The sequence below is a fragment of the Psychrilyobacter piezotolerans genome (assembly GCF_003391055.1).
Lineage (GTDB): Bacteria > Fusobacteriota > Fusobacteriia > Fusobacteriales > Fusobacteriaceae > Psychrilyobacter > Psychrilyobacter piezotolerans.
Genome location: NZ_QUAJ01000004.1, coordinates 1 through 115,343, shown reverse-complemented (window position 1 = coordinate 115,343; position 115,343 = coordinate 1). Strand labels below are relative to the sequence as shown.

At 32.5% G+C, this 115,343-nt stretch carries 121 protein-coding genes, 2 tRNA genes, 1 pseudogene and 1 riboswitch; of the genes and pseudogenes, 53 read left to right on the top strand and 71 right to left on the bottom strand.

The features are described 5' to 3' along the window. The first annotated feature begins 316 nt into the window (after positions 1–316). Both DYH56_RS03730 and DYH56_RS03725 read left to right on the top strand, forming a co-directional pair. The gene (locus DYH56_RS03730; protein WP_114641518.1) at positions 317–1,807 is read left to right on the top strand and encodes a phytoene desaturase family protein; all 1,491 of its coding nucleotides are present in this window, start codon (positions 317–319) and stop codon (positions 1,805–1,807) included. Further along, on the top strand, positions 1,804–3,009 hold the full coding sequence (locus DYH56_RS03725) for an AarF/ABC1/UbiB kinase family protein (protein ID WP_114641517.1): 1,206 nt from the start codon (positions 1,804–1,806) through the stop codon (positions 3,007–3,009). The genes DYH56_RS03730 and DYH56_RS03725 overlap by 4 nt, the downstream gene beginning before the upstream one ends. A 159-nt stretch (positions 3,010–3,168) precedes the next feature. Here the strand turns inward: DYH56_RS03725 and DYH56_RS03720 are convergent, their stop codons facing one another. Together DYH56_RS03720 and DYH56_RS03715 are read right to left on the bottom strand one after the other, a co-directional pair. Further along, on the bottom strand, positions 3,169–4,089 hold the full coding sequence (locus DYH56_RS03720) for a 2-thiouracil desulfurase family protein (protein WP_114641516.1): 921 nt from the start codon (positions 4,087–4,089) through the stop codon (positions 3,169–3,171). A 493-nt stretch (positions 4,090–4,582) separates the two neighbouring features. Then, positions 4,583–5,479, bottom strand: coding sequence for an omptin family outer membrane protease (locus DYH56_RS03715; protein WP_158539042.1), 897 nt, complete (start codon positions 5,477–5,479; stop codon positions 4,583–4,585). A 345-nt stretch (positions 5,480–5,824) separates the two neighbouring features. On the opposite strand from DYH56_RS03715, the gene DYH56_RS03710 reads away from it, so the two are divergent. The 11 genes from DYH56_RS03710 to DYH56_RS03660 all read left to right on the top strand — a co-directional run bounded on the left by DYH56_RS03710 (position 5,825) and on the right by DYH56_RS03660 (position 17,050). Then, on the top strand, positions 5,825–6,691 hold the full coding sequence (locus DYH56_RS03710) for a DMT family transporter (RefSeq protein ID WP_114641514.1): 867 nt from the start codon (positions 5,825–5,827) through the stop codon (positions 6,689–6,691). A 92-nt stretch (positions 6,692–6,783) separates the two neighbouring features. Then, positions 6,784–8,007: an adenosylmethionine--8-amino-7-oxononanoate transaminase gene (gene bioA / locus DYH56_RS03705; RefSeq protein WP_233499993.1), complete on the top strand. Its 1,224-nt coding sequence runs from the start codon at positions 6,784–6,786 to the stop codon at positions 8,005–8,007. Continuing rightward, a complete protein-coding gene (locus DYH56_RS03700) occupies positions 7,997–9,169 on the top strand; it encodes an aminotransferase class I/II-fold pyridoxal phosphate-dependent enzyme (protein ID WP_158539041.1) in 1,173 nt (390 codons plus the stop codon). Before bioA ends, DYH56_RS03700 begins: the two co-directional genes overlap by 11 nt. Positions 9,170–9,242: 73 nt before the next feature. Further along, the gene (locus DYH56_RS03695) at positions 9,243–9,836 is read left to right on the top strand and encodes a pimeloyl-ACP methyl esterase BioG family protein (protein WP_114641511.1); all 594 of its coding nucleotides are present in this window, start codon (positions 9,243–9,245) and stop codon (positions 9,834–9,836) included. Continuing rightward, positions 9,826–10,482, top strand: a complete 657-nt coding sequence (locus DYH56_RS03690; protein ID WP_114641510.1) for a methyltransferase domain-containing protein — start codon at positions 9,826–9,828, stop codon at positions 10,480–10,482. Before DYH56_RS03695 ends, DYH56_RS03690 begins: the two co-directional genes overlap by 11 nt. Positions 10,483–10,884: 402 nt before the next feature. After that, the gene (gene thyA, locus DYH56_RS03685) at positions 10,885–11,739 is read left to right on the top strand and encodes a thymidylate synthase (protein WP_114641509.1); all 855 of its coding nucleotides are present in this window, start codon (positions 10,885–10,887) and stop codon (positions 11,737–11,739) included. Between the two features lie 11 nt (positions 11,740–11,750). Beyond that, entirely contained in the window at positions 11,751–12,332 is a 582-nt protein-coding gene (locus DYH56_RS03680) for a dihydrofolate reductase (protein ID WP_114641508.1), read from the top strand. A gap of 295 nt (positions 12,333–12,627) precedes the next feature. After that, positions 12,628–13,794, top strand: coding sequence for an NAD(P)/FAD-dependent oxidoreductase (locus tag DYH56_RS03675; protein WP_233499992.1), 1,167 nt, complete (start codon positions 12,628–12,630; stop codon positions 13,792–13,794). A 147-nt stretch (positions 13,795–13,941) separates the two neighbouring features. Continuing rightward, positions 13,942–14,469, top strand: coding sequence for a cob(I)yrinic acid a,c-diamide adenosyltransferase (locus DYH56_RS03670; protein ID WP_114641506.1), 528 nt, complete (start codon positions 13,942–13,944; stop codon positions 14,467–14,469). Positions 14,470–14,613: 144 nt separating this feature from the next. Then, on the top strand, positions 14,614–15,567 hold the full coding sequence (locus DYH56_RS03665) for a YegS/Rv2252/BmrU family lipid kinase (protein ID WP_114641505.1): 954 nt from the start codon (positions 14,614–14,616) through the stop codon (positions 15,565–15,567). A gap of 22 nt (positions 15,568–15,589) precedes the next feature. After that, on the top strand, positions 15,590–17,050 hold the full coding sequence (locus tag DYH56_RS03660; protein ID WP_114641504.1) for a uridine kinase family protein: 1,461 nt from the start codon (positions 15,590–15,592) through the stop codon (positions 17,048–17,050). A 76-nt stretch (positions 17,051–17,126) separates the two neighbouring features. Here the strand turns inward: DYH56_RS03660 and DYH56_RS03655 are convergent, their stop codons facing one another. Further along, positions 17,127–19,112: an SIR2 family protein gene (locus tag DYH56_RS03655; protein ID WP_114641503.1), complete on the bottom strand. Its 1,986-nt coding sequence runs from the start codon at positions 19,110–19,112 to the stop codon at positions 17,127–17,129. A 243-nt stretch (positions 19,113–19,355) separates the two neighbouring features. Here DYH56_RS03655 and DYH56_RS03650 point away from each other — a divergent pair, with 243 nt between their 5' ends. Both DYH56_RS03650 and DYH56_RS03645 read left to right on the top strand, forming a co-directional pair. Beyond that, a complete protein-coding gene (locus tag DYH56_RS03650) occupies positions 19,356–20,198 on the top strand; it encodes a fumarate hydratase (RefSeq protein ID WP_114641502.1) in 843 nt (280 codons plus the stop codon). Positions 20,199–20,569: 371 nt separating this feature from the next. Beyond that, a complete protein-coding gene (locus tag DYH56_RS03645; RefSeq protein ID WP_114641501.1) occupies positions 20,570–21,118 on the top strand; it encodes a Fe-S-containing hydro-lyase in 549 nt (182 codons plus the stop codon). A gap of 77 nt (positions 21,119–21,195) precedes the next feature. On the opposite strand, the gene DYH56_RS03640 is transcribed toward DYH56_RS03645, so the two are convergent. After that, positions 21,196–23,199: a cache domain-containing protein gene (locus tag DYH56_RS03640; RefSeq protein WP_158539040.1), complete on the bottom strand. Its 2,004-nt coding sequence runs from the start codon at positions 23,197–23,199 to the stop codon at positions 21,196–21,198. 475 nt (positions 23,200–23,674) lie between these two features. Here DYH56_RS03640 and DYH56_RS03635 point away from each other — a divergent pair, with 475 nt between their 5' ends. After that, positions 23,675–25,228, top strand: coding sequence for a mechanosensitive ion channel family protein (locus DYH56_RS03635; protein WP_233499991.1), 1,554 nt, complete (start codon positions 23,675–23,677; stop codon positions 25,226–25,228). Between the two features lie 95 nt (positions 25,229–25,323). On the opposite strand, the gene DYH56_RS03630 is transcribed toward DYH56_RS03635, so the two are convergent. Then, complete coding sequence (locus DYH56_RS03630) at positions 25,324–28,296, bottom strand: EAL domain-containing protein (RefSeq protein WP_114641498.1); 2,973 nt, start codon at positions 28,294–28,296, stop codon at positions 25,324–25,326. Between the two features lie 436 nt (positions 28,297–28,732). Between DYH56_RS03630 and DYH56_RS03625 the strand changes: the two genes are divergently transcribed. Further along, positions 28,733–29,065, top strand: a complete 333-nt coding sequence (locus DYH56_RS03625) for a hypothetical protein (RefSeq protein ID WP_114641497.1) — start codon at positions 28,733–28,735, stop codon at positions 29,063–29,065. Positions 29,066–29,259: 194 nt separating this feature from the next. On the opposite strand, the gene DYH56_RS03620 is transcribed toward DYH56_RS03625, so the two are convergent. Both DYH56_RS03620 and DYH56_RS03615 read right to left on the bottom strand, forming a co-directional pair. Continuing rightward, positions 29,260–30,900, bottom strand: a complete 1,641-nt coding sequence (locus DYH56_RS03620; RefSeq protein ID WP_114641496.1) for a bifunctional diguanylate cyclase/phosphodiesterase — start codon at positions 30,898–30,900, stop codon at positions 29,260–29,262. Positions 30,901–31,360: 460 nt separating this feature from the next. After that, complete coding sequence (locus DYH56_RS03615; protein ID WP_114641495.1) at positions 31,361–32,224, bottom strand: MurR/RpiR family transcriptional regulator; 864 nt, start codon at positions 32,222–32,224, stop codon at positions 31,361–31,363. 438 nt (positions 32,225–32,662) lie between these two features. Here DYH56_RS03615 and DYH56_RS03610 point away from each other — a divergent pair, with 438 nt between their 5' ends. The 6 genes from DYH56_RS03610 (at position 32,663) to DYH56_RS03585 (ending at position 40,070) form a co-directional block, all read left to right on the top strand. After that, positions 32,663–33,853 (top strand): NAD(P)-dependent malic enzyme, encoded by a 1,191-nt coding sequence (locus DYH56_RS03610; protein WP_114641494.1) that lies wholly within the window; start codon positions 32,663–32,665, stop codon positions 33,851–33,853. 36 nt (positions 33,854–33,889) lie between these two features. Beyond that, on the top strand, positions 33,890–35,320 hold the full coding sequence (locus tag DYH56_RS03605) for an aspartate ammonia-lyase (RefSeq protein WP_114641493.1): 1,431 nt from the start codon (positions 33,890–33,892) through the stop codon (positions 35,318–35,320). Positions 35,321–35,475: 155 nt separating this feature from the next. Beyond that, positions 35,476–35,910: a DUF1499 domain-containing protein gene (locus DYH56_RS03600; RefSeq protein WP_114641492.1), complete on the top strand. Its 435-nt coding sequence runs from the start codon at positions 35,476–35,478 to the stop codon at positions 35,908–35,910. Then, positions 35,903–37,342 carry a cardiolipin synthase gene (cls, locus tag DYH56_RS03595; RefSeq protein WP_114641491.1) on the top strand — a complete coding sequence of 480 codons (1,440 nt, stop codon included), beginning with the start codon at positions 35,903–35,905 and terminating at the stop codon, positions 37,340–37,342. Before DYH56_RS03600 ends, cls begins: the two co-directional genes overlap by 8 nt. A gap of 78 nt (positions 37,343–37,420) precedes the next feature. Further along, positions 37,421–38,149, top strand: coding sequence for a lysophospholipid acyltransferase family protein (locus DYH56_RS03590; RefSeq protein WP_114641490.1), 729 nt, complete (start codon positions 37,421–37,423; stop codon positions 38,147–38,149). A gap of 397 nt (positions 38,150–38,546) precedes the next feature. After that, the gene (locus tag DYH56_RS03585) at positions 38,547–40,070 is read left to right on the top strand and encodes a SulP family inorganic anion transporter (RefSeq protein ID WP_114641489.1); all 1,524 of its coding nucleotides are present in this window, start codon (positions 38,547–38,549) and stop codon (positions 40,068–40,070) included. Between the two features lie 95 nt (positions 40,071–40,165). On the opposite strand, the gene DYH56_RS03580 is transcribed toward DYH56_RS03585, so the two are convergent. Together DYH56_RS03580 and DYH56_RS03575 are read right to left on the bottom strand one after the other, a co-directional pair. Beyond that, on the bottom strand, positions 40,166–41,197 hold the full coding sequence (locus DYH56_RS03580; protein WP_114641488.1) for a threonine aldolase family protein: 1,032 nt from the start codon (positions 41,195–41,197) through the stop codon (positions 40,166–40,168). A gap of 18 nt (positions 41,198–41,215) precedes the next feature. Then, the gene (locus tag DYH56_RS03575) at positions 41,216–42,019 is read right to left on the bottom strand and encodes a hypothetical protein (protein ID WP_114641487.1); all 804 of its coding nucleotides are present in this window, start codon (positions 42,017–42,019) and stop codon (positions 41,216–41,218) included. A gap of 118 nt (positions 42,020–42,137) precedes the next feature. On the opposite strand from DYH56_RS03575, the gene DYH56_RS03570 reads away from it, so the two are divergent. Beyond that, positions 42,138–42,641 (top strand): toxin-antitoxin system YwqK family antitoxin, encoded by a 504-nt coding sequence (locus tag DYH56_RS03570; protein ID WP_114641486.1) that lies wholly within the window; start codon positions 42,138–42,140, stop codon positions 42,639–42,641. Positions 42,642–42,694: 53 nt separating this feature from the next. Here the strand turns inward: DYH56_RS03570 and DYH56_RS03565 are convergent, their stop codons facing one another. From DYH56_RS03565 to DYH56_RS03540, 6 genes are all read right to left on the bottom strand, one after another. Next, a complete protein-coding gene (locus DYH56_RS03565) occupies positions 42,695–44,080 on the bottom strand; it encodes an asparaginase (RefSeq protein ID WP_114641485.1) in 1,386 nt (461 codons plus the stop codon). Between the two features lie 543 nt (positions 44,081–44,623). Beyond that, complete coding sequence (locus DYH56_RS03560) at positions 44,624–45,112, bottom strand: nucleotidyltransferase family protein (protein WP_114641484.1); 489 nt, start codon at positions 45,110–45,112, stop codon at positions 44,624–44,626. Between the two features lie 998 nt (positions 45,113–46,110). Next, a complete protein-coding gene (locus tag DYH56_RS15860; protein WP_158539039.1) occupies positions 46,111–46,281 on the bottom strand; it encodes a hypothetical protein in 171 nt (56 codons plus the stop codon). A gap of 16 nt (positions 46,282–46,297) precedes the next feature. Next, positions 46,298–46,501: a hypothetical protein gene (locus tag DYH56_RS03550; protein WP_114641482.1), complete on the bottom strand. Its 204-nt coding sequence runs from the start codon at positions 46,499–46,501 to the stop codon at positions 46,298–46,300. A gap of 44 nt (positions 46,502–46,545) precedes the next feature. Next, positions 46,546–47,487, bottom strand: a complete 942-nt coding sequence (locus DYH56_RS03545) for a glycerol-3-phosphate dehydrogenase/oxidase (protein ID WP_114641481.1) — start codon at positions 47,485–47,487, stop codon at positions 46,546–46,548. Between the two features lie 58 nt (positions 47,488–47,545). Then, the gene (locus DYH56_RS03540) at positions 47,546–48,511 is read right to left on the bottom strand and encodes a hypothetical protein (protein ID WP_114641480.1); all 966 of its coding nucleotides are present in this window, start codon (positions 48,509–48,511) and stop codon (positions 47,546–47,548) included. Positions 48,512–48,693: 182 nt separating this feature from the next. On the opposite strand from DYH56_RS03540, the gene DYH56_RS03535 reads away from it, so the two are divergent. Continuing rightward, positions 48,694–49,011 carry a hypothetical protein gene (locus DYH56_RS03535; protein WP_114641479.1) on the top strand — a complete coding sequence of 106 codons (318 nt, stop codon included), beginning with the start codon at positions 48,694–48,696 and terminating at the stop codon, positions 49,009–49,011. 182 nt (positions 49,012–49,193) lie between these two features. Here the strand turns inward: DYH56_RS03535 and DYH56_RS03530 are convergent, their stop codons facing one another. From DYH56_RS03530 to DYH56_RS03325, 42 genes are all read right to left on the bottom strand, one after another. Beyond that, positions 49,194–49,496, bottom strand: coding sequence for a hypothetical protein (locus DYH56_RS03530; protein ID WP_114641478.1), 303 nt, complete (start codon positions 49,494–49,496; stop codon positions 49,194–49,196). Between the two features lie 12 nt (positions 49,497–49,508). Continuing rightward, a complete protein-coding gene (locus DYH56_RS03525) occupies positions 49,509–50,009 on the bottom strand; it encodes a lysozyme (protein ID WP_114641477.1) in 501 nt (166 codons plus the stop codon). Beyond that, positions 50,006–50,305, bottom strand: a complete 300-nt coding sequence (locus DYH56_RS03520; RefSeq protein WP_114641476.1) for a hypothetical protein — start codon at positions 50,303–50,305, stop codon at positions 50,006–50,008. Before DYH56_RS03520 ends, DYH56_RS03525 begins: the two co-directional genes overlap by 4 nt. Before the next feature lie 10 nt (positions 50,306–50,315). Further along, positions 50,316–51,065: a hypothetical protein gene (locus tag DYH56_RS03515; RefSeq protein ID WP_114641475.1), complete on the bottom strand. Its 750-nt coding sequence runs from the start codon at positions 51,063–51,065 to the stop codon at positions 50,316–50,318. 36 nt (positions 51,066–51,101) lie between these two features. Then, positions 51,102–52,055: a hypothetical protein gene (locus DYH56_RS03510; RefSeq protein WP_114641474.1), complete on the bottom strand. Its 954-nt coding sequence runs from the start codon at positions 52,053–52,055 to the stop codon at positions 51,102–51,104. After that, entirely contained in the window at positions 52,048–52,653 is a 606-nt protein-coding gene (locus DYH56_RS03505) for a phage tail protein I (RefSeq protein ID WP_158539038.1), read from the bottom strand. Before DYH56_RS03505 ends, DYH56_RS03510 begins: the two co-directional genes overlap by 8 nt. Beyond that, on the bottom strand, positions 52,646–53,743 hold the full coding sequence (locus tag DYH56_RS03500) for a baseplate assembly protein (RefSeq protein WP_114641472.1): 1,098 nt from the start codon (positions 53,741–53,743) through the stop codon (positions 52,646–52,648). Before DYH56_RS03500 ends, DYH56_RS03505 begins: the two co-directional genes overlap by 8 nt. Beyond that, on the bottom strand, positions 53,736–54,035 hold the full coding sequence (locus DYH56_RS03495) for a hypothetical protein (protein WP_114641471.1): 300 nt from the start codon (positions 54,033–54,035) through the stop codon (positions 53,736–53,738). The genes DYH56_RS03500 and DYH56_RS03495 overlap by 8 nt, the downstream gene beginning before the upstream one ends. A gap of 14 nt (positions 54,036–54,049) precedes the next feature. Then, entirely contained in the window at positions 54,050–54,550 is a 501-nt protein-coding gene (locus tag DYH56_RS03490) for a phage tail protein (protein WP_114641470.1), read from the bottom strand. A gap of 170 nt (positions 54,551–54,720) precedes the next feature. Continuing rightward, the gene (locus DYH56_RS03485) at positions 54,721–55,317 is read right to left on the bottom strand and encodes a phage baseplate assembly protein V (protein WP_114641469.1); all 597 of its coding nucleotides are present in this window, start codon (positions 55,315–55,317) and stop codon (positions 54,721–54,723) included. Beyond that, positions 55,317–56,351 carry a phage late control D family protein gene (locus DYH56_RS03480; protein WP_114641468.1) on the bottom strand — a complete coding sequence of 345 codons (1,035 nt, stop codon included), beginning with the start codon at positions 56,349–56,351 and terminating at the stop codon, positions 55,317–55,319. Before DYH56_RS03480 ends, DYH56_RS03485 begins: the two co-directional genes overlap by 1 nt. Position 56,352: 1 nt before the next feature. Then, positions 56,353–56,562, bottom strand: coding sequence for a tail protein X (locus tag DYH56_RS03475; protein ID WP_114641467.1), 210 nt, complete (start codon positions 56,560–56,562; stop codon positions 56,353–56,355). Then, entirely contained in the window at positions 56,555–59,185 is a 2,631-nt protein-coding gene (locus tag DYH56_RS03470) for a phage tail tape measure protein (RefSeq protein WP_114641466.1), read from the bottom strand. Before DYH56_RS03470 ends, DYH56_RS03475 begins: the two co-directional genes overlap by 8 nt. 135 nt (positions 59,186–59,320) lie before the next feature. After that, entirely contained in the window at positions 59,321–59,698 is a 378-nt protein-coding gene (locus tag DYH56_RS03465; RefSeq protein ID WP_114641465.1) for a hypothetical protein, read from the bottom strand. A 9-nt stretch (positions 59,699–59,707) separates the two neighbouring features. After that, positions 59,708–60,223, bottom strand: coding sequence for a phage major tail tube protein (locus DYH56_RS03460; RefSeq protein WP_114641464.1), 516 nt, complete (start codon positions 60,221–60,223; stop codon positions 59,708–59,710). Then, positions 60,223–61,659, bottom strand: a complete 1,437-nt coding sequence (locus tag DYH56_RS03455) for a phage tail sheath family protein (protein ID WP_114641463.1) — start codon at positions 61,657–61,659, stop codon at positions 60,223–60,225. The genes DYH56_RS03460 and DYH56_RS03455 overlap by 1 nt, the downstream gene beginning before the upstream one ends. After that, positions 61,656–62,000 (bottom strand): hypothetical protein, encoded by a 345-nt coding sequence (locus tag DYH56_RS03450; protein WP_114641462.1) that lies wholly within the window; start codon positions 61,998–62,000, stop codon positions 61,656–61,658. The genes DYH56_RS03455 and DYH56_RS03450 overlap by 4 nt, the downstream gene beginning before the upstream one ends. A 9-nt stretch (positions 62,001–62,009) precedes the next feature. Next, the gene (locus tag DYH56_RS03445) at positions 62,010–62,489 is read right to left on the bottom strand and encodes a hypothetical protein (protein ID WP_114641461.1); all 480 of its coding nucleotides are present in this window, start codon (positions 62,487–62,489) and stop codon (positions 62,010–62,012) included. Positions 62,490–62,602: 113 nt separating this feature from the next. Next, the gene (locus DYH56_RS03440; protein WP_114641460.1) at positions 62,603–63,496 is read right to left on the bottom strand and encodes a prohibitin family protein; all 894 of its coding nucleotides are present in this window, start codon (positions 63,494–63,496) and stop codon (positions 62,603–62,605) included. A gap of 17 nt (positions 63,497–63,513) precedes the next feature. Further along, on the bottom strand, positions 63,514–64,068 hold the full coding sequence (locus DYH56_RS03435) for a hypothetical protein (RefSeq protein ID WP_114641459.1): 555 nt from the start codon (positions 64,066–64,068) through the stop codon (positions 63,514–63,516). Between the two features lie 59 nt (positions 64,069–64,127). Beyond that, positions 64,128–64,445 (bottom strand): head-tail joining protein, encoded by a 318-nt coding sequence (locus DYH56_RS03430; RefSeq protein WP_114641458.1) that lies wholly within the window; start codon positions 64,443–64,445, stop codon positions 64,128–64,130. Further along, positions 64,435–64,746: a hypothetical protein gene (locus DYH56_RS03425; protein ID WP_114641457.1), complete on the bottom strand. Its 312-nt coding sequence runs from the start codon at positions 64,744–64,746 to the stop codon at positions 64,435–64,437. Before DYH56_RS03425 ends, DYH56_RS03430 begins: the two co-directional genes overlap by 11 nt. Before the next feature lie 9 nt (positions 64,747–64,755). Then, the gene (locus DYH56_RS03420; protein ID WP_114641456.1) at positions 64,756–65,784 is read right to left on the bottom strand and encodes a major capsid protein; all 1,029 of its coding nucleotides are present in this window, start codon (positions 65,782–65,784) and stop codon (positions 64,756–64,758) included. Between the two features lie 29 nt (positions 65,785–65,813). Further along, positions 65,814–66,137 carry a hypothetical protein gene (locus DYH56_RS03415; RefSeq protein ID WP_114641455.1) on the bottom strand — a complete coding sequence of 108 codons (324 nt, stop codon included), beginning with the start codon at positions 66,135–66,137 and terminating at the stop codon, positions 65,814–65,816. A gap of 15 nt (positions 66,138–66,152) precedes the next feature. Continuing rightward, a complete protein-coding gene (locus tag DYH56_RS03410) occupies positions 66,153–67,277 on the bottom strand; it encodes a head maturation protease, ClpP-related (RefSeq protein WP_114641454.1) in 1,125 nt (374 codons plus the stop codon). Beyond that, positions 67,274–68,758, bottom strand: coding sequence for a phage portal protein (locus DYH56_RS03405; RefSeq protein ID WP_114641453.1), 1,485 nt, complete (start codon positions 68,756–68,758; stop codon positions 67,274–67,276). The genes DYH56_RS03410 and DYH56_RS03405 overlap by 4 nt, the downstream gene beginning before the upstream one ends. 9 nt (positions 68,759–68,767) lie before the next feature. Beyond that, on the bottom strand, positions 68,768–69,004 hold the full coding sequence (locus tag DYH56_RS03400) for a DUF6148 family protein (protein WP_114641452.1): 237 nt from the start codon (positions 69,002–69,004) through the stop codon (positions 68,768–68,770). Beyond that, a complete protein-coding gene (locus DYH56_RS03395) occupies positions 69,004–70,788 on the bottom strand; it encodes a phage terminase large subunit family protein (RefSeq protein WP_114641451.1) in 1,785 nt (594 codons plus the stop codon). The genes DYH56_RS03400 and DYH56_RS03395 overlap by 1 nt, the downstream gene beginning before the upstream one ends. Then, positions 70,788–71,240, bottom strand: coding sequence for a hypothetical protein (locus tag DYH56_RS03390; protein WP_114641450.1), 453 nt, complete (start codon positions 71,238–71,240; stop codon positions 70,788–70,790). Before DYH56_RS03390 ends, DYH56_RS03395 begins: the two co-directional genes overlap by 1 nt. 391 nt (positions 71,241–71,631) lie before the next feature. Continuing rightward, a complete protein-coding gene (locus DYH56_RS03380; RefSeq protein ID WP_114641448.1) occupies positions 71,632–72,138 on the bottom strand; it encodes a hypothetical protein in 507 nt (168 codons plus the stop codon). Beyond that, positions 72,138–72,422, bottom strand: coding sequence for a hypothetical protein (locus DYH56_RS03375; protein ID WP_114641447.1), 285 nt, complete (start codon positions 72,420–72,422; stop codon positions 72,138–72,140). Before DYH56_RS03375 ends, DYH56_RS03380 begins: the two co-directional genes overlap by 1 nt. Before the next feature lie 191 nt (positions 72,423–72,613). Beyond that, the gene (locus DYH56_RS03370) at positions 72,614–73,642 is read right to left on the bottom strand and encodes a hypothetical protein (RefSeq protein ID WP_114641446.1); all 1,029 of its coding nucleotides are present in this window, start codon (positions 73,640–73,642) and stop codon (positions 72,614–72,616) included. A gap of 336 nt (positions 73,643–73,978) precedes the next feature. Then, complete coding sequence (locus DYH56_RS03365) at positions 73,979–74,227, bottom strand: hypothetical protein (RefSeq protein ID WP_114641445.1); 249 nt, start codon at positions 74,225–74,227, stop codon at positions 73,979–73,981. Between the two features lie 290 nt (positions 74,228–74,517). Continuing rightward, positions 74,518–74,664, bottom strand: a complete 147-nt coding sequence (locus tag DYH56_RS15855; protein ID WP_158539037.1) for a hypothetical protein — start codon at positions 74,662–74,664, stop codon at positions 74,518–74,520. Positions 74,665–74,759: 95 nt separating this feature from the next. Beyond that, entirely contained in the window at positions 74,760–75,608 is an 849-nt protein-coding gene (locus DYH56_RS03360) for a DNA adenine methylase (protein WP_114641444.1), read from the bottom strand. A gap of 13 nt (positions 75,609–75,621) precedes the next feature. Next, positions 75,622–77,238 (bottom strand): AAA family ATPase, encoded by a 1,617-nt coding sequence (locus DYH56_RS03355; protein ID WP_114641443.1) that lies wholly within the window; start codon positions 77,236–77,238, stop codon positions 75,622–75,624. Continuing rightward, positions 77,235–78,665 carry a hypothetical protein gene (locus DYH56_RS03350; RefSeq protein ID WP_114641442.1) on the bottom strand — a complete coding sequence of 477 codons (1,431 nt, stop codon included), beginning with the start codon at positions 78,663–78,665 and terminating at the stop codon, positions 77,235–77,237. Before DYH56_RS03350 ends, DYH56_RS03355 begins: the two co-directional genes overlap by 4 nt. Positions 78,666–78,777: 112 nt before the next feature. Then, the gene (locus DYH56_RS03345) at positions 78,778–79,566 is read right to left on the bottom strand and encodes a hypothetical protein (RefSeq protein ID WP_114641441.1); all 789 of its coding nucleotides are present in this window, start codon (positions 79,564–79,566) and stop codon (positions 78,778–78,780) included. Between the two features lie 13 nt (positions 79,567–79,579). After that, positions 79,580–79,918 (bottom strand): hypothetical protein, encoded by a 339-nt coding sequence (locus DYH56_RS16105; RefSeq protein WP_199532964.1) that lies wholly within the window; start codon positions 79,916–79,918, stop codon positions 79,580–79,582. A gap of 24 nt (positions 79,919–79,942) precedes the next feature. After that, on the bottom strand, positions 79,943–81,193 hold the full coding sequence (locus DYH56_RS03335; RefSeq protein ID WP_147269586.1) for a GTP pyrophosphokinase: 1,251 nt from the start codon (positions 81,191–81,193) through the stop codon (positions 79,943–79,945). Between the two features lie 77 nt (positions 81,194–81,270). After that, entirely contained in the window at positions 81,271–81,972 is a 702-nt protein-coding gene (locus tag DYH56_RS03330; protein ID WP_114641439.1) for a hypothetical protein, read from the bottom strand. A 52-nt stretch (positions 81,973–82,024) separates the two neighbouring features. Further along, entirely contained in the window at positions 82,025–82,696 is a 672-nt protein-coding gene (locus DYH56_RS03325) for a helix-turn-helix domain-containing protein (RefSeq protein ID WP_114641438.1), read from the bottom strand. A gap of 139 nt (positions 82,697–82,835) precedes the next feature. Here DYH56_RS03325 and DYH56_RS15850 point away from each other — a divergent pair, with 139 nt between their 5' ends. Both DYH56_RS15850 and DYH56_RS15845 read left to right on the top strand, forming a co-directional pair. After that, positions 82,836–82,991 carry a hypothetical protein gene (locus DYH56_RS15850; protein WP_158539036.1) on the top strand — a complete coding sequence of 52 codons (156 nt, stop codon included), beginning with the start codon at positions 82,836–82,838 and terminating at the stop codon, positions 82,989–82,991. 71 nt (positions 82,992–83,062) lie between these two features. After that, on the top strand, positions 83,063–83,203 hold the full coding sequence (locus DYH56_RS15845) for a hypothetical protein (protein ID WP_158539035.1): 141 nt from the start codon (positions 83,063–83,065) through the stop codon (positions 83,201–83,203). Between the two features lie 177 nt (positions 83,204–83,380). Here the strand turns inward: DYH56_RS15845 and DYH56_RS03320 are convergent, their stop codons facing one another. After that, on the bottom strand, positions 83,381–83,710 hold the full coding sequence (locus DYH56_RS03320) for a hypothetical protein (protein WP_114641437.1): 330 nt from the start codon (positions 83,708–83,710) through the stop codon (positions 83,381–83,383). Positions 83,711–83,801: 91 nt separating this feature from the next. On the opposite strand from DYH56_RS03320, the gene DYH56_RS03315 reads away from it, so the two are divergent. Then, entirely contained in the window at positions 83,802–84,275 is a 474-nt protein-coding gene (locus DYH56_RS03315) for a hypothetical protein (protein WP_114641436.1), read from the top strand. Here DYH56_RS03315 and DYH56_RS03310 read toward each other — a convergent pair. Beyond that, complete coding sequence (locus DYH56_RS03310; RefSeq protein ID WP_114641435.1) at positions 84,272–84,412, bottom strand: zinc ribbon-containing protein; 141 nt, start codon at positions 84,410–84,412, stop codon at positions 84,272–84,274. The two genes, DYH56_RS03315 and DYH56_RS03310, sit on opposite strands and share 4 nt — an antisense overlap. A 119-nt stretch (positions 84,413–84,531) precedes the next feature. On the opposite strand from DYH56_RS03310, the gene DYH56_RS03305 reads away from it, so the two are divergent. The 12 genes from DYH56_RS03305 (at position 84,532) to DYH56_RS03265 (ending at position 92,651) form a co-directional block, all read left to right on the top strand. Beyond that, entirely contained in the window at positions 84,532–85,626 is a 1,095-nt protein-coding gene (locus DYH56_RS03305) for a hypothetical protein (RefSeq protein ID WP_114641434.1), read from the top strand. Beyond that, positions 85,626–85,871 (top strand): hypothetical protein, encoded by a 246-nt coding sequence (locus DYH56_RS03300; protein WP_114641433.1) that lies wholly within the window; start codon positions 85,626–85,628, stop codon positions 85,869–85,871. The genes DYH56_RS03305 and DYH56_RS03300 overlap by 1 nt, the downstream gene beginning before the upstream one ends. A gap of 131 nt (positions 85,872–86,002) precedes the next feature. Then, entirely contained in the window at positions 86,003–86,170 is a 168-nt protein-coding gene (locus DYH56_RS15840) for a hypothetical protein (protein WP_158539034.1), read from the top strand. Between the two features lie 350 nt (positions 86,171–86,520). Continuing rightward, on the top strand, positions 86,521–86,703 hold the full coding sequence (locus DYH56_RS03295; RefSeq protein ID WP_114641432.1) for a hypothetical protein: 183 nt from the start codon (positions 86,521–86,523) through the stop codon (positions 86,701–86,703). A gap of 2 nt (positions 86,704–86,705) precedes the next feature. Next, positions 86,706–86,864, top strand: coding sequence for a hypothetical protein (locus DYH56_RS15835; protein WP_158539033.1), 159 nt, complete (start codon positions 86,706–86,708; stop codon positions 86,862–86,864). After that, positions 86,864–87,577, top strand: coding sequence for a ParA family protein (locus tag DYH56_RS03290; protein WP_114641431.1), 714 nt, complete (start codon positions 86,864–86,866; stop codon positions 87,575–87,577). Before DYH56_RS15835 ends, DYH56_RS03290 begins: the two co-directional genes overlap by 1 nt. After that, positions 87,578–88,447, top strand: coding sequence for a hypothetical protein (locus DYH56_RS03285; RefSeq protein WP_114641430.1), 870 nt, complete (start codon positions 87,578–87,580; stop codon positions 88,445–88,447). Positions 88,448–88,497: 50 nt separating this feature from the next. Then, positions 88,498–88,680, top strand: coding sequence for a transcriptional regulator (locus tag DYH56_RS03280; protein ID WP_114641429.1), 183 nt, complete (start codon positions 88,498–88,500; stop codon positions 88,678–88,680). Beyond that, positions 88,673–89,740 (top strand): site-specific integrase, encoded by a 1,068-nt coding sequence (locus DYH56_RS03275; RefSeq protein WP_114641428.1) that lies wholly within the window; start codon positions 88,673–88,675, stop codon positions 89,738–89,740. The genes DYH56_RS03280 and DYH56_RS03275 overlap by 8 nt, the downstream gene beginning before the upstream one ends. Positions 89,741–89,910: 170 nt before the next feature. Beyond that, entirely contained in the window at positions 89,911–91,002 is a 1,092-nt protein-coding gene (gene dnaN, locus DYH56_RS03270) for a DNA polymerase III subunit beta (RefSeq protein ID WP_114641427.1), read from the top strand. Positions 91,003–91,010: 8 nt separating this feature from the next. Next, complete coding sequence (locus DYH56_RS16100) at positions 91,011–91,157, top strand: hypothetical protein (RefSeq protein ID WP_199532963.1); 147 nt, start codon at positions 91,011–91,013, stop codon at positions 91,155–91,157. Between the two features lie 36 nt (positions 91,158–91,193). Beyond that, complete coding sequence (locus DYH56_RS03265) at positions 91,194–92,651, top strand: aminoacyl-histidine dipeptidase (RefSeq protein ID WP_114641426.1); 1,458 nt, start codon at positions 91,194–91,196, stop codon at positions 92,649–92,651. A 57-nt stretch (positions 92,652–92,708) separates the two neighbouring features. Here DYH56_RS03265 and DYH56_RS03260 read toward each other — a convergent pair whose 3' ends face one another. Next, the gene (locus DYH56_RS03260; protein ID WP_114641425.1) at positions 92,709–93,332 is read right to left on the bottom strand and encodes a carbonic anhydrase; all 624 of its coding nucleotides are present in this window, start codon (positions 93,330–93,332) and stop codon (positions 92,709–92,711) included. Between the two features lie 127 nt (positions 93,333–93,459). Beyond that, positions 93,460–94,020 carry an acetate uptake transporter gene (locus tag DYH56_RS03255; protein ID WP_199532962.1) on the bottom strand — a complete coding sequence of 187 codons (561 nt, stop codon included), beginning with the start codon at positions 94,018–94,020 and terminating at the stop codon, positions 93,460–93,462. 211 nt (positions 94,021–94,231) lie between these two features. On the opposite strand from DYH56_RS03255, the gene DYH56_RS03250 reads away from it, so the two are divergent. Together DYH56_RS03250 and DYH56_RS03245 are read left to right on the top strand one after the other, a co-directional pair. Then, entirely contained in the window at positions 94,232–95,218 is a 987-nt protein-coding gene (locus tag DYH56_RS03250; RefSeq protein WP_114641424.1) for a LacI family DNA-binding transcriptional regulator, read from the top strand. A 30-nt stretch (positions 95,219–95,248) separates the two neighbouring features. Beyond that, positions 95,249–96,373, top strand: coding sequence for an ABC transporter ATP-binding protein (locus DYH56_RS03245; RefSeq protein WP_114641423.1), 1,125 nt, complete (start codon positions 95,249–95,251; stop codon positions 96,371–96,373). A gap of 49 nt (positions 96,374–96,422) precedes the next feature. Here DYH56_RS03245 and DYH56_RS03240 read toward each other — a convergent pair whose 3' ends face one another. Both DYH56_RS03240 and DYH56_RS03235 read right to left on the bottom strand, forming a co-directional pair. Then, positions 96,423–96,914 (bottom strand): methylated-DNA--[protein]-cysteine S-methyltransferase, encoded by a 492-nt coding sequence (locus DYH56_RS03240; RefSeq protein WP_199532961.1) that lies wholly within the window; start codon positions 96,912–96,914, stop codon positions 96,423–96,425. A gap of 69 nt (positions 96,915–96,983) precedes the next feature. After that, on the bottom strand, positions 96,984–97,124 hold the full coding sequence (locus tag DYH56_RS03235; protein ID WP_114641421.1) for a zinc ribbon-containing protein: 141 nt from the start codon (positions 97,122–97,124) through the stop codon (positions 96,984–96,986). 608 nt (positions 97,125–97,732) lie between these two features. Next, a riboswitch (cyclic di-GMP riboswitch) is annotated at positions 97,733–97,815 on the bottom strand. Between the two features lie 253 nt (positions 97,816–98,068). Here DYH56_RS03235 and DYH56_RS03230 point away from each other — a divergent pair. Continuing rightward, positions 98,069–99,049 (top strand): zinc transporter ZntB, encoded by a 981-nt coding sequence (locus DYH56_RS03230; RefSeq protein ID WP_114641420.1) that lies wholly within the window; start codon positions 98,069–98,071, stop codon positions 99,047–99,049. Between the two features lie 18 nt (positions 99,050–99,067). Here DYH56_RS03230 and DYH56_RS03225 read toward each other — a convergent pair whose 3' ends face one another. Together DYH56_RS03225 and DYH56_RS03220 are read right to left on the bottom strand one after the other, a co-directional pair. Then, a complete protein-coding gene (locus tag DYH56_RS03225; RefSeq protein ID WP_114641419.1) occupies positions 99,068–99,898 on the bottom strand; it encodes a mechanosensitive ion channel family protein in 831 nt (276 codons plus the stop codon). Between the two features lies 1 nt (position 99,899). Next, positions 99,900–100,424: a GrpB family protein gene (locus tag DYH56_RS03220; RefSeq protein WP_114641418.1), complete on the bottom strand. Its 525-nt coding sequence runs from the start codon at positions 100,422–100,424 to the stop codon at positions 99,900–99,902. A 277-nt stretch (positions 100,425–100,701) separates the two neighbouring features. Here DYH56_RS03220 and DYH56_RS03215 point away from each other — a divergent pair, with 277 nt between their 5' ends. Beyond that, positions 100,702–100,953 (top strand): hypothetical protein, encoded by a 252-nt coding sequence (locus DYH56_RS03215; RefSeq protein ID WP_114641417.1) that lies wholly within the window; start codon positions 100,702–100,704, stop codon positions 100,951–100,953. 117 nt (positions 100,954–101,070) lie between these two features. Beyond that, positions 101,071–101,268 carry a hypothetical protein gene (locus DYH56_RS03210; protein WP_114641416.1) on the top strand — a complete coding sequence of 66 codons (198 nt, stop codon included), beginning with the start codon at positions 101,071–101,073 and terminating at the stop codon, positions 101,266–101,268. A 1,336-nt stretch (positions 101,269–102,604) separates the two neighbouring features. Here DYH56_RS03210 and DYH56_RS15830 read toward each other — a convergent pair. The 4 genes from DYH56_RS15830 to DYH56_RS03195 all read right to left on the bottom strand — a co-directional run bounded on the left by DYH56_RS15830 (position 102,605) and on the right by DYH56_RS03195 (position 104,850). Further along, the gene (locus DYH56_RS15830) at positions 102,605–102,754 is read right to left on the bottom strand and encodes a hypothetical protein (RefSeq protein WP_158539032.1); all 150 of its coding nucleotides are present in this window, start codon (positions 102,752–102,754) and stop codon (positions 102,605–102,607) included. A 26-nt stretch (positions 102,755–102,780) separates the two neighbouring features. After that, entirely contained in the window at positions 102,781–103,074 is a 294-nt protein-coding gene (locus DYH56_RS03205; protein ID WP_114641415.1) for a hypothetical protein, read from the bottom strand. A gap of 239 nt (positions 103,075–103,313) precedes the next feature. Continuing rightward, complete coding sequence (locus tag DYH56_RS03200) at positions 103,314–104,330, bottom strand: lysozyme inhibitor LprI family protein (protein WP_114641414.1); 1,017 nt, start codon at positions 104,328–104,330, stop codon at positions 103,314–103,316. 331 nt (positions 104,331–104,661) lie between these two features. After that, positions 104,662–104,850, bottom strand: coding sequence for a hypothetical protein (locus tag DYH56_RS03195; RefSeq protein ID WP_114641413.1), 189 nt, complete (start codon positions 104,848–104,850; stop codon positions 104,662–104,664). Positions 104,851–105,037: 187 nt separating this feature from the next. Between DYH56_RS03195 and DYH56_RS03190 the strand changes: the two are divergent. Next, a pseudogene (locus DYH56_RS03190) lies at positions 105,038–105,340 on the top strand (MarR family winged helix-turn-helix transcriptional regulator); the annotation flags it as partial. 47 nt (positions 105,341–105,387) lie between these two features. Here the strand turns inward: DYH56_RS03190 and DYH56_RS03185 are convergent. Both DYH56_RS03185 and DYH56_RS03180 read right to left on the bottom strand, forming a co-directional pair. Beyond that, a complete protein-coding gene (locus DYH56_RS03185) occupies positions 105,388–106,650 on the bottom strand; it encodes a dicarboxylate/amino acid:cation symporter (RefSeq protein ID WP_114641411.1) in 1,263 nt (420 codons plus the stop codon). 137 nt (positions 106,651–106,787) lie between these two features. After that, complete coding sequence (locus DYH56_RS03180; protein WP_114641410.1) at positions 106,788–108,155, bottom strand: dihydrolipoyl dehydrogenase family protein; 1,368 nt, start codon at positions 108,153–108,155, stop codon at positions 106,788–106,790. Positions 108,156–108,455: 300 nt separating this feature from the next. Here DYH56_RS03180 and DYH56_RS03175 point away from each other — a divergent pair, with 300 nt between their 5' ends. The 7 genes from DYH56_RS03175 to DYH56_RS03145 all read left to right on the top strand — a co-directional run bounded on the left by DYH56_RS03175 (position 108,456) and on the right by DYH56_RS03145 (position 114,996). Next, positions 108,456–109,466, top strand: a complete 1,011-nt coding sequence (locus tag DYH56_RS03175; protein ID WP_114641409.1) for a potassium channel family protein — start codon at positions 108,456–108,458, stop codon at positions 109,464–109,466. A gap of 17 nt (positions 109,467–109,483) precedes the next feature. Beyond that, positions 109,484–110,509, top strand: a complete 1,026-nt coding sequence (locus DYH56_RS03170) for an alpha/beta hydrolase (RefSeq protein ID WP_114641408.1) — start codon at positions 109,484–109,486, stop codon at positions 110,507–110,509. A gap of 140 nt (positions 110,510–110,649) precedes the next feature. Continuing rightward, positions 110,650–111,681, top strand: a complete 1,032-nt coding sequence (locus DYH56_RS03165) for an ABC transporter substrate-binding protein (RefSeq protein WP_114641407.1) — start codon at positions 110,650–110,652, stop codon at positions 111,679–111,681. Positions 111,682–111,746: 65 nt separating this feature from the next. Next, entirely contained in the window at positions 111,747–113,450 is a 1,704-nt protein-coding gene (locus DYH56_RS03160) for an ABC transporter permease (protein WP_114641406.1), read from the top strand. 22 nt (positions 113,451–113,472) lie between these two features. Beyond that, positions 113,473–114,537: an ABC transporter ATP-binding protein gene (locus DYH56_RS03155; RefSeq protein WP_114641405.1), complete on the top strand. Its 1,065-nt coding sequence runs from the start codon at positions 113,473–113,475 to the stop codon at positions 114,535–114,537. A gap of 276 nt (positions 114,538–114,813) precedes the next feature. Beyond that, a tRNA-Gly gene (locus DYH56_RS03150) sits at positions 114,814–114,889 on the top strand. Positions 114,890–114,919: 30 nt separating this feature from the next. Continuing rightward, a tRNA-Met gene (locus DYH56_RS03145) sits at positions 114,920–114,996 on the top strand. Positions 114,997–115,343: the final 347 nt, after the last annotated feature.

Genomic DNA, 115,343 nt, shown 5'->3' with positions numbered 1-115,343 from the left:
GAGCTATACAGGTACTATAACAGAAAGGTTTACCTGCAAAGAGATATATGTCTTTGTGGTTTTTATCTCTTATCCTTTCTCATAAGACCTTTCCATAAAACCAATCTATATTGATATTATATATATATATATATATATATATATATATATTTAGATTTTCCTCTAAAAAATTTATGAATATCACTTACCTCTATTCCATTGTTTTAATATAAACGTATATAATCGTATAAATCTTTTTATTCCAGGAAGTTTCGAAAGGAATTTTCAGCTTTTTATCTAATAAAATATTACTGAAATATTCATAGGGAGGTAAAAGATGAAAGATGTGTTGATAATTGGTGCTGGCCCCGGTGGCCTTTCTGCAGGTATGTTACTGGCATCCATGGGATATAAAGTAAATATATTTGAAAAACAACCTTACCTTGGTGGAAGAAACTCACCAATAAATCTGGAAGACTATTCCTTCGATCTGGGCCCTACCTTTTTTATTATGAAAAGTGTACTGGAAGAGATATTTGAGAAGACGGGTCGAAAGCTGGAAGACTATGTAAAACTCATAGAAGTAAATCCTATGTATCGCCTCAAATTTGGCAATGGAAAATCCTTCTATCCCTGGTCTTCCAGGCACAGAGAAAAGATGATAACAGAGATTGAAAAAAACTTTCCGGGAGAATCTTCAGGCTACCTCTCCTACCTTAAAAGGGAGGAAATTAAGTGTAAGAGGCTCATTCCCTGCCTACAGGTTCCCTATAGTTCCTGGAAGGATTTTCTAAAACTCAGATTTTTAAAGGCTCTTCCATATTTAGATGCCCATATGTCCCTCTACACTACCCTGGAAAAGTACTTTAAGCATGACCTGCTGAAGCTTGCTTTTACTTTTCAAGCTAAATATATAGGTATGTCCCCCTGGGAGGCTCCAGGAACATTCAGTATAATTCCATATCTAGAACACAGCGACGGGATATACCATGTAGAGGGAGGGCTCAATAGGCTTTCCCAAGTAATGGCAGAGGTTATTAAAGAAGAAGGAGGGAGGATAGAACTTTCTTCTCCTGTAGAGGAGATAATTTTTGAGGGAAAAAAAGCTGTAGGAATAAAGTTGTCCGATGGCCGCATTGTGGAAGGAGAGCATATAATAATGAATACCGATTTTGCCAATGGGATGTCTAAACTCGTTCCTGAGAACCTAAGGAAGAAGTATTCCGATTCCAATCTGTATAAAAAAAAATATTCATGTTCTACCTTTATGCTCTATCTGGGAATAGACAAGATATACAGCGATATCCCTCACCACAATATTATCTTTGCCGAAGATTATAGGTCAAATATAGATGATATAACCAAAAGGAAGATTCTGTCTGAAGATTTTTCATTCTATGTTCAAAATGCCTCTGTATCAGATTCCACCTTGGCTCCAAAAGAAAAATCAACTCTCTATGTTCTCGTTCCTGTGCCCAATAATAAATCTGGGATAGACTGGGAAGAAGAAAAGATGAAATTCAGAGACAAGATCATTCAAGCCTTGGAAACAAAGGGAGAATTTAAAGAAGTCTCACGTCATATAGAAGTAGAAAAAATAATAACTCCAAAAGAATGGGAGAAGGAAAAAGATGTGTTTCTAGGAGCTACCTTCAACCTGGGACACCAGGTATCACAGATGCTCATATTTAGGCCTCACAATAAACTTGAAGGTTATAAAAATCTTTATTTAGTAGGAGGAGGAACCCATCCTGGAAGCGGCCTTCCTACTATTTACGAATCTGGTAGGATAACTGCTGATTTAATAAATCAGGAGGAACGACTATGAATAGTCTTGGATTTGGAAAACTTATTTTTTCCTTTTACGGAAAAAAACTGCCCAGCCTTTATAAAATTCAAAAAAAGGGTCTTCTGGCTGTAAAAGTAGCCCAACACTATGCTCTCAGAATTGATTTTTTAGAAGAAGAAATGTGTTCCCACCTCTCACAGCTCTACGCCCACAGTTTTTCTGCTGAGGAGAGGACTTTATCAGAACTCTTGGAAGGAAACACTGCCGTGCTGGAAAATTTAGCTTCTTGGGATGAAAAACCTTTTTCCTCGGCTTCTGTTGGACAGGTTCACAGGGGGACTTTAAAAAGTGGAGAAAAAGTGGCCATAAAAGTTATAAGAAGTAATTTTAAAGAGTCCTTCTTCAGGGATATTTCAAGGATAGAAAGATCAGTTTCCATGATAGGCAGGATATGGCCAAAATTTAATAAGATCTTTGATCCAGGTGGGATTCTTGAAAATATAAAAGGTTATACCAGCAGGGAACTAGACCTCGTCAATGAATATATGGATATGGAAAAATTGAGGAGTATAAGAGATGGTAATCTGAAATATTTCGATCTGAAATCCCTGGATTTTCCCCGGGTATACAAGGAGTTATCCTCTGAAAGAATCCTTGTATCAGACTATATTGAGGGGGATACCTTCGATCATCTTTTAGCAGAAGGACGTCTTACCTATGAAAATCTCTTGGAGCTTTTCAGAGTTCACAGTTTCTATATATTTAATGTGGGAATCTTTCACGGGGACATTCATCCTGGAAATATTATTTTAGGCAATGATGGAAAACTATATTTTCTAGACTGTGCAGGGTTATCCACTATCTCCCCAAGGCTCAGAAAGGGGCTCTTTTGGTTCTTTTACTACCTTAGCCGTTATGATTATCCAAAGGCAGCTGAAAATTTAAATAAGATGTCTGAAAAACCCCTTGATTCCAGCAGTTATAGAATTTTCTTGGAGAAGTTTATGGATCTTTACAGTGATTTTACCCATGCCACGGTTTCTCAGGTTAGTCTTACCAGGAGGATGATGGAAACTATAAAGCTTGGAATAAACTCTGGGATGGATTTCGGAAGCGGGATGTTCCCTGTAATAAAAAGCCTCATGTATTTGGATGGAATGGTCATGAGGTGCAACCCTCAGGCTGTTTTAATGGAAGATGTGAGGGGATTTACCGATATACTTCTGGAGCAGTTTCATTAAAATATGAAGGGTTAAAAAATGCAGAGAAATAAGTGAAATCCACCTCAGGATTTAAAACTTCAATTCTGCCAAGCGTATTATATCTGGAATATATTAAGAAAACAGCAAGTCGGTGGATTAACCCGACTTGCTGTTTTTGAATGTAGATTTATAAATAACTTATCTTCCAGGTGCATAATCAATAGGAGAACTTCTAAAACACTTTTTTATTTTTCTTGCTTCTAATTCTACTCGGAGTATTTCCTCAGCTACATGGGTTACTCCCCTTAAATATTCGGGGTGGCGTATTCGACTTACTTCTATACCATGCACTTTTTTTAGGTGATTATAATTTTTCCATAACCATTTTTTAATTTTTTTAGGATCTGAAGGTTTTCTTAAAATATTTAAAATCTCTATTTGAATCTCTTTAAACTTTTTTGGATCGGTTTTATTAGAGAAATTTTTAAGGCTATTATTTACATTTTCAGCACTTTCTTCATCAATTTCTTGGCAGAGGATTTTTAGAATATCCCAACATTCAAAAAATTCACAAAGGGTATTGAGATCTTTTTTTTTAAACCAAGTGAAAGCTACCAGTCTTCTCTTCCAATCCCACCATTTTAAAGGACTTTGTAAATCTAAAGCCGGAATTAAAAACATTTGTTCCTTTAGAAGTAAAGCTCCTAAAATACCAGGCGGTTTTCCGAATCTTTCATTTTTTAAAGTAGTTCGATAAATACCACAAGTAGGACTTCCTTCCATAAATATGTATGCATCAACATCTACTCTTTTTAGTGTTTCAAAGCATGATAAAGTTCCTGCTTTTAACATGCCGCTGACATTTTTTCCCAATCTATTTTTAACCTGTGCCCCACCCTCCCAAAAATCAAATCCATTTCCTCCTATTAATCTAATAGTAGATCTAGGAACACTTAAACCTGACATAACTTCCGGACAAATTGGTGTCCAAAGAAAATCATTCTTTTCTCTTTTTAGATAACCTAAAATATTAAATCCTTTTGAATTATACCGGACTTTCGCTCCGTACATACAGGCAGAAATTCCAATTTTTATTTTTTCATTTAAAGTATTTTCCATAAGCTCTCACCCCGCTATTTACTTTTAACTAATTTTATATACACTTAAAAATTAATTTTCCTTTATGCTTAATCACACATCCTGAAGGAATAAACTTTTGTGTTTGTATTAAACAAGTCCCGTGGCAATTTTTCATAAAATATAACTGTTAACTCTCTTTTCATAGATCCTCCAGAAGATGTTTTTCTAGAATCAATTAAACCCAGTTCACCATTATCTTTAAAAGCTTTCCTATTCTGCACTCATCAATAAATTACTTTTTAAATTCAAAAGTATATGTAATAGCTTTATTTGAAACTTTAGAAATATTTTTATTTTTAGATAATTTAGTCACTTCTATATCTGAAAATCTTTTTTTAGACATTTAATCCACCCCTTTAAACTCTTATTAAAAAATTGTATCAAAAAAACCATGAAACTAAGACTCTTTTTCAAGTGTCCAGTTTCATGGTTACAGTTTATTTTATAGTTGGTCTTTTTCAATAAAAGATAATTAAAATCTATACTTTGTGCCCAAGGAAACCATATAAGATTCATGGGATATTCCTGCGATATCAGAAAATTCAAAAGTCTCTCCTGTGGATAAGTTGGTTATTTTTTCATCACCTTTTGTAGAATCATACGTCTGATAATCAATAGAAACGCTTACAGAAAAAGAATCTGTAAAGAGGTATGCATAAGAAGCTCCTGCTGAAATATACAAAACGTCTTTAAAAGTATCTTCGTACATATAATTTCTCAAAACATGTTTATCTATACTTTCAGCTCTTGCAAATGGTGTAGCTATAATCCTAGAGTTAAATAACCATTTAGATGAATTTGAATTAAATCCAAATCCTAAATAGGGAGCGTAAAACTTTTGTTCGTAGATACTAGAACTATCGTTGGAACCCATACCAGGAATGACATCTGATAACCTACCACTACCATTAGGATAGCTAAAGACTCCATCCATAGAGTTCCATTTCCAGTTATCATAGTGAAAACCAGCTATTGCAGAAACTGAACACATATCTGAAGTGAGGACTACTCCGTTGATATTAATATCTGCCATAATGCCTTTTTCTAGCTCTGTTTCAGTTTCTGACCAATGAGTTCGTTGATCGAGATCGTTAATGTCCGTCCAGTCATAATCACTCATGGTTGTTGAAGGAGCAGTGGCTTTAACCCATGTTCCAGCATTTAAATTTATACGTTTTGTGATATCTGCTGATATCTGACCTCCTACCATAATAACATTATCTAAATTCCAAGTGAGTTCACTCAGTTTTTCACCAGTTTGATAATATGCATATTCGTGGGACTCTCCGTTTAAAACACCTGTACTTAAGGTAAAAGAAATAGGTACTTTTGTTTTTTCTGTTTCAACGGACACTAAAGTACTAGACATATCCAAAGCACTCATGGAATAACTAAAACAACTATAACTTAAAAAAAATGCTGAAGTAGCTAAGAGAAAGCTTAGTTTTGAAACAAATTTTTTCGAAAAAATTTGCTCATAAGAATTAAAATGTGTTTTTGAAATAAATTTCATAAAATAATGCTCCTTTTTATTTTATTAATATCATAAAAACTTCAATCGAGGAATAACGACATTTACTAATTTTACACTAAAAACTAATTAAAAGTCAATTAAGTTTTATATTTTTAAATTGACTTTAAACTCATACAAAGAATATAATTTGATGGATAATATGTTATAGGGGGGATTAGAATTAAATATTTAGGGGAAATAATGGCATTAGTAGCAGCATTGGGCATGGCAGGAGCATCGATCTCCTTTGAGATTGCCGGTAAAAAAGTAGGTTCCCTTACGGTGAATATCGTGAGGCTCGTACAGGGAATGATTTTTTTGAGTATTACCTCTTTTTATGTTAGGGGGCTGCCTCTTCCGACAGACGCCAGTTTAAAAGAATATACGTTTTTAGGAATATCTGGCTTCATAGGGATGTTCTTAGGTGATCTGTTCATGTTTGAATCCTTCGTTCTGTTAGGAGCTCGTATAACTACCCTAATAATGACCACAGTACCTGTGGTGACTGCTCTTTCAGCATGGATTCTGCTGGGGGAAACCCTGAGTTTTCAAGAGGGGACAGCTGTTTTCCTTACTATAGGCGGGATATTCCTGGTGATGTTTAATGGTAACGGAAAGGGAGAGAAAAAAGAAAAATTCCCAATAAAAGGTATGTTCTGTGCCATAGGTGGAGTTTTGGGACAGTCTTTAGGGATGGTTTTCAGTAAAATAGGACTGGAATCCTATGATCCCATTGCTGCTACCCAGATTAGAATAATTGTAGCAACAATAGCCTTTATAATCCTCATATCCGTCAGGGGAAAATGGGGAGAAATAAAAAACGGGATAAAAAATAAAAAAGCTTTTAGGTGGTTGGTGGTAGGATCGTTTTTTGGTCCCTTTGTAGGAGTCACAGCAATGCTCATAGCTTTAAAAAATGCAAGTGCAGGGATAGTATCCACCCTTTCATCCACAAGTCCCATCCTGGTGATACCCTTTTGTATCCTGATATTCAAGGAAAGAGTGAGACCTATAGAAATTTTAGGGGCTGTTATATCTGTAGGAGGAGCGTCGCTTTTCTTTATTTAATTTACTTATGAGCAACGTCACGTTGCTTTTTTTATTTAGTTATACATGATATAATTAGTGGAATAAAATTAAATTAAATGGAGGTAAGCAAATTGGAAAATATTTGGTTCCCATATACACAGATGAAGACTATGACTACACCTATCCAAATAGAAAAGGGAGAAGGTGTATATTTATATACCAATGATGGTGATAAATTAATAGATACCGTTTCTTCTTGGTGGTGTGCAATTCATGGATATAATAATATAGAGATAAATAATGCCATAAAAGATCAAATAGATAAGATGTCCCACATCATGCTAGGGGGGCTTGTCCATCAGCCTGTTATGGAACTCAGTAAAAAGCTTTCAGCTATTTTACCCGGCGATTTAAATCATTGCTTTTTTTCCGACAGCGGGTCTGTAGGAGTGGAAGTAGCTCTAAAGATGGCAGTTCAATATTTTAATAATAGTGGAGAAAAGAGGACAAAGTTTATATCTTTTATAGATTCATACCATGGAGACACATGGAAAGCTATGGAGGTAGGAGATGACCCAGATTATCATAAAGCCTTCAAGGGGGATGATATCCCTGCAAATTTTTATGTGGAACCAGATAATATAGATGAATTAGAAGATATATTGAAAAAACATTCTGCAGAGATAGCAGGATTTATAGTGGAACCTATCTTACAGGGTGCAGGTGGATTTAAGATCCATTCCAGGGAGTATCTGAAAAATGCCCGTAAACTTTGTGATAGATATGGTGTACTCTTTATCTTTGATGAGGTAGCCACAGGATTTGGACGGACAGGAGATCTATTTGTTGCTTCAGAAGATTTGATTCCGGACATTATAGTCCTGGGAAAGGCTTTGACCGGGGGATACTTAGGTCATGCTGTGACAGTGGCTACAGATGAGATATATGATAAATTTTATTCCGATTCTCCAGAAGATGCTTTTATGCATGGACCTACATTTATGGGGAATCCTCTTGCCTGTGCAGCAGGGTTAAAATCAATTGAAATTTTCCAGAGGGAGGATTATCTGTCTAAGATAAAAAAGATAGAGTCGACTCTTATGAAATTAAAGGAAATAGATCATCCTCTTATAAAGGAAGTCAGAGTAATAGGCGGATGCGGATGTATAGAGGTAACCGATAACAAAATTTTAAAGGGATTTAAGGAATATTGTTTTTCAAAAGGAATATGGAATAGAACATTTTTAAATTTTGCATATATCATGCCCCCCTATATAATCTCTTCCGACGAGTTAAATTATGTTGTTGAAACCTTCAAAACCTGGTTTGAGCAGGAGCAGAAAGATGTTTTATAGGGAACTTCTAGAGGAGTTAGAGGATCTGAAAAGACAGTCTAATTACAGGGAATTGAAAGTTGTTGAGGACAGCTATATTTTGGACTTCTCCTCCAATGATTATCTGGATTTAAATTCAGATAAAAATTTCAAGAAAAAATTTATAGATAATTTAGATTTCAATAAGATGCCCTTTGGAAGCTGCGGTTCCAGACTTTTAGGAGGGAATCATAGGGAAATCAGGTGTTTTGAAGATGAGATCGATGAAGTTTTTAAAAAAAAATCTTTAGTTTTTGGCAGCGGGTATGATGCCAATGCCACAGTCATAGAAACTTTTTATTCCAAGGGAGATATAATCTTTACCGATAGGTATAATCATGCCAGTATCTATGACGGTCTTATAAATTCCGGGGTTAAGATAGTGAGGTATAAACACTTGGATTATCTGGACCTGGAGAAAAAATTAAAAAAATATAGAAACACCTGGAAGAGGTCTCTGATTATTACAGAGAGTATCTACAGCATGGATGGAGATATTGTTGATTTAGACAGGATGGTTTCATTAAAAAATAAATATGATTCCCAGCTCTATCTGGATGAAGCACATTCATATGGTGTTTTGGGCTACGGACTAGCTCATACAAAATCTTTAACAGAAGAGGTAGATTTTATCATGCTGGGATTGGGAAAGGGCGGCTCCAGTAACGGAGGGATACTGATATTAGATAACATCGCAAGATCATATATCATAAACAGGGGAAGGAAATTTATCTATACTACAGCTCCATCTCCTATCCAGACCAGCTGGAACAGGTATGTATTTAAAAACATGCCGTCTTTAGACCATAAAAGAAAAAAATTAAATTTATTGAAAAAATTATGTTATAAAAAATTAAAGGAAAAAAATATAGAAACTGTAAGTACAGAGCAGATCATAAGCATCATCATTGGAGATAATAAAAGATGTATAGAGCTGTCTGAAATCTTAAGGAAAAAAGGGTATCTTGTCTATCCAATTAAGGAACCTACAGTTCCAAAGGGAACAGCCAGGATAAGACTCACCCTGACAGCAGATATGGATATGGAAAAATTAATGATGTTTATAGAAAGGTTAGAAAAAATCTTAATCCGAATAACGCAGGTAAACACAAATAAAGTTAATTTAGAGTTATGTGAAAAATAAAAAGATTTTATTTTTGTAATTCGTGGTAAAGAAAAGGTTTTGAATTCGACCAGAGGTCGTTAGGAGGTCATAGGTGAAATTAATATTATTTTTTAATGGGTGGGGAGTCCCCAAGGAGACCTTTAAATTTTTAGATTGGGATGATTTTGAAGTCAAAATTATAGATCTGGATGAAAAAATAGATTTAGAGGACTTGGAGAAATATGAGGAGATAGATGTTATTGCCTGGTCCTTTGGGGTTTATAATGCTTCCAAACAACTGGGAAATTTAAAAAAAATATCTTTAAATAAAGTAATTGCAATAAACGGGGGTACAAGAGCCATTCATAGAAGGGATGGAATATCTCCTATGATATTTAACCGGACTCTGGAAAATTTAGATATAAATAGATATTTGGAGTTTATGAAAAATACAGGGCTGGATATCCTGGAGATTAAAGATGATGAAGTTATAAAAAAATACAGGGAGATCTTAGCTGAATTCGGTGAAAATTATTGTGAGATACCGTCGATATTTAAATATTCATTGATCTCTACCAAGGACAGAATTTTCACCTCCAGGAGTTTGGTGAATTATTACAAAGATACGGAATATAAACTTATAGAAGAGGAACATTACCCTTTCGACAGGTGGAATAGCTGGGGAGAGATATTGGATGAATTTTGATAAAAAATTTGATAGATATGAGGAAAATGCTCATATTCAAAAAATTGTAGCGAAAAAATTAATAAATCTGGTTCCTAAAAAAAAATACAGGACTATTTTTGAGATTGGTGCCGGGACAGGTGTTCTGACCAAAAATATAATAAAAAATATAGAGTATAAGGATTTAATAGTCAATGATAAATATTTTGAGAGTAAGGAATATATAAAAGATCTGCCTTCTGTGGAGTTTATAGGAGGAGATATTGAAAAGTTAGAAATAGGAAAAGCTGATTTAATTATATCCAGCTCGGTATTCCAGTGGATAGAAGATAAAGATAAATTATTTGAAAAAATATCCAACGCTTCAGATACTTTGGTATTTTCCATCTATATAAAGGGGAATTTGATGGAAATTTCAGATCATTTCGGGATCTCCTTGGAATATCTGGATATGAAAGAGTTGAAAATCCTCCTAAGTCCTTATTTTAAAAATATCAGCGGATATGAGGAGGAGTTTAAGCTAGCCTTTGATACTCCCATGGAGGGATTGAAACACCTTAAGAATACAGGGGTAACAGGAATAGGACAGACAAATATGGAGAAGATAAGGAATTATTCAGCCAGGGAATTAACCTATAAGGTCGGGTATTTTATCTGTGAAAAGTAAAAACCTGTAGACTGAACACGAGATAGCAAAAAAAATTGAACAGAAAAAATAAATCTTTTGGAACACAGAGATCCACTGAGGGATTATACGAAGAATATACGAGTATTAATTTTGTTCATACTTAATAAAGAAAATTAAATATATAAATTCCTTATAACTAGAAGAAATTTTGAATGTTTAATTAGAGTTTCACAGAGAAAAGAGAGGTCTCTGTGTATCTTTTTTCATCCTCCGTGCAGCTCTGTGACCACTGTGTCTCTGCGTTGTATATCTTTAGTGTAGATTAGTGGCAAAAAGGTTAGAGGAGTGGCATAAATTTATAAAAATGGTATTAGAAAGTAAGTTTCTTTTACTTGTGTTAAATTTATGATAGAATATATGTTGAAATTTTAGGAGGTTAGGATGAATTATTCAGATAAATTATTTATACAGGAAGCAAAGGATATATTAGCAGGAGCTACAAATGACGGATTAGACGGAGTAAGACCTGTATGGGCAGACGGGACTACTGCAAATACAGTGGCAAAATTTGCATCAATAACAAGGTACGATCTGTCTAAGGGGCTGCCGATAACTACCTTAAGACGTCAATATTGGAAGGGTGCTATCCAGGAATTGATATGGATATGGGTGAAAAATTCCAATAACATCAAGGATCTGCCATTAAAGATATGGGATTCTTGGGCTGACGAAAACGGAAGTATCGGGAAAGCCTATGGATATCAGCTGGGAAAAAAGATAGATTTTCCTGAAGGAAATATGACCCAGGTAGAGAGAGTCATCTATCTATTGAAGAATAAACCTGGTGACAGAAGGATGGTAGTAACTATCTGGAACAATGAAGATATGAAAGATATGGGACTGGTTCCCTGTGCTCATACCATTACTTTTTCTGTGATAGGGGGGAAACTTAATGCAGTCCTGGATCAGCGTTCAGGAGACTTCTTAGCGGCTTCGGGGCCTGGTGGATACAATGAGATCCAGTATGCTACTCTGGTATATATGATGGCTCATATTGCAGGGTTAGAAGCAGGGGAGTTTGTTCATCTCACTGTAAATCATCATATCTATGACAGACATATAGATTATGTAAAGGAAATGATTGCCATTGGAGAAGAATTTGATACAGAATCAGAATTACCAAAATTAATCATTAAAAATAAGGTAGAGAACTTCTTTGATTTTACCATCGATGATTTTGAATTAGCAGGATATGAACCTAAGTCCAAGTCAAATAAGATTGAGATAGCTATATAGGAGGAAAATTTATGGTTAATATGATATATTCTATCTCCTACAGGGAGAACATAGTGGGAAATAGAGACACAAATGATCTGGTATTTAATATAAGGGAGGATCTTCAATTTTTTAAGGAGATGACCATTGGAACTACTATGATAATGGGAAGAAAAACTTTTGAATCTTTACCTACTGGGGGACTGCCTAAAAGGAAACATGTGATAGTTTCAAATAAGATAAAAACAATTGAAGATGCCAAAGAAATTTTAGGGGAAAAATATATTGAAAATTTAACATTTATAAATTTAGAAAACTTAGAGGGGTATATTAAAGAAGAAAGCAAGGTCAATGATATCTCGGTGATTGGAGGAGCTATGCTTTATTCCTACTTTTTAGAGGATAAGAACCTGTTTGACCTGGTTTCTAACATCTATGCTACCGAAGTGGAAAGAATTCCGGATATTAAAAACCCTGTAAAGTTGATGGGTCACGGTAGTCTAAAAGAAAAGTGCAGTTTTGAAGTTGTTAAAATCGGTCAGGGAAAGGACAGATTGGACAACAATAATTTGGTAAACTATAAAGTAGTCAGATATTTCAAAGGAAATATCTAGAAACTTGATTTGTACAAAATATATTTTTAACTAGAGAGTCCAAAAGACTCTCTTTTTTGTACAGACTAAAATCTAGCTTTTTTTACCACCAATCGAAACTAGGATATACGAGTATTAAATTCTTACTGTAATTACACAGATGTGAAAACAAAAATCCGCGTTCTATTTCCATATGCTAATTTGGCTAATCTACAGGAATATTGAGATTTATATTTCAAACTAAAAAAAAAGTTATAAAAGGAAATTTTTCATAAAACTTGTATTTTATAATTAAATGAAATTTAAGGGGGCATTTATGAAATATCTTATATTAGGAAATGGAATTGCAGGGATTTCTGCTGCAATTTCTGCCAGAGAACATGATGAAACAGGGGAAATCTCCGTTGTGACTAAGTCACCTATGCCATTTTATTACAGGATAAGGCTTATTGAGTATCTTGCAAAAAAAACTCCTATAGAAAAATTGATAGCCTATGGAGATGCATATTATGATGACAAAAAAATAAAGGTGACTTTAAATAAGGAGGCTGTCAGGATAGATAGTAAAAATAAAAAAGTAGAATTTTCTGATGGGAGTATGATGAGCTATGACAGACTCCTCTTAGCTACAGGTGCCAGACCTCGTTATCCGGATATAGAGGGGATGGATAAGGAAGGGATCCTCAAATTTCGTGGAGCCAGTGATTCGGATGAGATAATACATCATATAGAGATATGTGATCGTGTTGTAGTATTAGGAGGGGGGGTCTTAGGGCTGGAAGCTGCCAACTCTCTGGTACAGCTGGGAAAGGATGTAACCGTAGTGGAATCTGCAGATAGGCTGCTCCATAGACAATTGGGCAGGGAAGGAGCTGAGATATTACAGAGGACCTTGGAGGAGAAGGGGATAAAATTCATATTGGGGAAAACCATTAAAAGAATTGTAGGTAGTAAGAGGGTAGAGGGAGTAGAGTTTGAGGATGGAACTATTTTTGATACAGGATGTATAGTTCTTTCAGCAGGGATTATTCCAAGACTGGAGTTGTGTGAAAGTGCCGGTATTGCCTTTAATAGAGGGATTATCGTAGACGAGCATATGGAAACTAATATAAAGGGAATCTTTGCTGCTGGAGATGCAGCAGAATTTAAAGGAACCCTTTATGGACTCTGGGCACCTTCTAAGGAACAGGGAGAAGTGGCTGGGGGGAATATGACCGGTATTAAGATTCGAAACTATAACCCTACTGTGCCTGAGTTACGTCTTAAAATTACAGGTATATCTCTATTCTCAGGAGGTAATATAGATGAGGATGGAGCAGTTCTTTACAAGTATAATAAAGATGGTATATTTAGAAAATTTTTTGTAAGGGACAATAAGATAGTAGGAGCTATTCTTATTGGCGATATGAAAACTTCCATGATGGCCGGCCATTTTATAAGATCAAAGGAGGGGCCTGAAGTTCTTTATGGATTATATGAATAACTATCTTTTAAGCTGCCTATAAAGCAGCTTTTTTGTTTTAAAATCCTATTTCAGTTTATAGTAAGAAATTAACTGAACAGGATTTTTATCTAGGTGTGGTATAAAGTTATTGAGATGAAAAAATAATCTAAAGGAGGAGTGAATCCTATGTCTATAAGTACTAAGGGTGGAGATAAAGGGAAAACATCTCTCTGGAGCGGAGAGAGAATAGCTAAGAACAATTCCAGGGTGGAGGCCTATGGAACAATAGATGAACTGAATTCACATCTTGGAGAAACAAAGCATTATGTGAAAGTACAGAAAGTAAAAGAGATAATAGAAGGTATACAGCATGATTTATTCAGGGTGGGAGGAAGTCTGGCTACTGTAGGTGAGTTTAGTAAACCAATTGAAAAATATCATGTGGATCATATAACAAACATGGTCTATGAACTGGAAAGGGGACTTGAGTTTAAAGGTTTTGTAGTGCCGGGAATGACGATACAGTCTGCTAAACTGGATATAGCAAGAGCTGTAGCCAGGAGAGCAGAAAGAAGAGTCCTCTCCCTGGCAGATGAAGCAGAAATAAGTGAGGAAGTAAAAAAATATGTAAACAGACTTTCCGATCTTATATATCTTCTGGCAAGAATAGAAGAAAAAGCAGAGGGGAAGCTGAAGTTAGAGGAATGGAAATAGCAGTTAAAAAGTTATATCACCATCCACTCTTTCATGGGAGTTTTCTGAATAAGAGTTGAGCTATTATTATTTTTTTTCATATTTTGTAGTATAATAGAATTACAGAAAAGAAAACTTGTAAACATTAATGGTAGAGGTGATAAGGTGAAAAAAGTAAAGTTAATCTATAACCCCTTTTCGGGGAATAATAAAATAATAAATCAGATAGATACAATAATAGAGGTATACCAAAAACATGGTTATCAATTGATACCATTTAGAATCTCCTATGAAGCGACCTTAGAAGATGCTTTCACAGATTTGAATGATGAGGGGTGGGACCACCTCCTCCTGGCTGGTGGAGATGGATCTGTCAGTGACAGTATAAATATGATGAAAAAAATGAAAATAGACCTGCCAGTTGGTATCTTACCAACCGGGACAGCCAATGATTTTGCTAAATGTATAGGTATACCCAGTACCATAAGGGAAGCGTGTGAACAGATAATAACCTCTGAATCAAAAAAAATTGATCTGGGATATGTCAATGGAAAATTTTTTATAAATGTATTAAGTTTTGGATTGTTTACAGAAGTATCTCAAAATACTCCTACAAATCTTAAAAATACCATGGGAAAACTGGCTTACTATATCAATGGAATCAAGGAACTTCCAAAATTTAAAAAATTAAAGATCTTTGTAGAGGGGAATGAATATTTCTATGTGGGAGATGCTTTTTTAGTATTTATTTTCAACGGGAAAACAGCCGGGAATATTAACATTGCATATAAAGCAGAATTAGACGACGGGATGCTGGATGTAATAATAATAAAAGCGGACCTGGTGCATACAGCTAAATCATTTTTTAATTTTTTAATTAGAAATCATCTAGAAGACAGTGATAACGGAATATCTTACTTTAGAACGAACAGTGTCAGGATAGATTGTGCTGAAGAACTCCGTACCGATATAGATGGGGAAAAAGGACCAGAGTTCCCGCTGCATATAACCTGCAAAGAGCATAGTTTGAATATCCTGGGATATAGGAAGGTCGAACCTAAGCAGATAGATAAATTTTTAGAAAACTTAAGATCGAGCTTACCTAAAAAAACAAAGTAATTTATACTAGAGGGGGGGAACTATGAACATAAAATATTTTTCAACATTAAAATTTATATTTATTAAAGCTGTAAATGATCTGTTTCCAAATTCAAAAGTGAAGATACTTTTTTCACTAAATAATGGCGTTTTAGCAGAAATCATAGGAGAAAGAAGTGTTACAGAAGAGGATGTCCAGTTGATCAAAGAAATGATGAGTAAAATAATTCATTCGGATATTACCATAAAGAGACAGGATATGAAGAGTTGTAAATTTACTAAAAAGTCATGTTTTGACCACAGGGAAGATATAGCCAGGTTGGTGGAGTACTCCCCTGATCACGATATTAGTTTATATGAGATGGATGGATTTTATGATTTTTTTCACAATGGATTATTTTCCAGCACTGGTTATATAAACTTATTTGATGTTCTTAAATATGGGGATGATAATGGAATAATTTTAAAAGCTCCTCTGAGAGAGGGGGAATATACCCTTCCTAAAACTGTAGATCACCCTAAATTAGCAAAGATATTTTGTGAGAGTGAGAGATGGGGGGAAATATTAGATATTCCAGATGTAGGAGCATTAAATAAAATCAGCCTGGAGGGTGATATCGGGGAATTAATCAGAGTCAACGAGGCATTACATGAAAAAAAATTAGCTTATATAGCAGATGAGATAACTAGCTGCAAGGATATTAAATTAGTTACGGTAGCCGGACCTTCCTCATCAGGAAAAACTACATTTACCAAAAGGCTGGCCATCCAGTTAAAGGCAAATGGAGTAAAACCAGTGGTAGTATCTTTGGATAATTATTATAGAGGTAGAAAATATATCCCCTTAGACGAAAGCGGGGAAAAAGATTTTGAGTCTATAGATGGTTTGGATTTAAATTTATTAAATGAACACCTGGTTAAATTAACAGCAGGGGAGGAAGTGGAAATTCCCATATATAATTTCCATACCGGACAAAGGGAGAACAAGGGAGTCCGAACTAAACTTTCTGAAAACGGACTTCTCCTAATTGAGGGCATTCACGGCTTAAATGAGAAATTGACCAGTCATATTGAGAAAAAACATAAATTTAAGATCTATATCAGTTGTTTGACGGCATTAAATATCGATGATCATAACCGGATCCCAACCAGTGAAGTCAGGAAATTAAGGAGAATTGTGAGAGATTCTCTATCCCGTGGAACTTCTGCTCATGGAACTTTGGATATGTGGGATTCCATACGAAAAGGGGAGGGGAAAAACATTTTCCCATACCAAGAGGAAGCCGATGCCATATTTAACTCCAACTTAATATATGAATTAGGTGTATTGAAAAGATATGCAACCAAGGAGTTGAAGAAGATCGATTCATCCAGTAAGCACTACGGGGAAGCCATAAGACTCATAAAATTTTTGAGTTACTTCAGGGAGATAGATAAGGAATTGGTTCCAGATAATTCCATATTAAAGGAATTCATAGGTGGCAGTTATTTTTATAAATATTAGGGAGTTTGGTCTATTGTGACAATAAAAAATTAAAACTATAAGAGGGTAATGATCATCTGACCATTACCCTCTATTTTTACTCTATAATCTCTTTATATGTTGTATTTTGAACAGTATTGAAAGCCTGGACTTCCAATTGATCTCCTAGATGAGTGATATTTGAGCTGTCAATCTCAATCTCAGTTGATTCTATAAATGATCTTGTAAATCCTAAAAAGTTGATAGTGACAGGGTAACTTAATACAAGTTTATCTACCTCAGCTATATCCCCTGCAAAATCAGTCCTAATGGTAATATTTCCATGGGTTATCTTGGGAGTATTGTTATAATAACTAAATAGAACCTGTAAACTCCTGGTATTTTTTAGGAGTTCTTTTAAATTAATGTCCCTAATTTTTATTTGTTTTTTTACAGACAGATATTTATCTATTGTATCGAGAATTATATCTAATTTTTCCACATCTTCATTTGAAATAATCTTGAAATTCCCACTAGTTTTTTTATTTTTAAAACTCAGTTCAAACCCACTAAATAAATTTTTAAAGAATATATATATATTTCTCCCCTTTATATTAACGGTGTTTTCAGAAATTTTATAGGCAAACCTCATGACTCTGTCACCGTCTAATAGAAGTCTTAAATAGAAATCATGATTTTTAAAATCTACAACTTGATATTTCCCCGACATGTGAGATTTAACTGCAACATTATAGATTGTCTGGTCATTACACCTTATATCCGCTTTTCCAGCAAATACTTTATTCTCTAATTTCATTTGAGGAAGGTCGGCACACTCAAAGGGGATCTTTATATCTAAGGCTTTATAATGGTTGATCTCAGAAAAATCATCAACTTTGTAAGCTGGGGATCTTCTTTCCCTGAATTCAACTAATCTTTTCTGCCTGTTTCTAACTTCTGTTTCGATTATCTCCCCTTTCAGTGTGTTCCCGTCTAGATACAGGGGGATCTCCAGATTTTCAACAATATATTCCTCTTCTATTGGTTCATTTTCTATTTTTTCTTCTGCAGTCTCCAGATTATTCTCTGTTATCTCTTCAATTTCAACAATATTTAGGTTGTCTTTTTTTTCATCGGTTACCAAGACTTCTTCTTTCTCAAATATTTTTAATTGTTTTTCCTCTTTATTTTCATTTATTTCCTCTTCAACCATCACTTTTTCTAAGTTATCTTCTGAATTTTCAGATTTTAATTCCCTATCTTCAATCTTATTATCCATTTCCGGTGTTTGAATTTTTTCTGTATTTTCAACTACTTGGATCTCTGCCTCTGCCTTAGTAGTCTCTATATTTTCATTATTAAAATATAAAGCCATTTTTTTTACAAAATTTAGGTCATCTTCGTAGATAAATTCAAATTTATTTGAAATTAACCATGATTCATCTTCCATAGAGATAGGGTTGGAAGTTACAAAATATCTGGCAGTATTGGACAAATTTGTTTTAGAAAATACCAGGGTAAGGATATCTTTAGTATCTTCGTCTAGGTTGACTCCTAATAGAATTAAGTTTTTATCTTTCAATTCTTTATTTAATTTTTCCCAAAAATGATCGTATAATTTCAATTTTTTGACTTTTCTCATATTTTGAGAAGTTAATATTATTCGTTCTGTATGTCCATAATCTCCTAAAAGTTTAAATAAATTTACATTGGATTTTGTGAGTTCTTTCTCACAAAAAATATTGTGAACCTCTCCATCTGTCCATATAGATTCTAAAATTTCAGAATGATCGTGGGTAATAATGGTATCTATCACCCCTATTTCAGAAAGATAGGAATAGGGTCTTAGTTTCCCCTCTAATTGCAGCTCATGGCTGAGAAGCGAGATCAGATTCATCATATTTCCAGTAGCACTATCTAAAAATATTTGGGAAACTTCAGTTAATCTTTCCCTGTTTTCTACTTTTTCTTTTATATCCTCACTGAGTTCCTTATAGATTTTTAAGGCCAGCTCGTTCTTTGTAGGAATATTTAATTTTTTATTTATATTGTCACCTATCCAAAGTGCATAATTATTATAATTTACCTTTTCAAAAATTTCCAAATCGTTTCCTCCTGCATAAATATACTCGATTAATTATACTTTATTTTTGCTCTATTCACAATGAAATTTAAGAAAAGTCATATATACGAGTTATCACTCTTGTTGATATATATATATATTTATAAACTGTCATTAAGTTAATTGAAAAAAAAAGTCAAATGGTGTAGTATTAAGGGGAATTTTGTTTCGATGGTGATAAAAATATAGGAAAAATGATATAAAAATAATTTAAGAGGTGGTTGTATGAAAAATTTAGATCTAAATAAAGTGACTAATGCTGTAGAAAAGATGTGTATGGAAGCCAATTTTTACCTGGGTTCAGATGTTTTAGATAATTTAAAGAAAATTGCTGAAACTGAAGTATCTCCTGTAGGGAAAAATATATTGAATCAGATCGTAACTAACCATGAAATTGCTCAAGAGAATCAGGTACCTATGTGCCAGGATACCGGAATAGTAGTGGTATTTTTAGAAATCGGTACAGAGGTTTATATAGATGGAGATATCTATGAAGCCGTAAATGAAGGAATCAGAAGGGGTTACGAAAAGGGATTCTTGAGAAAATCAGTTGTAAAAGATCCGTTGGACAGGGTAAATACAAAGGATAACACTCCTGGAATCATCCATACGAAGTTAGTGCCTGGAAGTGATAAGGTGAAGATTATCGTAGCTCCAAAAGGTGGCGGAAGTGAAAATATGAGTGCTATCAAGATGTTAAAACCAGCTGATGGTATAGAAGGAATTAAGGAATTTGTTGTGGAAACAATTAAAAAAGCCGGTGGGAATCCATGTCCTCCAATTATTGTAGGAGTAGGAATCGGAGGATCTTTTGAAAAAGCTGCATTGTTAGCTAAAGAATCTCTAATGAGAGATGTAAATGACAGCAGTTCAAACCCTATAAACGCTAAATTAGAAGATGAATTATTAGAGTTAGTGAATAAAACCGGGGTAGGACCTATGGGCTTAGGTGGAAGGAATACAGCACTGTCAGTAAAGGTGGAAACTTATCCTTGTCATATTGCATCGCTGCCGGTTGCTATAAACTTAAATTGTCATGCTGCCAGACATAAGGAGATAATCTTATAAGATATTGTCACAAAGTAACTAGAACTTTGAGAAAATGAGATAAAGAGACTCGCCAAGAGAACATTTTTGAGGTTAAAAACCCTTTTTTTCAGATGTTCCCTAGCTTCTCAGTAAAGATTCTACTCAGTCGTCCAACAGAATAAGTTCCGCAGTGTAGCGAGGACTGTAGCTATAAAAAGACGGGCATTACCTTTGACTTACTCAAATAACATCATTAAAAAAAGTCTGCTTTTCTTTCCTCTATTTCTTTTCAGATAAAAAGAAACAGAGCCAGTTAAGGATGGAATCCTTAGATTTTTTTACAGGTAGCAACTTAGGTTAATTTAGTATTAATTAGTGACATTAAAATTTAATATTGTGGAGGTTATAAAATGAAGTTAACAACACCATTAAAAGATAGTGATATAGAAAAATTAAAAGCAGGGGATACTGTAAAGATCTCTGGTACTATATATACAGCAAGGGATGCAGCCCATGCAAGATTGGTTAAATTATTAGAAGAGGGAAAAGAACTGCCATTTGACCCAAAGGGGCAAATAATTTATTATGTAGGACCAACTCCTGCTAAGCCGGGAAAAGCAATTGGAAGTGCAGGACCTACAACTTCTTATAGAATGGATCCATATGCACCAAAATTAATCGAAGTTGGATTAAAGGGAATGATTGGAAAGGGTGCCAGAAGTGATGAAGTAAAGGAATATATAAAAAAACATAAAGCTGTATATTTTGCAGCAGTAGGAGGAGCAGCAGCTCTTATAGCACAATCTATTAAAAAAGCTGAAGTTATTGCATATGATGATCTGGGAGCCGAAGCCATCAGAAAGATGGAAGTAGAGGATTTTCCTGCTATAGTTATAAACGACATCTATGGAAATGATCTCTATGAGATGGGTCAAAAAGAATATAACATCGAAGATTAATTTAGCTGACTGGACTTGTGCAAAAATTGCATAACAAAATAAAAATACAGGAACTCCTATTTAGGAATTCCTGTATTTTATTTTTGTATTTCGATTCGGTTTCTCCCATTATTCTTGGCTCTATACAGTAATTTATCTACTTCATCGACCATCTCTTCCAACTTAGTGTATGAGGTTTTTGAATTTTTCTCAATAATTCCACCACTAAAACTAACTGCGAGTTTGTCATCTTTCCACCTTAATTGGTTAATTATAGTCTTTATCCTTTCTATTATCTTTAATGCCTCTTCTGATTTCGTATTTGGCAGTATAATCAAAAATTCTTCCCCGCCATACCTGCCGATGTGGTCTTCGTCTCTCAAATTTTCCTGCAATGCCACAGCTATTTTTTTTAAAACTTCATCTCCCATCATATGCCCAAATACATCATTTATTTTTTTGAAATGGTCGATGTCGATTAATGAAATTGATAGAGGTAGTCCGTTCTCATTGGATTTCTCAACCTCTGATTTTAGCTTTTTAAAAATATACCTTCTGTTATAAAGCTGGGTCAGACCGTCCCTGATTGAAAGTTCTTTCAGGTTTTTTTCCATGCCCTTCCTTTTCGTTATATCCCTTAAAAAAGTTATCTGCCTTTTTTCATCTTCCAGTTCTAAAGCTGAAGTACTTATTTCAGCTGAGAGTAGAGTCCCGTCTTTTTTCTTAATCATTACCTCTCTATGGGAATTTTTCAAATCAACGCCTCTTTCTACAGAAAAACCTTTTCTCTGATTCTCAGCCATGAGATCAGCCAGAGATAAATTCAAAAGCTCCTCCTTTGTATATCCCAGCATCCTGTGGATACTTTCATTACAGTCTAATATTTCCCCTCTGTCATTTTCTAAGTATATGCCGTCCATTGAAAGGTTCAGCAGGATCTCAGAGACATTTTCCTCATATTTGATGATACTTTTTATCCTTTTTAAAACATGTAACTCAAGCAGAAGCGCTAAACTACCTAAAAAGAAAATGATATAGCTAATCCCTGCTATGTGTTCTATGATCCTTTCTTTCAGTATTTTTCTTTTGAACACTATGGCATCATTTATGTCATCTAAATATACCCCTGTTCCTACCATCCAATTCCAACCTGAGACACCTTTAACAAAAGTTATCTTGTCTACCGGTTGGTTTTTGCTAGGTTTATGCCATTTGTAATATACAAATCCACCATCTTTTTTTTTGGCAGCCTTTGCCAATTCCTGGACTATTTTTACTCCACGGAAATCTTCTAGTTCCCACTCGTTTGTCCCTATTAGTTGGCTTTGTTTTTTGTCTCCTGTGGTCAGATTAAGACCATTAAAATTAGATACAAAAATATAACCATCTCTTCCAAAACTTACCCTTGAGATTCTTTCTAATATTTCCTGCTGCTGCTCATATTGAAAATCCTCGTAATATTCCCCTGTGCCTATCCAAATGTTGAGGGGCTCTACTAACTTAAAAAAAGAAACCTTTCTGTGGCTGTTTCCAATATCACCTGGATGTTCCCACATATATTCATAGAACCCTTCGCCCTCTGAAGTTAAAATTTGCACTATATCTCTAAAGATATACTTACCTTCAGGACTTCGGTAATCCAGTACTTTTTTCCCTTGAATTTGTGGACGGTCTCCAAATAAAAGGGTTACGTCTTGGACCCTCCCTCCGAAATAATAACCCCTGCCTTTATTGAAGGTGACCCCAGAAAATGTTTCTGCGATTATCTGTTCTATCTCCTTCTTACTTTTCTTATTTTTATTCCTTTCATATATATTTATGACAATGTCGTATGCCTCATATCCTCTTTCTCGAATACTCTCCCTGAGCTTTTCCTCCGTTTTAGATTTATGGTGTTCTATCTCATCGATAACTTTATTGACCTCGTTTTGGATTAAGTCTTTTTGGGAAGCTATGTATTCCTCTTTTAATTGTCCTGATTCCCTATAAAAGGTAGAGTAGCTGGTATATACCCACAATCCCCCCATTACCAGAATTGCTATGATCAATATAAATAAGGTGGTAAAACGAAAATACCTTCCTATTTTTTTTAAATCCTGCATCTTATCTCTCCCTGTAACTAAATACTTTATAAATTTTAGACGTCCTATAGCCATGAAATAGATCGTAGCTTCTCTTAAAAACAACGTCATTTGTAATAAAATATAAGAACTTTATTTAACTTCATCCCTTTTTTTCAGATTAAAATTGTCTCGACAAGATATTATTATAACATATATTCGATTTTAATTTAAATGAAATTTTAATTTTATAGCTCCCAGATAATGAAAAAAAATTAAAGGAATTCTTTAAAATTTCTTGTAAGAATCAATAGTTATTTTTTTTAAAAATTCATATATTTTTTTTAATTAAATGATCGGAGTGTTTGAAAGAAATAGAAGTGGTTGCTTGATTTTTTGAAATAACAAAAGTTCTCACTTATAAAATGGGGTGAATAAAATGGATGTTTTTGAAGTGTTTCATGTTTTTTTTAAGGATATTATTTTTACATTGTGCGAATTAGTTTTTCTTACCACAGTGTTTTTAATTATATATATTGTAATCCGAACTTTATTTAAAAAAGTAGGTTATATATCTTTTTTTAAAAAAGATAAAGAATATTCTGAAATTATCTTAAAAAAAATCAAATTTTTTTTAATTTTTATATACATATTTCTTATCCTTGCCTTGTTGGGCTATAATGGTTATTTAATTTATAAAAATATAGGTGTTTATCAAAATGCCGTATCTACAGTGTCTGGAATTCCAAGTGAATTTTGGACTGGGCTTTTAGTGGGTGCATTAAAAATTATATTGGTATCCGTTGCGGCTCATTATTTTATAAAGCTGAATTCAAAAATATTGGATAAAGCACAGATTAAATCAAAAGCATATAAAAACCTCAAATCAAACAATGAGACTATAGACAATTTTTTTTTCAGATTACAAAAAATCATAAAAAACAGTATAATTTTTTTAATCTTGATATACGCAATGAATCTTTTATTTTTTCCGGAAAGATTTATAAATAACATGTATGTTGTTTTAAAGATATATTTAATTGCGTCAGGAGGGATTTTACTTGCCAGGGCAGCAACTGTAGTTGTAGACAGTTTAGAAGATCTGAGTAAAAGACACCGGTATCGCGAAGATTACTTAGAATGGTATAACCGATTAAACAGCTTACTACCGTTATTTAGACGTTGTTTAGAATATATTATTTATGTATGGATAACTTCTTTGGCAATGCTTCAGATCAGTTTTTTTTCTAAATATGTTCCCTTTGGAACAGCAGCTGTACAGATAATAGGAATATTCTTCATAACACGTATGGTTGTAGAAATTTTAAAACTTTTTGTAGATAAATATATGATGAAATCAGAAAATGAGTTACTTAATAAACAGAGACGGACACTTATCCCAATAATGAAATCTTTTTTGCAGACCATAGTATATTTTATTGCCTTGATTCTTACACTTAGGGCTTTGAAAATTAATCCGGTTCCTATACTTGCCGGTGCTGGAATTTTTAGTTTAGTTATCGGTATGGGAGCCCAGTCTCTTATCAATGACATCGTTGCCGGAATTTTTATTCTTTTTGAGAGTATTTTTTTAGTAGGAGATTATATTGAAACAGGGTCTTCTCATGGAGTGGTCGAGTCTATTTTTCTCAGGACTACAAAGATAAGAGATCCCAATGGACAGCTCCATATATTAAGAAATGGTCAGATAAATGAAGTAGAAAATTATTCAAAAGGATATACCTTTGCAGTTGTTGAAGTAGGGGTAGCATATGACAGCGATCTAGAGTATGTATTCCAGGTATTAAATGATATCGGAAAACGTATTAAGGAGAAAAATCCCAGTGTTTTAGAAGAACTTGTAGTACGGGGAATAAAAGAGTTTGGTGAATCGGAATTACTTATAAGAACTGTTACAAAGGTTAGACCAGGTCATCATCTCAGTGTGGTTTTTGAGCTTAGAAATATGATAAAAAATGAATTTGATCTAAAGGGTATAGAAATTCCCTTTGCGAGACGTGTAGTGATAATTAAAAATCAGAGTGAGACAGAGCAAAAAAAAAATATTTAAAAAAGCTGTCTGTAATATATGTAAAAAAAAGGCTCTTAGATATATCTAAGAGTCTTAAATTTAGAGAAAATCCCTCTTTATAACTTTAAATTTTTTTAAAGAGCACCGTTATAGACCTCTATTATTTTTATTTCATTTTGTTTTTGCCGGATTATTTCAACTAAACGCTCCTTATATAGGGAATTACCATCTCTTTTACCTATAAATTCAACAAATTTATCTTCAGCCATGGGCTTTGCGAAATAAAAACCTTGTCCATAATCGACTCCCTCTTTCTTTAAGAAATCACTCTCATCTACATTTTCTATTCCCTCTGCCACCGAAGTATATCCCATATCTTTGCTTAATTTTACAAGGGTACTATAGATGTTTTTCCCTTTTTCGGAGTTTTCTTTAATTATCTGCAGTAAACTTTTGTCAAATTTTAAAGTGTCTACAGTCAGCTGGGATAGTCCCCTTAAAGATGCATGACCTGCAGTAAAATCATCCAGTGCTATAGATGCCCCCAGATCCTCTTTAAGAAACTTAAGCTCATCCAGCATTTTGCTGAGTTTATTTATAAATATATTTTCAGTAACTTCTACCTCTATATTTTTCCCAGGAAGATCATATTTATTTAATAAAAATTTTATTTGTTCATATACATCCTCTTCCTCAAATGTTTTTACCGATATGTTAAAAGAACCTTTGAAATCGTTGGAAACAAGATCCTGGTCAATCCATTTTTTTAATTTTTTTATTGTGGATTCAGCTATTAAGAAATCTAATTTTTGTATCAGGCCTGTCTTTTCGGCCAGAGGTATAAATACCACTGGTGATATAATCCCTCTTTCAGGGTGGATCCAACGGGCCAGGGCTTCTATTCCCACTATATCATTTGTCTGCAGATCAACTTTTGGCTGAAAATACGGTATAATCCCCTCTGTATAAAGGGCTTTTTTTAATTCTTTTTCCAGATTTTTATCTTCCTCAAATTGAGCCACTAATTTATTGGTAGCAACAACAATACCACCATCTTTTTTGTCCTTAGCTGTATACATTGCAATATCAGCCCTATGCAGAAAATCTTCCAGATTGTTTACCTCTTCGTCCAGCTCACATATACCTATACTGACACTTATTTCAAATTCTTTATTTATTATATTCATAGGAGTTTTTAATTCTTTCAAAGCCTGTTTCGCAAGGTTTATTCCGGGTTCTAAAGGGGTATCTTTTAGAAAGACAAAGAATTCATCTCCTGCTAACCTGTACACCAGATCATTTTTAAATACCTTTTTTAATCTGCATACCACCTCTTTAAGAATCATATCTCCTGCATGGTGACCGGAATTATCATTTATCAGCTTAAATCCATTGAGGTCTATATACATCCCCAGTCCACCGTCTCTTGAAAAATTGATTTTATCCATTTCTTTTTCAAAGCTGATTCTATTCAGTGCAGTAGTCAAATGGTCGTAGTAGGCTAATTTATGGAGGTTTTTGTGTAAAATATACTTACTTCCGGCAGTCATGGCAGCTATAACCACAACTATCAGCCCTACCATGGATAAAATAAGATTCTTTCTCTTATTTTCCTCCATCTTTTTTGCAATACTAACCGTTAATAACTCCTGAAAGAAATCATTTTTTATTCCTTTCCGGTCGATGAAACCATCGGTTGCCTTATTTATTATACTTAACAGGGTGTCATTCTCCCTTTGTACAGCAAAACAGATGGGCATTTTCTCCAAAGTTTTTATTTTTTCCAGGGAAAGATCGAACCTTGTTTGATGGTAATAGCTAAGTATATCATTATCTATTACACAGCTATCGATTCTCCCATCTTTCAGGGTATCTATCATCTCCCCAAATCTTTCAAATTTTATTATTTTATTGGATTCAGAAAAATATTTAAGGGCGATCTTTTCAGAGATGTCATCCTGGACAACTCCAATCTTCATATTAGTAATATTCTTCTTTCCCCCGTTAGATACAAGTATCATATCCGTATACTCCAATGGCTCGGAAAAATTATGCATACCACCCCTTTCTGGGGTGAAATACATAATTGTCATGTCTCCACTGCCTTTTTTAAACCTTTCATACATGGAATTCCAAGGTTCCTCGGGGGAAAGATTTATAACTTCAACTGGTGTGTCCAAGAGTAGGCTGAGCTCATTTAATATTCTGGAAAATATGCCATCATAAGTTTTTTTATTTTTGTCATAGTAAAATATAGGATAGAACTCGCTGTCTACCAGGATCTCTATCTTCTCTTTTCCCTCCAGATATTTTTTTTCAGCCTTGGTTAGGTTTTTGTAAAATACCGCTCTCTTCCTCTTGGTCTTTTCATTGTCCAGCATCTCAAGGAGTTGAGCTTTATGGCTGTATTTCAGTGCCTTATCTATGATTTTCTTGAGCATCACCTTGCTTTTGGCCAGGCCTATTCCCATGGGATCCACATCTGCTAATTCCAGTACATCTAATCCGTCAGAAAACAGATCTCCTGTATGACTTACCGCATAATCATATTTTGAATTATGGAATGAATCAACTTCTTTTATTTTGAAATTAAGGTTGTTGTTTTTTTTAAATTCTTTCATATATTTGCTGTAGGAAGAGTCAACGAGGACAGCAATTTCTTTTCCAGATAAATCCCTCCATTCATCCAAAGAAATGTTCTTGTTATTTGAAATAACATAGAGTTTTTCGCCATGGATGGGGATAGAAAGATTGAACTCCTCCTTTCTATTTTCAGAGAGAGTAAAATCAAGCAGGAGATCGATCTCTTCTTTTTTAAGATTTTGATACAGGTCTTTCCATTCGTCTATTATAATCTCTGCATCGATATGAAAAAAATCCTCCAATAACGACTCATACTTATGTGCAAGACTGTCCTCTGGATTTTTAATATCTACATACAAACTGTCTATATTTGCCCCTATTTTCAGCCCCCCTTCTTGCATTTTTTCTATGTAGTTTATCTCCTCTTTCGAGTAAATTTTAGATGACTTATAGTCATGGGCATAGGCAGTAACCCCTATTAAAAATAAGATTATCTGTAATAAAAATATAGTGACTTTCTTCAATTTTATCTCCTTTTTTTTAAAATTATAATTGTCTTAACAAACACACTATTATAACATATATTTGATTTTTTAAATATAGAATTTCCTGAAGAATAAAGAAGGTATAATATTCCTATAAGATTTTTTATTTAACCTATAATTTCAAATAACTCATTTATAAATTTACATTCTAAAATGGCATCTCGATGAATCAAATCGACCTGCTCTCCAGCCGATCTTCGGATATACTAAGTTCCTTGAGTATAAAAAATAATTTAGATAAAAAAGGATTTTTACATGAATAATCATATTAAATATATTATAAAACTACGATTATTTTATTCAGTCATAGAGATTAAATATTTACAAATAGGGAGGAATAATATATCTAAATCATTAAAAAAAATCAAACAGATAAATTATCTAGTTATTTAATAAAATTAGGAGGTTGAGAAATATGGATGTAGCAGCTAGAAAAAAATTAGATGAAATAATTAAATTATTGGAAAAGGGAGCAACTGAAAAAGATATATTGGATAAGAAATTCGATGGAAATAAAGCTAAAATGGCGGAATGGATAAATAAATCCTTTAATGAATTCACATTAAAAGAGAAAGAGTTATTGTCATTTCAAAAATATGAAATAGTAAAACAATTAAAAGAAAAAAATATGGGTATTCCTGTGGAAGCTTTAGAAATACTAGAACAACACGAAAAAAGATTAAGAGCCTTAGAATTGAAATTAGAAGATCTACAGAAGTTAAAAAACTCCGAAAAAAAATCTAAATGAAATATCTGACAATATTTGAAAATCACGGACAGCCAATATAAAATATCACAGACAAGACATTAGAAAGGGTTAAAAAAAGGACACTGGAATTAGTGTCCTTTTTGCTTTTATTTTATTAGGTTTAGTTATGAAAATTCCAAAAAAGTTATTTTAAAACTTTTCTTCAAAAACAAGTCTGAGTTTTTCTATGTATTTCATCTTAGGTCTGTATAAGTCTTATACCAATTTAAAAATTTATTATATGTAAGGGGTTTTGTAAAGTAATATCCCTGTGCACAGTCACAGCCCATGTCTTTTAAAATTTTGATCACTTCTTCGCTTTCCACTCCCTCTGCGACTATTTTTTTATCCAGAGCCCGTCCGATATTTATACAAGAACGGACAAGTTCTTTATTTTTTCGGTTGGTTTCAATATCTTTTACAAAGGTTCTGTCAATTTTTATTATATCCAAGGGAAGATTTTGAACGCATGTCAGGGTAGAATTCCCAGTTCCAAAATCATCCAATGAAAATTGAATACCCATACTTTTTAGAGATTCCATTACAATAGCTGTATTTTTAAAATCATCTACACTGCCTCTTTCAAGGATCTCAAATTCTAATTTATCTAAAGGTAATATTTTTTTATTATACTCTTTGATAGTTTTGGTTAATTTAGGGTTTTGTAAAAGGTTTAAAGGAATATTTACAGAGACCCTTAGATCCATTCCCTGTAACTGCATCTTTTTTAAATCCATGAGTGCAGTTTTTAATACCCATTCAGTTACCTTACCTATCATTGCTGTCTGTTCTATATGGGGAATAAAATCATCGGGGGAGACTGCTCCTCTTTCAGGATGATCCCATCTTATCAATGCTTCTACCCCCTCTACTTTTCCAGAATAAAGATCAATTTTTGGATGATATAATATATAAAACTCTTTTTTTTCTATAGCCCTTGGAATTTCACATAGAAGGTCAAAGTTTTTATGGGATGCTGTTTTCATTTCTTCGGAATAAATTTCGTAATGGTTTAGATTTTTTTTAGCAGATCGTCTTGCAATTTCGGAATTTTGAAGGATATCTATATTATTTCCCTCAAGTTTGGCTACCCCAATAAACATGCTGGGGAAATATTCGATCTCTTTTTTTCTTATTTTTTTTAAAACTGTTTTAAAAAAAATTTTAAATTTACTGTTAATTTCTGAACTGGAAAAAATAATCCCAAATCTGCCCCCTCCCAAATAAAAAACTGTGGCAAGATTTTTTTTACCAAAAACATCACTTAAACCCTTAGAAAAAAAGTTTATGAAATCATCGGCATAATTTCCCCCAAAGGTTTCTTTTGTTTTTTCGTAATTTTCAAATTTTAAATTAGCAAAATAAGCATCGGAAGAATAATTTGTAAGAGCAATATTTTCAAAATATTTTAGATTCGGCAGGTTAGTTTTTGTATGATAGAAAGTAATTTTACTCAGCTTATTGATGGTGTTTAAAAGGTAATTCATAATAGCCCCCGAATAACTTCCTATAAACACATAAATAATCATCCTGAAAATCCAGTTAGGGGAATTTTGCATCAATGACAACTCTGAATTCATCGGCATAAAGGGACCTAAAAACAAACCTCCTGTTAAAGCAAATATAAGACCTCCTGCGGGTCCTAAAACAAAGGATCCCGTTATTATTGTCAAAAGCATCAGGTATGATAATGAAGATTTTACACCTCCAAATGAATTGACTAAGTCAGCTACAAAAATCTGCAACGATATCATCAATAAGACAAAAAGTGAATACTGGAAAATACTCATTTTTTTCAACTTTTTAATAGAATTAACCACTGAAATAACACTCATTAAATAAACCACCATCCTATAAACTATATCTAAGCTAATAAATAATTGCCATGTATAAAATTCAAAATTATAGATACAAAATCGTTTTCTGTGCTAGAAAAAAACACTGTTGCGTTTTGATTTTCGAAAACAGTATACCTAATAACTTTAATGTTGTCAAATTAAAGATAAAAAAATACTTAAATTTCCTAAATTTTTATTGTGTTTTACATGAAGTTATTTTAAAAAATTACAGTTATATAATCATTTTCTAATGTTGTTTCATCTTTAGACTTATCGTTTAAAAATTGGAAAACAGATCAATAATTCTTCTTTACTCTTCCTATAAAATGTTCCTTTTGAAAAATTAAGAGATCATTTTTGAGGTTAAATAAGAAAAAATACAAAAAAAGGACACTAAAATTAGTGCCCTTTTTGTATTTTAGGATAAACCCTATATGATCTTAGAACTAGATTCTTTTTAATTGCTTTTCACAAAAAAATTATTTTCATTTGCAAACTTTTCAAACCTCTTAAGATACTTCTCCGTCTTTTCTTTATCTTTGTGGGAAAGGGAAAAGATGAGAGCGTTGATGAGGCACATCACTGCAGAAAGGTGATCTACGAAGAAGGCTTTCTTTACAGGAATAATAAATAAAAAATCTGCGTATTCAGCTAGAGGCGATACCACGCTGTCTGTAATAACTATAAGGGAGACCTTTCTTTTTTTGAGAGTTTCTGCTATGGTTACCACATTCTGGGGATATCTTGGGAAACCGAAGAGTATAGCTGCCGTATTGTCACTGAGATCGTTTAAATAGTTAAACCATCTCTCATTCCATTCGTCTATAATCTGCACCTTGGCGTGAATCTTGCTGAGATTATACCCTGCATAGCTGGAAAGGCAGTAAGACCCCTTAAATCCCACTGTGAGTATACTCTCCTTATCGTAAAGGGCTTCTACTGCATTATTAAAAGTTTCAGAGGATAATTCCTTTAGTGTCCTGTTGATTATTCCTACCTCCGATTCAAAAATTTCCTGATAGACGGTGGATGTGTCCTCAACTTTTTCTATGGAAAACTTATCCAGGGCAGACAACTCATTTTTTAGGGATTCTCTCAGCTCCTGCTGGAAATCAGGATATCCTTTATATCCCATATATGAAGCAAATCTTATAACTGTGGATTCACTTACTTCTGCAGCTGTGCCGAGAGCTGTAGAAGTCATGAAGGCACATGGCTTTAGATTCTTCAAAATATATCCTGCCAGCTTTCTCTGTTTCGGTGGAAGGTCTGATACCATATTTTGAATTTTATTTTCTAAATTAAACTTACTTTTTTTCATATCTCCTCCTTCTAACTACCAGTAAAATAAACTATTTCTTTAAAAAAACTTATTTTTTTATATTTGATTTAGGATATAATTTTTCTTCTCATTTGTCAATAATTCTCCTAGAGCGACCGGTTATCCATTTAGTATTTAATTGTGTATTTTGAACAATTAAAGGTTTAAATTCTTCAAAATAAAAAAAATGAATAATTTTATTCAGAAATATATTGACATTTTTTACAAGTTTTTGTAGTATACACTTAGTTACAAAAACTGTGATGGTTTATATCATAAAATTAAAAAAAACTCTATGAGAGGGGTCAAAAAATTTATAAATTTTTTTTAAATTAAAAAAATAATAAATAAATTAAAAAAAACTGGTAAAAACCCCCTTAATAGAGATAAACTAAGAATAAGAGTCATTAAAATAATATAAACAAAGGAGTTATAACTATGTCAGTATATGAAGAATCGCTAAAATTACACATCGAAAACAAGGGTAAGATCGAAGTTATTTCAAAGGTTTCTGTAAAGACTAAAGAGGATTTAAGTCTAGCTTATTCACCGGGTGTAGCAGAGCCTTGCAAAAAAATTGCTGCAAATAAAAATGATGTTTATAAATATACAGCCAAAGGAAATATGGTTGCTGTAATCACAGATGGAACAGCAGTATTAGGATTAGGAGATATCGGTCCTGAGGCAGCACTGCCTGTAATGGAAGGAAAAGCAATTTTATTCAAAGAATTTGGTGGAGTAGATGCATTCCCTATCTGTTTAGATACTAAAGATACTGAAGAAATTATCAGAACTTGTAAATTATTAGCACCTAGTTTTGGGGGAATAAACTTAGAAGATATAGCAGCTCCTAAATGTGTTGAAATAGAAAGAAGATTAATCGAAGAGTTAGACATTCCTGTATTCCATGATGACCAGCATGGTACAGCAATAGTTACTACAGCTGCAGTAATAAATTCATGTAAGTTATTAGGAAAGAATATATCTGACCTAAGAGTATCTATGATTGGTACCGGTTCGGCCGGGTCATCTATCGCCAGAATGCTTAAGGGATTAGGAGTTAAATCATTATATGCTTATAACTCAAAGGGTGTTGTAATGCAGGATAAATATGACAAATATAGATTTTTAGTAAAGGAATTATTGGATCAAAATATCATCGATACTCCAGAAAACTTAGAGGAAGATTCAGTTGCCGGAATGATGAAAGGAACAGACGTGTTTGTAGGAGTATCAGGACCTGATATGGTTACTAAAGATATGGTTAGATCTATGAATACAGATCCTATTATCTTAGCTATGGCAAATCCTACACCTGAGATCATGCCTGAAGATGCATTAGAAGCAGGAGCAGCAGTGGTAGGAACAGGTAGATCGGATTACCCTAACCAGGTAAACAATGTACTGGCATTCCCAGGATTGTTCAAAGGTGCTTTAGAAGCTGGAGCTACAGTAATCAACGATGAGATGAAGATAGCGGCGGCATACGGTATTGCCAATGTATTAAAGGAAGAGGAATTAAGAGCAGACTATATCATTCCGAGTCCATTTGATGAAAGAGTAGCATCGGTGGTAGCTGAAACTGTTAAGAAAATCGCTATAGAGAATAACTTAATCAGAAAACAATAATTTTAAAAATATTAAATATTAAAAGGGGAATTTAAAATGATTAAATTTAGGACTGAAGGAGACTCGTTGGGAACAATGGAAGTCCCTGCAAATGCATATTATGGAATCCAATCACTCAGAGCAAGAAATAACTTTGGAATCACAGGGTACAAATTATCATCTACATTTATTAAATCAATGGCAATGGTAAAAAAGGCTACGTCCCTTATGAACCTAGAAGCTGGAGTAATAGAAAAAGATGTTGCTGAAGCCATGATTTGTGCCAGTGAAGAGATCATAGACGGAAAATTCCATGATCAATTTATAACAGACGTAATCCAAGGTGGAGCAGGAACTTCTATGAATATGAATATCAATGAAGTTATTGCTAACAGAGCCAATGAACTTATGGGTGGAAAATTAGGAAAATATGAATTTGTTACTCCAAATGATCATGTTAATTACGGGCAGTCAACGAATGATGTAATTCCTACAAGTGGAAAATTAACTGTAATTCAACTCTGTGAGTCACTATTAAGTGAATTAGAAGATTTAAAAAAATCTTTATACGAAAAAGGAGCAGAATTTGACCACGTTATCAAGATGGGAAGAACTCACCTTCAGGATGCCATCCCTATTAGATTAGGACAAGAATTCAAAGCCTATGCCAGACCTATAAGAAGAGATATCAAAAGAATAAAAGAGACATTGGAAGATTTTTACTTTGTTAATATGGGAGCTACAGCTGTAGGAACCGGATTAAATGCAGATACTACATATGTAAAGGATATTGCAGCTAAATTAGGTGAAGTAACTGGAATGGATTTCAAACAGAGTACAGACCTTGTAGACGGGACTAGAAATGTAGATGTTTTCGTATGGTTATCATCGGCATTAAAAGTATGTGCTGTAAACTTATCTAAGATGGCAAATGATCTTAGATTGATGGCATCTGGACCTAGAGCCGGATTCTTTGAGATCAACTTACCTATGAAACAGCCTGGATCATCTATTATGCCTGGAAAGGTTAACCCGGTTATCCCTGAGGTAATGAATCAAGTTTCTTTCCAAATTTTTGGAAATGATCTTACAATAACCAAGGCTGCAGAAGCCGGGCAATTGGAATTAAATGTATTTGAACCGGTTTTATTCTTTAATTTATTCCAGTCTATCCAAATCTTAAAAAATGGTGCTCAAACACTGAACTATAACTGTATCAAGGGAATCACTCCTAATGCAGAAAGAACTGAAGAAATGGTGCAAAATTCAATTGGAATCATAACTGCTATCAATCCTCATGTAGGATATGAAAATGCATCTGTGGTTGCTAAAGAATCATTAAAAACAGGGAAAACTGTAAGGGAACTTACAATAGAAAAAGGATTATTAACTAACGAGGAATTAGATATTATATTAGATGTATATAATATGACTAATCCTGGAATCTCTGGAAAAGAATTGATGGATGAAAAGAAAAAGAATAAATAATTTTATTAAAATTATTGGAGCTGGAATTTTCCGGCTCCTTTTTATATAAAATTTATTGAATCTTAAGATAAACTTGGGTATACTTGGAATGAGAGAAAATCAGTTAAAAAAATTTAGATTTTAATCACCATCAAGGCTTTTAAAGGAGGAAGATTATGAAATATATATTAATATTATCGTTACTGTTATTGGTAGGATGTGCATCTGCCCCCAAAAAAGAAACAGGAATAATAAAGGGTAAATTTTATCCCTGTCCAAGCAGTCCAAATTGCGTGTCCTCCATGGCCCCTGAAGGGGATCCGCACTATATAGAACCCATTCTCTATAATAATATTACAAGGGAACTTGCTGTGGCAAAAATTATCATGATCTTAGAGACCCTTAAAAACACCACTGTTGTAGAATACAGGGATGAATATATCCGTGCAGAGGTAAGATCATCATTTTTTAAATTTATAGATGATGTAGAATTTTATTTTCCTAAAGAGAAAAAAATTATCCATGTCAGATCTTTAGCCAGGTCGGGATATAGTGATTTCGGGGTAAATAGAAAAAGAATGGAAAAAATCAGAGTGAAATTCTATGAATAATGTTTTCACAGCAGTCTATATACTGAATATTATCTTTATCATCATCATTATATTTTTTGAAAAAAGAAAAAATACAAGTACTATAATATGGATTCTTATTCTTAGTTTAACTAATATATTTGGTTTCATTCTCTATCTTTTTTTTGGGTTAAGTCTGAGGAAAAGGAGGTTTACCCGTAAATATTATAAACGATTTTCATTCGATAAGAAAAAATTTAAAGAGGATACGGTGAGCGATACAAGTTCCCATCCGCATAATAATTTAATCCAGCTGTTCAATGTAAAGAACCATGCCTATTTAAGAACAAAAAATGATATTAAAATATATACCCATGGAGAGGATTGTTTTAAGGATCTCATAGCTGCCATCAGTTCTGCTGAAAAATATATCCATATGGAATACTTCATCTTCGAAAATGATGGTATAGGTAATGTAATTATGGATCTGCTGATAAACAAGGTTAAAAATGGGGTAGAAGTAAAGTTGATCTATGATGGTATGGGCTGTATCCATGTATTTAATAGTTTTTTTCAAAGACTTCAAGATGCAGGAGGGGAGGTTCTTAACTTTTTCCCGCCGCTATTTTCCCGCTTCGGCCTGAGAGCTAACTATAGAACCCATAGAAAAATAGTTCTAGTCGATGGAAAATACGGTTTTTTAGGGGGAATGAATATAGGAGATGAATATCTGGGAAAAAATAAAAAATTTGGTTATTGGAGGGATACCCACCTCCGGATAAAGGGATCTGGTGTTCTGGGATTGGAAAAATCATTTTTGATAAACTTGGATTTTATGAGGGAGCAAAAATCATTCTTTAAAAGAAGGAAGAAGAAATTAAATCATTCCATCGATGATTATCTGCACTTTGAAAAAAGTAGTGGTCACAGTGATTTACAGATAGTGAGCAGCGGCCCTGATTATGAAGAACCATTTATAAAAAATGGGATCTTTAAGATGATTACAGGGGCAAAAAAAAATATCTATATACAGACACCGTATTTCATCCCCGATGAGACCATCTTAAATGCCTTAGAGATTGCTGTTATGGGCGGCATAGAAGTAAATATTATGATACCTTCTAAACCAGATCATTTTTTTGTTTATTGGGCAACCCTTTCCTATATTGGAGATCTTGTCAAGCTGGGAGCCAGGTGTTATACCTATGACAATGGGTTTTTACACTCTAAAGTTGTAATTGTGGACGATGAGATTTGTACTGTTGGATCTGCCAATATGGATATTAGGAGTTTTTTGTTGAATTTTGAGATAAATGTTTTTGTGTATGATCCTGAGATAGCGCTTCAATTAAAGGCAGCTTTTTTAGAAGATATTAAGAGCTCTACCCTAATCACTTCTAAAAAATATAAAAAAAGAAGTTTTATAATAAGGTTTAAAGAGTCCATATCAAAACTCCTTTCACCCATAATGTAAAAAAAGCTGATATCCTTTGACTTTGCTGACTTAACGTGTTAAGATGACAGGTGTAATTTATAAGTTTGGAGGTTCGTAATGACATTATTAAGAGTAACATTATTTGGGTTTTTATACTTTTTAAAATTAAATATATTTAAACTATCTAAGGTGAAAAAAATAGAGGTTGAAAAAGATCGTGTCTTCTATGCCAGAGATCTATTTAGAGGATTTGGAAGGGGAATTATTGAGAGGACCAATGCTGTGGTAGAGGTAATCTATGAAGATGAGGAGGAGTTTAAAAGTCTTTCTATGGAGGAGCCAATGGTTTTGATCTCTAACCACCAAAGTAATATAGATATTCCTGTTATTCAAGGATACTTTCCTTTTGTACCCGGATTTATGGCTAAGAAAGAGATGGAAACTTGGATGTTTTTTAAAACCTGGATACCTCTGACTAACTCTATATTTATAGACAGGAAAAATCCCAGAGAAGGAATAAAGGCTATAAGAAAATCCGTAAAATTTATCAAAGAGGGTTATCCTATGCTGATTTTCCCTGAAGGAACTAGATCCGATAGTGGTGAGATAGGAGAATTTAAAAATGGCGGATTTAAGGTAGCCATTGACTCTAAAGCAAAAATTATCCCAATCACTCTGAAGGGTACCTACGATATTCAAAATAAAAAGAGCATTAAGATGTTTAAAAATAAAAATGTGAAATTAATCATTGGTAAGGTAGTAGATACCAAAGATTATGACAGAGAAGGTCTGAAAAATATCCATAATGTAGTCAAGGAAGTAATCGTAAACAACTATAATAAATAAGTAATAGGGTAGATTTTCTACCCTATGTTTTTTTACCGACTAAAATCTGACAGATATACGAGTATTAATTTTTTTTTATACTCAAAGAAAAAAATTAAATGTATAATACAGACAAAATCAGACCTTTTCTATTTCTTTGCCACTAATTTACACCAATTAAAATCTTTTACACTAAGTTCACGAAGTAACCGCAAGGGTCAACAACCGAAAGATTACTAAGGTTTATATACCCTTTGTGTACTTTTTTATTCTTTGTGTCCAAGGTTAAAAAAAAATTAATATGTGTCTAAATTTTTATTTCTAAGAATTATTTAAGATTAGTTGAAAAAGTCTTGAAAAAATGATATAATACAGTTTGTATATAAAATTATATGTTTTCAAAAAATAGGGAGGAAAAATGATATCAATAATTCGTAATATAAACCTCAAGAATGAAGTTCTTGCAGGTCTTACAGTAGCTTTAGCTTTAGTTCCAGAAGTTATAGCTTTTGCCTTTGTAGCCGGGATCGACCCATTAATAGGTCTTCATGCATCGGTTATCATCGGTCTTTGTGCTGCAATATTTGGGGGACGACCTGGGATGATCTCTGGAGCCGCAGGGAGTGTAGCGGTAGTTTTCGTAGCTTTAGTTGCTAGACACGGGGTAGAATACCTATTTGCCACAGTGGTATTGATGGGATTAATACAGATACTGACAGGTGTATTTAAATTAGGGAAATTTGCACGTATGATTCCACATCCGGTAATTCTTGGATTTGTAAATGGTTTAGCCATCGTTATCTTCTTAGCTCAATTAAATCAATTTAAAGTTGACGGGAAATTGATGGAAGGGGCACAACTGTATGTAATGATAGCTTTAGTAGTATTAACTATGGCAATAGTTCATTTTTTACCAAAATTTACAAAGGCTATACCAGCATCTCTTGTGGGAATAATAGTAACTACCGGTTTAGCTATGTGGCTGAATAAAATAGGTATTCATATGCCAAATGTTAAAGAGTTTGCAAAGGGTGGAATATCTGGCGGATTGCCGCAATTTCATATTCCCAACCTGCCAATGAACCTTGAAACTTTAGAGATCATAGTTCCATTTGCAGTAACTGCAGCACTGGTCGGGCTTATCGAATCACTATTGACACTTTCATTGGTTGATGATCTTACAGATACCAGAGGGCAGGGAAACCGTGAGTGCATTGGACAGGGAATAGGAAATCTCCTCAATGGATTTATGGGTGGTACCGGTGGTTGTGCCATGATCGGTCAGTCCATCGTTAATATCACAAGTAATGGTAGGGGAAGACTTTCGGGAATTGCCACAGCATTGTCACTTTTATCATTTGTTTTATTCGGTTCTAAAATAATCGAAATCATTCCACTGGCAGCTCTTGTAGGGGTAATGTTTATGGTAGTTATAGAAACCTTTGCCTGGGATAGTTTAAAGTTAAGAAAAAAAGTTCCCACAAAGGATATAGTTATAATATTGATTGTCGCAGTTATTACTGTTTTACATGACCTAGCTCTTGCAGTTATCATCGGAGTGATTATCTCAGCATTAATTTTTGCCTGGGAAAAAGGTAAAAAAATTGGTGCCAGAATTGAATTTAAAGAAAATGGAGCAAAAATATACAGATTGGATGGGCCGCTGTTCTTTGGTTCTGCAGTAAGTTTCAAGGAAATATTTACTCCAAAGGAAGATCCGAAAGAAGTGTATATTGATTTTGCTAATTCCCATATCAGTGATCATTCTGCCATTGAGGCAATAAATGCCATCACAGAAAAATATAGGGAGTTAGATAAAAAAATTCATCTAAAACATCTCAGCCCGGATTGTTTAGTATTATTAAAAAATGCAGAGGAAATAATAGAGGTAAATGTATTTGAAGATCCTCAGTATCATGTGGCAGACGATAGCTTGGCATAAGTAAATAAAAAAATGAGGCTGACCCTTTGGGTCAAGCCTCATTTTTTATTGCTAAACCGAGTAATTAACCGACTAGATAAATACATTATTCTAACTTACTTACTCATTAATTCTTTCATTTTCTCTATAAAGAGGTCTATATCCTCCTTTAAGATATCAAAGGACATAACGAATCTTACCTCTGAAGTATTTGGATCCCAGACGTAGAAATAACAAAATTCCTGCAGGGGTTCTATAATTTTTTCAGGTAAAATTGCAAATAGGGTATTTCCCCTTACCTCGTTGGTTATAGAGATATTAAGTTTCAGGAGTTCACCTTCCAGATATTTTGCCATCTCATTTCCAATTTTAGCATTTTCATACCAAAGGTTGTCCTCTAAAAGAGTCAGATATTGAACCGCTATATACCGCATCTTTGAATGCAGCTGTAAATTTTGTTTTCTGAGATATTCAAATTCTTTTACTCTATTTTTTAATTCTTCATTGAATATGACTAAAGCTTCCCCAAACATAATCCCGTTTTTAGTTCCGCCAAAGGAAAGGATATCTACTCCGCACCCCCTTGTCATCTCCTCCAATGAACATCCTAAAGCCACTGCTGCATTGGAAATTCTGGCCCCGTCCATATGGAGATACATTCCATGTTTCTTAGCAAAAGCAGAGATCTCTTTGATCTCATCCAAAGTATAGATAGTCCCATTTTCCGTAGCCTGGCTGATTGAGACAATAGATGGATTAGGTCTATGAAAAGTATCTTTAAATAACAGGTACTTTTTAGCTTTTTCTATGTCTAATTTACCATCTGTAGTCGGTACAGTTAACATCTGCATTCCTGTCACCTTAGCTGTTGAACCGGTCTCATCTGTAAATATATGAGCAGTCTCAGGGCAGATAATGGCACTGCCTATCTCCTTCATTATATCCAGGGCAAAAACATTTGATGCAGTTCCATTGTATACAAATAATGTTTCTACAGGGCCGAATATTTCATTGAACTTTTTCTTGGCTTTTACTGTATATTCGTCTCCTCCATATGGAGATTGGTGCCCGCCATTGGCCTCCATTAAACTCTTCATAATATTAGGGTGTACCCCGCTATAGTTGTCACTTGCAAAACTTTTTTTCATCCCTTCCCCCCAAAAAAATTATTTTTTTCTCAATTTATTATATTCAGTTATCTTTTCTTTTAATTTTTCTATCTGTGCAGGGGTAAAATTCTCCCCTTTTAAACCTTCAAAATCAAAGTTTTCCAATTGGCAGATATACTTTATTCCTGTTTCCATCAAGTAGGAAACAAAACTTCTATATCTGAAAAATACCTTGGATATCTTATGTCCGTATACTAAGTATTCCTCTATCTCTGAATTAAATTCTCCATTTTTAAATTTGATATACTCATCTTTAGCATTATTTATTTTTGTTTTGGAGATCCCATCTTCTATTAATTTTTCAAAATTTAAATTTTCCAGTTCATTTACATATATAAGCCCTGAATTTTCACAGATCTTCTTGAATTCATCATGTTTTCTAGCTGAATAAAGATCCTTGATTAAAACTCTATACCTGGGCTTTTCTCTCTTGATTTTAGGTTGTTTTAAAGTCTCGTTTTCTTCCCTTAAACTATCTGCCATCTTTTCAATTTTTGTGATTTTTTCAATTATTTCATGATTTTCAGCGATTAATTTTTTATTTTCCAACTTTAAATTTTCATTCAATCTTTTCAGGTCTGTATTTTCTATTTTAACCTTGTCAAATTCCAAGGTGATTTTCTCAAATTGTCTGTCATGGGGAGATTTGGATAATTTTTCTATTTTTATATCTTTTTTCTGGATGGTATCTGCCAGCTGTTCCTCTTTGGCCTTGATCTTTATTATTTCTTTTTCTAAACCATCGATTAGGATATTTAACTCAGCTATTTTTTCTTTTTCTTTTCTTCCAAATAAACTCATACACTCCTCCATATTCTTTCTTTTATTATAAGTATAGTAGAAAAAAATAATAAATTCAACTTAAAATTAGCCTGGAAATAATTTTTTAAAAACTGTATAATAAACAGGGAGGTGGAATATGAAGTTAAAACAATTTATTATTATTCTGGTATTATTAGTTCTAGGAGGGTGTAGCAGCCTTGACTTTTTTACTGTGGAAACAAAGTTTAACAATCTAAAGGAGAAAAATGGTCTTTATTATAAAAATGAAAAACTCTATACAGGTGAGGCAAGGTCTTACTATGAAAATAAAAATGAAAAAGCCCTTGGAACTTTTAAAGAGGGAAAATTTCATGGAGAATTTTTAACTTACTATGAAAATGGAAATTTAAGATCAAAGATGAAGTTTGTTGAAAATAAATTAGATGGTGTAAAATACCAGTATTACTCCAACGGGAATAAAAAAATAATGGAAAATTACAGGAATGGACAGTTAAACGGGATTCTTACAGAATACTATGAAAATTCAGCTATTAAATTTGAAGTCCGATTCAAAGATGACAATATGATTGGAGATGCTGTTTCCTATGGAAAGGACGGAAGTGTTATAGGCAGGATTAGCTACGAGGTGGATGAGGAGTAAAAAAAAGGTGATAAATTTAAGTATGTATACTTAAATTTATCGCCTTTTCGTTTTTAATACTTGTCTATGAAGATTTCAAAGACTACCCTGTCCCAAGAAATTTTTCTCTGGGATTCCATATTGAAATAAATTTTTGTACCTTTTTCCAAAATTTGAGCTGTAGAATGATCGAAACTGATTAAAAAATCAGCTGTTTCCCCATCCCTGGTTAGAGTTTTTATAGAATTTTTAAGGGGCAGCTCTGTCTCCCCTTTAATACTTACCCTTAAATCTATTGGATCGGAAGAACTTATATTTCTTACTCTAAATCTGGTTCTCTTTATTTTAGAGGGATCTATTTCCTTTGAAAGAACTATCTCAAATGATTTTGAAGTAACTCCTTCATTTGCATCATCCAGCCTGTAAGTAAGGAGATCCAGACTCTGCTCCCCGCAGATATCCAGTTGGATAGCATTTCCAATAGATTTATTGTCCATCCCCCTGCCTAAAAGGTGCATAAGTTTGGCAATGGCTGCTTCTGGGGTAAGATCCATACCGCTGACTACACCTGCATCTAAAAGCCTTGTACTGGCATCATATAGGCCCATCTTAACCATCCCTGTAGGGCATTGGCTGATATTCACAACGGTAACACCTGATTTTACAATTTCTTCAATAACAGAAACGAAAGCATCACTGGTAGGAGCGTTTCCATTTCCATAAGTTTTTAAGATGAGTCCCTTGATATCATTGGTTTTAAATATATTTTTTAATATTTCTGGGTTGAATCCCGGAAATATATCAAAGACTAATACATTTGTATCCATTGAATAATCCACAAAGAACTCTTTTTCCGATGGTTTTCTAATTTTTGAGTTATCTATCTTTATCTCCGATCCTGCTACTCCTAAATTTGGATAGTTAGGAGTTGAAAAACCATAGTAGTTACTTGCATCCAGTTTTCTAGACCTGTTTCCCCTGAGGAGATGATCTCTAAAAAATATAGATACTTCTGGGACTAAACTGATGTTGTACAGCTCCGATCCGGCTATTTGTATAGCTGTTACTAAGTTTTGAAGGGCATCACTTCTGGGATTTTCAAGGGGTACTTGAGATCCAGTCAGGATCACAGGCTTACTTAAATTATTCAGCATAAATGAGAGGGCAGAAGCTGTAAAGGCCATGGTGTCGGTACCGTGTAAGACTACAAATCCGCAGTATTTATCATAGCTTTCTTCTATTATCTGGGCTATCTCAATCCAAATATCCGGATTCATATCTGAAGAATCGATAAGTTCCTTTACCTGGATATATCCAGTATCAAAATTATTTAAAAGCGGATAGTTTGCCGCAATCTCATTCCAATCTTCTGCAGGTTTTAACGGACTCAATGGATTTCCCTTCTCAATATGAACCATTCCAATGGTCCCGCCGGTATTAATTACTAGTACTTTTTTCATCCCACTCCTCCAATTATTATAGTTTATATAAATGTTATCATTTCTTTTTTTTGTACATAATATTATACTTTTTTTTGGGGATATATGGAAGTCTTTTTTGAGAAATGTATTTTTTTTGATGGTTTCATCTTAAAAGCTGACAACAATCATTTTATAACTAATAATATATAGCTGATAAGCAATCAGTAGAAGGCAGATTACAAAAATTTAAAAGCTTGACGCTGACTAAAACCTTCTTTTGACACTGCCTTTCTTTTCAAATTTTATCTTTAGAACTTACCTTTCGACTCAAAGCTCACTAAGCAATAACTAAAAAGAACGCTAAGGTTTAAATGCTCTTTATATTCTCTTTTTCATTTCCTTCGTGTAATTCGTGACTAAGTTTTTAGTCGAGATTTTTTCTTTCAATTTAAAATACTAATACCTCTGATTTCCTTTCTAAGCAAGTTTAAATCTTAATCATAATTTAGACCAAGAATAAAGGTGAGTGTAGCCTTAAAAATCAAAGTTACAAACTAAAAAAAGACAAATAGATTTAGATTATCACTTGTCCTTTTTAGGGTATATTTTTTCCATATATTCTTTTATCAGAGTAACTTTATCCTCTCTATCAGGCAGTAATTTATAGATTTTATACCAGTCACTTAATTTAGCCAAAGGAATTTTTATATTATCAATCTCCATAAAATCTCCAATAGAGTCTCTGGTAAAATCAAAAGGATGATCTTTTCCATTAAAACAGATGCATAGTCCTCCCATAACATCTATTTCTATTCCATCAATAACATACTCATAAAAATATCTAGTTTTATAGATTTTATTAGGAAGCCTTTCTTTTTTTTCGCCTATTTTAGATAAAACATTATCTAATTTATTAAGATCTTTTAAATCAATTAAAATATCAATATCTCTAGGGCCCTGAATTATCCCATAATAGTTTAACATTATTGACGCTCCTACAGCCCAATTAATATTTTGATCATTTAATAATTTAGCAATTTTTTTTAAAATAAATTCCAGCTGGTTATTCATTATGCACCTCTAAATAAAGTTATATAGTAGATTTATTATAACAATATTCTATTTTTAAATGCAATGAAATAAATAAAAATTAATCGGGATAAAATTCAAAGGCAAGTGGAGTGATATTGAAAAGGGGTTATTAAAAATAAGTATTTTCCCTGCACTTGTTATTATATGGCGGATATAGTATTATGCCCTGTACAACACTTGAAAATAAAGGTTTAAAAACAAAATTTTAAATTAATGCTCCTAAAATGCTCCTAAAATATATTTAACAAGAAAAGTCTACCAATTAAGGTAGACTTTTTTGTTTATACTAATTAGTTTTACCTAGGTTTCACCTTACAAAATTTATTACCTTTGTAGATCTCTCCATCAAATTTATCTTTAGCAAAATACAGCATACTAAATAAACTCTAAATGTAAATTTTAAATAATAAATAATTTTACAAATAAAACTTATTATTGTATATTTTATATGCCAAGTAGAAATAGAAAAGGGAGGTGATAAGCTTATGAGGGATTTAAACACACACATCATGTGAATAAAACTGAATATTAAATCCGACTTTCTCACGCTTTAAGGAGGAAATCCTTTGATTAAGGGATGGATGAAAAAAGCTTGCTTCTTAGCAAGTGCTTGTATAGGAAGTTATATTGGCTTCACACTTGGCATTGCACTAGATAAAATTTTAAGTCACTTTATAAAAAACAAGATCTTACGGTTTATACTAGTAGTAATATTGAAGACATTAATACTTTTGTTGATAGGTAATTAATTTAAATGGTCCAACCTAGTAACATTTCGAACCTAGAAGTTAAACGTTTAAAAAATGATAATACTTAGTTTTAGGGAAATATCATATTTGCCAATTTAAAAAAAGGGCTTCAAGCCCTTTTTTTATGTAATAAAACTTTAATTTATCTTTTGTAGTTAAAAAATAATTCCCTTAGCTCTCCTAAAAATCTAAACTGAAATAGCTTAATTTTATGATTCCACGTAATTTTTAGTTATCTCTAAGTTCAGACACTTTTAATTTATGATCTTTAACAAATTTATTTAGTTCTTCTCTACTCATTTTCCATAACCCAATAGTTAATATATATTTTTCTTTTGCTTCCTTTATTATATCAGGACAGCACACTTTTAAAGGCTTTAATTCAGATAATTTTCTCATTTCTCCCTCCAAATACTTATTTTCGGTTTATTTTTATGATGTATGAAACTCTAACATTCCCATTCAAATCGAATTTTTTGATATAGTCTAATGCAGGTATAGTTCCAATAACTTCATTATTTAGAGAATAAGTTATTTTATATTTTTCTAAAAAAGAATAATTACAAAATAAATATTGTTTTATTAAATCTGTAAATAACTGTGAGTATTTATCATCCATTTAATTCCCATCCACTTTATTAATATTTAGTAGAGTATACCTCACTAAAATAGCTTTTCTACATAAGAAATAGTGTTATCAAAAAGCATAGACAAATAATCATTATCAAAATTTATCTTAATTTCTTTTATATAACTTGAATCTTCTAGTAAAGAAATAATTAGAATTTGTTTTGAAACTCCGTTATTTTTTGTTACGTAAAAATTTTTATTTTCATGTTTAATAAAGGTGTAAAAAAATTTATGTGGATATATCGCTGTATCTATTTGAAAGTATTTTTCTATTTTTTCTAAAGTAATTTTCATATAAAGACTTTCTCTTACATACTGAAAAGGAGTTCCATTAGTGCTAATGCCATTAATTGTAGACATCACAGCTTTTCCATTAACGTTTATAACTGTATTTATATTAGAATTTCTATATAATTTTATATCTTTTTCATTGTAATCAGATCCAGATGTACCTTGTAATACTGGAAGTAAATCAGACCATTCGTTGTCTATTATTTCTAAAAATCTTTTTTTATACCATAGATCAGGCTCTCTATGCTCTACAATATCAACCAAATAAATATTAGAATTATTCTTGTATAAAATTAACAAATAATTTGATCGTTCTGAAAATGCTTTTCCTTTTATAAGTTTTTCTATATGCAAATGATAAAGTCCCCATAAAATTCTAAAATCATCATAAAAAGAAGTTGTTTTTATTTGCTTTGTCAAAAATTTATTTACATTGAGATCTCCATTTTTCAACATATTTAAAATGTTATCTAGATAATCATTATATTTTTTAGGAAGGTTTTCTAATTGCTTTAAAAAGTGTTTAGAATAATTTAGATGATAAGAACTTTTAGTGAAAATACTTTCTTTATAATTTATTATTTTAAACATTAAATCATCAATTTCATCATCTTTATTTATTGTTAGCCCATAGTAGTGGGCATTACTTTTTAATATTTTTTTAAAATCATTTCTTAGTTTCATATGACCTCCATAATATTTTTCTATTATTTATATTTAAAATAAGAAATAGTTTTTACACTTAATTATTATTTTCTTGCTCTTTAAAAAATTCGTCTATCGTTGTCAAAATTTCAGAAATTTCTGTAGATATGTTAAAAAATAAATTACGTAATTCATAAATTTCTACAGAAACTTCTTCTAATTCATTCATGACTTTTGAGTACTCTGATTCATTCTTCATTTCTATTTTTTCTGATTCGTTTGTAATATCTCGGATAAGTGTCATCATTTGATACATTAAATTAAGTAGTAAATGTAGTGCAGTTTTACTAGTAGATAGATCTTTAATATCTAATTTATTTAAAATGTTTTTGTAATCATTTGTTTCTTTTAGACTAAGATCAAGATAGAGAAAATTTTTTAAAAATTGTTCTTTTAATTTTGGTGAACATACCATGCCATTATTGTAATAGAAAAGTAAGTTTGAAAATAATACAATAGAGTTATTTAATGATGAAATTTTAAGTGTTGCGTCATTAGCTTTTATTTTTAAGAGTAAAGAAAAAATTTTAGCTCCCACTTCATTTTTTTTACTTGCAAATAAAATATCAAATAATTTTGAATAACTAATAATTTTATCGTTGATTCTTAGGATTTTTTCCCCATTTTTAAGGGAAAGAATAGTATTTATATTGGAATTAATGTATTCCTGATTAAAATTAATCAAGGGATTTGAAACCTTTGCATGAAAAGCATTTCTACTAAATAACCCCAACTCTCTATGAGTTATATGAAAAAAAAATGTTTGAAAATTTCTATTAAGAATAAATTTAATATAGTTTTTTACATCCTCTTCTTTTTTTTCTTTTTCCACTCTTTCTTTCCTAGTAACTTGCCAATAAACACCACCAACAGCTACTAATCCTCCTAAATACCCACCAAAAAAACTCGTTGTAGAATCTCTAATATTTAAATTTAAAATTATAGTAGGTATTACTGTTAAAACAAACATAAAACAAATAAATTTAATTATATTTCTTTTCATTATTTTCTCCTTTTTTTATTTTTTTAAGTCTTACTCAAGATTAATGTTATCTTTAAATTTTTAAGAAGTCAATTTTTAAATAGAAAAACTTAAATTATCCAAATATTTATTAATATAATTTTGATTTTATTTTAAGATGTTATATAAACATAATGAAACTAAAAAATAAGGGAGGTGTAATTATGAGACAATCAGAAATAGAAGAAAGATTTGAAGCTCTTCAATTTAGCTTAGGAGGAGATGAACTAAGAAGTATTCAATACGCTATTAAACAAGCTAGAGAAAACGGCACTCCTATTGAAAAAGTTAGAGAAAAATATAGGTCAAGTATTCCACTGTTGGACAAATTATATGAAAAAGCTAGTGCTGAATTAAAATGGTTATATCAAAAATTTAGTGGATCTCCAAACCATAATTTGAATACCGGAAAAGTGTTTAGTTTAATGGAACAAATAAAACATGTAAAGAATATTATAATTGGAGAAAATACAAACAAATAATTTCATTTATAATCATATAGAATTCTCCATAACGAGAGAGCTAAAATAAAAAGGGATATTTTAAATATCCCTTTTACTTTATTCTTTATATCTCCAAAATAATTCCCTTATCGAGCGAGCCCTCCTAAAAAATTTAAGCTGAAATAGCTTAGTCTTATAATTCCAGGGATCTATTTTAAATTTTAGTCCTTTTCCTTCAATTTTGAACCCTCCAAACCCAGCGACACCTTGTATTTATCCAGTTCACTGTCTATCTGATCGTTAGAAGTTAAATTGATATCTCCATCATGTTTTGAGCTTTTAAGACCTTCAGCAAAGTCTATTAACACTTTATACGTCACATCTCTAGCCTTTTCCCCTCCTACACCTTCAATTGCATCTCCTACCTTGTCTCCTGTTTTCTTCAACAATGGCGATGGTAGAACTAACAATATAATCCCGAATAATATTTGTAATAATAATGGATTTCCTAATAATTCTTTCATTTTTCACTCTCCTTATAATTCTTTAAATGTTTCCTGGTAATTTTTAGGAACTACTTTTACAATTGGATCTGGCCAGCTGCAGAATAAATTCCTCTCAGACATCCTTCTTCTAAGCAATCCTTTAGATCTTTTTTCAGCTGCCTTTGACCAGAGGTTGAAAATTCGACAAGCTCCTATAAAGTTCCTGGAATTAACTTCTTTTACTATGTCAGATCTTCTGAAACTAGAACCTCCAATGTTGTAACAAAGAGAGATTAGGGCATCATACTGATTCTGATTTATCTTTTTTATCATGATGGCTTTTTTTACTACATTTTCATAGATTCTTAATTGCTTTACCAGTTCTATATCAGCCACTTCTAAGGTCATAATATCGCCCTCTTTGACCTTTTTTCCATTAACTTGGGTAAATCCCCATCCAATAGTCCAAACTCCAGAAGGGCAAGTATAGGCTTTCATTTCGTAACTCTCGAAATGCTTTAAAAGGTCTATTCCTTGTTTTGATATCTTCATCTGTTCCCTCCCCTATGAAAGATCAAATCTACAATTCTTCCAGTTTCTCCTTTTTCAGACAAAAGACCCAAAAGGGCTGCTATACCAAAATGGATAAAAGCCTGTGTTCCTTCTAATCCCAAAACAAATACAACTAACATTGTAACTGATCCTGCAAATGCTCCACATATAATCCTAGCCCAGAATGGCTTAGTAGTTCCTTGATCTTTATATGCTTGATAACAGCTTCCTATAGTTCCAAATGCAATTAAGACTATGATGTATGTTATTAAGTCTAGTGTAATATTGTATTCCAAATGACTCCTCCTATTCTGGCAAAATAAACCCTACCAATCCTTTTTTATATTCCTCTTTAATATTTAAGGTTAAATCCTCTGAAGTTATAGCAGAATTAATTTTGAATTTTAACTCACTTTCCATTTTAAATACTTCCCCTGTAAAGATCATTCCATTATTTCTCAGCTCTAAAAATTCTTCTTTATTACTAAAGCTATAACCTTCAGGTAAGTTACTAAAATACCATTTTAAAGAATAATTAGGTATTAAATCAAAATTTTCTAATGTCTCTCGAATATATGGTAGATCTTTTTCTGCTCTACACCTTTGTTGATACTCCCCTTTCCAAAGGAAACCATTTTCTAACAATTTTCCCTTCTCTATTTCTATTTCGCTAAAAAGAGATCTTCTTTTAGCTTCTATATTTAATACCCATTCCATACCTTCCCATTCATAAAACATACCAGGAGAAGGAATAGTTTTTATTTTATCCTCTTCTAGGATCTCACCAATTCTAAGAACCCTATATCCTTTTTCTATTTGCTCTCTATCATTTAGAAAGTATAGAGTAAAATCCGATTGAATAATATACGGTTCTGTTAAATCTCCCTCATAAACAAAATGATTTTTTTCATCATATGCATATTTATATCCTGGCGGGAATGCTTTATCGTATTTTTTCCCAATTCTATTTTCATCGAATGATTGTGATGTAATAAGCTTTAATTTAGCCTCCTGCCATGTAGGAGCAGCTTCTTTTTTAAACAAATTATATATCATTTTTTCCTCCTAATTTTTTGATCGACCAGAACAAATTTAGATTTTATATCCTATAATTTTAACTCTTGCCTCAATGCCGATATTACTCGTACCACCATAATCATAGGAAACATCAATCGATGTGGCGGTAAAATTTAATATCTCTACATTTTCTAAACACACTAATCCTGTACTCGAACTACTATGTGGTACGTATGGTACACAAAGTAATGGCACGATACCAGCTTCAACTGGTATATCAAATGTTTGTGTTTGTCGCGTTACAGTACTTGTGAAACCAGATTTTGGAATTGCCATATCATAGACTTTAAGAGATAAACTCTCTATTTGTTCTTGGTTATTTTGAATTTGATTTTTATTTATAACTGTTAAACCTAGTGCCTCTTTTCCCTTATCAAAAGCAAGTTTCACAGCATATGCTGAAGCAACTAATATTTTGCTGGTTGAATTAATTACATGAGAGATCACGAGATTAAACCCGCTATTTTTATTGAATTTAGGTTCTTTTAAAGCTAACCCTTCTGTAAGATCTTTTATAGTTGCATAGACATTGCTTTGGTCTATAACTGCATTAACAGTTGCTGCGCTTGAAATATAGGTGATAATATCTTCAACCCTTTCTAATATCCCACTAGATTCTCTTGGAATAAGATCGGGGGTAGCTGTGTCACAGTAGGAATAAAGCACCTCTATGCCATCTTCACCCCTGGCAAAAACTCCTATCTCTCTTAAATAAGTGTCTTCTAATACCCCACTATTATTAAAGGCTACTCTTACCCTATAATTACCTGCTTCTAAAATAGTTGTGCTTGTAATACTTAAAGTTTTAAAACTTTCTATAAGTGATACTAAATCTTCTTTATTTGATCCTTGAGAAATTATCCCTTTCCCTATTTCTACCTTTGTGAAAGTCATAACCTCCCCTAGGGCAGCTCTAACTAACAAGTCTTTCCCTTTTTTTGTAAGTATTGTTCCTATATATTTAGCCATTTATTCCTCCTAAATATTCTTCAAAATCTGAAGCTACATTGGGGTCAAGCGGGATCTCCTCAAAAATAGATGAATGATATAGTGTAGAATGGTAGTTTATACCTTCCCACTGGCTGCTGACTATTATTCCATCTAAAGAACTTCTCTCATTTTTTGTTGTATTAATTGATTTATATAATTTTTCTAATTTTTCGCCTGTTGGGGCAGTTTCTCCTACAACTTTAAAATGGTATGGATCTCCACCATATTGATACCACTCTAGTAACTCAAAATCCCCATGAATATCTTTAATTGTTGTTTCGACTGCATATCTTGTCCCTTTAGTTTTCCTAACAATATATGCTGTTTCTACTAAATCGGCTTTAATGTCTTTAGATAAAGTCTGGTCATACCCTTCAACTTTCCATTGATAAGCTAATTCGTCCAGAATAGGCTCATTTAAGCTGCTAAAATTCCCATAAAGAAAAAGATTTTTTTCCCTGGTATTAATTAGGTCCATCTCTTCCTGGATAACTTGGGTTAAGAATTGTATTTCTTTATCTTCCTGAAGGAAATTAGGGAGAAGTTTTAAAAGAGAAATATCATCTATTTTAATCATCTTCAACCCCTCCATATTTTGGATTAACATTTACTTCTTTAGCTACTTCAAAAGAATTGACTTTTTTAAAAACTGGAGATACAATGCTAACCCTTTTAGCACCTGCGTTTCTAACTAAATATACTAATTCAGTAGGCGTTATATCCCTTTTAAGGGCTGCCTTTTGCCATGTTACATATTCACTCACTGCCTTATTTACGTTCTCCTGGATCTCATTTACTAGCCCTATATTCTTATTTGAAATATAGTAAGTAAAATCTATATTATAGTTTATTTGAGTTGGTTTATTCACTAGTAAATTATCAGTTAATGGTCTTCTCTTATCTGCACTGCAGATAGCTTTCACATCTTGGAGCACACTATCAGTAGGAAGAACTCCGCCCTTCATTAGAGGGGTTATACGGACTGTTCCTGGTGCAGTCATCTCTACATTTACATCTATAATCTCTTGGTTTGCAGTTTTAGCCCAATAGATATACCCGTCTCCCGGACCTGCAGTTGAAAATTTACTAGGGGCATTCCGAATTCTTTCTTTTAAACTCTCAATTGACTCTATCTCAGCTCCTCCCTGGGATATTTCCATATTTATTACTGATTTAAAAAATGGAAAAGGATCAACTATTTTATTTATTTCTCCTGGAAGATATCCATTCCCAACTATTCCTTCTTTTGTACAAATAGCAATAACTTCTTTAATAGTTTCCCCAGGCTTAAACTCAAAATACGGTGTTAGAAAATATATGTTATTCCCTGGTGTAACCCTTACCGGATTAACCCCTAAAAGATGTTCTTTTGCTTCTTCTATCTCAAAATTTAAAAGTACACTTGCTTTCTTAGCTCCTAATCTTTCAGTATCGGTAAAGGCTCCCATCTCAGTGGCATAGTCTCCCTTGGTATACCTTAGAAGATTCATCTTAAGTCCTTCATTGGTAGTTTCATTTCTGATAAAAAGAGAGTAAGCTACGGTCTGAAGGAGCCATCTCCTTTCATCAGCTAATCCTAAAGAAACACCGCTTAATTCCTCATATTTGTTCACCATTCGCCCAAGGATCTCTTCAGAACTTTCATTATGTATATTTAAATCATTCAACTATGCTCACCTCCATGATGGGCTTTAAAGATCCCCTTTGATGATCTGTTATATATGCAATTTTATGGATCTTAAGTCTAGGTTCAAATTTCTTAAACTGAGTCTGTATATCCATTAAGGCAGCACTCCTATTTAATGGTGAATCCACTATATCTCCATTTATACCTATTCCCCTGGCTAAGATAACCTCGCCTATTATTACAGAAAGGATATTTCTTCCATTTTGAAGTATTCGCTCGTTACCTGTAGCTTTTAGATTGATTTTATTTTGTGGTTCCAATGTATAGGTCATCTTATTTCTCACCTCTATCTGGATATAGCTCCTTGATTAAAATCCTTATGAACTATCTTTTTCTTTGTCTCTTTTTTAGGTTTAATTATTATATCTCTATTTTTGTACATCATCTCTACATATTCTTCCAACGTAAGGGAAACATCTATCTTTCTTACCTTCCCACCATTGGTTATATATTCATATCCTGCATTGTAGGAAGTAATGACGTATTGACCGCTTCCTACAGGCTTATTCCCTAATGTAAAATCTAATGTTTCACCAATATTTTTATATCCATTTAATTTTTTTAAAAGCTCCTGTGGATCTACTCCAAAATCACTCCTAAGAATCATTTTAAAAGAAACAACATCGGTATTTAGATCTATAAATTCTAGAGCAGGTTTCTGTCCTTTACGAGTATGTTTCTCATAATTAGCTCCACCACTTAATTTTAAATCAGTAAAATTTAATATTTTTTTATTCTTACCATCAAAGGAGACTTCAAAGGGTATATCTCCTAATTTTCCTATCATTGTTTTCACCTCGATTTCGTTACTCGCGAAATATAAAAATTAAATTTAGTTTTTTATAATTTATAGAGTATACTCAAATTAATTAAACCTCATAAGTTTAGTTTTATGTATTTTTTTCTCTAATAAAAGCCTTGACTTTTGAAGTTAGGGCTTTTATTATTTGTTGACTATTATACTGGGGCTGTAGTTTCTCTGCTCTCAGCATCCTTATGTTTGTGCTTATCCACATCTCCCTTAGGAGTGCTTAATTTAGTTACTCCTACTTCTTCAGCTGTGATATTTTTAGCGGTTGTTACAGCATTTATATCTAATGAAGCACCTGCAATAGAAGTAGCCTTAGCATTGATAGTTAGGTTATCGGTTGTCATCACTATATTTTTAGAAGATATATTTACGTTATTAGCTCCCTTTATATCTATATCTCCTACACAATTTATCTCTAATAGATGTGTTTCAAAGTTATATTTAATCTTAGTCCCATCTGGAAAGATAATATATTTCATCTTACCGGTATCTTTAGGAAGATTCTTTTCGCTGGAATAACTCCCTAAGATAAATCCTACACTTGGTGCATGGGGAAGGAAGATGCATACGGCATTTTCTCCTATACTAGGCATTGAATAATTTTTTTCTGTATTCGTATGATCCATTAAAACTTTTAAAGGTTTAGATATGATTCCAGGAGCATCATCAAATTCTACCCTTGCTGTAGTTGCCTTATGATTTATAGATGATACCTTTCCAGTCCTTAAAAACCTAAACTCCATTAAAAGTCCAACCTCCTCCTCATATCTAAACTGCAGTTATACCCCTTATTAATATCATGGGTAACTGAAGTAATTAGATAGACTCCATCGTACCTTCCAAACCCTAAAATTTTAGTTGTTATACCAGCTAAATATTCCGGATCTCCCATATGAGATATTTTAATTTTGGTTTCATTTTTATTCATATTTCTAAGTATTTTTTTTGCTCGTTCATTTAAAAACTTTTCTTTCTCTTCCTTTGTGGTTCCCGTTACTCCAGTATCAATATTTTGATAGAGGATCTTACCTGTTTTCACTTTATAGAATTCACTTGCAGGAGCCTCATATTTGCCTTTTAAGTATTCACCTAAGATAGGGTCATAGAATGTTAGCTCACACCCGTCATAGACCTCTAAGTCATCGCATTGAAGGTCATATCTCATAAGATTAGATTTATTAAATGTAATTACTGTTTCTTTATCTTCATATGTCTTTTCATCAAAGATAATGATTTTATCCATAGTTATCTTTATAGCCATTCCCTGCTCTTTTGATATTCTAGCCAGTAGACTTGAATCTGATTCTTTCATCTGATCTACTTTATCAAAAGTGAATTCTTCAGTACAGTCATAGAACAGATCCATAGAATAAGTTTTAGATATTTCCTGTGCAATCTCTTTTAGAGATACATTCTCCCAGGTATTATCTTTTTTCACTCCTTTAAGATTTTTGGTTATGTCTATAGATGTCCCTGAGATATTCATGGTGTCTGGTGTGCCTGAAAAAGATAGATCATCTATGGTAAAAGTCCCGCATTTCAAGACTCTATTATCCCCTTCATTCCTCCAGTTAATTACTCCTATCTCGACTTTTAGTTTATCTCCCTTTAAGATGGCCCATTCTTTTATCCATTTATCTCCTGTGAGACTCAGAGTTACACTATCACCTTTATCTAAATTATCTGTATATGATAAACCTTTTAGATATGGGGATAGCTCCCCTGTAATATCTTTCCCTTCATAGATTATATTTATATAGCTTCTCCTGGACTTCATATTACCTCCAAGGAGGGAGGGTTAAGTTTTGAGTATTAGATATATCAGGGCAGATCAGTTCTATCTCACCACTAAAAATAACTATGTTCGTATATCTAGGATTTGCCCTCATTAGCTGTTTGGAAAATTTATCTTCCCCATAGACTTTAAAACTAATCCCATCCCATGTATCTCCTTGGATGGTCCCATATATATCTGTTTCTTTAGTCAAGACTTACCCTCCTCTCTAATTTCATGTTTTTACTTATTATTTTTTCAAGTGTTTCTTCTATTAATTTAACGAGATCCTCGCTTGAGCTTTTTAACATTTCATTGATATTTGTTATGCTTCCCTGGATAATAGGATTGTAATCTACATTAACTTCAAACTTATTTTTAATATTTGTTTTGGATAATTTTTCTTTAACATTAGATGCTAATGCCGGAATCCCTTTCCCTGCGAACATTCCCAATTTAGCTCCTGCATGATACCAAAGGTTTTTTGATTGCTGACTGCCGTCATGGGGAACAATAGTTTCTGGTGCATCCCCTACTATTGCCAAATGAGGAGTAGTCATTATCCCACCCTTAGCATAAGCTGGGACATACGTTTTTATTCTTGATTTGTTTAGTCCAGGAGTTTTTAAAGGGTTTTCATTTTCTTTTTTACCTTTAAATTTTTTCCAGTAACCATAAAGGCTTTTGATTCCTTTAATCCATGATCCTAAAGGAGTATATTCAAATATTTTACCTATTGGGCTTTCTTTAAATTTATCCCATAATTCAGTTATTTTAGCTTTAACTACGCTAAACCCTTCTTTTACCTTATCCCAATTTTTGTAGACTAAATATGCTCCTGCAGCTATAGCCGCGATTGCTATTATCCATGGATTAGCTAAGGCTAATCTTCCAAATGCCATAGCACCTTTACCTAACATTTTAAAGGTTGAACCACCGATTATTTTTATTTTGCTTAACATGGGTCCCCATTGTTTCCATTCTTTGATTTTTTTCCCTGCTGCCATAAAGGTCTTATAGTCATCTTTCATTTTAAATACTTGTTCTAATCCTAGTCTAGCTCCACCTGAAGCTAGTCTTAATCCAACTAATGTTGCTGCCCCATAGGAAATAGCCTTAGTCATCTGTGGATGATCTGCCGTAAGGGAATTCATTCCATTTGTAAATGAAGTCACTCCTTTAGTTGCTGATTGAATGGCAGGTAACATCGTATTGGCGAACCCTAATGATAAATTTAATATTGCTCTCTGTGATATTTTTAATTGTGCTGCTGTAGTTTTATTAACATTAGCAAATTCTTTTCCGACACTATTTGCTACTTTTTGCTTATCGTTTACCATTTTTAGATTATTTGAGATTTTGTCTAGATGTTGAGAGAGTGGTAATAATGCCCCTACTGCTTCTTCTCCAAATAACTGAGTTCCAACCGATAGTTTTTCACTTTCACTCAAATTTTTAAAGGCTCCCATTACTTTTTGTATAGTTCCCATAGAATCTTTTTGCATATCTTCTGATATTTGTACAGGATCAAACCCCAATGCCTGAAATGCTGATTTTTTTGTACTACTAGCAGCATTTCCACTGGACATAGTAGAATATAATTTCCTCAGAGCAGTACTGGCAGTACTGGCATCTTTTACACCAAAATCAATTAAACTAGCCCCTAATGTAGCTGTTTGAGCTGCTGTGACATTTGCTATTTTTCCAAGTGGTCCCATGGCAGTAACTATATCTCCAACTTGTTTAGGAGTAACGTTGATATTATCCCCTAATACATTTATCTGATCAGCTAATCCCATAACTTCTTTTTGAGACATATTTAAAGATGTTCTCCATGTAGCAAGATTAGATCCTGCCTCCTCTGCGTCTACACCGAAGGCTACAGCCACTTTTGCGGTATCAAATGTAAATTTAGTCAATTCTTCTTGGGCAATTCCTGCTCTACCAGCAGCAGCAGCAATTTCATAGATTTCATTATTCATTAATGGAATTGTTTCAGTAGTTTTTAATAATTCTTGTCTGAATTTTTGTATCTCACCCTCATCAGTCAAAGTTAGTTGTTTTTTTACATCCGCGAAGGCTGATTCATCATCTACTGCAAACTTTACTCCAATTCCCATAGCTACTGCTTGACCAGTCCCCTTATATAGGGAGCTCTTCCCCTTTTCTTTATTATTATCTCGGAACTGTTTAAATCGTTCCTGATTCTCCTGGTATAGTGCCTTTTTCATCTCTTTAGATAATCTGATCTGTTCCTTATATCTTTTGGTCATCTCATTACTTTTAGCCAGGGTGTGTTGCCTCTTGGAAACTTGACTTATCTGTTTGGCTAGATCTTCTTGACTAGCCCCATATTTATTTGATTCCTGTTTAACTGACTTCATTTTTCGCATCATATCAGTTAATGATTTTCTTTCTTTATCGGTACTATCTCTCAATTTATCTTCAGCTAACTTAGCTTTTTTAAATTCGTTTACCATTTTCTTAGTTGGTTTGGAGGTTCGTTCAAGAGCCTTTTTTAAATCTTTTGTTTTTTGAGTCATTTCAAATAGTGATCTTTGCTGTTCTGAATAGCTGTTTCTACTTTGTTTAAATTGATTTTCTAATTTTTTACTTTTTTCTTCTAATTTTGAAATCTCTCTACTTGTAGTTTTAAGAGTTCTCATTTCATGACTTAGTTTCTCTATCTCTTTAGCACTCTTACTAAAATTTGTATCTTTCATTTTTTTCATTTGGCCACTAAGTTTTTTTACTTCCTGAGAACTTTGATTAAAACTCTTAGTTAAAGAAGGATCTACATACCCCCCTATCTTCATTATAAAATCTCTATTACTCACTAGGTATCGCCTCCAACCAACTAACTAATTCTTTGAGTTTCATCCTGTGAAAGAAATCAGCACCACTTTTAGTTATTTTTCCGGCCATAAGGATAGACTCTCTTAATTTTTTTATTTTTTCTTTTGAGTTTAAGTCTATCCTAGCAAGAAACCCTTGGTACATTCCGTTATTACTCTGAAATCCTTAGATTTTAATTCTAAGATTGCTTCAAAAGGAATCCCAGAAGCTTTTGCGGCTATTGCTGCTTGGTATGCAGTAGAATAATTTACATCTGGTAATGGAGTGAAAAATTTACCTAAAGATTCACTTTCCGCCTCACAGATCTCTGCTCCTGTAATGGAATTAAAATCTAGCTCTATCTTTCCTATCTTTTCACCATTAAAAGTAATAGGACCTCCTAAGGTCACTATTACTTTATCTTCTTTTAGTTCTATTTTAGGTTTTATATTTTTAGGTTGAGTTTCTGCCTTTTCTTCTATATTTTTATCTTCAGTCTCATTAGTTTCTTTCATTTTTCCCCCTTATAAAAAATCATCTTCATCTAGATAATTAATCCCATCGACTACAAATTTATTATTAAGTTTATCAATATGAAGATTTTCTATCTCATCGATAAATACTCTTATACTGAAAACTTCAAATTCTGCCTCTGTATCCATAGCTTTGGCTGTTTCTGCCTTCCCTAAGTTTTTATTTTTAGGTGTTACCTTAGCCATTATTCTAATTTTCCTATTTCTCATTCTACCTATTGGGCTTCCTGGGTCAACCATTTGTAAGTTTCCTCTAAAGGCTAGCTGATGCATGATAGGCGCAATCAATGTTGTAAATTGCTTATTTACAGATCTTTTCTTTATCTTCATTGTCATAGATTTAGTTAATCCTGCAATAGGTACTTCTATCTCTCCTCCTATTCCTGACCCTATAACTGTATCGGTCATAAATTGGATATTAGGAAGATCTAAATCTACTGTTCCTACTTCTTTTAATGCGTTTATATATAAACTAAATCCCTGTAGGGATATTGGAAATCCATTCATTAGTTACCACCTCCAAATAGGTTCTTTAGATAATCTATATCGTATTCTAGATCTGACATAATACATTCAGCTACTCCTACTGGTGTCATATATCTTTTAAAGTTATATTTTCCATCTATTAAGCTGCCTACTGGGTTATCATGTCCATTAAACTCTATCCTTCCGCCAAGTATAGCTCCTTGAGTCACTAATCCATTGTAGTAGTCGTTATAGCTGTCTACTATCTTATCCATGAGCTTATTGTTAGCGGGTTTGTCCACATCCAGCCAATAAGTTAGTGTGAAGTTGTTGTTATCCCAGATAAACATCCTTTTTACTGAGATAGTATTATCTTTAATATCTCTATTCGATGGATAACACGCTGTTCTATTCCCCCATAATCTCCAGCCATTATTAAAATTAATAGCTGTAGCCACCCCATTATCATTTAAATAATTAGCCTGGGCTAAGGTAAGATCTACCTCTGTTTTATTTTTTAAACAGATCCCTGTAATGTTTAGCGGCTTATTCGATGGAGATTCATATGGGATCCCGCCATTCTTATCATCTACTGAATAGATAGAGGCTGCTGCTAAGGTGGATAAATGATAAATATCCTCTCCTATGGATCCCATTGGCCAGAAGTTGTATTGATTTTCATGAATATAGCTATTATCATTTTTCCAGGCTGTTACCTTGCTATAATTATCTATAGTTTCTGTATCTATATCGGTTAATGCTACCCCTCGAAATACTTCATTTATTTTCTTCATAGAAGATACTAATGCAGTCATTACTTTACTATCATGGGTCCATCCTGGAGCCAATCCAATATTTGGAACCCTGTTAAACTTAGGAAAAATTTGTTCTATTAGAGCAAATCCCTCGCTTTTAAGGGTAGCGCCATCTATTCCGCCTATAATGTCATCACTATCAACTAAACTAGGATCTAATTGGCTGTATGTCGCCTTATAATCCCCATCCGCTAATGCTTCATCGATGAATACTATTTCTAAGTTTCCATTATCATCAAATGTAGTAATATATTTTTCAGCTGCGACTACTACATCTCCACTATCTTTTAAAACAAAATTTTCTTGTAATATTCCAGTTTGACTTATTTTACCTATTTTTTTTGTTATTGTTACTGATGTGCCTATCACATCTTTCTTGTGTATTGCAGGATCCAATACATTTATGAAAACTACAGGTCCTACTTTAAACAGCCTAAAAAAGACACTAATAGCCTCACAAAGGGTATAATTTCCCCAATCGTCTAAATACCCAAATGCTTCCAATGCTTCCTTTTCTGTATAACAAAGAACAGGTGTATTAACTTTTGGATTTTTTGCCATATTAACTGGTGCGGTTCCTATTATTACTGCAGTATTACCACTTTTAATAATACTAGCTATGGAAGTAGTGCTTTCACTTGTTGAAACTCCATGATTTATCATTTCTTATATACCTCCTCCAATGCTCTATTAAAAAGAATATTCATCCTCTTACCCGGTTCATTAACTTCATTTATAGCTTTGACATAATTTTCTCCGGATACAAATAATGGAATTATAGATTTATATTTTTCCTTTAACTTTTCAACCTCTTTTGGTAATGATCCCCTGAATATAGTTCCATTATCCAGGATCCCTCTTTTCACACCAGGACCTATATAAAAAGTTGTCGTTCTTGTTTTCATTTTAGGAGCTTTCTCTTTTTTTGCCTTTGTGTCTACACCTTCCAAAGGCTTAGAATCAATATTTTTTTTATTCTTTTTGGTTTCTTTTTTTTCTGCCATATCTCCTCCTTACAAATAGTCATCTTGCGGCTGCGTTACTGCTATTTCAAATGAACATTTAGTTTCACCCAGATAATGAGGGAATTCTATTTCACCATAAACATCATGTTTCATGGATCTTTTTAAAATCCCAAACTGAAAATTTGTATCTTTAAAAAAATCTTCTCTAATCTTATCAATTACTGAAAGTACATCCCAATGACCAGTTGCATGACTTTGGTTTTTAAAAACATCATGTTTCATATCTTCCCGGCTTACTCCAATAGTTCCATACAAGATATTAATATCTGCTATACCACTTAGTTCTTCATCTTTAATATGAGTGGTTTGGATTAATATATATGGTTCTCCTCTAACTGCTGATTTAGGCAGTGCTCCCGTTTCAATCAAGGGTAAAACAAACTCACCTTTATCATTTATTAACTGGATACCTTTTACAGCTTCAGTTATTCTTCTTTTGATCTCTTGTTCTAGATTTCTTACCGACATGGTTTCTCCTTTTTATTGATATTTATTGGTGGAGATTCTTTAACGACATTTGAAATATCTTTAACAATATTTAAAATTTCCTTATCTATGTTTTTAGCTGACATAATGCCTCCTTAGTTTCTAATATCTATTATTGGAGTTCCTCCAGAAGTAACTTGCGGTAATTGCCCATCCCATCTTAAAGTTTGCTCATATTTGATTAACTCAGTAGATAAAGATTTTTTCTTCAGATCATTGGCTTTAGATTGGGCTTTAGCTACAGTTAATATTCTTTCTGCTTCTGCTTTAGCTTGAATTAATTTGACATTTGCTTTTCCTTGTTCCTGGATAGTATTTCTTTCAGCTTCAATTTGAGCTTTTTGTTTTTCAATCTTTTGTCTTTCTAATTCTTGTTGTGTATTTACTCTTTGTTGAATAACTGTAGCAGTGGCTTTATCTAATCCTATTCTTGAGAAATTAACAGATTCAATGATTATTCCATCTTTAGCAAACTTTTCTTTAATATGCTGATAAGCCTTTAAGTTTAGATCTGCCCGTTTAGACCCATAAATATCAAGGACACTAAATTTAGAAGTTACTTCGGAAACATACGCTTTTATCTTTACTCTGGTATATGTATTTTGAATAAGTTCTCCGCTTTTACCTTTAAATCGAGTAAATATTTGAGCTACTTTATTTTCATCATATCTATATGAATACTCTAAATCTACATTGACCATCTTTCCATCTGAAGTAGGAACTATAAAGGAATCATTATCTTCTGAACCTTCCCTTTCATCTGCAGATAAATATGCTTGTTCTGTTCCTACAGTATATTCTGTTACATTTTTAAAAGGATTGATAAAGTTGTATCCTTGGGTTAATACCTTTTCTTGTACTCCTCCATTAGGGCTGTATACAACTCCTACATATCCTGCTGATATTCTATGACACGATTTAAATGTCATTAATATCCCTATAACTACTATCACTATTACCGCGCTAAATTTTCTTCCATTAATTATCATTTTTGTCCTCCTATTTTTTATTTTTCAAAGAAATTATTTAATTGAATTTCTAGTTCTTCATCTAATTCTTGATTGATCCATTCTTTTATAAGTTTTGGATTATGTTCCATCATCCCACCAAAACTATACCCGTATTGTCTTTCAATACTCTTTCTAAAACGAGGATCATTACTTCTACGTCTAAAGACCATTATGTTCCCTGGTTGGTTTTTAGGATCTTGGAGGAAAGCCCTTCTTAAATCTACGAGTCCTCCACTTTTTCTTAATCCAATTTTAATGGGCCCATTATTAGGTACATCCACTCTAAAGTTTTGTAGTCCAAAATGATCCTTTTTTCTATTATTAGTCAACTCAGCTATTGTGTGTTGCCCTCCAGCTTTTCTCATTGAAATACCAGAATTCACTTTGTTTTTATTAATATAAAAATCCTCTATAATACGATCGATTATATATCTTTTGGCTCTTTGCGCTGTTTTATTAGACACTTTTGAAACTACAGTTTCTATTCCATCTGTAATTCCTTCTAACTCTTTTTTGATTTTATCCAGTAATTCGCTATCAATTTCAATCATAAAATTTCACCTTCAGTATTTCGTAAGTCCCGAAATCATTTCGGAACTTACGAAATTGATTATCTGTAATTAGTAGCTATATCTATCCGGTATGTATTACCTAGATCTTCTATGTCTAAAATTTCATAGGATTCATTGTCCATTTCTACTCTGTCATTAGGTGCTAAACCTGATGGGAAGTCTGTTTTTCTTATGGATACACAGATTCCATTGGTATAGATCCCCATCTCCTCAGCTTTGCCCTTATACTTTGTCCTAAAAGTTTCTGAAGACTTAACCACCACGATCTGATTGCCTTCAAAGGAAACAGTTTCTCCTATCTCTTCAGGATCAAAGAGGAGATCTAGATCTTCATCCATCAGATCTTTAAAGTTCATCTTCAGCTTCCATAATTGCTTCTATGATCTCAGCTTTTCTGGTCACCTCTAATTGAAGTTCCATATCCACTGCCATCTCTTTTAACTCTGAGACATTTAAATCATCCAGTTCTTTTCTTCTTTTCTCATATGCTAACTCTTCAGGAGTTTTCTCTTCCTGGAAGTGAGATTTTATCTCAATTACAAAATCAGATTTGATAAGATCCACCGCATCTTTATCATCTAGTTCTATAACCTTCCCTGGCTTATATATCTTCCCCTTATATTCAATGGCCGTTAATTTAACCTTACATTTTTTCATTTTTACCCCCTATATTACTTTAGCTGCAATCCAACCTTGTGCATCTTCTGGTATGATTAATGGTGAAGATCTGATTTCTAATAGATCTGTATTACCTTCAGATGAAGGAACAGTTTTAACAGCTTCTTTTCCTACAAATATCTTTGCTCTATCCGTAATTTTTTCTCTGAATGGGAAACTTCCATAATTTACTCTAAAACTCTTCGCTTTAAAGTATAAAAGTGTTCCATCCGGTAGGATAGGTTCTTCAGTAGGTTTGCCATATTCTTTTACCCAATCCATGTATGAATAGATCTTAGTATCTATCTCTGGGATATATCCAATGTATGAAACCCCTGGTTCTTTTTCTTTTGGTTTAAGGTTAATAAGAGTGTCATTGAGAATTCTTATCTTTTCCATAAGAAGTTTATTGTTGATAATTGACCTGGCTACGTCTGGGGTAACTATTACTGTATCCACTACATTCCCTGTGTTCTTTTGAACCTCAAGTTTTTGATTACTTAACCATCCAATGATATCTGAATTAGTATCGGAAAATCTATCTGCCCCTGTTAATACTTTTAAGGCGAAATCGCCATATTTGATCCCTTCTTTTCCATTCCCCATAGGAAATACTCCAGTCATTACCAATTGGGATAATGCCCAGATCTTAGTCCTATGAGTTATTGCTTTTAAAGTCTTTAAATCTTCTGCCACCTGTTTCTTTAAAATCTTATTCAGATCTTTTTTACCAGTAACATAGATCCCTTCACCGAATTGCTGCTTATATGCTGATTCAGCAGTTGCCGGTATCTTTAAAGAGATAAATGGTGGTTTGTACCTTTCAACTGCAAATCCATCTCTCTCAATAAGAATTCCATTAGACATAGGCCCTACAAATGCGGCTCTTACTCTTCCGTTATCCTTAGAGTGGATCTCAATCTCCTGGACTACTTCCTCTATCTCTTTACCAATCAAGATATTCCATAGGAAATTAACTGGTCTTTTTACCCTCTCAATTGCTGCGGTTATCTTTCTAGCTTCATATGGTCCTGCCATTCTTAATCACTCCTTTTAATTTTTTAGCTTTATCTCATATAGATATTTTTAGGAATACCGTGTATTCTTATTTTTTCTATATCTGTAGCATCTTCTTTAATGACTCCAGTTTTATAGAACATTCCACTAACATAAACCATCGCTGTTTCAGTTCCTGTTACTACTACATCCTCACTTAGTACTCCAAAGAACTTAGTTTCATCGGTACACTTAGATAATTTTAAAGTTGCAGGATCTAACTCTAGAAGCATCCCCCTTGTATATATTCCCGCGGTAAATCCCATAGGCTCTACCAGGTAGGGAACTACTCCTCCTGCTTTTAGATTCTCAGGTGTTATTGTTTCTTTAGCCATTTAAAATCACTCTCCTTATTCAATTTCATTTGCTAATGCTACTATGTCATCGATCTCTTCTTCCTCTTGCTTTGCTTCCAATTCTTCTTTAGTCATTCCATCTAAGATTTGCTCTTGGATTCCTCCTGCTTTTGCATCATCGATTTTGTTTAATAAAATATCCATTTTATTCTGAGCTTTAGGTTGTTTTTCAGTATTTTTAGGCTGAGTTGTCATCTCCTGAAGAATATCAGTCATTAATTCCTGGTTAGTAGCTTCTAAAGGAGTTTCAAATTTAGCCTTTTGGATACATTCCAATGATCTTCCTGCTCTTTGCTCTATTGTTTCTAAGTTTTTAATTCTGTCTCTTTCCTGGTTAACTCCTACCTGAACTATTTGCTTGTATAGATCTGGATGTTGTTGCATTAATTGGTTTAACTCCATTTTTTCATCTCCTTTGTTATTTAAATTATCTATATTTGTATTTTTGTTTACTGGCTTAGTTTTAAGTAGATGCTCTTTTTTTAAAAAACTATTTAGGTTTTTATATTTTGAGATGTCTAGCTGCAGATCTTTTCCACACATAAGCATATTATTATTTACAGCCATCATATTGGCTTCAGAATCATTTTCTATCTCGGTAATAAATCCATATTCTTTAGCTTCGTCTGCGTTCATCCAAGTTTCATAATCCATTTTTTCTATGACTTCTTCTCTTGTGATCTTTACCTTAGTTAAATAGGCCCCTATTGAAACTTCTTTAAATTTATCTAGGTCATCTGCTTGCTTTCTAAGTTCTTTTGCTCCACCACTTGTTCTAGGGAAATATGGGTTATGTACCATCATCATGGCAACTCTACTCATAATGATTACATCCCCTGCCATGGCTACTACAGTAGCAATAGAAGCGCATATTCCATCGATATAGACAATTATTTTAGCTTTGTGTCTTTTTAGACTGTTATATATTGCACACCCTGCGCCGACTCCTCCTCCAGGGGAATTGATTCGAACACTTATTTCTGTAACATCTCCTAAGGCATCTAGTTCTCTATTGATATCTTCAGATGTTACATCAGCGGCCCATCCTTCTCCAATAACTCCATAGATCCTTATTTCAGCTTTTTTATCCCCCTGCATTACTGCATTTAATAAACTCATTTTTTTCCACCTTCTTTCATTAATCCAAATTTTTTCATTTTCTTTACTTCTCGACCTCGCTGCTCGATATTATCATCAATATCACTTCCATTGATCTCCATACTTTCTCTAGCACTTGTACTCAGATTATTTTTAATTCTAATTTCTGCTGCTTGAGCTTCTTTTTTAGGATCTAATGACCCTTGAGCTTGTCCAAACCACTGGGTCTTTTGATATGCTCTTCTTTTAAAAGGATCTTCATATCCAGGTAGATCTATATAGTCCATAGCCACGCAATAATCTAAAAATTCTTCATAGATAGGCTGCATAAAATCATCTGTAAACCATTGTCTTCTAGTTTTTAACATCTTCCAGGATTCTAATAGAGCCCCCTTTGAAGCTGAATAGTTATTAGAAAACTTAAGTAATAGTTGTTCAGGCGCTAATTCTAAAGCCGCCCCTAAATGAACACACATAGTATCCATAAACTTAGTAAACCCAGAATTAGGTCTATTAGAATCAGGAAATTTTATCTTTTGTCCAGGAGCCAAATTACTAACAATTCCACTTTTTAATGTGATATCCTTTCCCCCTTTACTTTTAAAAGGACTTTGAGATTTAGTTTCCTGAGTTTCATTTTCTATGAAAGCTGCAAAATATGAATTAACAGTAGCTGCCATCAGTTCTGCATGGGTAAACTTTCTCATCTGATGAAGAATTTCAAGAACTGGTGCTATTAAAGGAACTCCTCTTCTCTGACCTATTCTTTCTTTATCCATGAGAACCAATAGGTTTTTCCTGCCTGTCTTACTTCCATGAACTTGGATCTTAGTAGTTTCAGACCCATCTTTATTCTTTTTGAAGTGATAAGCAGTTATTATCCCGTTTTTATCCTTTTCTACACCGTTTTTTATGTCTTTATCCCCAATATCTGAAGGATTAACACAACTAGCCGGATCTAATAACCTTACCTTTAATCCAAAGAGTTCTCCAGGATGAAGCTTAAATGAGAGAGCTGCAAAACATTCTCCATCGATTAAAGATGTTAAGATGGCCAAAGATTGAATATGACTTAATTTAGATTGTCTTCCCCAATCACATTCAGTAGATTCGGTCCACATTCTCCATAGATTCTCTATGTTTTTTTCTATCTCCTCTTTTTTTTCTTGTTCTATTTCTAAAATATTGTTGTCTATAGATGATTTTAGTTTTATCCCAATCCCTACAACATTAGATCTGATTCTTTTAATAGCTCCATTTGCTATGGCGTTCCCCATAAATTCATCTCTAGATCTAGCCATAAGAGTGTCTTTTGATTCTCCTATATCTATATCAGAATTATTTATCTCATCATCATAATCCATAGCATTTTGGTTTCCTGCTCCATGATTATGATATTGAACTACATTTTCATAGGTTTTCTCAGCATGATAGAGCTTTGTTTCTGCTCTTATTCTCCTAGCTGCTAATCCAGGAAATATTTTTTTTAATGATAGTTCCATTTATTCCTCCTAATGTCTTCCTGGTCTTACATTTTCTATTGTCATTCCCACATCATCGGGATTCCCATGCTTTCTACACCTTTCTTCCCATAGTTTAATTCCTGACTGTATCCTTCCTAGATCTGCTCTAGTAACTTCTTTTCCATCGATGTTATATGCCTGACCTAATAAAACTTTTTCTTCAGCTTTTAAATACATTTTTAATTTCTCCTGGCACATCTCCAGGGTTATTCCTGTAACACTCATTATTCCTCCCTTTCTAGATATCCAACTTTAGATAATAGACTTAATTCTTCTTTAGATAGAGTTGCTAAAATTTTCATATCATAATCATATATTTCCAATGCTGCTTCAGAATAATTGTGTAAATCTAATGCCTCATTTCTTTCTCTAATTTTTATCCATTTGTTACTCTTAGGATCTCGAACCTCAGCAGTTAAACTTAAAAAATATTCTTCCGTGTAGTTTCTAGTCGGACTTTTAGGGAAATGACAGAACCCTGGTCCAGGTTTTTTAATCCTCAATTTACTCATAGTTGAATCTTTTAATGCATTGACTCCTACAGAATAAAGATTGATTTCATTATTTTTAGTCCTTCTAAATCCATTGTTTATTGGGACTATCCCACCTTGACCCTTAATTCCAAAGATTCTTTCATCCTCTTTATCGGAAACAAAGTTATATACATTTTGTGTGTTGTAACCGGTGTCGATACAAGTAGCAAAAATCTTAAGAGCAGTTCCATCTTTAAAATAGAAATCTGATTTTAAGAATTCATATAACTCATTCCAAACTTCTTCTTTTGAAGGGTTCCCATAAAATACCTGGTATGTAATCCCCCAACTTTCTCTACCTAATCCCCAACCTTTGAGTTCTAACTCAATTCTGTTATGCTGCACATCGACTCCTGCAGTTAGTAATAATACTCCTTCAGGTATTTCAGCCTCATAGGTCTCTCGTCTTTTAAATAGAGCCATATAGTCTATTGTCTTGATGTTTTCTTCTTCCCAAGTTTCAGCCAATACAGTATTTTTAAATGTCTTTATCTTTTCTATATCACCCTGGGACTCTATCCATTCCTCAACTATTGATTCCCAAGTTCTCCATGGACTAGCTAGAGCGCTCAAGTGATAACTTAATTTCTTTTTTCTTTCTGGGAATTTATGTACCCATTTTCCTTTAGACTGATTTCCTCTTTTCCATGCTTTTTCATGGGCCAAGGCTCCACATTCATTACAAACCATCTCTACTGTTTCGTGATCATCATCAATCCATTTTAGGTTTTTAAAATCTAATACCTGATACTCTCCACAATGGGGACAAGGTAACTTCCATACTGCTTGTGATCCATTTGCAAATTCTTTTTCTATGGCACTTTTATTCTTTACGGTAGGTGTCCCGGTGATAATACATTTACTTTCATCCCCATAGGTTGTTAATCTTTTTCGCCCAAGGGATATTACATCTCCTTCCCTACCTGAAGACTCCGGATACCTGTCTACTTCATCAAAGAAGATTATTCTTATCGGCCTGGCTGCTAACTTACTTGGTGAATTAGACCCGATAAAGGCAAGATATCCTCCCGGAAACATCTTGTGGGAAACTGTATTTCCTGAGTTCTTTGAATTTGCATCTTTGATTCTGGCTTTTAGTACATAGGTATCTCTTATCATAGGAGCTATCCGTTCCTTAGAGTATGCTATTGCCATAGTATCTGTTGGTTGTACTAACAGCATTGGACAAGGATCCAGGTGTGCATATTTTCCAAAGATATTATTAATGAATTCTGATTTCGCAAGTTGCGAAGCCATCATAAGTATCACTTCTCTAACTTCTCCAGATTCTAATTTTTCATAGATCTCTATCATGTATGGAGTTCTCTTAGTTTCCCAGGCCCCTATCTCTTTAGAACCTTCTGAAGATAGAATCCTGTTTGCATCTGCCCATTCACTGATACTTAGTTTAAGTGGCGGTTTTAATAATTCTAGGCATTCTTTAAATAACTTTCTTACTTTTTTTCTTCCATTCATTATTTATCACCCTTATTACTTGGAGGATCATATTTTTCTAACTCCTCCAGGGTTTTTAATACATGCTTTTCTACGATCTTTTTAATATCCGGATCTTCATTTTGCTCTATCTCAATTGTTATTTTTCTACTGGTACTGAGTAACTGAGATTTAAACTTTATAAGCATATCAGACAAGGCCCCTCTGACTACATGGTCAGGGTAATATTCATCTTTTAAAATCTTTAAATTAAATTCTTGTGTTTCACGTTTTGCTTTTTTTAATTTTTGATCTTCAAGGTTATGATCTCCATCTTTACTTTTAATTTGTTTGATGTATTCTTTAACGCACTTCCCATAGATATATTCTCCCGGAGCGTATTTAAAATTTTTAAATAAAGTTCTTACTTGTCTTTCAGTGATTAAAAATTGTTTAGCTAATTGTTTTTCACCGATTAAAATTAGTTGATCCATATATCCTCCTAAAATTTTTGGAAGTCCCAAATAAAAATTTTGTTACGGTCAAAGTTCTGCGCCTCACCACCGCAAAGCTTTTTTCTAGAGTGCTCACAGTACCTTTTATTTTGTTACTATTATTTTTTGTGCTATACTTTTAGTACACTAGCTAATAAGGAGGTACGTTAATGCTTTATTGTATTGATCTCAAGACAAGTCAAGTTCATGTACTGGGGTGTCGATATATCCCTCAGAAAAACCAAGACAAAGGTTTTCTAGGTCGTTTTGATAGCTGCAAGGATGCAGTAGCCGACGCAAAACTTAAAGGCTACACAAATGCTAATGCTTGTTCTCATTGCTGTCCTAGTACTCATATAAAATAAATGACTGGGCTGTTTAGTCCTTTTTTTTATTCCTCCTCATCTTCATCCATAAACATTATGCCTTTACGCTTTTCAATAGCTTTCTTGCCTTCTTCAAACTTTATCTGTCTAAGCTGAAGCTCTATTTTTTCTGAAGGGGTCTGAATACTGAATAGCTCCTTGCCCAGCTTATACAGCTCTGCGGTAGCCTGGATTCTATTCTTTAAGGCTTCTTCATAAGATTTTACCTTTGGTTTTGTTCCGCTTTTATTCAACTCCATAAGATAAGCTAAGTTAGACTGGTGGAGAGTCCTGTAATCAGTTATGACCTTATCTCTCAATTCAACTCTTTTGCTCATATCATCTTCGATAAATGCCTGCTGAAGTATTGCCTTACTCTTCCCCTTAATCCACCCGTCTTTACTGGATAAGTTCCTGAGAGTTCCATAGTTAATCATGTATTGTAGAGATATATCTATCAGATCCATCCCGGCCTCATATGCTTTCTTGATCTCTTTTTTTATTTTGTTATCAATTTTTCTGTATCTGGCCATTAGTAATCAGCCTTAATCATACTGAGATCAATACTGTGATTTGTTTCCATGATGTTGATAAGTTTAACTCCCATAATCTGCTCAGTATTTATCCTTCTTAAGATAGCTTCTCTAAATGCTTTTGGATCTTTACCGGATACAACACTAAAATACGGTTCACTAAAACTATAGACATAGCTGTTAGCCAGTATATTTATTTTTTCTTGGGATCGGTCTGTCTCAAAAGATGAGATCTTAAATCTTTCTGAATTCTGCATCATCTGTGTAAATTCCTTTTCTTTCATTTTTAAAATTATGACACTCACCTCCAAACTTCTTTTTATGTCATAAAAATGTAATAAATCACTTTAAATTTTCTGCCTCATTACTTAGGGAAACTGTGTCACAATTATTTTTTGTCATTTCTTTTCTAGGGCAATATTTATAATGGCTAGAGAAGAAATTTGTACTTTTTAAATTTAACCACTATTTGGGATTAGTGGTTAAAAATTTTTCCCACTAAATAACTTAATTTTTCCTTGTTATTTAAATGAGAATAGTTCTTTTTTATCCTTTCTATTTCCCTGGTCTTATGTGGCTTATCGTGAATTGATATAATATTTTCTAAATTGGAATAATCAAAGATCCAGGAGTTATCTTCCAGATATTTATATACATTTCTTTGAGAAGATCTACCGGTAGCCCTGGCTAATTTATTCTGTTTTTTAAATTCTAAATAGCTCAGTTCCAAATTTGGTTCTAGTTCTTTCTCCAGGTATCTATATGCTTCTTTAAATAGTTTTTCATAACATAACTCTATAAATATCTTATCTAAGATATTGTGGTCTCCTAATAGTGCTTCTAGTGTATTATCAATATTAAATCTTTCACTGGCATAGTATTTATATGTTGAACTGGATAGCCACCACTCCAGTCTGGTCAAATCAAAACCTAAAAGATGTTTATCATCCACTTCTCTTTGTTTGTCGTAAATTCTGACTTTATGGCTCTTCCATCCTCCATCCAGGGTAGAATCTGCAAATAGTTTTTTATATGATTCGTTTAAATTGATATTGCCTATCTTTCTTAGTTTAGGCAGCTTGAGGAATAATAGAGTAAATACCTCCTTATATTCTTCAAATATCAGATCCAGGTTTATATTTATCTCGATTTCACTGATCTTAGCTTCAGAAAGATCTATGGATATATTTTTGCTGTCTAATAAACTCATTAATCTATTGATCGATTCTTTTAGTTCAAAATTTCTTGCATTGTATATATTGTGACCATGCAGGAGTCTGTTAGGATTAAACCTCAAATATGTGGTTTCCCTTACTTCTCCACTTTCATACAACTTAATAGTTTTTTCTATACTGAAGAGTTCTTCTTTGATCTCAAATTTTTCCTCAACCCATCCCTGACCTTCAGTAAACAATGATTTTTTATCTGTTTCTATTTTTATTCCAGAGAGGACTAACTTATCTATTCCTACCCTCTCTAACTTATCTCTGTCCAGCCCTATCATATCCCCTCCTTTAAAATTTTATCGTTTCTTAAGTTGACTAAGTTAGTAAATAATAGTAGAATGTTTATGTAACGAATATTGTATTTAACCAAATGCCATTCTCTCTCCCAAGAGAATTCGTTACTATTTGTATAGCAGGCACCTAAATTAAATTTTAGGTGCCTTTATATATTCATAGAGATATTACATTGGTGATTTGTTTTAGGAGGTCCACCTAATGTAATATCTTTAAAAATACACATATTAATTTCTACATTCAACTAAACCAAGAAGCTGATATTGCCTTTATGACGTTTAGACCAGCTCAATTTTTTGGTTTGGTTCAAGATAGAAAAATTATTTCTTTAATTTTTCGGCAAATTTTACACAATGTTCCTGAGTCTCAAATTTGATATAGTCATCTTTTGATATTTTAGCTTTGGCATAGCCTGGTATTTTATCCCAGCTAAAATTTATCAATTTTCTCAGCTGCTCTTTTTCTTTTTTGTTCATAGCTAACCACCCTACTTTGGCAAGATCCTTTCTTTTTTCTTCCAGGGCTTGCATTTCACATAATCTTATTTTTTTTTGCTTCTTCCAATTCATAGTTCCCCCCTATCGGGTATCAAGTCCCCACCGACTTAATTTATAAATATCCCCAAATCTGATAGAATATTTTCCCAGTAAAAATAAAAAAAGCCGAAGTACATGTATAGACTTATATCGTCTATATCATGTACCCCGGCTTTATACGTTTGGTTCATGGCCAAAGGTTTTATGCTGACAAATCTGCTTTCTTTTTATCGATTAGCTCAATTTGAAATTCAACCTTCCACTTAATTATTTAATTTTATTTACTACAATTTAAATATACATTATTTTAATCCAGTTCGCAACTAAATTTTTTCACAACTTGTTTTTTTTATTGTTTCAGGAACACCATTAAAAAAATTGATTTCCATTTTCCCAGTGAATTTATTGGTCTTTTGTTTTTTTATAACTTCACACATTTTTTCAGTTTTATCTATCTTTTTGTTTTCCATATAAAATATCCTCCTCGATTAAACTTTTTTCTTTGGTCTTATGTAAGATAGCATATTTTTTATGTTTTTGTTAAGTATAAAATAAAAAAAAAGAGTTATACTCTTTTTTTTTCAAATTTTTTATTTTTTAAATTGTCACTAAAAATAACAACTTCTTTTGCTTTTATCTTTATAGCTGCACTATACGTAATTCCATATTCTTCTACATGAAATTTTTTATAGATTTCTTTTATTTCGTTTACATTATCATAGGTGATTATCCAATTATGATCTTTTAATTTCCCTATAGTTTTAGCTACTTTTTCATGGTCATCATGTAAATAATGATTTTCATATAGTCCAGGACCTTTTTTATAATATGGTGGATCGAAAAAAGTAAATGTTTTTTCTTTTTTAGGGATTATAATTTTATTTATAAAAACAATAGCATCTAAATTATGAATTTCAATAAAATCTTTATATTCTGCTACATTTTTTATCCTTTTTATAAGACCTTCTTTATTAAACCTACAATCAATAAGGTAATTACTATTTTGTTCTTTTCCACCTATAGGCCCACCTTTCAAAATACCAGATCGATTAGTTCTATTTAAAAAAAATGTAGAAAATCCCAATGTTAATAAAGAAACATTTTCATTTGATTGTATTTTTTTTTGATTTTCCCATTCTTTTAAATTTATAGGTGTATTTTTTATTAATTCACAAAATTCATCTGTATAATTTAATATAGAATACCAAAATGCATATACCGCTATATCGTAATCATTCAATATAATTTTTGATACATCACCCTTTAAAAGAAGCTTTAATGCTAATCCTGCTCCTCCAGCATATGGTTCAATATAAGTAGGTTTTTCTATAGTATTTTCTTTAAATAAAGATATTAAATTATCATAAACTTTAGTTTTACCACCAGGGTATCTAAGCGGAGATGCAAACGACATACTTCACCACTCCTTATTTTAAAAATATCATTCCATATGTCTCATTATAACATTTTTTTAATTTATCTACAAAATCTTTCTTAAATCTCTCTTCTTCTTCTACTAAGTTTTTATCCTCGTTTAATATTGTTTTATATAGCCTATTCATATCTGTACCAAAATATTTTTTATCTTCTTTATACCATTTTTTTACATTTTCTCTATTTCTCTTTGTTTTTAAAGGAGCATTATCTAGATAGTTTTGGCGTCCATATGATCGTAAAGTCTTCTTCCAAATATCATGTGAAGAACTACAACTGTCTAAATAATCTAGATACATATTTTCTGGACTTTTATCCCCTATTAAATATAAATAAAAATTATGTTTTTTCATGTTTTTTTTAATTGTTCCTTTTTCCTTTGATATTTTACAATCACCATCAAAAACAATTATACCATTTTTTAGTTCATTAATTTTTGTTGCAATAGCTGAAATTTGAGGTGCACCTAATTCCAAAACTAAAAAATTACAATACTGTAGGATACTTTTTGTTTTTATAATATTTTTTAGCATTTCTTCAGCTTCTTGATCTTCAAAATATACGTTAATTTTAGGAATTTTTTTTTCAGATCCTGTAGGTAAAACCAATAAATTATTTCTTAGTTCTTCTATGGAGTTAGTTTTTTCTACAACTAATGGTCCATATTTTTTAGTTAAAAAATTGACCTTACTATTTGAATATTTTTTATCTATAATCATTCTTTCCAATATTTCTAAAGAATGAGTTGTGAAAATGACTTGTAAATTTAATTTAGATGCCTGTTGATTTAAAAATTCTATTAATTTTTCTTGGGCTCTAGGATAAAGAGTGCTTTCTATTTCATCAATAAGTAATATTCCACCCTTATAATTTGATTTTTCACTTAATCTTTTAAACTCTAAAATACTAGCAATTATTTTCCCTATATTATCTTGTCCCGCTGATATACTTCTCCAATCATAGGTTGTTGTACTAACTGCTAAAGTAGTCACTTTTTCCTTTTCTACCATTTCTGTTTTTTCTAAATTTTCATCGGTTAAAAGTAATATATTTTTGTACTTTTCTTTGTAAAATTCTTCTTCTTCTGTAGTTAAATTATCATCCTTGTTCTCTAATTTTTGACTTTCTCCTATAGGATATATTCTACTTAATCCTAAGTAAATTACTGGATATGGTATATTTCCATGACCAGCATCTCTTGTTTTCCCTGCTACTAACCTAAGATAAGGAGGTACGTCTCTTGGATTCCCTTTTACCTGTAATGGATTTTCATAAATTATTTCATCCTCTTTATTAAAGTAAAGTTCATAATGATAGTGGTCCTCTTTACCCCTACTTTCACCATGAGAATCATGAACAGGACTTAATTTGAAAATATCTTTAAATTTAGTATTAAAACTTTTAGAAGTTATTAAAGATTTTTTTAAATCTTCTTCAGTTAAATAATCTTTTTCTTTTTTTCCAGTTATTTCAAATGGCTGTGCAATCATTCCTAAAATTGTACTTTTAGCCGTTCCATTTTGCCCAGCAATAGCTGTCAAATTTTCTCCTAATCCTATTTCTAAATTTTTTAATGCTCTAAATTTTTTTATCATAATCTTTTCAATCATTGACTTTTCTCCTCTACTGCATCCCAAATTTTTTCTATAAATATCTCAAAATTATCCCAATGTGTTTTTAAATCATTAGAAGTTGGAGAATGACTTTTATTATGAATATAATTGTTTAATGTAGTAATTGAAAAAAGATGGTCTTTTGTTGAAATTACTGTATTAATTATTTTCAGTTCTTCTCTATCCATCAACTTATTTTCTCTCATATAATTTCTTACAACTTCTAATTTTTTAACTAATTTTATATCACTGTGCCCCGTTAATTTTTTTTTGTCAATTATCCAGTCTAAAGTCAATTCTAAAAAAACTCTGAATAAAATTCCTACGCTATTTGGATATTTATCTATCTCTATTGTTTTTAATTCTCTAAAAATATTATTTATTCGTTGTGACTCTATTTTCAATCTAAAAGTTATAGGCATTAAATATTTTCTTGCTTTTGTTGTTGGATATGACTTAGTTTTTTTAGAAAAAATCTCTAAATTATTCTCTACTGGAGGGACTTTCTTATTTGAATCATTTAATTCTATTGCTTTTTTTTCATTTTCATCCAAAATGATTTGATTATTCTTAACCAAAGGGTTTTGAACTGATTGCCTATTTTCTCCACTACTATCTTTTTCTTTAATTCTGCTACTTACTTTTGAAATATAATCAACCCTTTTTTCTTTTGTATAAATATCTCCGACCTTAATTTTTTTATCCATTAAATCTTTTCCAATTTCTTCAAGATATTCTATTGTCTTTTCAATTTTCTTATCTTCTTTTAAAAAAAGATTATTATTTTTAAAATTAATACCTATAACTTCTCTGATATCAGGGTCAGATAATAGTCTATTTAAATTTGTTAAGGGGATATTTCCTAATTTATTTTTATAACTTTCATTAAAAGTTCCATATTTTTCAAGTAATTTTAGGACATTAATTTCTTTTGATGTTTCATTTTTATATCTTCCTTGAAATAACTGTTGCTGTTGGGTTGTCCAAGAAACAACACCTTTTCCTTTATTTTCTCCTGTATGTTTTAAATCTATCCAATATAAAGCATCTTTTTCATTTTCAAAATTAATACACTCTATTTTTTCTATTGGATTTTCCATAAATTTTTTATGAAGACGAGTAAATCTTTTGAATAAATTTATATCTATATTTTCTATAAGTTTAGGATTTTTTAAGAGTTTTAAAGATGTGATTCTTCTATTTCCTTCTAGAACTATATATTTTCCATTTTTTTTTGTTGTTATAATATTTTCAGAGGGATTTAATCCTCTTTCCAAGATATCCAAAGCTAAAGGATATATTTTATCTTTTTGATTTTTTAACATTGATTTTAGCGATTCAAATTCGCTTTGACTTTCCTCTAATCTTGGATTTCTAAAATCTAAACCTATTTTATCTACATCTAGCAGTATTTTATTTTTCATTAATTCCCCCTCTTTTATAATTCTATAATATTATTAGATTTAAATTATTTTTTATTTATTAGTCCTAGTATTCTTTTGTACCTACAAACTCTTCTTATGATTACCAAACAGTTTATTTATCCTTTAACTTCTCTTTTATACGAAGCTCTTCCGCATATTTAATTATTTCTCTATTAGTTTCTATATTTTTTTTATCTTCTTCAATTCCCGAATGAATTTTTTTGATTTCATTTAACACATTATTTTCTAACACTTCTAATATTATAAATGCATTAACACTACTAATTTCTGTGTATGCACTAAATTTTAATGGTTCTACTTTTTTTATTAAATTTAAAATACCATTATAGTCTATAAGGTTTCTAATATCTATTCCATTCTTTAAAGATTCATATTTATTTATTATTATAATCGATACTGAGCTATGTGCTAAATACAATGCCCATAAGCGTTCTGATAAATATGGTCTTTGTAAAGAAAGCTTATTTTTGGTTGTTTGTTTTTTTTGTGATTCAAATCCAGTTATCTTTCCAAAACTTTCAATAAGCAAACTGTTATTTGAATTTTTATAGTCTGATTTTAAAAATTCATCCTCTTTGATCCCCATTAAATAAGTTGATAATGCTTTTAATGAAGTTAGTTTTTGCACTTCTTCCCATAATTCATCACAAGCTTCTAATTTACGAGTGTAAAGAATTCCTTGTCTTTTTTCTGCTCCTACTATTGCATTCCGTCTTAAATCTTCCATTACTTTTTCTTCTAATTTTAGTTTACTTTCTAATTCAGAAAGTTTAAAATCATAATCATATTTTATTTTTGCAGGTATTTTAACTTTGAAATACCAAACCATAATAGGGAGTATAATTGTTATTATTATTTGCCATACTATAATTTTATTCATTAACTATTACCTCCTACGGCTTACAAACCTTACAAGCTTCTAATCCTCTATCTTTAGCCTCTCCTACACTCATCGCTCTAGTATTCTTATTATACCTGCAACTCTCTCTATGATACTTCTTCCCGCTTTTAGTTACATATACTAGATGTTCTATCTTTTCGTCAGATTCATTTACGGTTACTTTTTCACCTTTTATCTCTTCTTTTAGAGAGCTCTCAAATTCTTCAGAATTAAAATTTTGAGCTCTTTCCATTGTTATTCCTTTATCTATTGCATCCGAATATATAACCTTTAAATTTAATTTTCCAAAGATAGAAACTGATAGTAGTAAAAATAAAATTATTTTTTTCATAACTCCCTCCATAAAATTATTTTACTATAATAAATTTCCACATTTAGAGCAAACATGATTAGGTCTAAAATTAACAGTGTTACATTTGCTACATATAGCTGCCGAAGATTTAACTGAATTTGCCAATGAAGCTCCTACCGAACCCGATATGGAATGCCCTAGCGAAGATCTAACTGAATCTACTAATGCAGATCTAGTCGAATTTGCCAATGAAGCTCCTACCGAACCCGATATGGAATGCCCTAGCGAAGATCTAACTGAATCTACTAATGCAGATCTAGTCGAATTTGCCAATGAAGCTCCTACCGAACCCGATATGGAATGCCCTAATGTAGATGTAATGGAATCTTCTAATACAGACCTTGAAGGTGATAGGCTAATTTGTTCTGTTGCACTCAAAGTTGCTACCGAAGGTTCTAAAGTTATAGACTGTACTTTTCTTTTTCTATCTCTATTCATTTTTAGTTCTTTTTCATATTTAGAAATTTTTTCATCTTTTTTTGCTAGTTCTTTTTTTAATCTTCTTAATTCACCATTTAACTCTACAGCTTCTTCTGACTTTTTAGCCTTTGTTATAAGTTTTACCAAATCTTCTGAAAAATTAGTCATTTCATCTGCAAGTCCAGATAATCTATTTAAAACTTTAAAATAATCATTTAGATGCGGGTCATCTTGTAGATAAGGGTATCTTATTGTATGGTCTATTTCTCCCCATGCTTCTTCAAAAATAGTTCTTAATTGAATTTCACAAATAATTTTTTTACCTCTAATATCTTGAACTTTATAATTATAATGAATAGACCTATATCCTGTTTTACGAACCTTAATTACTCCAATGTTACTATAAGGTCTTTCATCATCGCCTTTTCTTATATTTACTTCTATTTTACCAGTGGATTCATATTCTAATTTTTGTATATACTTATTAATTTCTTGCATATTTTTCTTAAATAAACAAATTACTCTTACGCCTATAATATCAGTTATTTCATTTTTATAATTTTCAATACTTATTCTCCATTCAGGAGTTTGAATCTTTTTTCTTATTATTTTTTCAATTAAGTGTTCAGAATCTTTAACACGAGCTCTTATTGAATGAATATTTTTACATTGCCTTAATTCTTTAACTATATTATCTAAAATGGTTTCAATATTATTTTTTGAAGATTCATAATCTATATATATATGATTAAGGTCTTCCCAAGGTAAATTGATTTGATTAAATTGATCTTCTTTAATATGATATTTTTTTAAAAATTGTTCTTTATCTAACATAACTCCCCCCAAAACTTTTCTCCTACGCTTTATTCAAAATCCAAACTACCTTACAAGCAATCCTACTTTCTCTTTCATCACTCCGTAGGCAATCCTAGTTCATTTATTATTTCAGTCATATCTTCATTAAAACGTTTTTCACTTTTAAGGCCAATTAGACAATTATAATTATGTTGTAACTGTCCTTCTAACTTCAATCTCGCTTTTTTTTCTTTATTTACTTTCATATAATTAATTTTAATATTCCTTATGTGAGGAACCTTTCCATCTATTTTCAACGTATTAATCTCTTCTTCTGTTATTCTTTGTAATGGAATGGTTTCAGTACTATTATTACTTCCAAATAATTTAAGTCCAGCAGTATTTATAGATACATTCATATGCGCCTTAAGTCTGTCTCTTAAATCTTTAGCTTCTCCGATATAAAGTAATGTATAATTACTTACTTTTGTTATCCTTATTTTTTCTTTTATTTTAACGTCTCTTATTATTTGGCTTGTACCTTCCAAAAATGGTTTTTCAGTTATTTTTGTTATTTCACTATATATCTTAGGTAATTTAGGGGACGTTTTAGTACTAGAGTTTTCCTCTTTACATTGATTTTTAAGTTTCTCATAACGATCCTCTCTGTCTCTCCAATAGTTTATGAATTTATTTATATCAATTATCTCTGCCCAAATTGAATATAATCCTCCAGTATTAGTAGAGATTTCCTCTTCAATCTTTCCTTTAACAGTAGTGCTATAATCATCGTTAATACTTATTATTATTTCGCCCATGCTTTCTCCCTTCTTTTCCCCCTGCCTCTTCTGCTCACAAAATAAGTCTTACTTACTCTTCCTCGTTTAATTGCCCTATAAAGCGACCCACTACTACAAATTCATCATTCTTTTTAATTTCAATATCTGGATAATCCCTGTTATCTGATCTTAAGAAGCAATGTTCATCAAGACATATATATCTTTTTAGTAATGCTTTGTTATTATGTATAAATGCTCCTACCTTTTTGTTAGGAACTTCTACATCTTTCCTTATGAAGACAATAGAACGATTCTCGATAGTATATTCCATTGAATCTCCTGAAACCTTGATAGCAACAACGTCTCCTGAAAACTGCTTGATATCAGGAACAGTTATAAAGTCAATATCTTCATTCTCTAAATCTTCTAGACCTACTCCTGCTGAAATAGAGTCATACAGAGGAATTTTTTTAAAATTGCATTCTAAGTCTAGATTTCCCTCTGGAAGACAATCGTCCTCTTCTAAATATCCAACGATTTTATAAAGTTCTTTATAGTCAACTCTTAATCCCTTTGCTATTTCTTTAAGTAAAAAGGGACTAATTTTTTGTGTTAATCCATTTTCTAATTTTGAAATCAATGAATTGGTTACTGAAATTTTTATAGATAATTGATTCATTCCTAATTTTTTTTGTTCTCTGATTTTTTTTATATATTCACCTAGTTTTTTTCTTTTTTCTGAGTTAACAACATATTTATTCATAACTCCTCCTTTAATTCTCATTTAAGTTTACATCTTTTGATCTCAAGTGAGAAATTTTATTTGATTTTCTGTTGACAAATGAGAAATATTAAGTTAATATCTCAATTGAGAACAGCGTTCTAAGTATAGGAGGAGATATATGAAACTGAATGAAATAAAATCAAAAGTTATCTTAAAAGGATTAACAATGACTAAACTATCTAATATCATTGGTTTAGAGAGAAGAAATATGTATTTAAAAATAAAAATTCAAGACCCTATAACGCTAAAAAAAATAAAAGAATTTTTAAATTAGATTTTCTCGTTTGCAAACAAGAAATATTATGTCGAAATTAAAAAATTTTATTTAATAACAAGGGGGGAACTATGGAAATTTCAAATGCTAAGGTTATAAAAAGTGTCTTCAGGAATAAAGATAAGATAAAAAAGAATGAATTTATAAAAAAAGTAAAAAAGCTGACCTGTGATGTTACTCCTACCGGGGAGAAGAAACGGAAATTATTTTAGATGAAAAAAAAGAGTAGAAACAGATCTACTCTAAAATTTTAAATAAATTAGGAGTGAGGTGTGAAATGAAAGAATGTCCTTTAGTTATAAGTTTTTCTCTTGTAACACGTAATTTAGTTATAATCAGAGAATCGATAAATAAATTTTTTATAGTTTTTTTAATCTGTATAGTGGCAGTTAATCTGCAATTATTTTTAATAATAATCCTGCTATTACAGCACTTGAAATACCTAGGATAAATTTTATAAAGTTTTTCTTTTTTAATTGTTTTTGGTAGATAGCATATTGTTCATAATTTTTAGTAAGACAATAAAGTTCTGTCTGAATCGTATATTCATGTAAAAAATTTATCTTTTTTAAATTATGAAGAGCTGTCGATAATTCGTCATAATTTGGAAATTTTAAGTACCCATAGATGTGATCTATATTAGGATGAACTTTATTTGCAGAAAGTAATTTTAATATTTGTTTCTCTAAATCATTAAGAATTATTTTTGAATAATCCATTTTTGTGCCTCCTTGTGATTAATTTTATTATGGTGATCAAATTATAACATATTAGGAGGCACGCTTTAATAGTAAACCTAGGAGGTAACACATGGCTAGACCAGATTCAGCTCTATCCTTAGAGCTAGAAAGAAGCATGAATATGCAGGTAAGGGTGGAAACCTTTGAAGAACACCTGAGACACGCAGGGGTAATAGATGAACTGGATGATGAGAGGAGGGTAAAGAGTTTCAATTTAAATAAGTGGAACGAGGATATGCAGAAATCGTTTTCTAAGACCAGAGCTAAGATCCTAAAACTAACAGATCTTTCATCTATGAAAAAAGCCCTGGAAGATCTGGATAAAAAAATAAATGAATTCAATGAAACATACTTTGGAAAAAGAAAGCAGATAGATGCCTTGGAGGTCCAGTATGAAGCTTTGGATGATGAAGTGAGAGTATGGCTCCTGGAATATGCGGTGAGCTGCAGAGAAAAGCTGAAGATAGAAAATTCCAATATTGAGAAAAAACTTATCAAAGAAAATATAGGAAGAAAGAGAGGGAAAGAAAAAAAGATGAATTAATCCATCTTTTTATAGATTCCTGTCCCACAATCTGGACATTTTGGTAATTTCTCGTTGTCGCTTTCTATAATTAGTTCTAAATGACAAATCATACACATATAAGTTCCTACACCTGGTTTTTCACCTGATACGTACATAGGGTTTCACCTCCTAAAAAAATCATAAAGATTTTAAAATATATTATCTGTTAGAATTATACACCAAAACTTAAAAAGAAACTAAAAAAAACTTAAAGAATTTAAAAGGAGAGCCAGTTATGAATTATAAAAACATTTTACAAAATACATTATCCCAAGAAGCCACATTAATGGTTAATAAAAAGCTTATGGCAAAATATGGGTTAGAGCTGGCTTCCCTTGTGGCATATCTTATAGATCAGGAAAGATATTATGATGGAGAAGAATTTTATTGCCGGGATACTTCTATCAAATTATATACAGGAATTAATATTGATAGGATCTCTACAATTAAAAAAATAGGAGTAGAAAAAGGGTTGTTTAAAATCGTAAGGAAGGGAATGCCGATATCTAGTTATTACTATATCAATCACAAAGTGATTTTAGAAGAAATATCAAGTGATGATAGTGTAAGTGATTTGGCTTATGGTAGAGAAGTTGGTGACGTAGAGTTTACCAGGGAAAACATCCTAAAAATGAGCCGGGATAATATCAGACTTTTAAGCCGGAAATTAGGAGTTAAATACAGCGGTAAAGAAAAAAAATCTACCTTAGTTACCAATCTTATTGACTTCTTACAGTTACCGGAAAATCCTGTCACTAATGACGGGGAAATCCTGTCACTAGTTACCGATATATCCGTAACCAGTGACGGCTATATCCCGCTAAATAAAGAAACTAAGTATCTAGAAACTAAGAATAAAGAAACAGTAGTAGCAATAGAGCAAGATCCTGCTGCTGCCTCTGATGAAACTTTTTTAAAAAACCTAAAAGAACTACTCATTAAAAATAATTTTCAAAACTATAATTCTCAGACTTTGAAAAATATCAAAGAGTTCTCCAATGGGAATCTGAATGAAGTAGAAAAAGTACTGGAATTTATGAAACTTAAAAATAAGGCTATAAACTCCAAAATCTTGGTAGCCATTTTGAAAGATGGTGATCACAAGGTAGTTGAGCCGGTAGATTTAAAAAAGGTTACCAGGGCTGATAAAGTAGCGCATATGCTGAAAATTACTGCACAGGATGAAGTTGATGATCTATGTGACCAGTTGGCCAAATCATTTGGGTATGAAAGATATAATAATCTGAATAAAACTGATGAAAACATAGTAAATATTGCGTTAGAAAATATCTTTTGTAAGAGATATAACAAGCTTCATAGGGGGAACTGATGGATGAGATTATGACACCAAACAGCTTAATTGAAGAACTGAGAGACCGCTTTAAAATAACCATTCTGGAGCTTAGGAAAGAACTCCCGGAGTACGAGATTAAAATGTACTGCGATGCTCTGGGGATTACAGAGCAGACGTTATCTTGGGCAATAAAAAATTGGAAGTCTAAAAAAGAATTAAAAAAGCAGGGGCAGTCAACATCTAAAATTTATCCGACCAAAGAAAAAAATAGAGGTGTGTAGACTGCTCCTGCAAGTAAATTATAGCACAAAATATAGCTTTCCGACCAAAGAAAAAATATTAGGAGTGCTAATGATCTGCCTAGATTATAGCAGCTAATATATAAATTGTATTTAATTTAGGAGGGGTAAAGATGGAATTCCAAGGAACTATTTCAAATTGGGTAAAATTTAGTACCATCATGCTTGATAGCATAAAAGAACTTCAATTCATGGGAGAGACTTATAAAGATAAAAAGAATATAAAAAAATATGCAAGAGAATCCTTTTTAGTAAGAGAAGTAATCAAATTCAAAATGTAGGGAAAAAGAAAAAGACTACTGTGAAAACAGTAATCTAAAATTATTTGTTGAGTAATATGTATAAATTATTTTATTTTAATTTCTTTTGATACTCCAACACTTACTGATACACCAGAACATCCAATTAATAAAAGACTGATTAAAGTTATAAATATAATGATTTTCTTCATAAACATTACCTCTCTCTTTTTTTTAAAATTGTGTCGTAATAATTATATGGCAATAATCTAAATAATAAAATAGACCCTACTATTATTTATACCTCAAAAATTAGAATTATCAATAAAATTGAAGAATAAAAAAGAGTTAAATAAAAGAATAAATAAGGATTTGTTAGGAGGGTTAGGAAAATGAAATTATCAACAAAGTTTAATATCTCGGCTTATATTGTAGTGTTTTCAAGTATAGTTTTAGCTAATTATCTTGGAGAACTTAACTTAGGTTATGTAGTAGGTTCAATAACTTGGACTATAGCTACAACATTAATTGCAATTTCTTCTGAAGCCATTAAAATAGAGAAAAAATGGAGGTAATTATGAAAAAACAAAAATTAAGACCAAATCATCAAGAGGTTATAGCTATGAGTTTAGAGGATCTAAACTTTATATTAAAAAGTGAATATGTATTGACCAATAGACAGACCAAGCAAATTAAATCAGAGATCAAGAGAAAAAGAGGGAAGGTGATTGTCTAATGGCTAAAGTAATTTTATTTAAAAATAATAAAGGAGGAGTAGGCAAATCCTTATTATGTTTCTGGACTGGTCATATCCTTTCTACCCTTTCCAAATCAAAGGATGAGAAAAATAAAGTACTGATCCTTACATCTGATTCACAGAATAATATCATGCAAATGGCAGGAGCTAAATCAGGCTATGGTGATGGACTCCAGGGATATATTGATGGTAGAGGTTCAGATCTAATCAGGTTAAGAGAGGGGTTATTCTATGTGCCTCTAACATCTACTGGGATAAAAAGAACTTTTGAAACTAGGTTCCTGGATGTAATAGAAATTTTTAAGACTCAATATGACTATATTCTTATAGATGGATCACCAGTATTAAAATTAGATAACATCTTCCTGGAAGTCAGTGACAAGGTAGTAATTCCTACCTTCCTGGATAATGTAACAACTAAGGGAATGATTAACCTAATTAAAGAAGTAGGAGTGAATAGGGTAGCTATGATTGTTCCTAATAGGGTTGGTAGGAGTAAGATGGAACGAGAGCACCTGAATAAATTAAAAGAGAAGCTAGAGGGAGTAGGAGCTGCTATCACTGATCCCATCTACCAGACTATAAAAATTATGCAGCTTACAGAAAGATCCAAAACAATCATGGAAACTAAGAGTAAACAATATGATGATATAAAACAGATCTTTGCAAAAATTGTAAGGGAGGTGATGTAGATGGATGTCTTTGGGGAACTCCAGGAAGCTGTAAAAAAAGAAATATATGTTTCGGAATTTGATTTCGGGAGTCGCGAAATTGAAAAAGAAGATATTGAGTTCATAAAAAATAGTGAGCAAAAATTAAGAAAGAGATTTATGGGGATCTCTGAATCTCTTTATGATATATGTATAATTCTTAATCAGGTTTCTTTAAAATTTAAAAAGTCTGGTGATTTTATGGATTGGTATGAAGCTAATGGATTGACTAAAGATAATATTTCAGAGTTCAATAAAAGATTTATCTTGTTCCAGGAGTTTAGTGATAAAAAAGATTTCATCTCATCCCTCTCTACCCAATCGGTTAAATTTTTGACCCATAAAGATGTTACAGCAGATGCCAGGGAAAAGATAATTGATGGGGGAATAAAAAAAGCCGAAACAATAAAAGAATTATTAGCTCCTGTAAGAGATCGAATAGCAATTGAATTTAAAGAGAGAACTAAAAGCTATGTAAACTATAAAAAATTAGAGAAGATGAAAACCAGGATCACCAAAGTAGAAGATGGAAATGAATTAAATTCTTTAAAGGCAGACATAGATGCCTTAGCGATCTGTTTAAAAGATATGAAACAAGCTGTTAAAAAAAAGGAAAAAGAATGGGAGCATAAAAATAATTTAACTTTTGATGATGTCAAATTTAATAAGCTTTATAACGATGTAATGAATGAGCTGGAGGTATATAAATCAAAAGGTGAAGGAGCAATGGTAGATACTGATATTGATTTAAAAAATGACTGGTGGAGAAGTAGGGTATATGACCTTTTTCATGATATGGAAATATTTGATAGATCAGATTGGTTTAAATTTGAAGAAAGATTTTTAAATTAATGGTGACGGGGTAGTATTAAATACAAGACTGATAAAATGGAGGTAGGAGCATGGCGGAGCTATTAACTGTAAAAGAAGTTGAAAAAATATGTAAAGTTAAGCAAGGGAGAGCATACAGATTGATGAAAGAAATAAATGATGAAATGAAAGAGAAGGGGTATTTGGTTATTAGAGGAAGGGTTAATTCAAGCTTTTTATATGAAAAATTAGGATTAGGTGGTAATGATGTCTAGTGTTAAAGATAAAAACGGGAAGTGGATTTCCCGTTTTTATTTTACAAATTATCGAGGTGAAAGAGTCCAAAAATTTAAAAGGGGATTCAAAACTAAACGGGAAGCACAGGAATTTGAAAGAAATTTTATAGCAAAGTCAAAATTTGAAATAAGCATGAGCTTTCATGAATTATGCAATATGTACTTAGAAGATCTTTCGCATAGATTAAGAGAGAATACATTGAATATAAAAAAATGTGTTCTTTCAGATAAAATACTTCCTTTTTTTGGTGAAATGGAAGTTGGAAAGATAACACCAATCTTAATAAGAGAATGGCAAAATGAATTGATATCTAGCAAGAATAAAAAAACAAATAAGTCTTACAGTAAGACTTATATGAGAATGATAAATAATAGTTTGGTAGCAGTATTTAACTATGCTGTTAAATATCATGATTTAAAAGAAAATCCTTGCGATAAGGCAGGCAGTATAGGAAGTAATAATTCAAAAGAGATGAATATTTGGACTGTTGATGAGTTTGAAAAATTTGTTAAAGAATTACAGCATAAACCAGTTTCTTATATTGGCTTTAACATCTTGTTTTGGACAGGGATAAGAATAGGCGAGTTATTGGCTCTTACAGTAGAAGATATTGATTTAGATAATAAAATTATAAGAATTAATAAATCATGCCAAAGGATAGGGAAACGTGATGTGATAACGGAACCTAAGACTCAAAAAAGTATCAGAAATATAAGAATAACTAAAAAATTAGTCACTCTTATGGAAAAATACTTGTCTTTACTGTATAATGTTTCTAATGATGAAAGAATTATCAAAGGGAGCAAACAAACTTTTAGGTATGATATGAAAATTTATTCAGAAAAAGCCGGAATAAAAAAGATAAGAATTCATGATTTACGACATAGTCATGCAAGTGTGTTGATAAATTTAGGAGTTAATCCATTATCAATAGCTAAAAGACTTGGACATGAAAAGATAGAAACGACATTGAATATATATTCTCATCTTTACCCAGAACAGGAAAAGAGTGTAATAGATTTACTAGAAAAATTTTAAATTAGTGCTCCTAAAATGATCCTAAAAATTTTAGTAAACGATAAAAAAAAGGAATATATATAAAATAGACGAAACAAACCCAAGCAAATAAAAAGAATAGAAAGCAAGAAAATTATGCAATTATATGGCGGATATAGTATAATTTTCATAAAGGATTTTTGGAGGTAGAAATGAAAATCATAATCAATAGAAATGAACTGATACACAACCTAAGCGACTTATCTTTAGTTATTAAGGATAATTCCATAAGACCTGCAATATCAGGGGCTAAATTAGAAGTAAGAAACGATGAAATTAGATTTACCGGAACAACACTGGAAACTACTATAAAATCATATTTAAATGGTGAAATTATAGAGGAAGGGGTCGTTGTCTTTAAAATCGGATTGGTTTTAGAATATATAAAATTATTAAACCAGGATGAGATAGAGGTCAGTGCCACTGAAAATAAGTTATTTATCCATAATGCTGAGTTTTCAACCCTTGACAGTGATGAATATCCCAAACTAAATATAGTGGGAGGAGATTCACTTTTAGATATCGAGGCAGATACCCTGGTAGAAGCTTTTGACAAGGTATCATTTTCGGCTTCTATGACCCCTGAAAATTTGGCTATTAATACCATCAGGATGAAATTAGAGGACAATAAAATTTATTTGATTACCACAGATTCATACAGGCTCACCCACTATGTTTTAGAGAGTGAAACCAAGCTGAATAAGGAGATCTCTATACCTTTAGAAGGAGCTACTATTTTAAGCAAACTGTTCAGAGGCAGCAAGGAAACTTTAAACTTCTTTATCGACGGCAGTCAATTGAGAGTGAAATCTGAAAAATTAGTTTTTTCTATCAGACTGGTAGACCTGGCATTCCCTGATTACAACGCTATTTTGGACAGTATGAATTCTACTAAGACCATTGAGATGAACTTAAAAGAACTTAAATCAGCCCTGAAAAAGGCGCTTACCATTGCCAAAAGAAACCAGGAGACAAAAAATGGTGCATATTTTGATTTTAACGGGAATAAACTGAAGATATCGGTATCTTCCGGAAGTGCAAAAACTATGCAAAAGCTGGATACCATCAAAGAAGGCGATAATTTCAAAGCTTCGTTAAATGTAAAATTTATAGAAGATTTTTTAAACAATATAGAAAAAAATATAATTATCAGAGCTACCAATGCCAGTTCGATGTTTATCTTAAAAGAGGCGGACAATGAGAATTATACTTATATCTTAATGCCGTTAGCCCTTAGAGATTAGGAGGAAATATGGATTTTTATAAAAGAATGTTAATTAAAATACTAAAAAATTCCATGGCAGGCCGTGAGTCCAACGTTTTGAAGATTTTAGAATCAGGATATGATCTGAATACTAAGGACAAAGAGGAGCTGGAGGAATTAATCGATAATTTATAGGAAACAACATTAATTTAATATACAGGGGGAACAAATATGAACGTTTTATCTGGTTTAAAGCCTGAAAAGGTCTTCAATTTTTTCGAGGAGATCAGTGCTATTCCTAGAGGATCCAAGAAAGAGGAACAAATAAGTGCGTATTTAGCAGATTTTGGAAGATCTAGAGGATTAGAGACTATACAGGATGAGGCTCTCAATGTAATAATCAAAAAGGATGCTACTCCGGGATATGAAGATGTACCAGCTATAATTATCCAAGGACATATGGATATGGTTTGGGAAAAAAATCTTGATACTGAATTTGACTTTGAAAATGAAGGTTTAAAACTTTTAATCGATGGAGATTATATAAAAGCTAAAGGAACTACTTTAGGAGCCGACAATGGTATAGCTGTTGCATTTGCACTGGCTGTATTGGATTCAAAGGATATTCCCCATCCAAAATTAGAAGTATTAATGACTTCTGATGAGGAAACAGGGATGTCTGGAGCTATGGCTTTAGACGGGAATTTATTGGAAGGTAAATATTTATTCAATATAGACACAGAGGAAGAGGGAGAGATCTATGTGAGCTGTTCAGGCGGGAACAGAACGACCCTTACAATTCCTGTGACATACACCGAACCTGCACTTGATTCATTCTATAATATCAGTGTTAGAGGATTATTCGGCGGGCATTCAGGGATGGAGATCCAGCTGCAAAGAGGGAACTCAAATAAGATCATGGGAAGAATATTAAAGGCTATATCGGATAAATTAACTATTAACTTAGTAAAGATAAATGGCGGGTCAAAAACCAATGCTATTCCTCGTGAGGGAGACGCAATGATCTCGGCAGCTAAAAAAGATACAGCGGCTTTAAATGAAATTTTAGCTGATGTAACTGGTGATATAGTAGAAGAGTTAAGAGTTTCAGATGCAGGTGTTGAAATCACCATGACAGAGGGAACAAAACCTTCTAAAGTGATGGACCTGGATACAACTAAGAGAGTTATCAATACTTTATTCTTATACCCCAATGGTGTTCAAAGGATGAGTTTAGATATAGAGGGACTGGTAGAAACTTCACTTAACTTGGGAGTTCTTACTACAGAAGATGCAGGTGTTGTTTTACAATCAGCTATTAGAAGTTCTGTAGATGCTGCTAAAGCTCTATTAACTAAGGAAGTTGAGACCCTTGCAATGATCTCAGGAGCTGAGTTTGAGCAAGGTGCTACTTATCCTGCCTGGAAATTTAATCCCAACTCAAAATTACAAGATATGGCATTAGAAGTTCATGAAAAATCAACTGGTAAGAAAGCTGGAATCAAAGCTATTCATGCAGGATTAGAATGCGGATTATTAAGTGAAAAATTACCTCATTGTGACATGATTTCCTTTGGTCCAAATATGTTTGACGTTCATACTCCTGAAGAGAAATTATCCGTATCTTCAGTTGAGAATGTATGGAACTATTTCTTAGACCTGTTGAAATCATCTAAAGATTACTTATAAGAAATAAATAGATTGTATAAATAATAAGGGGTTGTCCATTGGACAACCCCTTATTATTTAACCTTCCATAGGAATAAATGATCCTTTGGTGTCGTCATAATACTCTATCTCGCCTGTTTCTATCTTGTAATACCAGACATGAAGGTGCAATGATCCCTCATCGACCCTTCTTTTTACTGCAGGATATGTCAATAAGTTTTCCAGCTGGAACATAGCAGAAATTTTTTCTGTATTAATAAGTTTTTCTTCCTCCGATCCCCCTACTAATTGTGCTACTTTTTTGGCTTCATTCCCTAATTCCAGCCATTTATTTGTATGAATCAGATCCTCGTTTTTATTCAAATCCTTATAGAGAGATTTGATAGCTCCACAATGGGAATGTCCGCAAACTATTATATCGTCTACCTTTAAAACGGATACTGCATATTCTATCGCTGAGGCTGTTGAATGATAATCTTCATCAGGTTTATAGGGAGCCACGAAGTTGCCTACATTTTGAATGGTAAACAGTTCACCAGGTTTAGAGCCAGTAATTAATCCCGGGATTACCCTGGAATCACTGCATCCTATAAACAATGTTCCCGGATGCTGCCCATCTTTCACTAATTTTAAAAATAAATCTTTATTTTTTTTGAACTTTATCGCTTTAAATTTTTGATGTCCCTTTAATAATTTTTCCATATGACCTCCTCTGTGATCTAACTAATCCATATTATACCATATTTTTTAGAAAATGAATTTTAGAAATTTCAATGAGATGATAAAAGTATAAATAAATAGGCCTATGAAATTTCATAGGCCCCATCTATTACATTGGTAAGATTACTTTACCGTATTTTTCATTTAAAATTATAGCTGCGGCTTCATAGATAGCACATGATGCACATACTATTCCTATGTATCCTGCTAGTGTTCCTAAAGCTGCACTTTCATAGAAGAAATGTAGTGCTAATACAGCGAATAATAATACTAAAGTTCCAAAAACTAATTTTCCAATAGTAGGACCATTCAATGTTCCAACGAAGAATATTAATGAAATTACTCCCCATACTGCCATATAAGAACCAACTGCTATATGATCTGTAGGGAAGAAACCGAATTTATTTCCTACCCATACTCCTACTAAAGTCCACCAGAACGAACCATATGAAATAAATGCTGTAGATCCGAAAGTATTTCCTTTTTTATTCTCTAGAACACCTGCAACGAATTGTGCAATTCCACCGTAGAATAATCCCATTACCATAATCATACTGTTTAATTCAAATAAACCTGCATTGTGTAAGTTTAATAACATTGTTGTTGCTCCAAATCCTAATAATCCTATTGGAGCCGGGTTAGCGCTTGTATCTTTAATTGATCTTTCCATTTTAAATTTTACCTCCTAAATTTAATTATTTTACAGAGTATAGTATCATTTATTTTTAGGAAGTGCAAGTTTTTTTTACAGTTATATGTTATTTTTTATATAAATCGTTAAAAACGGAACTTTTAGAACTGTTATTGAAAAAAAGGTTTTATTTTCGTAAAAAATATAGTATACTAATCACAGGTAAAACGTTTTACCAAGGGTGGTGAAGATGGGAAAATTAACGATTAAAGATATTGCTAAACAATCAGGGTTCTCTGTATCTACCGTTTCTAACGTGATAAATGGAAAGGGGAAATGCAGTCTGGAAACTCAAAAGAAAATATTTAGCTTAATGGAAGAGGTGGGGTATAAACCCAATTGCGCAGCAAGAACCCTGGCCAGTAAAAAATCTAACTTAATTGGAATCTTATTTCCAGTTGAGGATGAGATCTTTCGAAAAAATAACTCCTACCAAAAAATAGTGAATTCAATAACTTCTGAACTTTCAAAAAAATCATATGACCTGGTAATTGGAAATAATACCAAAGAACTGGATATATTGGAATGGGCATTAAAAAGAGATTTAGAGGGGATAGTCATAGTTGGAGATTTGGACCCGGAAAAAGATTTAAAAAAAATAAATATCCCCATAGTTTTTATAGATAACTACAAGAACAATCTCTATGGTGTTAATTATATTAATAGTGATGACACCATCGGGGGATTTGATGCCACAGAGATCTTGGCCAAAAATAATTGTAAAAATATAGGATTTGTCGGGAGTGAAGATATAGAGGTTCACAGCAGGAGATATCTTGGATACCAGAGTGCTCTTATAGAATCATCTTTGGGGGAGGAAAGGCTCTATCTGGATCAGCCCACCTACCAAGGGGGCTTAATATTGGGAGAAATGATCTCTAAAACCGATATAGACGGTCTGTGTATAGCTTCCGACATAATGGCATTTGGGATAATATCATCTCTTTTAAAAAACGGTAAAAAAATACCTGAAGATATAAAAATTATAGGGTTTGATAACATAGATTCATGCCGGTATACAACTCCTACTCTGAGTTCTGTGGATCTGAATTTTTCTGCTAAGGGAATAATGGCAGTGCAGATGATCTTTGAGGAGATAGAGGGGAAAACTTTTTTAAGGAATCAATCGATAGATTTAAATATAGTATTGAGGGAAAGCACGGGAAATAAAAATTAATCTTATTAAATTATATACAGGGGGATAAAAATGGCAGTAGTAAAATTAAAAAAGGTAGAAAAAACATATCCAAATGGATTTAAAGCAGTTCATGGTATAGATTTAGATATCAAAGATGGAGAATTCATGGTATTTGTAGGACCATCTGGTTGTGCAAAATCTACAACTCTTAGGATGATTGCAGGACTTGAAGATATTACCGGTGGAGAGATAATCATAGGAGATCAAGTTGTAAATGAACTGCCTCCTAAGGATAGAGGGATTGCCATGGTATTCCAAAACTATGCACTTTACCCCCATATGACTTGTTATGAAAATATGGCATTTGGTCTGAAATTACAAAAATTACCCAAGGCTGAGATAGATGAAAGGGTAAGGGATGCAGCTGAAAAATTAGAGATAACCGATCTATTGGACAGAAAACCCAAGGAGATGTCTGGTGGACAGAGACAGAGGGTAGCAGTGGGAAGAGCTATTGTAAGAAAACCTGAAGTGTTCCTATTTGACGAACCGCTATCAAACTTAGATGCCAAATTAAGGGTTTCTATGAGAGTCAGGATCACTCAATTACATCAGGAATTAAAAGATGCCGGCCAGCCTGCTACCATGGTATATGTTACTCATGACCAGGTAGAAGCTATGACTATGGGAGACAGAATCTGTGTATTGGAATATGGTGTGATTAAACAGGTAGACACTCCTATCAACCTATACAGCAGACCAAAGAATAAATTTGTTGCAGGGTTTATCGGGTCGCCTTCTATGAATATCATTCCGTCTGAATTATTGATGGATGGGGGAAAGGTTGCTGTGAAAGTAGGAGAAACTATCTTACATCTCCCTGAGGAAAAAGCAGAAAAAGTAAAGGACCATGTAGGGAAGAAAGTGTGGTTTGGAATAAGACCTGAGCATATAGGATCCCATGAAACTCATCCAGAAAAGGAAGAGTATATAACAGGAAAGATCTCTATCGTGGAACAAATGGGGAACGAGGAGTTTATTTACTTCACAATAGATGGAATTCAATATTCTGCCAGATTAACTTCTGAAAATGTTAAAGAAACAGGAAATGGAAAAAATTATAACTTCTGGTTTGATATGGAAAAATGTCATATTTTTGACTATGAAACAGATGAAAATATATCTTTGGTGTAGATTGGCAGCAAAAAAGGGAAACAATACTTGGTATTGTTTTCCTTTAAATTTATACATTATTTTTTTCTTTCTCTAAGTTTAGGAGATATTCTTTTCTCCAGAGACCAGATGCAAATCCTGTAAGTTTACCCGACTTACCTATTACTCTGTGTCAGGGAACTACAATGGAAATCGGATTCTTTCCATTTGCACCTCCCACAGCCCTCACAGCTTTAGGATTGTTGATGGCTGCAGCTTCTTCCGAATAAGAAATAGTTTTTCCATAGGGGATCTCATACATGGCTTTCCAGCATGCCCTTTGAAACTCTGTACCGCCTTTAAAATCAATATTTATAGTGAATTTAGTTCTCTTTTTTTCAAAATACTCCTCTAATTCTTTTTTGCATTTTATCACTTCAGGGCTGGATATTTCCTCTGCTTCTTTTTCATCTAAAAAATAAATACCGCTTATTCCATGGGTTTCTTCAATGATCTTAATGATACCAAGATAATCATGCTCTAAATACACTCTTCCTTTCAAACCAGCACCTCCAATTTTCATTAGATAAAGTATATCATAATTATCAAATATTTAATTTTTGAAAATAAAAAAGGGTGGTTAACCACCCTTTTAAACTGTTTCATTGTAGAAAGTAGCTCTACAGTCTGGACATCTTGGTAACTCTTCGCCATCATTTTCTATTATGATCTCTAAATGGCACATAGTACAAACATAACTTCCTTCACCTGGTTTTTCACCTGCTGCGTACATAGAATCCCCTCCCCTAAAAACTTTTTAAAAACTTTAAGTCTTGAATTATATCACCTATAGGAGTATACATCAAAAAACTTATAAAATCACTTTTTAGAAAATAAAAATATTATATTCTTCCACTTATTCCCCGAGCATAACGAGATGTCTTCTTTTTGCATGACTGACAAATCTTTTTATATGGAACTCCAAGAGAATCTACATCTGTTTTAAATTCTTTTTTGCACTTCAAACACATATTTTTTTTCTTAGTCATTATTCCACCACCATTGATTAAAATTTATTAATTCTAGTATACCTCAAATTTTTATGGATACCAAAATACATTCTAACTAATATTGTAGGGGTCAGAGTTCATAAGTAAATACCGTATGTTCCTCGCCTACTATCTTTAACAAAAAAAATTGTGATTTTTACTTTTTTTAATGATACATATCCATTGGGAAAGTAATCTTAAAAAACTATCAAAAAATCAGTTTTTCTAATTTTCTATTTCTATTTCTATTTCTATTTCATTTTACATTTCAAACATTTTATTATTAATAAAATTAGGTAAATAAAAAAAGAGGCTACATTGTATTCTACAAATAGCATACCTCTAAAAAAGTTTTGGCAACTGGCTGTCATATCTATAGACTTAGACCCTTTAGTTTTGCGTCACAGGATTTCACCTGCTTTGCCTTTTTCAGAATTGTTAATTAAGTTTTAATAAAGTATACCTTAATTTTTTTAAAATTGAAACAATTAAATAGGGGGGATATTTTGAAGCCTGTATTCCGAGGTTAACTAAAAAAGATCCAGAAAGTTGATTAAAATGAAAATAAATGGTTTCAAATTTAATTATTCCGAAAAAAAGGAAACTTGATTAAATACAGGTATTTAAATAAAGTAAGATAGTTTTAAATGATGAAGAAAAATAATTATTTACAAATAGGGAGGAAGTTATGAGAGAAGATATTAATCAGGAATTAATTTTTTCCATGCTGCTAGACGGAAAGGGAGGAGCTGTTAAATATAATTGGGATGATATAGATGCCTGGTCTCCTGAAAAAGGGATTCTATGGATGCATCTTTCTCTCTCGGAAGATGCGATAAATAACTGGATTAATAAAAGAAGTGGGATTTCTAAAACACTCTCAGAAGCTTTACTTAATAGAAGAAACAGACCTCGTATTTTAAAGGAAGAAGACAAGCTCTTTCTTTCGTTGAGAGCTATAAATTTCAATCCCGGGGCTGATCCTGACGATATGGTATTTCTCCATATTTATATGGAAAAGAATAGGATAATAACAATTCGCCATAACAAAGTTCTGGCTGTGGATAATGTCGCTTCATCCCTTGAGACCGGCACCGGACCGAAGGATTCCTATGAATTTCTATTGGAAATTTTATCCAAAATATCTTACCGGATAGGGAAATCTATTCAAAGTATCGATGACCAGATAGATGAAATTGAAGAAGCGATAGTGGAAAAAGCAGATCTCAAACTGCGGCCGGCATTGTCTTCCCTGAGAAGGCAGGCAATCAATATACGCCGTTTTCTTTCTCCCCAGAGGGAAGTACTGCATTATTTAGACAGCCTTGAGATGCCATGGTTTAAACTCAAAGAGATTTATAAATTAAAGGAATTGACAGAAAAGTATATCAGGTATCTGGAAGAGATAGATTCAGCCAGAGACAGGGCTGCCATAACCCATGAGGAGATTAACAGCATTTACAGTGAGCAGCTCAATCAGACCATGTATGTATTATCCATTGTTGCTACAATCTTCCTTCCCCTTGGATTCCTCACAGGTTTATTGGGAATAAATGTAGGGGGGATTCCCGGAGTGGAAAATCCTATGGCATTTTTAATAGTTTGTATTGTTTTGATATTTGTAGGTATTATAGAGTTATGGATATTCAAATTAAAGAAATGGCTGTAATGGGGGATTATCAGTCCCCTATTTTTTCATGACAATGGTTCTGTAAGGATACGGTATTTCGATTCCCTCGGCATCAAAACGTTTTTTTACAGAATAGTTGAGATCCCATAAAAATTTAATTCCTACTGTATTATCTTTTGCCCAAACCCAGGATTTTAAATTAACCGAGGATTCCCCATAACCGACAACCTTCACTGTGACCTCTGGATCTTCCCCGCTATTTACCTCTTCTATTGTTCTGTTATCAAAGTAATCTTTATGTTTTAATACCTCCTCTTTTATTATATCCATTGCTTTATCTACATCGGAATCATAACTTATCCCTATTTCAAAGAACTTACAGACCTTATTTTCGATAATATCGGTATTTTCAATGAGCTCATTGCTTATTACAGAATTTGGAACTATGATTCTTTTATTTTCATATGTTCTGATTACTGTATGTCTCAAGGTGATATCCTCAACAATTCCCACTGTGGTTTTTCCCATGAGAGTGATACGGTCTCCTATCTTAAAAGGCTTGAACAGTTCTATGAATACACCACTTACAATATTGGCTAGTACGTGTTGTGAAGCAAATCCAATGATAATAGCTAAGATACCGGATCCTGCAAAAATTGAAGTGGAAACATTTTTAAATATGGGTATGAAAGATAGGGCAATACCTATCCCTAGGAGATAAATTATTCCTGAAATAAAGTGTTTAATAAAATTAAATTTAGTAATTTCCTGACCTGATTTTCTCAAAACCTTATTGAAGATTTTTTTCATTAATTTTACCAAATAAAAAGTCATGATCAATGTCAGTATAACAAAAAAAAACGGTTTAAAATTATTTAATATCTCCATCTTAATCCTCCATTTTTATGTTATTATTTGTAGAAAAATATTTTTCCTTTAGTCGATAATATTCTTCCCAATTTCCTTCCGATTTTTCCAAAGCTTTCTTTTTAAACTCTATATATTTTTTTCTGGCTTCTTCTGAGGCTGACAGCAGCCTTTTTTCCGCCAGATGTTTCCGCCATAGACGCTTATTGTACTTAACGACAAGGGCTGTGAATATCCTTTTTCCCGTTTGATCTTCCTTTACAAAGAAGCCGCGCTGTCCCAGATCAAAAAAATTAAAAATTTCATCATACTTATTGGCTTTCAAAGCAGCCTTGGTAATTTCAATACTTTCCTCAAAGTCTACCAGACCAATCATTATATCAATTATCGGTCTGGCTTCCATTTCTTTAACAGATGTACTTCCGATATGCTCAAATATTACCCCCTTTCCTGAAAACACATCTAAGATTTTCTTTTTTTCCTCTATAAACTTCTCGTGCCACTGGGGGTCATAGGGCACCAAACTTTCCGCTGTTTTTTCACTCATAGAAATCACCCTCAAAATAATTTATAAATAAAACCGGAACCAGGAAGTCATAAAATTTCACGATATTATCCATTATTTATCCTCCTTTTTTTCAGTTTTTCACAATAGATATAATAATATATTTGCTATTTTTTTAGAAATCCTTCATTTAATCTACGGATCCCTGCCAAAATAAAAGGATCTTTTATTTTTTCTTGTATATTATAGTTATTATTAAATGTGTTTAAGCTGCATAATTTATAGGGAGTAATCTAAATTTCGTTATACAGGAGGATCTATGAAGATAGGAGCAGATAAGATCGTACACCTGCTTGCAGGTGCTTTAATATCCGTTGTGACTCTTTTACTGACGGGCAGCGGTATAACGGCCATCATTGCGGCTACCGGAGCGGGTATATGGAAGGAATGGTGGGATAGTAAGGGACACGGAAAGGTTGAATTTGCCGATTTTCTGGCAACGGCAGCAGGGGGAGTTTTAGCTGTGGGAAGTGTAAAATTGTTCGGGTATATTATGGATGTTTTAAACTAATCACAGATGAAAAACCTCCCGGGCTCTTCGCCGTAAATCTTTCTGGAGCTCTCACAGTACTTTTTTTTTACGATTCATGTTATTATTTAATATGACAAATAATAAGGAGGTAAAATTATGAAACATTATGCTTACTACATTGATAGTCCGACAGAAGAAGTTCATGAAGCAGAATGTCCTAATATGCCTGCAGCGAATAAAATTAATTTAGGCACTCATGCAACTGCTGTTAAAGCAGTGAAAGCAGCTATATCTAAAGGTTATACAAATGCTAATGGTTGTGATCATTGTTGTTCTGGTGCTCATAAAAAATAAATGATTAGGGCCATGTAGCCCTTTTTTTTTAACTTTTATTAATTTAAAATGCAACCTTTAGAAATTGTTTTTACCGGCAAGGGTCCCACCTTTATGCTCCTTAAGAGTTTTCCTCCCTCCTTCCCTGTTTAATTTAATCAATACACTAAAGAAACTTAATTAAGGTTGATAACATTTAAGTTGTTAACTGATAACATTTAAGTTGTTTTTTTCTCTAAATAACTATAGAATATATGTGTAATGAATATTGCAGTATTAATCTAAAGCTGCTCCCTCCCCAAGGGAAGTCATTACATCCATTGTATAAAGAAGGCTCTTGAATAATCTAAGAGCCTTTTTTATTATTCATAGAAATATTGCAACAGTGATTTATTTTAGGAGGTTTAACTCTCCCTTCTTATTATATCCGCTATTTCCACTAAATTTAAGTTGACTTTAATTTATATTTGAGATAAAATTAATCCGTAGTGGGTTTAGTTAATATATATACACTAGTCTCCCCCAGGGATTAATGTATAGAACCCTTCACAGTAAATTTATTAAATAATATAAATTTACTTGTACATTCCTCCGAGCCTCCTACCCTTTAATGTATAGGAGGCTCTTTTTATTTACTTGAAGTCTTCTACCTCTATCACTAGAGGGTGTCCTTAGGCAGATTATCTCAGCCTTATATGGCTGTTTCTACCTTCCCCATGGATAGCACACTATATATATTCAGCAATATAATAAAGGTTCCGCCTTTGATATAAATTTTTTTTAGATTAAAATCCTTTTTCTAGATGTTACCTAGCTTCTCAGTAAATATTCTACTTAGTCGTCCAACAGAATAAGTTCCGCAGTGGAACGAGGACTGTCGCAATTAGAAGACGGACATTACCTCTGACTTACCCCTATAACATCATTTAGAAAAAGTCTGCTTTTCTTTCCTCTATTTCATTTTCAGATAAAAAGAAACAGAGCCAGTTAAGGGTGGCACCCTTAGAACCTTCTTTTTTCAATGTTTACTTAAAAATTAAAAATATATTTAATAGTTGTATATCCATTAGATTCCAAAGTTTCCGCCTTTGATACGGGTTACTTTTTCTCTTGAAAGAAAAACTAACGAAAAAGTTCAAGAAGTTTATAATTGTCTTTGCTGGCAAGTGCAAGTGATCCCCGTTTCTTAGTAGGGTTCCTGACGGGCATGGTGGGCACGACGAAACTCGCAAGATATTTACTGCCGAAGCTCAACGACTATAAACTTCAAAATTAAAAGTTTAAAACCTAAATAAAAAATAAAAAAGGAGCGTAAGAACAGGCTTATATCAGCCTGTCTTTATGCCCCATAGTTTTTTTACAATGTTTTGACCATTATTAAGCATGGGCTTTTTTTTCCCCATATTTCAACTATTTCTTCCAAGGGTAAAAATCCAATTTTTTTATAAAAAAGCCTTGTTTTAGCATATGCTGCATTATCTAATGATTCACTTATTGTTTTAACCATTAAATATTTAACCTTTTTATGTACAATTAACCTATAATTGCATCATACCTATAATATAATTCCATCATTTCATCTAACTTTAATAAATCATGATTTTTATCCTTTGATAATCTATTATTATTTTCTAATCCTTCTCTCTTTAATTTGTTATAATTAGTCTTTATAGGGTTAAATGTATTTGAAATATTGTAACCATCATTGTTAAGTAAAAACACTATTTCTCCTTCTTGTATTGTTTTGAAATCTGTCTCGTCTATTAATTTTTTTAACTCTTCGAATATTCTATTTATTTCAACTATTTTCTCTTGGTCATTAATCATCATTCCCCCCTATAGATTTTTAAATTTTGTATCATTTGAAATCATTATATTTTCTTACTATTAACTAAGTTAATTAAAATATATTAACTTTTTTTAACATTAATTTACAAGCTTTTTAGTTAACTCACAAATTATATAAATATAAAACTTTGTTCTAGTTTTTTTTCAGTCTTTATAGTCACCTGTTTTGTATAATTTGTACCTTCTATTTTTTATTCTTTTATTTGATGTTGATAGGTTTAATCATTTTTGTATTTTTCTAACTCTTCAATTCTTTTTCTTGTACGAGAAGCCATTTCAATAGCATAAATCATTGGTTGAATAGATCCTCCTTTATACTTTAAAGCTTCTAATTTTGAAGCATTTAGAGCATATTCTTTCCATTTAGTTTGAGTATATAAAAACTTTTTCTTAGCTTCATAATCATCAGGACAAGAATCTTTAAATTCATTTAAGATTTCATTGATGGTAACATTCATAATTTCTTCCATAAGATCTAAATCATTTTTAGATTTTTTATTCATTTCAAATTGAGTATATTTTAGACTTGGAGCAGTTATGTTTAGTATAATCTCAACTGTTCCTTTTAGAAATAAAGAGACACTCTGGAAAATATCAACTAACTCTATATATGAAAGTTTTAGATTACTTGCTATTTCGTGTGCTAAAATATGTCTTAAATCAAAGCATTTGCTTATATCACTTTTGACTTTAGAAAAATCTTTTATTATTGGCGAATCCGGCACTAGAGACTCGTCTTCTTCAACAGAAAAATTCATTTTATAATTATTTTTGACTTCCTTGAGAGTTAAAAAAAATTTTTCTCCTAATAAAGATGTAAAAATATTATCTATGTCACCTATTCTATTAATTGAAACTAAATGTGAAATAAATTCACCTGTAGTAATTTTTTTAGAGTTTAAAGATCCTAAAATACTAAAATCTAATTTTTTAGTGATTAATTTTTCACTCCTATAGAAATACTCTTCATTACAATCTATTAATTCTTTTATACAAAGTCTTATTGATCCTTCAATTAAAGCTATTAATGATACAGGGATATACCTTAATAGCTCTTCTTTTTCTGTTAATTTATTTGCTTCATCTAATAAATTTTTTATGTTCCTAAGTCTAAAAGAAATTTCACTGTCAAATTTATTAAATATATTTCTTTCTTTTATTTCTCTAATTTGGATAACGTCTTTATTTTCCTTTATTTTTACAATATCTGTTTTCTGTTTTTCCAAAAATGCCATTTTTCATTCTCTCCCACTTATTAATTTATTTAAATTTTATTTTCTATATCTTTACTTAGTCCAAATATCGATTTCATCCATAATAGAAAGTTGAACTTTGATTTTATTCCCTTAATAAATAATAGGTTAATTATAGATATACTAACTTTTATTTAGTTTTTTTACAATATTTTTAACTATTTTTTTGTAAACGTCTGTATTATTTTCAAATTTTCTATATAAAAAAAGACAGCCTCTGCTGTCTTTTATTCTTAAGCACATCTTTAAATTTCCTGATTATCCCTCACTTCATTCCCTGAATATAATCAAAATACTTTCCGTATTCTTATGTTTAAAGAGCCTTTGAACACTCTAAATAACTCTCATCACTACAATTAAAATATATGCAATTTTTCTTATCTTCTAAGCATAATATTGAAAACTTTGAAGTCGCATACTCTCCTTTTGAAAATATAAGTTCTTTTTGTAGTTTAGCGTATCCACACCCCAAACATTTGGCTTCTTTCAAATCAATACTCATTTTTCCCCCTAACACATTTTTTCTAGTATAATTTTTTTATCCTCTATCCAACCATCTTATTTCCATGGATAAGAGGTTAATCACCGATATATTAACTCTTTTTTAGCTTTTTTTCAAGGGTTTTAATCTTTTTTTAACTTCATGCATTATCTTTGATTTTTTTGCATAAAAAAATCCAAGTTTTTCTTTAACGACACTGAGTAAATATTTATTAATAGATAGAGCCACTACCACCAAGGCCGTTACTAAACTTTTGAAGAGCGGGTTAATAGAAAAAATCCCCGATGATAAAGACAAGAGAGCTTTTAATCTCTATTTGACACCTAAGGGAGAGGAGGCTTGTAAGACAATTAAAGTTGAAGCAGCTGATTTTTTGAAAGAAATGATAAAAGATATCCCGGAAGAAGAATATATTAAAACGATAAATACACTGGATCAGATGCTTAAAAATGTAAAAAATATGCATACTGAAATAAAGAAGTATAAATAAAAATAAAACCAGGGATAGATATCCCTGGTTTGCTTATTTTCAATCAATTATGCTACTTCTACTTCTTTTTCTGAAGATAGGTCTAATTCTTCCCCTTCAGTTTTAGCGACAATAAGAGTACAAACTGCATCTCCTGTAATGTTTACAGCAGTTCTAGTCATGTCTAATATTCTGTCTACACCCATGATAAGAGCAATACCTTCAATTGGCAGCCCAACTTGAGCTAGTACCATAGATAGCATTATAAGTCCTACTCCAGGAACTCCGGCTGTACCGATAGATGCCAGTGTAGCTGTTAAAATTACTGCGACATAGTCACCCATAGTTAGATCTACTCCATATACAGCTGCTATAAATACTACTGCAACTCCCTGCATGATAGCAGTTCCGTCCATATTGACAGTAGCTCCCAGTGGTATTGTAAATGAACTGATACTCTTTGATACTCCAAATTCCTCCTGAACAGTTTCAAGGGTAACTGGAATTGTAGCTCCACTACTGGATGTAGAGAATGCCACAGATATAGCAGGTAAAAACTTCTTAAAGAAAGTTAATGGATTCATCTTAACCACAGCGACTAAAAGCCCTTGGTAAGTGAATAAACCATGAATAAATAATGCCCCAACTACTGTAAGCATATATTTTAACAGTGGCATCATTGCCGTATATCCAAGAGATGAAAACGTCTTAGTGATAAGGCAGAATACACCAAATGGAGCTACTTTCATAATAAGGTTTAGCATCTCTAAAACCAGGTCATTGGCTTGGTCAAACAGGTCCTTTACCTTGCTGACTCTATCTCCTAAGACAGTTAAACCCATACCTGTAAGAAGGGCAAAGAATATAATTTGTAACATATTTCCCTTAGCCATAGATGCTATGGGGTTAGATGGTACGATATCGATAAGTACATCTACAAATGGTTTTGAAGCTTTTATAGTTTTAGTAGTTTTTTCAATGCTGTCACTTGATAATCCAGCTCCTGGATCAATTATATTTGCAAAAGTAAGAGCTATAATAATTGCAACAGCTGTTGTGAAAAGGTAAAATCCTAAAGTTTTTACTCCTATTCTTCCTAATTTTTTAATATCTCCCATAGCCGAACTTCCTACAGTTAACGAGATAAATACCAGCGGAACTACCAGCATCTTTATGGCATTTATAAATACAGATCCCCCTAGTTTCAGGAAAAATCCTATAATATAATCTGCTACAAAGGGAACCTCTCTCATTGGGTATAAAATCAACCCAAATATTATCCCACTAATTAATCCAATAAAAATTTTTGTTGTTAAAGTCATTTTTTTCATCCTACCACGCTCCCATAAAATAATATTAAATTTACTACAGATGTTACAGCTAAATATTATAAGTATATAAAATAATAATACACTTTATGAGATAGTATATAATTTATATATAAGAATGTCAAATTAAAAGAGTTTTGTTATTTTGCAAAGATGTTTATGAACGGGTTTTCCAATAATTTATCTACATATGCTTTCTTTCCTAACTTTCCTAAAATTTCGCTGTAACTTGGATGGGGAAAGATAACCGGCGAAAGTTTATCCAGAGTAAGGTGGTTGGCAGCGGCTATTTGAAGGGAGGAGATCATTTCACCTGCTCTTTCAGCCAGGATCTTTACCTCCAGGATCTCTTTTTTATGGTTAGTTTCCACCCTCATCTCAAAAATATCCCCTTTTTTTGTCATGGTTCTATCTGAATCGCTCCGTCCATAGGAATAGATCTTAGTTTCCTTTCCCTCTGGGTCGGGAAGTCCCCGGGAAGCCAGTTCAGGAGAGGTAAAGGTACACCAGCTTATATTGGAATAGTCCACTTTTTTCTTCAGGGGTAAAAACATATTCTTAACTGCTAAAATTCCCTGGTAATTAGCTGTATGGGAAAATTGATACGGACCTGCCACATCTCCCACACCGTAAATATTGTGGATATTTGTCCTCAGGTAATCGTCTACTTGGATCCCTTTTTTGTTATATTTTAACCCCAATTCATCCAATCCAAGATTTTCTACATTGGGAACCCTCCCTATAGAAACCAGCAGGGCCTCAGCTTCAATTGTCCTTGGCTCTCCACCCGTTTCCACATTGAGGCTGATAATCTCATCATCCTGCGTCACAGAGACAGCATTGGTATTGACATGGATATTGACCCCCTCTTTTATCAAGGTTTCAGACAAAATATTCACTAATTCCTCACTTTCACGGATGAAAATCCGGGAAGATCTCTCCATTATATGAACTGTTGTTCCCAGCCTGTTTAAGCACTGAGCCATCTCCACTCCTATTGCTCCCCCTCCTAAAATTATCATGGATTTAGGGAGTTTTTCCAACTGAAAAAGGTTTTGATTGGTCAGGTAATCTATCTTATCCAGTCCCTCCAGGGGCGGTATAAATGGCGAGGTGCCAGTAGATATAACTATGTTCTTCCCGTGGTATTCTACTTCATCCACCAGGACAATTTTTGGATCGATTATTTTAATCTGTTCCCCTTTTTTAAATGTGATCCCATCTTTAGCTAAAATTTCCGGGGATTCATGGGAATAGACCTCCTCTATGGCATCTCTGACATCTTTCATGACCTTTGCAGTATCTATTTCTACAGATGAATATTTTTTGGCTGCATGAACATCCTTGCCTATGTTGATAAGAGCCTTGCTGGGCATACATCCCGACCAGGTACAGGTACCTCCCGGTAAACCCTTATCCACCAAGAGTACTTTTTTTCCCAGTCCGTTAGCCGTATATGCACAGGTCAATCCGCCGGCACCGGCACCAATTATTATTAAATCATACATAATTTTACCTCCAATATTAAATTTTAGTTTACTATAGATAAAGGAAAAAGTTACAATATATATATATAATAAAAGGTCTTAATATTTATATATATGACTGAACTTTCACCATGGGGCACACATAAAAAACCATGGGCTTTCTAAGTGCAACCATCAATATATAGTTATTTCCTGTTGAAATATATTACCGGGAAGGTCAATAAAATCCTTTAAAATTTAAATTGTTAAAGATTTGCAGACGTGGTATTATGGAAAAAATTATGATAAAATGTATCTTTAAAAGGGGAAAATGGAGGGCAGATGAAATCTGAGATGAAAAAAATATTGATACCTGGAGTTATATTATCTTTAATATTTTTTATAGGTATTTTTGGATACATTTATATTGAAAATTATAATGTAATAGATGCTTTCTATATGACCTCTATCACCCTTTCTACAGTGGGATTTGGAGAGGTCCAGGCGCTTAGCCCCCAGGGGAAAGTTTTTACATCGATCCTGATATTCTCTGGAATAACTGTAGTTGTTTATACATTGGGAAATATTACTAAATTTTTTATTGAAGGGGAGCTAAAATCCTATTTGAGGTGGAGGAAGATGGATAAAAAGATAGCTAAATTAAAAGATCACTACATAGTATGTGGAGCCGGCAGAACTGGAATAAAGATTATAAATGATTTTTTAAAAAAAGATTTAAATTTTGTAGTGGTGGACAATGATGAAAAAGGTATTGAAAAACTAAAGGAGATATACAGGGAAAAATTACTCTATGTAATAGGAGATGCAACAAAAGATGAAACACTCCTCCAAGCCAATGTAAAAAGTGCTAAAGTATTGATATCGGTCCTATCAACAGATGCTGATAATCTTTTTTTAACCCTTACTACAAAAGATTTAAACGGAAAAATACAGGTGATAACAAGGGCTGTAGATGCCAGCAGTGAAAAAAAATTAAAAAGAGGGGGAGCCGACTTTATAATTTCACCCTTTGAGATAGCTGCCGACAGAATAATAGCCACAGCTACCCAGACTAACTTAATTAGTTTTGTAGATGTTTTCAGTAAAAAATCAAAGATAGAGGGGTTGACTTTTGAACTGGTTGAGATAAAAAAAGGATCACAGCTGGTAGAAACAACTCTTATGGAAGCAAAAATCCCCACTAAAACTAATCTGATAGTTATTGGTCACGAAGTGGATGGAATTATGAAGATAAACCCCATGTCCCATGAGTTATTGAAAGAAAATGAAAAATTGCTGGTACTGGGGACAAAGGATCAAATAAAAAAATTAATAGAGATAGCTTCGAATTAATGACTTGAGGAGAGTTTATGTATTATTTAATAGGTATATTTATATTCTATATAGTATTTGTTATTACAGGCAGCAGAAAACAGAGGATGAAAATCAAGATAAAGAAAACTGTAACATATAAAAATGTTAATATTATTCCTGAAAATAACAGAGTAGTTGATTTTGAACCTTTGGAAGACCTGACCCTTGAAAGTAAAAATTTTATTGTTCAGAGTTTAAAGATAAAGAGTCAAAATGTAGATGAAGAGATGACATATTTAGCAGTGGTACCAAAATCTTATAATCCTGAAAAAAGTTACCCGGTGCTTTTTTTGCTCCACGGGCTGAGGGATAATGCCCATGATTGGATAGAGAAAGGCAGGCTGCTGGATAATTATGAACTTTTACTGGAGCAGAAAGATATCGGGAAAATGATCATGATCCTCCCTAATTCGGGATTTTGCGGTGAATCCTGGTATAGTGATTTTAAAAAGGTGGAAAATAAAAATTATGAAAGTTATTTTATAGATGAATTAATTTTAGATGTGAAAAAAAGATTTAATGTGGATAATGCCGGGATATCTGGATTTTCCATGGGTGGATACGGTGCTTTTAAATTAGGGTTGAAGCATCTGGAATTATTTAAGGTTATAGGTAGTTTTGCCGGGGCTGTGAGTTTAGTGAGACTGACTATCAATAAGAGAATTACCAGAATAGTTAAGTTTATCTATCTTCCTGAATTTTTATTTAGAGACGGAGATAAAAAGAAATTTGTTAATATATTTGGATCTTGGGGGAAGGCTATTATCAAGGAAGATCCCTACACCCTTATAAAACAGCTGAATACTGCAAAACAACAGGGAAAACATTTTTACCTTTCAGTTGGAACCGAGGATAAAGAACCTTATTATATGGTTCATCAATGGGTGGATATGGTAGGAAGGATAAAAAGATTTAACCTCCCCTTTGAGGCTTATATCTATCAGGGTGAAACCCATACATGGGACTATATAGCCAAAGATATAGGTAGATTTTTAAAATATAGCTGGAAATATTTAAAGTAGGATTTCTTAAGAAATCCTTTTTTTATTTAAAAAAGAATTAAACGTTGAAATACTGGACATAATGTTGTATACTCAGATATAGACAATAAAAATAGGAGGTGAATAAACTTTAAATGCGAATTATTTAAAGTTTAAACGACATGAAAAAAATATTATTATTATTAACAGTTCTACTCTTCACAATCTCTTGCGGGAAGAAAGAAACCGGAGATTCGGAAAAAAAAGACCAGACTTTGACATTCTATGCAGGATTACAGGAAGATCATGCCGCAATGGTTGCAAAAGAATTTGAAAAGGAAACGGGAATAAAAACAAATTTCGTAAGAATGAGTAGTGGAGAAGTTTTGGCCAGACTAAAAGCAGAAAAAAATAACATGTCTGCATCTGTGTGGTATGGCGGGCCCGTGGATGCATTCGTAGCAGCTAAAGAAGCTGATTTAATCGAACCATATATTTCCCCTGAAGCAGCTAATATAAAAGATGGATTAAAAGATACTGAAGGATACTGGACAGGAATTTATGTTGGTTATTTAGGATTTGTAGGAAACCAAAAAATGTTAGATGAAAAAGGGTTAAAAATGCCTGCATCATGGGCAGATCTGTTAAAGCCTGAATATAAGGGAGAGATCGTAGTGGCTCATCCTGGATCATCGGGAACTGCTTATACAATGTTGGCTACTTTAGTGCAGCTTATGGGTGAAGATGAAGCTATGGAATATTTAAAAAAATTCAACGGGCAGGTTAGACAGTATACTAAATCTGGTACTGCACCGGGAAGAATGGCAGGGCAGGGAGAAACAACAATTGGAATAACATTCCTGCACGATGCCATAAAATATAAAAAAGAAGGATATAAAGATATCGTAATCTCTGCACCATCTGAGGGAACAGGATATGAAATTGGTGGAGTAGCACTATTGAAAAATGGACCGGATCAGGAAGCTGCTAAAAAATTCATTGACTGGGTATTGACTAAAAAAGTTCAAGAAATGGGGAAAACAGTAGGATCTTTCCAATTTTTAACAAATAAAGACGCAATGCCGCCAGCAGAAGCAGACCCAATAAAAGATACAAAATTAATTAAATATGACTTTGATTGGGCAGGAAAAAATAGAATAAGATTAGTGGAAAGATTTAGTACTGAAACAAGTACTACAGCCCCAACAAAATAATTAAGATACTTCCCTTAGTAACTTTACTAAGGGAAGTCTTTATATAAAGGGAAATTGGAGGAATTATGAATAACCTTAAATTAAAAATAGATCAAGAATTAAAACATATGAAAAAATTGACTAATGACCCCACATTATTTTTAACAATAATATTTTCATTGGTAGTAGTATCATTCTTTGTACTGGTGCCTCTTTATAATGTATTGAAGGAAAGTTTTACATTTAAAGAAACATTTAGTTTTGAAAATTATAAAAATGCCTTTGGAAGAAGCGGAAATGTGGCAATAATTTTAAACACTTTGAAATTAGGTTTTATAACTGCAACATTATCGCTGATTATTGGATTTTTCTTTGCATATAGTACGTCGTATATGAAGATTAAAGGGAAAAAAATATTTGATTTTATAGCAATGCTGCCCATTATATCACCGCCCTTTGTTGTGGCGTTATCAGCAATATTATTATTTGGAAGACAGGGACTTATTACAAGGGGACTTTTAGGGATTACAGATTTTGAGATCTACGGATTTCATGGTTTAGTATTAGTTCAGGTTTTAAGTTTTTTCCCAATTGCATATTTAATGCTGGTTGGTTTATTACAGGGAATCGATCCATCTGTAGAGGAAGCTTCCAGGGATTTAGGAGCATCTAAATTAAAAGTATTTACAAGTGTAACATTTCCATTGGTTATTCCGGGGATAGCAAATGCTTTTTTACTGGTTTTTATACAATCCATTGCAGATTTTGCCAATCCTGTAGTAATTGGCGGGAATTTTACAACAATTGCTGTAAAAATTTACCAGGAAGGGATAGGGAATTTTCAATTGGGAATAGCCACAGCCCTTGCAATGATCTTACTTTCCATGTCTATCTCAATGTTTGTAGTTCAAAGATTTTATATAAATAAAAAATCTTATATAACCGTAACTGGAAAGGTTTCCAGAGCCAGGGATTTGGTTAAAGATAAGATAGTAACAATACCTGTATTTATAACTTTAATAAGTCTTACTATGTTTGTAATATTGATGTATATCCTGATCCCTATAGGATCATTTGTAAAATTATGGGGGATTAATTATACCCCTACTCTGGATCACTATAAGTATATTTTTGATTACGGTATGGATCCTATAATACAAACTACTGTATTAGCAGTAATAGCAACTATAATAACAAGTATTTTTTCCATGATCCTTGCATTTTTAATTGTGAGGAAAAAATTTATAGGAAAAACATTTATAGAGTTTACAACAATTATGGCTCTGGCTATTCCCGGAACAATAATAGGTCTAGGATATGTAATCAGTTATAACATTACCTATAAGATACCATTTACAGATATAACGTTAATCCCGCCCCTTACAGGAACGGCACTTATTATTGTTATAGCCTTTATCATCAGAAGTTTACCTGTAGGAGTCAGAAGTGGGATGAGTTCTCTTCAGCAGATTGATCCTTCTATCGAAGAAGCCGCAAGCATATTGGGAGCTTCAAGCAGTAAAGTTTTTTCAAGTGTGACTATCCCTATGATAAAAGAAGCGTTTTTCAGTGGGTTAATTTATTCATTTGCAAGAAGTATGACCTTGGTTAGTACGATTATATTTTTGATATCTGCCAAATGGAAGTTATTGACACCTACGGTAATGGATAATATAGATACCGGAAGGATAGGAATAGCATCGGCTTATTGTACAATATTAATTATAATAGTAACAACAGTAATGATAACTATGAAGATATTCATCTCAAAAATAGGTGTAAAAAAATAAAGTAAGTTAGGAGTGTAGTTCAATGAAAGAATCTAAAAGAGTAGAGATAAAGAATTTAACAAAAACATTTATATCTGGGAAAAATAAAGTAAAGGCAGTCAATGATATTAATTTAATTGTAGAACCTGGGGAATTTATATGTCTCTTGGGTCCCTCTGGATGCGGAAAAACAACGATGCTCAGGATGCTGGCAGGATTTGAAATCCCCACTTCTGGAAGTATATTTATAGGAGATAAAGATGTGGCTAACCTGACTCCGGATAAAAGAGATACTGCCATGGTATTTCAAAACTATGCATTATTTCCTCATATGAATGTCTATGATAACATCGCATACGGACTAAAAATACAAAAGAAATCTAAACAAGAAATAAATGAAAGAGTACAGAATATTTTAAAATTAATGAAGATGGAAGATTTTGCGGAGAGAACTCCTTCACAGATGTCCGGAGGACAGCAGCAGAGAGTTTCCCTTGCAAGGGCATTGATAATGAATTCTGGGGTATTATTATTTGACGAACCATTATCAAATTTAGATGCTAAATTGAGATTACATATGAGAGATGAAATTAGAAAACTTCAGCAGGAAGTTGGGATAACTTCTATCTATGTAACACATGATCAGGCAGAAGCTATGTCACTGTCTGATAAGGTCGTAATAATGAAAGATGGAGAGATTATGCAGGTGGGATCTCCAATAGAAATATACCAAAAACCAAACAGTGAATTTATTGCTAAATTTATTGGAAGAGCTAATATTTTAAAGGCAACAGTAGTTTCAAAGGAAGAGGGGAAAACAAAAATTAACTTATTAGGTTCTGAATATACAGTAGCCGATGAAATTCAATACAAAGAAGGAGACGTTGTAGAAGTCGTGGCAAGACCAGAATCGATTAAATTCAACGGAGCGAAACACCAGGGGAAAGTTGTAAAAAGTATATTTATGGGAGAAAATCATGAATATGAAATTCAGGTGGAGGACCAGATAATAGAAGTATCCTTAAATAATCCCCACGGAAAGGAAATTAAAAAAGTTGGAGAAAATTTAACTTTTATTTTTGATGAAGAATCAATACATATAATATAAGAACGTAAAAAAAGGAGATTATATAATCTCCTTTTTTCATTATACCCGCAAAGGTAACGCCCTGTGGTTGCCCGATAAGTGTAACGAGTGGCTAAAACTTAGTCACCGATAAACATCAATTTTAGTGATGAAAGATTAAAATGTTTAGATATATATTAGTTATTGATGTAGATTGGTATTGAAATAATAAAAAATAATAAAAAAACAATAAAATAATAATGAAAAATAATTGACATTATTTAAAAAGTGGTGTATACTTATTTTGTCTTTGAAAGTGCGGGAATAGCTCAGTTGGTAGAGCGTCAGCCTTCCAAGCTGAATGTCGCCAGTTCGAACCTGGTTTCCCGCTCCAAAGACTTTTAATTGATAAAAAAATCCATGCCGCGGGATAGAGCAGCCTGGTAGCTCGTCGGGCTCATAACCCGAAGGTCGTAAGTTCAAATCTTGCTCCCGCCACCAATTAAAATTCAGACCAGCTGTTAACAGCTGGTTTTTTTATTATCTAGGAAATTATAAATTTGAATATTTGTAAAAAAGAAGAAGTTTAGTTGGATGATAAAGAATTTTTAGAGAAAAAATTACTTTTAGGAAATAAATGAATAAAAAAATGTATATAAAAAGGGGCTTAGAAAATAAGCTTCTTCGAAAATATTAAGTTGTAAAAATTTAAGAATAATACAAATCTCCATATTTTTTATGATGAAAAGAAGTTAGCTTCATTTCGGTAAAACAATTAGGACAAATCAATGGATCTTTTCCATAAATTTTAAAAATACGTTCTCTCCAAGTTAAAGGAATGATAGCAG

Coding starts and splice junctions, on each gene's coding strand:
- DYH56_RS03730 (WP_114641518.1), top strand. CDS start 317: ATGAAAGATGTGTTGATAATTGGTGCTGGCCCCGGTGGCCTTTCTGCA.
- DYH56_RS03725 (WP_114641517.1), top strand. CDS start 1,804: ATGAATAGTCTTGGATTTGGAAAACTTATTTTTTCCTTTTACGGAAAA.
- DYH56_RS03720 (WP_114641516.1), bottom strand. CDS start 4,089: ATGGAAAATACTTTAAATGAAAAAATAAAAATTGGAATTTCTGCCTGT.
- DYH56_RS03715 (WP_158539042.1), bottom strand. CDS start 5,479: ATGTCTAGTACTTTAGTGTCCGTTGAAACAGAAAAAACAAAAGTACCT.
- DYH56_RS03710 (WP_114641514.1), top strand. CDS start 5,825: ATGGCATTAGTAGCAGCATTGGGCATGGCAGGAGCATCGATCTCCTTT.
- DYH56_RS03700 (WP_158539041.1), top strand. CDS start 7,997: ATGTTTTATAGGGAACTTCTAGAGGAGTTAGAGGATCTGAAAAGACAG.
- DYH56_RS03690 (WP_114641510.1), top strand. CDS start 9,826: ATGAATTTTGATAAAAAATTTGATAGATATGAGGAAAATGCTCATATT.
- thyA (WP_114641509.1), top strand. CDS start 10,885: ATGAATTATTCAGATAAATTATTTATACAGGAAGCAAAGGATATATTA.
- DYH56_RS03680 (WP_114641508.1), top strand. CDS start 11,751: ATGGTTAATATGATATATTCTATCTCCTACAGGGAGAACATAGTGGGA.
- DYH56_RS03675 (WP_233499992.1), top strand. CDS start 12,628: ATGAAATATCTTATATTAGGAAATGGAATTGCAGGGATTTCTGCTGCA.
- DYH56_RS03670 (WP_114641506.1), top strand. CDS start 13,942: ATGTCTATAAGTACTAAGGGTGGAGATAAAGGGAAAACATCTCTCTGG.
- DYH56_RS03660 (WP_114641504.1), top strand. CDS start 15,590: ATGAACATAAAATATTTTTCAACATTAAAATTTATATTTATTAAAGCT.
- DYH56_RS03650 (WP_114641502.1), top strand. CDS start 19,356: ATGAAAAATTTAGATCTAAATAAAGTGACTAATGCTGTAGAAAAGATG.
- DYH56_RS03645 (WP_114641501.1), top strand. CDS start 20,570: ATGAAGTTAACAACACCATTAAAAGATAGTGATATAGAAAAATTAAAA.
- DYH56_RS03640 (WP_158539040.1), bottom strand. CDS start 23,199: ATGCAGGATTTAAAAAAAATAGGAAGGTATTTTCGTTTTACCACCTTA.
- DYH56_RS03625 (WP_114641497.1), top strand. CDS start 28,733: ATGGATGTAGCAGCTAGAAAAAAATTAGATGAAATAATTAAATTATTG.
- DYH56_RS03620 (WP_114641496.1), bottom strand. CDS start 30,900: ATGAGTGTTATTTCAGTGGTTAATTCTATTAAAAAGTTGAAAAAAATG.
- DYH56_RS03615 (WP_114641495.1), bottom strand. CDS start 32,224: ATGAAAAAAAGTAAGTTTAATTTAGAAAATAAAATTCAAAATATGGTA.
- DYH56_RS03610 (WP_114641494.1), top strand. CDS start 32,663: ATGTCAGTATATGAAGAATCGCTAAAATTACACATCGAAAACAAGGGT.
- DYH56_RS03605 (WP_114641493.1), top strand. CDS start 33,890: ATGATTAAATTTAGGACTGAAGGAGACTCGTTGGGAACAATGGAAGTC.
- DYH56_RS03600 (WP_114641492.1), top strand. CDS start 35,476: ATGAAATATATATTAATATTATCGTTACTGTTATTGGTAGGATGTGCA.
- cls (WP_114641491.1), top strand. CDS start 35,903: ATGAATAATGTTTTCACAGCAGTCTATATACTGAATATTATCTTTATC.
- DYH56_RS03590 (WP_114641490.1), top strand. CDS start 37,421: ATGACATTATTAAGAGTAACATTATTTGGGTTTTTATACTTTTTAAAA.
- DYH56_RS03585 (WP_114641489.1), top strand. CDS start 38,547: ATGATATCAATAATTCGTAATATAAACCTCAAGAATGAAGTTCTTGCA.
- DYH56_RS03580 (WP_114641488.1), bottom strand. CDS start 41,197: ATGAAAAAAAGTTTTGCAAGTGACAACTATAGCGGGGTACACCCTAAT.
- DYH56_RS03575 (WP_114641487.1), bottom strand. CDS start 42,019: ATGAGTTTATTTGGAAGAAAAGAAAAAGAAAAAATAGCTGAGTTAAAT.
- DYH56_RS03570 (WP_114641486.1), top strand. CDS start 42,138: ATGAAGTTAAAACAATTTATTATTATTCTGGTATTATTAGTTCTAGGA.
- DYH56_RS03565 (WP_114641485.1), bottom strand. CDS start 44,080: ATGAAAAAAGTACTAGTAATTAATACCGGCGGGACCATTGGAATGGTT.
- DYH56_RS03560 (WP_114641484.1), bottom strand. CDS start 45,112: ATGAATAACCAGCTGGAATTTATTTTAAAAAAAATTGCTAAATTATTA.
- DYH56_RS15860 (WP_158539039.1), bottom strand. CDS start 46,281: ATGAGAAAATTATCTGAATTAAAGCCTTTAAAAGTGTGCTGTCCTGAT.
- DYH56_RS03550 (WP_114641482.1), bottom strand. CDS start 46,501: ATGGATGATAAATACTCACAGTTATTTACAGATTTAATAAAACAATAT.
- DYH56_RS03545 (WP_114641481.1), bottom strand. CDS start 47,487: ATGAAACTAAGAAATGATTTTAAAAAAATATTAAAAAGTAATGCCCAC.
- DYH56_RS03540 (WP_114641480.1), bottom strand. CDS start 48,511: ATGAAAAGAAATATAATTAAATTTATTTGTTTTATGTTTGTTTTAACA.
- DYH56_RS03535 (WP_114641479.1), top strand. CDS start 48,694: ATGAGACAATCAGAAATAGAAGAAAGATTTGAAGCTCTTCAATTTAGC.
- DYH56_RS03530 (WP_114641478.1), bottom strand. CDS start 49,496: ATGAAAGAATTATTAGGAAATCCATTATTATTACAAATATTATTCGGG.
- DYH56_RS03525 (WP_114641477.1), bottom strand. CDS start 50,009: ATGAAGATATCAAAACAAGGAATAGACCTTTTAAAGCATTTCGAGAGT.
- DYH56_RS03515 (WP_114641475.1), bottom strand. CDS start 51,065: ATGATATATAATTTGTTTAAAAAAGAAGCTGCTCCTACATGGCAGGAG.
- DYH56_RS03510 (WP_114641474.1), bottom strand. CDS start 52,055: ATGGCTAAATATATAGGAACAATACTTACAAAAAAAGGGAAAGACTTG.
- DYH56_RS03505 (WP_158539038.1), bottom strand. CDS start 52,653: ATGATTAAAATAGATGATATTTCTCTTTTAAAACTTCTCCCTAATTTC.
- DYH56_RS03495 (WP_114641471.1), bottom strand. CDS start 54,035: ATGACCTATACATTGGAACCACAAAATAAAATCAATCTAAAAGCTACA.
- DYH56_RS03490 (WP_114641470.1), bottom strand. CDS start 54,550: ATGATAGGAAAATTAGGAGATATACCCTTTGAAGTCTCCTTTGATGGT.
- DYH56_RS03485 (WP_114641469.1), bottom strand. CDS start 55,317: ATGGAGTTTAGGTTTTTAAGGACTGGAAAGGTATCATCTATAAATCAT.
- DYH56_RS03480 (WP_114641468.1), bottom strand. CDS start 56,351: ATGAAGTCCAGGAGAAGCTATATAAATATAATCTATGAAGGGAAAGAT.
- DYH56_RS03465 (WP_114641465.1), bottom strand. CDS start 59,698: ATGAAAGAAACTAATGAGACTGAAGATAAAAATATAGAAGAAAAGGCA.
- DYH56_RS03460 (WP_114641464.1), bottom strand. CDS start 60,223: ATGAATGGATTTCCAATATCCCTACAGGGATTTAGTTTATATATAAAC.
- DYH56_RS03455 (WP_114641463.1), bottom strand. CDS start 61,659: ATGATAAATCATGGAGTTTCAACAAGTGAAAGCACTACTTCCATAGCT.
- DYH56_RS03450 (WP_114641462.1), bottom strand. CDS start 62,000: ATGGCAGAAAAAAAAGAAACCAAAAAGAATAAAAAAAATATTGATTCT.
- DYH56_RS03445 (WP_114641461.1), bottom strand. CDS start 62,489: ATGTCGGTAAGAAATCTAGAACAAGAGATCAAAAGAAGAATAACTGAA.
- DYH56_RS03440 (WP_114641460.1), bottom strand. CDS start 63,496: ATGATAATTAATGGAAGAAAATTTAGCGCGGTAATAGTGATAGTAGTT.
- DYH56_RS03435 (WP_114641459.1), bottom strand. CDS start 64,068: ATGATTGAAATTGATAGCGAATTACTGGATAAAATCAAAAAAGAGTTA.
- DYH56_RS03430 (WP_114641458.1), bottom strand. CDS start 64,445: ATGAACTTTAAAGATCTGATGGATGAAGATCTAGATCTCCTCTTTGAT.
- DYH56_RS03425 (WP_114641457.1), bottom strand. CDS start 64,746: ATGAAAAAATGTAAGGTTAAATTAACGGCCATTGAATATAAGGGGAAG.
- DYH56_RS03420 (WP_114641456.1), bottom strand. CDS start 65,784: ATGGCAGGACCATATGAAGCTAGAAAGATAACCGCAGCAATTGAGAGG.
- DYH56_RS03415 (WP_114641455.1), bottom strand. CDS start 66,137: ATGGCTAAAGAAACAATAACACCTGAGAATCTAAAAGCAGGAGGAGTA.
- DYH56_RS03410 (WP_114641454.1), bottom strand. CDS start 67,277: ATGAGTTTATTAAATGCAGTAATGCAGGGGGATAAAAAAGCTGAAATA.
- DYH56_RS03405 (WP_114641453.1), bottom strand. CDS start 68,758: ATGGAACTATCATTAAAAAAAATATTTCCTGGATTAGCAGCTAGGAGA.
- DYH56_RS03400 (WP_114641452.1), bottom strand. CDS start 69,004: ATGAGTGTTACAGGAATAACCCTGGAGATGTGCCAGGAGAAATTAAAA.
- DYH56_RS03395 (WP_114641451.1), bottom strand. CDS start 70,788: ATGAATGGAAGAAAAAAAGTAAGAAAGTTATTTAAAGAATGCCTAGAA.
- DYH56_RS03390 (WP_114641450.1), bottom strand. CDS start 71,240: ATGGATCAACTAATTTTAATCGGTGAAAAACAATTAGCTAAACAATTT.
- DYH56_RS03380 (WP_114641448.1), bottom strand. CDS start 72,138: ATGGCCAGATACAGAAAAATTGATAACAAAATAAAAAAAGAGATCAAG.
- DYH56_RS03375 (WP_114641447.1), bottom strand. CDS start 72,422: ATGAAAGAAAAGGAATTTACACAGATGATGCAGAATTCAGAAAGATTT.
- DYH56_RS03370 (WP_114641446.1), bottom strand. CDS start 73,642: ATGATAGGGCTGGACAGAGATAAGTTAGAGAGGGTAGGAATAGATAAG.
- DYH56_RS03365 (WP_114641445.1), bottom strand. CDS start 74,227: ATGAATTGGAAGAAGCAAAAAAAAATAAGATTATGTGAAATGCAAGCC.
- DYH56_RS15855 (WP_158539037.1), bottom strand. CDS start 74,664: ATGGAAAACAAAAAGATAGATAAAACTGAAAAAATGTGTGAAGTTATA.
- DYH56_RS03360 (WP_114641444.1), bottom strand. CDS start 75,608: ATGTCGTTTGCATCTCCGCTTAGATACCCTGGTGGTAAAACTAAAGTT.
- DYH56_RS03355 (WP_114641443.1), bottom strand. CDS start 77,238: ATGATTGAAAAGATTATGATAAAAAAATTTAGAGCATTAAAAAATTTA.
- DYH56_RS03350 (WP_114641442.1), bottom strand. CDS start 78,665: ATGAAAAATAAAATACTGCTAGATGTAGATAAAATAGGTTTAGATTTT.
- DYH56_RS03345 (WP_114641441.1), bottom strand. CDS start 79,566: ATGAATAAAATTATAGTATGGCAAATAATAATAACAATTATACTCCCT.
- DYH56_RS16105 (WP_199532964.1), bottom strand. CDS start 79,918: ATGAAAAAAATAATTTTATTTTTACTACTATCAGTTTCTATCTTTGGA.
- DYH56_RS03335 (WP_147269586.1), bottom strand. CDS start 81,193: ATGTTAGATAAAGAACAATTTTTAAAAAAATATCATATTAAAGAAGAT.
- DYH56_RS03330 (WP_114641439.1), bottom strand. CDS start 81,972: ATGGGCGAAATAATAATAAGTATTAACGATGATTATAGCACTACTGTT.
- DYH56_RS03325 (WP_114641438.1), bottom strand. CDS start 82,696: ATGAATAAATATGTTGTTAACTCAGAAAAAAGAAAAAAACTAGGTGAA.
- DYH56_RS15850 (WP_158539036.1), top strand. CDS start 82,836: ATGAAACTGAATGAAATAAAATCAAAAGTTATCTTAAAAGGATTAACA.
- DYH56_RS15845 (WP_158539035.1), top strand. CDS start 83,063: ATGGAAATTTCAAATGCTAAGGTTATAAAAAGTGTCTTCAGGAATAAA.
- DYH56_RS03320 (WP_114641437.1), bottom strand. CDS start 83,710: ATGGATTATTCAAAAATAATTCTTAATGATTTAGAGAAACAAATATTA.
- DYH56_RS03315 (WP_114641436.1), top strand. CDS start 83,802: ATGGCTAGACCAGATTCAGCTCTATCCTTAGAGCTAGAAAGAAGCATG.
- DYH56_RS03310 (WP_114641435.1), bottom strand. CDS start 84,412: ATGTACGTATCAGGTGAAAAACCAGGTGTAGGAACTTATATGTGTATG.
- DYH56_RS03305 (WP_114641434.1), top strand. CDS start 84,532: ATGAATTATAAAAACATTTTACAAAATACATTATCCCAAGAAGCCACA.
- DYH56_RS03300 (WP_114641433.1), top strand. CDS start 85,626: ATGGATGAGATTATGACACCAAACAGCTTAATTGAAGAACTGAGAGAC.
- DYH56_RS15840 (WP_158539034.1), top strand. CDS start 86,003: ATGGAATTCCAAGGAACTATTTCAAATTGGGTAAAATTTAGTACCATC.
- DYH56_RS03295 (WP_114641432.1), top strand. CDS start 86,521: ATGAAATTATCAACAAAGTTTAATATCTCGGCTTATATTGTAGTGTTT.
- DYH56_RS15835 (WP_158539033.1), top strand. CDS start 86,706: ATGAAAAAACAAAAATTAAGACCAAATCATCAAGAGGTTATAGCTATG.
- DYH56_RS03290 (WP_114641431.1), top strand. CDS start 86,864: ATGGCTAAAGTAATTTTATTTAAAAATAATAAAGGAGGAGTAGGCAAA.
- DYH56_RS03285 (WP_114641430.1), top strand. CDS start 87,578: ATGGATGTCTTTGGGGAACTCCAGGAAGCTGTAAAAAAAGAAATATAT.
- DYH56_RS03280 (WP_114641429.1), top strand. CDS start 88,498: ATGGCGGAGCTATTAACTGTAAAAGAAGTTGAAAAAATATGTAAAGTT.
- DYH56_RS03275 (WP_114641428.1), top strand. CDS start 88,673: ATGTCTAGTGTTAAAGATAAAAACGGGAAGTGGATTTCCCGTTTTTAT.
- dnaN (WP_114641427.1), top strand. CDS start 89,911: ATGAAAATCATAATCAATAGAAATGAACTGATACACAACCTAAGCGAC.
- DYH56_RS16100 (WP_199532963.1), top strand. CDS start 91,011: ATGGATTTTTATAAAAGAATGTTAATTAAAATACTAAAAAATTCCATG.
- DYH56_RS03265 (WP_114641426.1), top strand. CDS start 91,194: ATGAACGTTTTATCTGGTTTAAAGCCTGAAAAGGTCTTCAATTTTTTC.
- DYH56_RS03260 (WP_114641425.1), bottom strand. CDS start 93,332: ATGGAAAAATTATTAAAGGGACATCAAAAATTTAAAGCGATAAAGTTC.
- DYH56_RS03255 (WP_199532962.1), bottom strand. CDS start 94,020: ATGGAAAGATCAATTAAAGATACAAGCGCTAACCCGGCTCCAATAGGA.
- DYH56_RS03250 (WP_114641424.1), top strand. CDS start 94,232: ATGGGAAAATTAACGATTAAAGATATTGCTAAACAATCAGGGTTCTCT.
- DYH56_RS03245 (WP_114641423.1), top strand. CDS start 95,249: ATGGCAGTAGTAAAATTAAAAAAGGTAGAAAAAACATATCCAAATGGA.
- DYH56_RS03235 (WP_114641421.1), bottom strand. CDS start 97,124: ATGTACGCAGCAGGTGAAAAACCAGGTGAAGGAAGTTATGTTTGTACT.
- DYH56_RS03230 (WP_114641420.1), top strand. CDS start 98,069: ATGAGAGAAGATATTAATCAGGAATTAATTTTTTCCATGCTGCTAGAC.
- DYH56_RS03225 (WP_114641419.1), bottom strand. CDS start 99,898: ATGGAGATATTAAATAATTTTAAACCGTTTTTTTTTGTTATACTGACA.
- DYH56_RS03220 (WP_114641418.1), bottom strand. CDS start 100,424: ATGAGTGAAAAAACAGCGGAAAGTTTGGTGCCCTATGACCCCCAGTGG.
- DYH56_RS03215 (WP_114641417.1), top strand. CDS start 100,702: ATGAAGATAGGAGCAGATAAGATCGTACACCTGCTTGCAGGTGCTTTA.
- DYH56_RS03210 (WP_114641416.1), top strand. CDS start 101,071: ATGAAACATTATGCTTACTACATTGATAGTCCGACAGAAGAAGTTCAT.
- DYH56_RS15830 (WP_158539032.1), bottom strand. CDS start 102,754: ATGGTTAAAACAATAAGTGAATCATTAGATAATGCAGCATATGCTAAA.
- DYH56_RS03205 (WP_114641415.1), bottom strand. CDS start 103,074: ATGATTAATGACCAAGAGAAAATAGTTGAAATAAATAGAATATTCGAA.
- DYH56_RS03200 (WP_114641414.1), bottom strand. CDS start 104,330: ATGGCATTTTTGGAAAAACAGAAAACAGATATTGTAAAAATAAAGGAA.
- DYH56_RS03195 (WP_114641413.1), bottom strand. CDS start 104,850: ATGAGTATTGATTTGAAAGAAGCCAAATGTTTGGGGTGTGGATACGCT.
- DYH56_RS03185 (WP_114641411.1), bottom strand. CDS start 106,650: ATGAAAAAAATGACTTTAACAACAAAAATTTTTATTGGATTAATTAGT.
- DYH56_RS03180 (WP_114641410.1), bottom strand. CDS start 108,155: ATGTATGATTTAATAATAATTGGTGCCGGTGCCGGCGGATTGACCTGT.
- DYH56_RS03175 (WP_114641409.1), top strand. CDS start 108,456: ATGAAATCTGAGATGAAAAAAATATTGATACCTGGAGTTATATTATCT.
- DYH56_RS03170 (WP_114641408.1), top strand. CDS start 109,484: ATGTATTATTTAATAGGTATATTTATATTCTATATAGTATTTGTTATT.
- DYH56_RS03165 (WP_114641407.1), top strand. CDS start 110,650: ATGAAAAAAATATTATTATTATTAACAGTTCTACTCTTCACAATCTCT.
- DYH56_RS03160 (WP_114641406.1), top strand. CDS start 111,747: ATGAATAACCTTAAATTAAAAATAGATCAAGAATTAAAACATATGAAA.
- DYH56_RS03155 (WP_114641405.1), top strand. CDS start 113,473: ATGAAAGAATCTAAAAGAGTAGAGATAAAGAATTTAACAAAAACATTT.